We start from the raw sequence: 87,989 nt of genomic DNA on the forward strand, positions 1-87,989 counted from the left end.
CACCGAAACCGTTCGCTGCCTGGAAGACAACATCGTAGGTTCCGCTGCCGAGGCCGACATGGCCATGATCTACGGCATCGGCTTCCCTCCCTTCCGTGGCGGTCCGCTGCGTTACATCGACAGTGTTGGCGTTAAAGAATTCGTCGCGCTGTGTGACAAGTACGCGCACCTGGGTGGCATCTACGAAGCACCGCAGATGCTCAAAGACATGGCCGCCAAGGGCGAGTCTTTCTTCGCCTAAGCCACGGACAAGCAGGAGTTAAGAGATATGAGTTTGAATCCTAAAGACGTTGTTATCGTCGATGCGGTCCGTACCCCCATGGGCAAGAGCCGTAATGGCCAGTTCCGTCACGTGCGTGCCGAAAAACTGTCAGCCCAGCTGATCCAGGCGCTGATGGCCCGTAACCCGAACTGGGACACCCAGCTCACTGAAGATGTAATTTGGGGCTGTGTAAACCAGACCAAAGAACAGGGCATGAACATCGCCCGCAACATCTCCATGCTGGCCGGTCTGCCGCGCACCAGCGCTGCACAAACCGTGAACCGTCTGTGTGGTTCTTCCATGCAGGCACTGCACTCCGCCTCACAAAGCATCATGACCGGCAATGGCGATGTATTTGTTATCGGTGGTGTAGAGCACATGGGCCACGTGGCCATGGATCACGGCATCGACCTGAACCCGGAAATGTCCAAAGTGGCTGCCAAGGCATCCAACATGATGGGCCTGACCGCGGAAATGCTGGGCAAGATGCACGGCATCACCCGTGAACAGCAGGACGCCTTCGGCGTTCGTTCACACCGCCTGGCGTGGGAAGCCACCCAGCAGGGTCGTTGGGACAACGAAATCGTGCCCATCGAAGGCCACGACCAGAACGGTCACAAAGTGCTGTGCGAAATCGACGAAGTAATTCGTCCCGGCGCCAGCATCGAAGACATGCAGAAGCTGCGTCCGGTCTTCGATCCGGCCAACGGTACCGTCACTGCCGGCACCTCCTCTGCCCTGTCTGACGGTGCCTCCGCCATGCTGGTGATGAGCGCCGAGCGTGCCCAGGCTCTCGGCCTGAAGCCCCGCGCCAAGATCCGCTCCATGGCCGTTGCCGGTTGTGACGCAGCCATCATGGGTTACGGTCCGGTACCGGCCACTCAGAAAGCGCTGGCCCGCGCAGGCCTGACCATCGACGACATCGACTATGTAGAACTGAACGAAGCGTTCGCTGCACAGTCCCTGCCGGTGGCCAAGGACCTGAAGCTGATCGACAAGATGGAAGAGAAAGTGAACCTGAACGGCGGCGCCATCGCCCTGGGTCACCCGCTGGGCTGCTCCGGTGCGCGTATCACCGGCACCCTGCTGAACGTCATGGAATGGAAAGACGGCCAAATCGGTCTTGCCACCATGTGTATCGGCCTGGGTCAGGGTATCGCTACCGTCATTGAACGGGTTTGATAAACGCCTGATGCCCAAAGCCTGACGCCGGATGCAATTCGGCGCTCAGGCCCGGCAACGCCTTTCCGGCCCGCCTCACAAGGGCAGGACTGGAAACAAAAAACCCCGGCTTACCCGCCGGGGTTTTTCTTTTTGGGCTTACAAATTTTCATCAATGTCTTGGCGCCCAAGCACCCGCATGATTTCGACCACACTGCCATTGACTCGATAGTAAATACTATCCACTCCACAGACACTACGACGATAACCTTCCTGAATATACTCAACCGAAGGGTAGAGACGAGGTGCTTGTGCGATACGCTCAAAACGCTGAATCAGAGCCTCAAAATACCGAACCGCCTGCTCTTCACCAAATATCTCAACACCGCGCCAGTAAATTCGAGCCACATCCCTTTTGGCCGCATTACTGAGTTTATACGTCATCCCTTCCCAATCCGTCCTGGATCTCTTTCAGCAGCTCATCAGAACTCTGCCTCGTAAAACCAGCCTGTTCCGCTTCGCGCAATTTGGCGCGAATTACCTGCACCTCACGAGCACCTTCCTGCTCGCGCAACTGGCGTTCGCGAATCAGCTCACGCACCACTTCACTCTCATTACCGTAGTGTCCGGTCTCGATCTGGATCTTGATCCAGCTATCCTGCTGCTCTGTCACAGTAATGCTCTTCTTCACCATTGCCATACGAAACCTCACGCAGACGAACTTATACTACCAGGTAGTATAAAATCCGCACGCGGGCAGGAAAATGCCGCTCGTCTGCCTACCAATCCCAGGATAGTACGGCGTGTCGCCCGGTGCGGCTTGTTGATAGCCCGCTCAGGTCACCGTCGCCATACTGATCCATTGCCCCAGAATACTGAGCCTACGGGTAGCCAGGCATCAGCCAGCCACCACCTGATCGGTAGGAGACTTGCCAAGTTGTGGATGTCTTGTTGTTCGGTAACAAGCTCAAGAAGATTGTGGAACAGCTCAACGCCTCGAACATTACGTCCTCATCGCCTTTTCAGGAGGCGGTCAAGGAAACGCAGACGAGCTAGGCACTCAACGAAGCAACGGGGCGGGAGATTCGGCCAGGCAGCGATACGGTGCAGACCTGAGCCCAGGCCTGAGGTGGCGGCCCTGGCGCCGCCACAGGCGGACTTATGAATCGGCCTTGTTCTGCTGGGCCGCTTCCAGTGCCACGATTTTTGCGTGCATGGTACGCATCAGGTCCAGCATTTCCTGGCGCTCATCGTGGGCAACCAGATTGTTGGCTTCCCGTTCGGCGCGCTGCTCGCTTTCGTGTACTTCCTGAGTCGCGCTCACAATGATGGCAATAAACAGGTTCAGCACCATAAAGCTGGAAATCAAAATGAAGGGCACAAAGAAGATCCAGGCCATGGGATAGACCTCCATCACAGGCCGGGCGATCCCCATGGACCAGCTTTCCAGGGTCATGATCTGGAACAGGCTATAAATGCTCGCGCCCAGAGTGCCAAACCATTGTGGAAACGCCTCACCGAACAGCTCCGTGCCCATCACTGCAAAGATGTAGAACATCATCAGCAACAACGCCGCCGTCCAGCCAATGCCGGGCAATGCCTGCATCAGGGATTCCACCAACATACGCAGCCGCTTCACCGATGACAGCAGGCGCAGCACCCGCAGAATGCGCAGACTTCGCAGGATGGCCAAAGGCCCGGAGGCTGGCGTCAGGGAAATGGCGACGATCAGGAAATCAAACACATTCCAGCCGGAGCGGAAAAAACGCGGGCCAAAAGCCACCAGCTTGAGCGCGATCTCCGCCGTAAACGCCACCAGAATCACCTGATTCACCAGGGTGAGCCACTGCCCTGCCCGCTCCTGGGCCACCGCGGAGGTTTCCACCCCGAGGATAATGGCGTTCAGGAGAATCAGCGCGGTAATGCTGTTCCCGAATAACGAGGACTCAAGCCAAACGGTCAGACGCTGGCGCCAGCCATAAGAGGGAACGGAAGAAGACGAGGCCTGCATGAAACATCACCCAACGAGATAAAAGCCGCGAGTATACCTGATCTGTCCATGGGTATTGATAGCGCACGGTCGGGCAAGCGGGCCGGTTGATCGCTGCTCCAGCACCCTTTGCGAGCGGGTTAACGCACGGGACAAGGCCCAGCTCCCCCCCGGGCATCACTCAGGGACGAGCAGGGAAAACCACCACCTCATCGCCCTCCTGCCATACCGGCAGCTTGATCATGGTTTGCAGAAAGAGAGGGTGTTCCAACCAGCCCTGTAACCACCGCTGCAGATTCGGGTAAGGCAGCTGGCTAAATACATCGCGATCGACATGGGCGAATTGGCGGACAAACGGCATCACACCAATATCCGCGATGGTCGGGGCATCCCCAAACAAGTAAGCGCGGCTCTCCAGCAACGACTCCAGAACCTGAAGAAAGCCCTCTCCCCGTTGCCGATACTCGGTCTGAGTCATCTCGACATGGCGATCGGCGTACTTATAGCGGTCCAGCCAATACTTGAACTCATTATCATTTTGCTCAATCAGCGCATTGGCCTTCTCCAGGACCGTTGGGTCTAACAGCCCCTGCGGATCCTGCTGCTCCAGCGCCCACACCATGATGTCCCGGCTTTCTTCAATCACAGCACCATCAGCAAGCTGCAAAACCGGCACGGTGCCTTTAGGGCTTATCGCCAGCATCTGCGCAGGCTTGTTCTTCAATGTCACCTCACGCAGCTCAACCGGCAAACCCGCAAACAAAATGGCCAGGCGGGCGCGCATGGCATAGGGACATCGACGGAAGGAATACAGACAATCAAGTGAGGCCGTCATAGCGATAGTTCACAACTGGATCAGGGGTGTATTTGCGCAACGAGGAACCGATATTTTTGCTCACCATCGGCTAAATGATAGATTTTCTGGCCCCTTTGGTAACGGGTTGACGCACGGGGCAAGACCTGACCCCAGCTTCCCATGGGTTTCCCGGACTGCCAATTGATGGGTGTCCTGTTGTGTCGTCCAGTTGTACCGGGGAGAGAGGAGGGGTAACCAGCCCTCAACGTCATGTGTGTGGCTTACGCCTACTTAGCCGGGATCAGTCGATTGCGGCCGACCATCGTTCTAGCCAAGTAAAGGTACAGTCTGAGTGAGATGCGACCGCATAAGCAGCTACAACTTTTCAGGGTATGTACAAAGTAATCTTGGAACTGGCACCCAAGTCAATCATAATGATTAATACGCTGGTTTCAACTCACTTCGCTCCAGCAATTTTATTAAGTTGACATCTTCCCATTTCACGAACCAATAAGACGACCTGAGCTGCCGCTTACATTCCTCCAAACTCTGCTCAGAAACATCTATATCCTTATTGAATAAAGGCACATAAATCTTAATCAGCTCATCCGCCAGGTCGTCATCAATATAGGGGCATGACAAGAGATCATATAGAAGGTGTATATTCTCTGAATAAGAAAGAATACCACCGAGGAGGTTATTCAACTCCCCCCTCCCCAAAGAGCCCCACCCCTCAGGAACCAGCTTATCCCTAATAACTTCCGAGACCCACTGCCTCAATGTTTCGTAGCCTGATTTATCCTTTATATAAAAAACAAGAGAAATCAAAGAAAAGTAACTGTTATTCCTTTTTATTGAGTGCGTCAAGGACTCTTCTTTAAATGAGAAGCAGGGGTCAAAGGCGTGCGTAGCCATGGAAAGATTAATTCTTTCCAGAAAAACGAACCCATCTGAGTCGTGAATAGGTAGAGGACTAACTCGCATATCTTTAACTTTCTCAACTACATACAGCCTCCAGTCAGGCAAGAAACCAATCATGCAATTAGCTATGTTATGATCAACAATAAGCAAAGACTTAGAAAGTTTGGATGAGGATGCAACGGACGGCGAGACTGACATCATAAAAAATATGACATCGAAGATAGCATAAATAGCATTCTTTGATGAGTTAAAAGAAACCTCTCCTCCCTCCATATACCTCCCCGAAATAGAGGAAGCTATCGAGGACAGGGAAGAAATAATATACCCAGAGATGAGACTATAATTTCCACCATGATCAGCACAAACGACTTTCAGTCTATCAATGATATTCTTCGAAAATCTCTTTGGTCTTTTTATGTATCGGAGTTCACCGATATTTTCCTTAGAGAAAATTTCACCACTTACGAAACCTAGAATATCTTTACATTTTGTGACTGCATTAGATATATCTGTAGAAAAAGGCCTCGAATAACACTTACTTTTATCCCTATTTAAGAAAAGACCATATATTGAGAGTTCAGAGGAAACAACTGTAAGAACCGCCTCAGAAACTTCCTTTCCACGAGAAAAAACAAAATAGTCATCAACATAACGACGAACAACATAATCCTCATTATATTTATAACCAAACTTACTAACCACCCTCTCCCTGACTTTCTCATCAACATCCTGCAATATTATTTCAGCAAAAATACGGCTTACCTCTGGCCCAATCGGAATTGACTTGGTCTCTCGATCATTTGAATTCCTAATACATTTATCAAATTCATCAACAAAACTTTTTCCACCGGTAAAACGGGTTTTCGAAGACATGTATTTTTTCGTAAACTCTTTTCCCTCTACAGCCCATGCCAGACTATGAGTATAAATACTAGAAAAGCAGTGAGAAACATCAATAATATTCAATTCAGAGTATAACTCCTCAAATCTTATATACTCTTCACTTTCAAAAAAAGAATGCGGGCGACTATACCCTCGATATGAAAAGTATGAAGACGCGTATTTAAGCTTTAGCTCTTCTTCAACAGTATCGATTCCCGTTTCCTTTATAGGCTTCTGCTTATAACTTTTACCTTCAAAGAACGAGCTTCCAATTTTATTTGGCGATCTAATAGAAAATTCACTTCTTGAACACGAACCTACAATCTCATGTGAATATTTCTCATAAAAATCGCAAACCATCAGCTGAGAGGAAGGATGTAGAAGGCTAAGTGTTCTCAACTCCTTATCGTTTTTGAAAATTTTATACTTATATGGCTTGAACGAGTTATTTTTATTCCTAACCAGATAATCCGTCATCGCCTTCAACGGAGGAGGAAGCGCAGCCCCTTTTCTTAGATTCAAATAAAATCCGTCATTTGAAAAAGCAATCGGAGTATCGCCTGGCGCAGTATCAGTCAAGACAGGCCTTAAATTGTCTTTCTTATCAAGATTAACGAAGCCTTTTTTTATCGCCATATCTTTGTGATCTCCACTGCACGATTTGGACTAAAGCGAGAAAATCGTCGCTCCTGAAATCCTTTTTTAAACGAGTAATAAAGAACCATGCTTACTTGTTTATTATTCATTGAAAAGCGAGCCTTTTCGCCATTCAAATCTGAATGTAAAAGGGTGTTTTTCAGAAACCTGTCCAAGAAAATCAAATCATCCATAGAAGTGAGAAGTGAATTATCATAATAGATCCCCGACAACCGATATTGGGAAGCACCCTTGTCAATCAACCGTCGATTCGTCGCAAGAAATCTAATCCTGTCAACAAGCAATCCGTAATCCTTATTACCCACATAGGATAAAAAGGACTTGTATATTTTAGTCTCCATTCTCTTTTTTCTTTTTTGCGAAAGCGACAGCGACACTTTTTTCACTTTCGAATTAATCAAAATATTAAAACCGTAACCAAGATAATCGAATGAAGCATCAATATTATCTTTAGGACTTAACGGCATGAAAAATGTTTTATTTTGATTTATCATTAGCCCATTAGGAAGTCGAGATTTAATAGCCTTAATAGCATCCTTTCTACTTGGATAATCAGGAAATATAAGGACAAGATCATCAACATATCGTTTACAATATAGCAGCCCTTCAATACTATTTAGAGAATCATCAAATTCTTTTAGATACAATTCAGACAAAGGGTTGCTAACCTCCAACCCCTGGGGCAACCCTTCCCCACCCAAACTCGAATACGAATGAAGCACGGACTGCACTAAAGAAGCAGTATGCAAATCTACCTTATTATCATTAACCACCTTCATACATGATTCATGACTAACGGAATCAAAATATTTTTTTAAATCAATTTTCAAAAACGAAACCGGCTTATCTGTTTGAAGGTAAGAACATAGTGCGGCCACACAATCATTTTTATTTGGATAGACAATCCGCCCCTGCTCTCTAATTGCAAGAGACATCGCCCTCATAACAACTCTGCTAGAGTAGTTATCAGTGGTGCAAAAGCCTTTTCTCCCTGGTATTTCCGACAAGCCCCAAGAAACCAGATCCGGGTCCAGTATTTCGGACTCCACTGCTTCTAAAAACTCATCTTTTTTCTCTGAATCCTGCAGGTCTTGATACTTAACAAAGTCTTTTCCTTTCAGGTTTCTTGAAAGAGATTTAGCGCTATAATATTTTTTCCTCATTTCAATTCCGCAATGCTGATTTGAACCCCTGTTCCGTGCAAATATATTGCACTCCCCCACAAACCAATTCCCCACTCCCCGTCAACAACAACTGCTGCCGGACCCTGACCATCCCCCCCACATACAGCAACCGAAACATTGGGGTAAGATCTTGCCCCGTGCGCCTAAGACTCAGCACCTCATCACTCCCCGACACTTAGGAAATGCACTACACCCCCAAAACTGCTGCCCTGCATTCTTGCCCGAACGAGCTTTCCGCAACATCATTACCTCACCACATTGATGACAAGCAGGTGCAACGGGTTGAGCAGCGACTTCGACACCAGTAAGGGAATCTATCGGCTTACCTGCTTGTGGCTCGGTCTGGTTATCTACCCTTTCCTGCTCATTGGCCGTTACTTCAACGCTCTGCCCTTCAACCTCTTGCGGTTTCTCCAGAGACGAGTCGTGATGCACAGGAAAAAGCATCGCCTCAACCTGCTGACGGATATCTACCACCCCATACCCCCTGGCAGCCCTGATTCTCAGTAGCGGCAAGCCAGCCGATTCACAGGCTTGTTCCAGAAAGGCATCGCGCTTCTGCCGTTTGGCTGAACCATGACTGGCATCGTCCAGCTCAATGGCCCGTTTTACGGCGCAGTCTTGTGGGTCGCAGAGGAGAAAGTCGAAATGTTTGGCGGAAATCTGGTTGAAGGCGCGTTGCCAATTGGCCCGGTTGAGGCCTTTCTGGGGAGCGAGCACATCCGCGACGCGGACTTTGGAGAAGATGAGGGCCTTGTCGCCCACGGCTTGAGCAAGCACGCCGTAGAAGGAGCGTCCTGCTTTAGAAAGCAGATAGGGTTTGCGGCGATAGCCGAAGGTAGACGCTCCGCCGCCGGCCCGTTTCTGTTGGGCCAGGATCAGGATGACGCCAATGGCGATAGCCAGTAGAACGCCTAATTCCACAGGCTTATCTCCCGTTTGGCGTTAAACGGGCGCAGTGGTGCTGAATATGATGATAACCGGACTGGCATCCCTTCCCCTGAGTCACGCTTCAGGCCGTGCCACCCTGGCCAGCCGTTGTTATTGGTATCTTTCTATTTGTGATCCAGTTCCGAATGTACACAATCTTCGGGCGCAAATAAATGAATAAGCTTCAGGGGCCTTGTTTCTTCGTTGGGGGCATCGGCAAAAGTAAGGATTCGCCCCTCTAGTGGGGCTCCTACAGGTGGTTTGTGGAGTGGCGGTTCTTCCCTATGCCCGTGCCTTGATCTGCCAGCAGGCGGCGTTGAATTTCACGGTATCGCCGAACACAAAGGGCTCGAAAGCGTCTCTGACCACAGTAATGAGACGGGCTTGTGTCTTTTCGTCCAGGTCCGGGAAAACGCGGCCGAGCGGGCCCAGGCGGGTGAAGTAGCCGACCAGCTTGCTCTCGGGGAAGGTGCACTCGAAATCCAGTGGTTCGATGCTGATGTGATTCCACCCCGCTGAATCCAGAATGCTTTCCACGCGTTTAGCGTCTGCGAATGCGAACTGCCCGGGGGCGTCCGGGGCTTGTTGTGGCAGCGTGACCATGGATTTGGCCGCCCGGGCGGCGGCGGTCATGAAGGGATTTTCTTGCGGAGAGCGCCAGGCGACGAACAGCCCAGGGGCGTCTTTGGCGGCGGCACGCCTCAGGTTCTGGAAGGCCTTGATGGGATCTTCAAAGAACATGATGCCGAAGCGCGAAACCAGCATGTCGTACTGGCTTTCACCAAAATCAAAGGTCTGAGCATCGGCACAGATAAACTCCGCACCCGCCTTTTCTGCGCCGTTCTTTTTCATAGCCTGCCGTGCCGCTTCAATCATGACCTCGGAAATGTCGACGCCCGTTGCCTGCCCCTCACTCCGCGTATAACGGCTGATCGCACGGGTTGTGCCGCCGGTGCCGCAGCCGATATCGAGAACGCGCTGTGGCGATTGGCATTCCACCGCCTTGGCCAGCAACCCCTCGATGGGTTTGAACAGGTGATCAATCAGCCGCTGGGATTCCACCCAGTTGCGCCCACCCACGCTTTTCCACAGCGTGGACGGGTTGTCGGGTGTCTCTGTTGAACCGTTCATGCTCACTCTCCGGGAGGCGCTGTCTTGATGTTAGCGGTTAGCTTGCCACTTCAAATCGGCTTGAGATCAAGCAACGTTTTTTGGCGGGGAGTAAAAGTTCGCGCCTCAAGTGGCGCTCCTACAAAGGGGAGCCAGCATCGTCTGCGGGAAGTTGGCATGGTTCCCGCAGTAACTTGCCTGGTGGCCGGCGAAAGTGCTGGCCGAACCCTTTGTGGTCCCGAACCAGAGCAAGAGGTAAGCCCCATGGATTCTGTATCCATCAAAGACCTGATGTGCACGCGTTTTGCGACGATTCACCCGGAGATGCCGGTGGTGGAAGCCTCCAGCAACCTGATCAAGCTCGACATGCTGGGCAGCCCGGTCACCGATGGCGACGGTACCCTGGTGGGCTGGATCAGTGAGCGCGAATGCCTGCAGGCGGCGCTGCAGGTGGTGTATCACAACCAGCGCGTGGCCACGGTTAAGGACTTGATGCAAAGCGAAGTGCTGACGGTATCGCTCACCGATGATGTGCTAAGCCTGGCCCAGCAGATGCTGGCCGCCAAGCCCAAGATCTACCCGGTGGTGGATGCCGCCAACAAGGTGGTGGGCGTGATCAGCCGCCGCCACATCCTCAATATGCTGGACCAGAAGCTGGCCGAGCTGTGTCAAAAGGCGGGCTAGCCTGCCGCTAGGCGCAGCTCAACAGCCTGATTTGCGCACTTTTGGTGCTCAATATGCTCGCACCGGTGTGTCGTTGTGGTGCAAAAGCGACGGGTATCGTTCAATGATTCAAGGCGAATCCAGGCCCGGTGAAGCACTCTTCGAGTCAAACCACTCAGACGCATCGGCGCCCCGCTCGAGCCCGTTACACAACCCGCCCGGTACCTCCATCACCCAATCCCGGATCGCGCTAATCACCGGGTCATCCCGCCGATTTTCCGGGTACACCAGATAGAACGGTTTGCCCTCCAGTTCCGGGCCGAAGGGCTGAACCAGTCGCCCTTCTTCCAGTTCATCGGCAATCAGGGTTCGGCTCATCAGGGCCACGCCCTGCCCGCCGATGGCGGCGGAGATGGCGTGGGTTTCGTCGGAAAACACCAGCCCAGCGCTGACATCCAGCCCCGCCACCTGGGCCCGTTTTTGCCAACCGGCCCAGTCCATGGGAGCCGCCAAGGCACCGTGTGGGCGAAAGTGAATCAGGGGGTGGTCGATTAAGTCCGCCATGTCGTCCAGTTTCAGATAAGGGCTGCAGGCCGGAATAAAGGTGTTATCGAACAGCTTCTCTGCCACCAGCCCCGGCCAGTGGCCATCGCCATAACGGATGGCCAGGTCGGCGGTGACCCCGTCCAGGACAACCGGTTCATGGGAGGCATGGATGCGCAGATCTATTTCCGGGTGCGCATCACGCAGTATGCAGACCCACGACAACAGCCAGCGCACCGCCACCGCTGGCGTGGTGGACAGCGTTGCTGCCAGCCGGGTCGGCGCCGCTTTCACACGGTCCACCGCGTCACCAATGCTGTCGAAGGCGGCCTCCAGTGACACAAACAGTTCCCGGCCCTGGGGTGTCAGCAACAATTGCCGGGGCTTGCGCACGAACAGCGCCACACCCAGCGATTCCTCAAGGCCCCGAATATGGTGGCTGATGGCCGTGGCCGTCACAGACAACTCGCTGGCGGCCTGCTTGGCACTTTCATGGCGGGCGGCGGCTTCAAAAGCACGCAAGGCAGAAAGAGACGGTAACCGGCGAGGGCTCATGACTGAATTTAACTCATCCATTAATGAAAATAATGATCGTTTGTGGCGCCTTATTGGGCGGCACTAGGCTTGTCTTGTACTTAACGATGAATGAGTTCAACTCACAAAACAAGGAGCCACCCATGACTCACCTTCTGCAACTGGATGCCAGCGCCCGCCCCGGCCTTGCCGGTCAAGATGCCCACGGCTCCATCAGCCGCCGCCTGACGCAACGCTTCACCAGCCGCTGGCAAGCGGCCTCGGCGAACACCGCCGTCACCCAGCGGGATCTGGGCGCTGCCCCTCCGACCATTATCGACCAACCCTGGATCGAAGCGGCCTTTACGCCCGCCGCCCATCAGCAGCCCTGGATGGCAGGCGTGCTGGCCGAAAGCGACCGGTTAATTGAGGAGCTGATTGCGGCAGATGTGCTGGTCATCGGCGCGCCGCTTTATAACTTCGGTATGCCCGCTGCGCTGAAGGCTTGGGTGGACCAGATAGTGCGCATGGGCCGCACGGTGGAGTATGACGAAACCCGGCCGGAGGATCCGTACACCCCACTGCTGGCGGATCGCCCTCGCCACGCGGTCATCCTGTCGTCACGGGGTGGCGCGGGCTTCAATCCCGGCGGCGATCTGGCCCACCTGAATCACCTGGAACCGGGCCTCACTACCGTGCTGGAGTTTATCGGCATTACCCGCATTCACTCCATTGCGGTTGAGCATCAGGAAGAAGGCGGGGAACGGTTGACCGCGTCGATTCGTCAGGCCGAGCAGGAGGTGGATGCCTTGGTGGAGCAATTGCAAAGCGCTACCAGCGAAACGCCGCAAGCAGATTACGCGCTGGGCTGATTTAAGCATCGGAGGGAAAAATACCTGCATGACGAAAGCCCGCGCCAGGGATGGCAGGCCACTCGTCATGCAAGTTGATCGGTGACATTACCCTTTCGGGTTTAAGGAACCTCTAAACAACTCCTTGTGTACTCAGTCTTTCAGGCTGGTTCGCAATCTAGGCGCGCTTTTGAAGGTGTATGTCCATCCATCGAAAAAGCGCAACAACGAGTGCGGGCCAGCTTGGAAGACCCGGAGGGCGCGGCTTTAAGCGCACATCTGCTGCGCCTTGCCTCTAAGAAAGGGAACCACCCTGTCTGTCGAGACAAGGCACAACAGCTGCACGCTTAAGGTCACGCTGAGCACGCAAGGAGTTATTCAGAGGTTCCTCAACGCCGCCTTACCAGGCCATCTTCCAGCACCTGCTCGAAGTGGTCTTTGAGGGTCTCACTGGCTGCGCGGTAGTTCACACCCAGCGCTTTGCTGCGGCTGTTATCGAAGCGCAGCGGGTAACCCACATTGCGACTGATGAATTTGCGAGTCACCGGGCCCATGAACGGGCCGACCGCCCAGACTACCGGCTTGGGCACCTTCATCATCGGGAAGGGATACTTGCGGCCAAATTGCTTGCGCAGAATGGCGGCGATGTCGAGCATGGTGACCGACTCGCTAACCAGAATATAGCGGCCTTCGGCATCCTGATTAAAGGCGCCCAGTAGATGCGCCTGAGCCACTTCGCGCACATCCACCATGCCGTATTCCAGGTCCGGCACACCGGTACGCAGCTTGCCGCGCCCCATGTCCAGCAGGGTGCCGATACTGGCGGAGTTACTGGCGTTGGTGAGCGACGGGCCGTAGACCATGCCCGGGTTAATGGTGACCAGATCCCAACGACTGGCTGCATCGCCGTTCTGGGCATCGTGAATTTTCCAGGCTTCGCGCTCGGCAGCCACCTTGGAATATTGATACGGGTTGTGGTCGACGCTGCTGGTGCGGTTCCAGTCCGCTTCCGTGAAAGCGCTCTTGCCTTTCATGTCGGTGGCGTCACCGTACACGGAGGCCACGCTGCTGGTGAGCACCACCCGCTTGAGGGTGCTGCAGCGGTTGGCGGCATTGAGCACATTGCGGGTGCCTTCCACTGCCGGGCGTACCAGCGCTTCATGGGCATCGGTAAAGCCCTCCAGCACGAACGGCGAGGCGGTGTGCATGAGGATATCGCAACCCTGGATGGGCGCATCGAAGCTGTCTGCATCCAGCAAATCTGCCTTGAACAGCTTCAGGGTGCCGGGCGTCTTGTCGGCGATGGCGTTGAGGTGGGCCACACTGCTGGCCTTGTTCGGGTCACGAACGGTGGCATGCACGGTGTGACCCGCTTCCAGCAGGAGTTTGACGATCCAGCCTGCTATATAGCCGGAGGCGCCGGTAATCATCACGGTATGGGTGTTACTGGGCATGCTTGGCTCCTGCCATAAAAAAAGAGGGCTAACGCTACCACGATGTGCCAATGGCCTGGCTAGAGCCGTTCGAGCCATTTGCCCCGCAAACCGCTCACCGATGTCCCGGCTATCACCAAGCCGCGCCCCCTAACCCTGTAACGCTTTACCAAGCGTACTCCCTTAAGGGTACATTCTGTGTCCCGGTAAAAACGGATGAACTAACGATTGCCCTGTTCCTGGCCCGCACCATTACATTGACCCTGTAAGTCGTAATGATATAAAGGAAAGACACTTTGCGGACAAGGACGACCCAATGGCGATCACGAGAAGGGATTTTCTCAATGGCGTGGCATTGACCATTGCAGCCGGGTTTACTCCGCTGCAGGCATTACGCGCCGACCCCGCCCGCTACTACCCACCGATTCTTACCGGCATGCGTGGTAACCATCCCGGTTCTTTTGAATCTGCCCATAAGGTGGCTCGTGAAGGGCACCGCTTCCCGGTGGGCGGGCTGTCCGTTCGAGAAACCTATGATCTGGTTGTGGTTGGCGGCGGCATCAGCGGCCTGGCAACCGCTTATTTCTATCGCCAGAAACACCCCAATGCCAAAATACTGATTCTGGACAACCACGACGACTTTGGCGGCCACGCCAAACGCAACGAATTCCACCACGATGGCCACACGTTGCTGACCTACGGCGGCAGCGAATCGTTCCAGTCCCCCAAGGCTCTGTTCAGCCCGCAGGTAAACCGCTTGCTGAAAGAGCTGGGCGTGGAAGAAGATCGTTTCCTCAAGTATTTCGATCGGGATTTCTACTTCAAACAGGGTTTGAGCCGGGGCGCATTCTTTGACAATGCTCATTTTGGGGAAAACAAAGTGGTAGGCGGCAGCCCGGAAATGGGCATTGCGGATGATTTACTGCCAGGCCTACTGAACAGCCGACCACTAGAGCAGTACATCAACGACTTCCCGTTGCCAGAAGAAGACCGCAAGGCGTTGATCTCCCTCCACCTGGACCCTCCCGACTATTTGCCCGACATGAGCACTGAGGAAAAAGAGACGTATCTGGGCACAATCAGTTACACCACGTTTCTGAAGAAACATGTCGGACTCAGCGACCACGCCATGCTGTATTTCCGCTCCATGAGTAACGAATTCTATGGCTATGGGGTGGATGCGATCGCCGCGATTGACGCCTATGAAACCCGTTACCCAGGCTTTGACGCCATGGGGCTTCCTGAAGCTGGCGCCGATGTGCAGGCCGAACTTGATGAGCCTTATATTTATCATTTCCCGGACGGTAACGCGTCTGTTGCCCGCCTGCTGGTACGCGCACTGATTCCGGATGCGGCCCCCGGCCAGGGCATGGACGATATCGTGATGGCCAACTTCGACTACAGTAAACTGGACCAACCCGATAACGCAGTACGCCTGCGCCTGAACAGCACGGCAGTTCATGTAGGTAATCCCGGCGGCCCGGTGGATATTGGCTACCTGAACGATGGAGAACTCTACCGGGTGCAGGGCAAACAGTGTGTGCTCGCCTGCTACAACATGATGATCCCATCCATCATGCCTTCCTTACCCGACGAGCAGAAACAGGCCCTGCACCGCAACGTAAAGGCGCCGCTGGTCTACGCCAAGGTGGTCCTGAAGAACTGGCATGCGTTCAAGAAACTTGGAGTGCATTCGCTCTATGCACCGACCGCGCCGTACAGCCTGGTGAAACTGGATTACCCGGTCAGCATGGGCGGGTATAACCACGCCCGGTCGCCGGATGATCCCATCGTCGTGCACATGGTGCAGGTACCGACCGTAGCAAACACCGGCCTGGATGTCCGCCAGCAGCTGCGTATGGGCCGGGCCAAGCTGCTGGGTATGTCTTACCAGGACGTTGAAGCAGAGATCCGCCAGCAACTGGGCGCCATTCTTGGCACCGTGGATGAAGAGCTCGACCCACTGATCGTCGCCATTACCGTGAATCGCTGGTCCCACGGCTACAGTTATGAGGAAACCAGCCTTTTTGATAGCAGCGATCAGGCTGCCAATACAATCCAACGAGCACGGCAACCGGTCGGCCAAGTCAGCATTGCCAACTCTGATTCAGGGTGGAGCCCCTACATGCACGCGGCGATTGATGAGGCCTGGCGGGCAGTGAATGAGCTGACGCCAACGGAGGCGGCATCATGAAACGCCTTACTCTGATCCAGTATACCCTGTTGCTATCCGGTGGACTGGCGGCGAGCAGCCTGCAAGCCGCCGATGACATGCAGCTGCAACGCGGCGAATACCTGGCACGCGCCGGGGATTGCGTAGCCTGCCACACCGTGCCCGGCGGCGAGGATTTCGCTGGCGGCTTGGCCATGGCATCCCCCATTGGTGAAATTTACAGCACCAATATCACACCCGATCCGGAAACCGGAATTGGCCACTATACCCTTGAGGATTTCTCCCGCGCCCTGCGCGAGGGCAAAGCGAGAAACGGCGACCATCTGTACCCGGCCATGCCCTACCCGTCCTATGCCAAAATAACTGACGAAGATATGGCTGCGCTATACACCTATTTTATGGAAGGAGTAGCCCCGGTTGTGCAGGAAAACCAGAACGCCGACATTCCATGGCCACTGAATATGCGATGGCCGCTGGCCTTCTGGAAAGGTCTGTTTCTGGAAGACGGTATCTACCAACCGGACAGTAAACAGAGTGAACAATGGAACCGCGGAGCCTACTTGGTTGAAGGGCTGGGCCATTGTGGCGCCTGCCATACCCCACGCGGCATCGCGTTTCAGGAACAAGCATTGGATAACAGTGACGACGCCTTCCTCAGCGGTGCAGAACTGGAGGGTTGGTGGGCTTCGGATTTACGTGGCGATTGGCAAACAGGAGTCGGTAGCTTGTCGATACCGGAGCTTGTCAGCCTCCTGAAAAGTGGTTCTGGCGGGCGCTGGTCCACGTCTGGCTCTATGTCTGACGTCATTACTCACAGCACGGCTCATCTGCACGACCGCGACCTGAACGCCATTGCGGTCTATCTGAAATCACTGGGCACATCACATACCAGTGTCTCCACCACCGTCAAGGAACCGGTGACCAATGGCGCGGAACTATATAATGAGTACTGCTCCACCTGCCACCGTGACAATGGCGCGGGATACCCGGGAGTCACCCCGGCCCTGGCCTCCAATCCCACTGTTGTGGCCAGATCCCCCAACTCGGTCATTAACGTCATTCTCCAGGGGGTGGAAAGCCCGGCCACCCCAGCAGACAGCATCCGCTACCAGATGCCCGCTTATGCCTGGCAACTCAACGACACGCAGGTAGCCGCACTGGTCAATTACCTGCGAACCCGATGGGGGAACCAGGCAAGTTCCATTCAGGAAAAGGATGTGAAGGCGCTTCGCCATTGAAACGAAAACGGCAGGCAAAGGCCACACCGAAAACGATAAGAAACGCCATTCTGATCAAGACGTCGCCCCTGGAGAGGGGCGCTTTCAATCGCCAGCCAGCAACCATGCATTACTGACGCGATCGGTTGAACTGCATCCAGACGGCCAGCCCCAGACCCCAGGCGGCATTGACGATCAGACCACCCACCACCTTGGTGGCATTCACATCCAGGCCTTTCATGGGGAACACCAGCAGCATGGCGACCAAGGTCGGGCCGATGGCACCGATGACCATGGCGCTGAGCCAGAATTTCATGCCCTGCCAACGGCGGATAACCCACCACACCGGCAAACCCCACACACCACCCCAGAAGGCCAGGGAAATCACTTGAGGCACACCCACTGGCGGCACAGGGGTCATGTTCCACGGAAAGGAAGGAATAAGACCGCCCAGCCAGAACAGAGCCAGCACGCCCTGATGAAAAAGCAGAGTGGCGACAAAACCACCGGTGAAGGCCTGCAGCCATTGTTGTTTTGGGTTAACCATGGAATCTCCGTCGGATTGTGCTATCAGATCAGCAGATAGACGCTAGCATAGCCCACAACAGAAAAACGTGAGAGCCAAATCGCGGAGCTCATCCTGGTTTTTATGAACGGGCCAAAGAATCAAACAGAGGCGGCATTGCGGATAATAAAAACCCCGGCCAAGGCCGGGGCAAACGAGGAATCAGCAGCAGTATTCGATTTCATTGTGTTCAGATTCAGGCAAGGCGCAAATGCATCCTTTATCACCTTTAGTGAACACTTGCCCTGCCACGGTAAGAATCCATACGGGGCACTTTCTTCAGCAATTCTTCGTAGCAGATGATCAAATTATCACCACATCTTTAATCGACGTCTGTAAGCCTTCTCTTACTTTCCCATAGGAACTTAACCATTCCTCCCTGTTTTCGGCCCCGACAGGCGCGCACACAGGCGTGCCACCGGTGAAAGCTCACACCGCTCATAAAGAAAGGCTGGACAGCATGGCAGCAGTAGTTTTACGCTAAAGCTCAATGTGAACACATGTTCATTAACGCAGCGTAAACATTGTTCTTCTACACAGGGTTTGCGTACAGATTCGGTTAAGGCCATTGGCCTGCGGACTTGGTAGAAGAGGATACTCAAACGTTCCGGGATGCGGCTTTACCGGGAACGTACGGACAAGAACGGACTGTGGCAGCCAGCCCTGGCAGCACAGCTCACGCCATGCCCCCGCTTGCAGTGCAAGCCTGCATGCCGGGTTAGCGACAACCTCGAATAATGACAACGAAAGAGGAACCGTTATGCGTCAACCCACCCAGCCAGAGCCAGGTGCATCACCGTCTATCTGGTCTCGACTGAGTACCATCACCGATTATTTTGCCTGGCCACTGCGCACCTCCCATTACCTGGAACTGGTGAACCCGCTGTGGACCACTCACAAGCTGCAGGCCCGAGTAGTCAAAGTGTGGGATGAAACCAAAGACGCACGCACACTCACCCTGCGGCCCGGCCTGAACTGGCGGGGCCACCGTGCCGGTCAGCATGTGCGGGTAGGGATTCCTGCCAACGGCAAGCATTACACCCGCACCTACACCATCTCCTCACCGCCGGAGCGGGAGGACGACTGCTTCACCATCACGGTGAAGGCCATCGACAAGGGCACAATCTCTCACCACATTGTGCGCAATATCAAGGTGGGCGATTACCTGCCCATCGGCCTGCCACAGGGCGATTTCTATCTGCCCGATGCTCAGCCGATCCAGCCGCTGTTTATTACCGCAGGCAGCGGCATCACCCCCGCGTTCAGCATGATCAACAGCCTGATTGCCCAGGGGCGCCTGCCGGATACTCACCATATCCACTATGCGCCACACGAATTTGATGTGGTGCTGGGCAAGGAACTGAAGGCGATGGATCGCTACAACGATCGCTATCACCTACATCTGATTTACAGCCGCGAAGGCGACGACCCAAGCCGCAACCGGTTTTCCGCCGCCCAACTGGATGCGCTCTGTCCGGACTGGAAAGACCGGGATGTGTATGCCTGCGGCCCCCCTTCCCTACTGGAAGCGATTGAGCAATGCATGGCCGAGGCGGGCTGTAGCCGCCGACTGCATGTGGAGCGATTCCGCGCGCCCTTTCCCGAAGTGCCCGCCGATGCGGTGGGTGGCCGTGTGCGCTTTGCCCAGAGCGATGTGGAAGCCGACGGCGACAGCGACACCCCGCTGCTGAAAGTGGCCGAGGCGGCCGGCATGAACCCGCCCCACGGTTGCCGCATGGGGATCTGCCATACCTGTAACACCACCCTGGTGTCCGGGTGTGTGCGTGACCTGCGCACCGGCGAGGTGCTGAACGAAGCAGGCAGCATTGTACAAACCTGCATCTGCGCCGCCGCCGGCGACTGCGAACTGGATTTGTGAGGGAATAATAATGAAAACCCATCAATACCCGGTCGACCTGACCGACGAACAGATCGAAGAATTCGGCAACGAGCTGGAAGCCATTCGCAACGAGGTGTTTGATTCCCGGGGCGACCGCGATCGCGCCTATATCCTCAAGGTGATCAAGACCCAGCGCACCATGGCGGTAAGCTCCCGTTTTGTGATTTACCTGTCGCTGTTTTTCATTCCCGCCTGGGGGCACGCGCTGGCGACCTGGCCGTTGGCGCTCACTATCATGGGTCTGGGCGTGTTCGCGCTTGGTATCGCCAAGATTCTGGAAAACATGGAAATCGCCCATAACGTGCTGCACGCCCAGTGGGACTGGATGAAGGACCCGGAAATCCAGTCCAACACCTGGGAATGGGACACCATGAGCCCCTCGGACCGCTGGATGCATTCGCACAATGTGGTGCACCACACCTGGACCAATGTGCTGGAAAAAGATCTGGATGTGGGCTACGGCATCATGCGGGTGACCCCCATGCAGAAATGGAAGCCGGCGTATCTGTTGCAGCCGATCTATTTCATTTTGCTAATGCTGCTGTTCGAGGAAGGCGTAGCCATTCATGAGCAGGCCATCGACGACCACCTGAAAGGCAAGAACAAGCTGAAGGATTTTACGCCCCTGTTAAAGCGCATCGGCTACAAGATCTGGCGACAGGTGGCCAAGGACTACATTGCCTGGCCCCTGGCGGCGGCACTGGTGGCGATTCCGATTTCCTTCTACGTGCCCTTCTCGCCCTTGCTGGTGTTCGGCATGGTGGCCGGCGCCAATGCGGTGGCCAACCTGATTCGCAACATCTGGGCCTTCACCATTATCTTCTGCGGGCACTTCCCCGCCGGAGCGCATAATTTCACCCTTGAGCAGGTCGAAGGCGAAACCCGCGGACGCTGGTATCTGCGGCAAATGCTGGGCTCTTGCAACATCGAGGGCAGCAAGCTGTTCCATATCCTGTCTGGCAACCTGTCGCACCAGATTGAGCACCACCTGTTCCCGGACATGTGCAGCAACCGCTACAAAGAAGTGGCCCCCCGGGTGCGGGCGCTGGCAGACCGTTACAGCATTCCGTACAACAGCGCCTCCCTGTTCCGCCAGTTCGGCACCACCTGGCTGAACAACCTGCGCCTGGCCTTTCCCGGCGGTGGCGAACCCTACGAAGGCAGCCAGAGCCAGGCTACACCTTCCTGAACCTGACCTGCCGGACCCGGTGCATTCAACGGGCTGCACCGGGCCTGCGTTTTTTCCGGTATGCTCCTCCATGACGCAGCCGGATACCTTACATGACAACGACACAACCGCCCCTCAACGACATCGCCCACATGTTCAGCCGGGCCTTTTTCCACGACCCCCTCTTTGTCTACTTTTTCCCGAACCCGTCGCAACGTGAAGCGCGGGCGTACTACACTTTCCGTTTTCTGGTGGCCCATGCCAGCCAAAACGGTCAGGTACATACCGCCCAGCAACCGCAGGATGGCGCCGCTGTCTGGCTGCCATCGTCAGCCCTGCGGCACAGCGTGGCCGATATGCTGCGCTTCGGCGCGGTGCGCGCCATGCTCAAGCAAGGCCTCGGCGCGATGAAACGCCAGATGCAAGCAGGCGAGGCCATGCAGGCTGTACACCATCGTGCTCTCAATGCGCCTCATGCATACCTGCTGCTACTCGGCATCGATCCGTCGCAACAGGGGCGCGGGCTGTCGACACCGCTGTTACAGCCCTCTCTGGATCGACTGGATGAGCAAGGCCTGCCCGGCTATCTGGATACCCATAACCCGAACAATGTGTCCCTGTATCAACGGTTCGGTTTTGAGGTCGTGCATGAAGATGAGATCCCCGGGACCTCGGTACGACATTGGGCCATGTTGCGGCAGTGCAAATAGCCTCGTCACTTGGCGTACGTAAAGAGTCTGATACAAATTAAAAAACCACCGCCCCCTTTCAGGAACGGTGGTTTTTTTAGGGAGCCTCTGAGAAAGGCCCTTGGTCAATTTATTGGTCTTTATTCCATTTCGGCAACGGGGCGCCAGATACCATCCTGAACCTGAGACAGAATAATCCCGCTACCTGCACGGTGATTACTCTCGCTCATTTCCGTCTCCACGCCGGTTACCTTGTCACTGAATTTCAGTGATTCCAGGGCATCCAGGAAAGATTCCGTGGTCAGGTCCGGGCCGGCTTCGCGCAGGGCATTGATGGTGAGCATGGCACCAACACGACCGAGTACGGCGCCACCACTGGGCAGTTCACCATACTGCTCCTTGTAGGCTTTGCCCCACTCCTCAGCTTCCGGCACATGGGTCATGCGGCTGACGATGTCCTCCCAGGAAGCAACACCGTACAACCCTTCGGTAACACCACCCGGTGCCGCCGCAACGGCAGAGTGGAAGCCCGCCTGGGATACGATGAACTTGGCATCATCCCAACCCATCTGTTTGGCTGTCGCGACGACGGTGATAATGGGGCGCACGGGCAGGGCTACCGCTACCAGTTCGCAGTTGGCATCGCGCAGGCGCGCCAGCGTACCGCTGAAATCACTTTCATCCGGGCGATGCGAAGAGCTCTCGGCCAGAGTCAGTGCATCGTTGGCGGCTGCTGCATCGTTAACCGCCTGATTCACCTCTTCACCGAAGTCAGAGGGAATATACATCACACAAATTTTCTCAATGCCCTCGTCTTCCACCAACCGGTTGACGCCCTGTAATACGCCCTCGTAATAGCTTGGGCCGAGCACGTAGCGGTAACGGAAGTCCCCTTCTTCTTCCATCTGCCGGGAAAGCGATAACGGCAGAACGCTGGGAACCTTGTTGCGATCCATGATCGGAAACGCCGCCAGGTTATGGGGCGTCCCCAGACTCATCAGCATGGCAAAAACTTCATCACGGCTAACCAGTTTGTTCACCGCCTGTGTTGCCTTGGGAACCTGATAGGCATGGTCTTCAACGATATAACGAATCTTGCGGCCATGAATGCCGCCCTGTTCGTTCACTTCTTCGAACATGTCGTTGGCCACTTGCACGGCCGGTGAAGAAAACGCTGCGAATACCCCGGACAGGTCGTGCATGCCGCCAATTCTGATTTCAGTGTCGGTCACGCCACGCACCGATTCGGCTGCGGCTTTGTCGTCTTCCTTGTTATTGTTGTCACTGCAGCCCACAAGGGCCATGGCGGTTACAGCCGCCAGACAGAGCTTCTTCATGATGCACTCTCCTCTCGTACCATCAGTACATGGAATCAATCAGGTGCTTGTGTTTTTTCTCCACGAAGGAACGCTTCAACTTCATGGTTGCGGTTAGCTCCTCATCCTCAGCGGTGAGCAGCACATCGATCAGGCGGAAATACTTGATCTGTTCCACCTGGGCGAATTGTTTATTCACGTCCTGAATAACACTGTCGATGAGGTCCAGTACTTCCTTGGCACGACACAGTGACGCAAAGTTGGAAAACGGTACCTGACGATCCTGGGCATATTTCTCCACGTTTTCCTGATCAATCATGATCAGGCAAGTGAGATACTTGCGCTTGTCGCCAATCACCACGGCATCAGAAATATAGGGCGAGAACTTCATCCGGCTTTCAATTTCTGCGGGGGTAATGTTCTTGCCCCCTGCGGTGATAATGATGTCCTTGAGACGGCCGGTAATAGTAAGCATGCCTTCTTCCAGGCGCCCCACATCACCGGTATGCAGCCAGCCATCGCGGATGTCTTCGGCGGTTTTTTCGGGTTTTCGCCAGTAACCGGCAAAGACGTGGTCACCGCGCACCAGCACTTCACCGTTGTCGGCAATGCGCACTTCGGTTCCGGGCAGCGCTTCACCCACGGTGCCCACCTTCTCGCGTTTGGCACTGTTCAACGAGGCCACACCGGTGGTCTCGGTCATGCCGTAGCCTTCGAATAAAGGCACCCCCAGTGACTGGAACCAGCGGATCTGTTCCGGTGCAATGGGCGCTGCGCCGGTGGTGCCACGCCGCAGACGGTTCATGCCGATCAGATCACGCACATTACGCAGCACCAACAGGTTCCAGAACTGATATTGCAGGGCGGAAAACGGGTTGCGTTTGCGATCACAATGCCAGTCTTCACCAGCGGCCACAGCCCGATCGAAACACCAGCGGCCGAACCCGGTGGCTTCGTCACGCAGGGTCATCATGGAGCTATAGATTTTTTCCCACAGGCGCGGCACGGCGGCAAAGGTATGGGGAGACACTTCGCGCAGGTTTTCAAATACGGTTTCCGGGCTTTCCGCAAAGTTCACCGTGCAGCCTTTGTAGATGGGCAGCTCCACTGACACCAACCGTTCCAGAATATGGCACAGGGGCAGGAAGCACAGCTGATCATCGTCTTCATGGGCATCGAGCACCTGCTCGCCGGCGGCCAGCTGGAACAGCACATTGCGATGACTGATCATGGCCCCCTTGGGTGCCCCGGTGGTGCCGGACGTGTAGATCAGCATGCGGATATCATCGGGCTGGCTCTGGGCAATGCAGGTGCTGAACTGCTCTTCTGCATCCGGGATCTGTTCACCCAGTGCGTAAAGTTCATCCAGGAACATGACCATGGGATCGTCAAAATCCCGCAGCCCTTTGCGGTCATAAACAATGACTTTTTTCAGGGTCGGCACCTGATCACGCACGGTCAGGTACTTGTCCAACTGTTCATCGTTTTCCACAAACAGGAAGGCCGATTCGCTGTCATTGACCAGGTAAGCCAGCTGCTCGGGGCTGTCGGTGGTGTAGACGCCGTTACTGATGCCGCCCGCACCGGCAATACCCAGATCGCAGTACAGCCATTCCTTGTTGTCTTCGCTGAGAATGGATACCGGCTGGCCGCGCTCCAGCCCAAGGGACAAGAGCGCAACGCCAATGGCACGGGCTTTTTCGTAATAATCCAGCCAACTATGGCTTTGCCAGATGCCCAGATCCTTTTCGCGATGGGCAATACTGTTGCCCCGCTCCAGACATTGCTTGCGCCAGAGTTTGACCACGGTATCGCAACCGTGGAGCTGAGTCGGTGTGGTGTTATTTTTAGTCATCATCAGCGCCAGGTCTTCTTTCGTTTCCAGCGTTTTTCCGGTCGGTCATCCCCCGCCGACTGGCCCAGATAAAATTCACGAATATCGTCGCTGGCGAGTAGATCCTCGGCAGTGCCATCCATGACAATGCGCCCGGTTTCCAGTACGTAGCCATGGTCCGCCGTATTCAGCGCCACCTGGGCATTCTGCTCTACCAGCAATAACGTAACGCCCTGCTCTTTATTGAGCCGGCGAATAATCTGGAAGATTTCCTGCACCAGCAGTGGCGACAGGCCCAGCGAAGGCTCATCCAGCAGCATCAATGAAGGGCGCGACATCAGCCCACGGCCAATGGCCAGCATTTGCTGCTGACCGCCGGACAAGGTGCCTGCTGCCTGGCTACGGCGATCTTTCAGAATAGGGAAATAGTCATAAACCATTTCGATATCCTGGCGGACGGCGGCCTTGTCACGGCGAATATAGGCGCCCATGACCAGGTTTTCTTCCACGCTCAGGAAAGGGAATACCTCTCGCCCTTCGGGTACATGGGCAATACCTTTTCGTACCAGCTTGTCCGGCTCGCTGCCGTCGATGGTTTCACCGGCCAGGGTGACGCTGCCTTTGCGCGGTGCCAATGCACCGGAAATGGTTTTCATCAGGGTCGTCTTGCCAGCACCGTTGGCACCCAGGATGGTGACCACCGAACCTTCATGGACATCGATGGACACCCCGCGCAGGGCCATCACCGGGCCATAAAACGCTTCCAGATTTTTCACCTGCAACAGGGGCTGGGCGCTCTGGGTTTTCTCTGCCGCGTTACTCATGATGTAGCCTCCGTACCCAGGTACGCTTCAATCACTTTCGGGTTCGCCTGCACTTCGGCAGCGGTACCCATGGCCAGCGGATGGCCTTCTGCCACCGCCAGCACCCGGTCGGAGACACGCGACACCAGGCTCATATCGTGCTCCACCATCAGTACGGTAAGCCCCAGATCTTTCTGCATGTCCTCAATCCACCAGGCCATGTTCTGGGTTTCTTCCACACTAAGCCCGGAGGCCGGCTCATCCAGCAGAATCAATTTCGGTTCACTGGCCAGTGCACGGGCAATTTCCACCACCTTGCGCACCCCGTAAGGCAGCCCGGCGATTAATTTGTCCCGGTACGGCGCCAGATCCAGAAAATCGATAACCTCTTCCACCAGCAGGCGCTGTTCACGCTCACTGCGTCTTACCTTGGGCAAAAACAGCAACTCTTCGAACCAGCGGGTTTGCCGGCGGCAATGCCGGCCGATCAGCAGGTTCTGCAAGACCGAGGAGTGATCGAACAACTCGATATTCTGGAAGGTGCGGGCGATCCCCAGCCCGGCCACGTCGTGGGCAGGCAAGCCAGTGATATCCTGGCCATCGAAGATGATCTGCCCCGCACTCGGTTCATAAAGGCGGCTAATCAGATTGAAGATAGTGGATTTACCGGCCCCATTGGGCCCCACCAGAGTAAAGACTTCACCGGCTTCCACGTGGAAGCTGACGCCATCCACCGCTTTAACGCCCCCGAAGGAAATGGAAAGATCCTTAACCTGTAACAGACTCATCGTTGGCGCTCCGTTTTCAGGTAAGTTCGGGTACGTCGGAACATACCCTTGCGATACAAGGGAAACAGTTGCAGCCAGGTGCGCACCTTGAACCAGACTCCGTAGAGCCCGCGGGGCTCGTAAATCACCATGAGCAGGATCAACAACGCGAACAGTGCCGTATCGAGACCAGGATAGGCCGCGATCTGTATACCCGCAGTGTTATCCAGGTAATCACTGGCAATCGCGATAACTTGTGGCAACAGCACCACCACGATGGCACCGAAGAACGCGCCGTGCACTGAACCCAACCCGCCAATCACCACCTGCAACAGCAACGTGATGGAAATCAGCACCAGGAAGCTTTCATAGTTCACCGCCTGGGCCAGGTGAGCGTAAAGCGCACCTGCCAGCCCGGTAATGGCACAGGACAAGCTGAACGCCAGGGTTTTGGCGCGGGCCACATTGACGCCAAGCGCACGGGCAGAGACTTCGCTGTCACGCACCGCCAGAAACGACCGGCCCGAAGCACTACGCAGCAAGTTCAGGTAGCCCAGCGTCACCAGCACCAGCACCCCCAGACAGAGATAATAGAAAGCCTCTGGCGTGGCGTAACGGTCGATCTCCATGCCGAACAGGTTGATTGGTGGCGCAAACACACCGGCGACCCCGCCGGTCACCGGCTCGGCCATGATCGACACATCCTCCACAATGATGCTCAGCGCCAGGGTGGCAATGCCCAGATAGATGCCGCTCATACGCAGTATCGGCCGGGCAATGACGGCGCCGGCGATTCCGGAGGTCACCGCACTGGCCAGCAACGCAGGCACGAAATGCCAGCCACGCTGCATCAGTGCCAGATTGGTAAAGGCACCGATCGCCATAAACGCTGCATGGCCAAGGCTGACTTGCCCGGTGTGGCCACTGATCAGCATCAGCCCCAGCCCCGCCAGCGACCAGACCAGCACAGCAGTCAGTTCACCCAGATAGTAATTACCGAGCACCCAGGGCGCAGCCAGCAGCAGTGCGGCCAGTATCGCGTACTGGGCCATGTGCCAGCGGCCTTCAAACAGATTGATATCGTCGTCGTAACGGCTTTTAAAACGGTTGCTCATGGCCTACACCTTCTTCTGGCTGATCTGTGCAAACAGGCCGCCGGGGCGCAAGATCAGCACCAGCAACATCAGCACATAAGGAGCAATCTGACCGACGCCAGAAGGCAAGTAACGGCCCGCGAACGGTTCCACGATGCCCACCAGCAACCCGCCCAGTAACGCACCGGGCAAGGACCCCAGCCCGCCGATTACCGCCGCAGCAAACGCCTTGATGCCAAACAGCAGGCCCACCGATGGCTCAACCGCCCCCTTGGCGGCGAACATGACCCCGGCAATGGCGGCCACCACCCCGGACAGGGCCCAGACAATGGCGTTGATCCGCTTCACCGGAATGCCCATGTAGTAAGCGGCCATCTGATTCTGGCTACTGGCCTGCATGGCCACACCGAGGCGGGTGCGGGCAAAGAAGAAGTAAAGAATGGATGTGAGGGCCACGGTAGTAACGATGATCACCGCATCCACCACTGGAATGATCAGGTCACCAAATTCCCACACCTTGCCGACAAAAGGCGTTTGCAGGGAGGCGGGATCATGCCCCCAGATCACACCGGCGGCGAAGCGCATCAGAAAACCCAAAGCGATGGTGAGAATCACCATGGCGAACTGCGGCTGACCAAAAATGGCGCGCAATACCAGGCGATCCAACAGGTAACCAAAGACCCCCAGAATCAGGGCGGCCAGAGTAATACCTATCAGGAATGGCAGGTCGGCGTATTCGGCATTGATGAAGGTAATGCCCAGAAAGGCCCCCAGCATCATCATGTCACCCTGCGCAAAGTTGACTGCTTCTGAGGCTTTGTAAATCAGTACAAAGCCCAGTGCCAGCAACCCGTAGATGCAGCCGTTAGCGACCCCGCTGACCAGCAGCTGGAGTATATCCATGGTCCCTCTCTCCCGGGGGGTTTATTGTTCTGGTGTATTTTTATGCAGTTCTTTCGAGACTATCTGAAGCTTTACATTCTCTCCAGTATGTAAAATGTAACAAGGTTGGACAAAGAGCCAAAAACGTCACGGATCAGGCCGGAAAAGCGTTTTTGGGTCGGCGAACGCCAGCAGGCAGAGAAAAAACAGGACAAAACAAGGAGGAAAGAGAGAGGGAAAGAGAGAAAAAGGGCCGCCAGCCAGGCGTTAGCGTTACCGAGGGTAACCCGTAAAGGCTTCCGCACTTTTACCTTCCAGCACATATCCTGCCGTACCGTATTCGGTATCTTGCGATGAGACGGTCAAGGTGCCCTCCAGCCACATTGCATCCAGTGCCAGATCCAGCGGCACGCCGCGCCCTGCCATCTTCACCAGCACAATCTGGTTACGCGGCGGTGGCGGGGTGTGGATGCACGCACCAAAATACGGAACCAGCAGGAATTCCCGGACATACTCTTCATCGCCGTCCAGTGGCACGCCGTAACCCGCCATACGCACCTCGGTATTATCCAGAGACTGCTTCAGCGGCGCTTCCCGCCAGGCCTTGTCGATGGCATCCATCAGCTTCTCGCCACGGCTATCGCCATCGGCAATCCCATCCGGGGCCTGCTGTTCCCCATAGATTTCATCGAACAGGGAGCTGTATATCGCCGACGGATCATAATCCTGCGGCACCAGAGCATCCCACTCAATTTCATTGGCCGCCACGGACGGCAGGCTGCAGGCAAAACAAAGTAAAGCAATCAAAAAGCGCATGGTCAGTTCCTGGGTGTCAGGCCATCGGCCAGGCTATTGCGGAAGGCCTTTTCGGCCGGAATCAAACCTGCCAGGGAGCCCGCCGCGAGAATAGCACCAATAGCCGGCAACTCCCGCAACGCAAGAAAGTTGTCGGGAAGCCGCAGCGACCATTCAGCCAAAGCCATTGGCGCCAATCCCCATTGCCCTGCAAACAATACCCCCAGACCCAACATACAGCCCAGCATAGTGAGACACAGGCTTTCACCGACAATGACCGTATACACGGCCAATCGCCCCGCCCCTGTGGCTCGTAGAACCGCCATTTCATGACGGCGCCCTTCCAGGGCCGCCAGCACGGTGGACACAAGCACCAACAAGGCCACCGCCAGAACCGCCAGCGAGGTTGCCCGCAAGGCATTCTCTCCAGCAGCAGTCATCCGCCACAACCGCTGCAACTGTACCCCGGGAATAATGGCGGTAAGCGGCTCTTTGTCATAACGGGACAGCTCCCGCTGCAGGCTCAACACCGCCATACGTCGCTCAAGCCCCAACATGACCGCATTCACCGAATCCGGCTTGTCCAGTGCCTGCCCCGGCATGGGAGGCATGCCGGACAGGTAGGCGCCACCGCGGTGGATCAGGGCCATGCCTTGCAGCGAAATATGCACGCTCTGATCCACCGGCGTACCCGTGGGCGCCAGAATCCCCACCACCGTAAATGGGTGGTTATCATGCTCCACAATAGCCGGGCCGCTGGCGCCATGGGCCAGCACAATGCGCTCACCTTGCTGGTAGCCAAGCCGTGCGGCCACGGCACTGCCGAGTACGGCCTGATCGGCGCCGGCAAACCAGCGCCCGCTTTGCAGGCTCAAACCCTGATCCCGCCCGTAACGGTAGTGCGTCAAGTAGCTGTCGTTAGTCGCCACCACCGGATAACCGCGATGGGAATCGCCCAACGCAATAGGAATCCACCACTTCACATCCGGGTGGTCGGCCAGATATTCCACCGTGTTCCAGCGAATACCCGCCGTGGGGTCGCTGAGGCGGAACACGCTATAGAGCAAGATATTCATTGGCCCACCACGGGCACTAACGATCAGGTCGGTGCCCGAAATGGTGCTGGAAAAATTGGCGCGGACCTGATGACGCACCCGATCCACACCGATGATCATCAGCACGCTCATGGCAATGGCAACCACGATCAGCAGCGCCGATGTGCGCCGGGTTTTCAGGGAGGCAAGCATCACTTTAGCAAGCATGACTGCCCTCCCCGGCCAGACTGGCGAAATCCACACTGCGCTGGAAATGGTGACCCACCTGTCCGTCATGACTCACCATCAGCAAGGCACTGCCGGACTGTTCGCACAGTTCACAAAGCAACGTCAGCAAGGTATCGCGGCTGCGGCTATCCAGCGCGGAGGTGGGTTCATCGGCAATGATCAGAGCCGGCTTGCCGAACAAGGCCCGGGCGGCCGCCACCCGTTGTTGCTGCCCAAAAGACAGTTGCCAGGCCGGCAAGTCAATGGGGCCGTCATCCAGCCCCAGCCGTGAAAGCAAGCCACGGGCGGCAGCCTGTCTCTGCTCCTTGCGACGCCCTGCTTCGCGCTCACAGCGCAGACGGGAGAAGCTGGCCGCAAGACAAACGTTGTCCACGGCGCTCAGGTAGGGCAGCAAATTGAACGCCTGAAAGATAACGCCCATATGATCGGCGCGAAACGCGTCCCGGCGACGCTGGGAAAGAGTAGAAAAAGGCTGGCCGGCAACCTGAACACGCCCGCTCTGCATCGGGCGGATGCCGGTAATCAGTGACAACAGAGTGCTTTTGCCACAGCCGCTGGGACCATGAAACAGCACCCGCTCCCCTGCCTGCAGGGCAAACTCCGGCACCTGCAAGAAGGAACGAACCTGGCCGGGATGACGGTATTCCAGGTCGTTGATTTCCAGTACCGGGCTCACTGCGGCATTACTCCAGCGGTATGCGGGTTTCACCCGGCGCCAGACGCAAGGCACTCTGGGCGGCAGGCAACAGCAACACCACCTCTGTAGTCAGGCTAGAGAAAGTGTCCAGAAACGGTAAATCCACGGCGTTTAATTTTTCAGGAAACGCGCAGGAAAATAACCACTCGTTGTCCACATCTTCGTGGTGACTGTGCGCGTCGTGATCGTGATGATCATGGGAATCATGCGCTTGCTGCTCCGGGAACAAGGAGTCCACAGAGCTGATGGAAGCACTGACCGGTTCACACTGTGCGGCCGGCGAAGGCTGTGGCGCGGCCACCTGCGCCAGACGCTTGCCATAACGGGCCCGGGCAGGCACGTCCGCTGGCGGCTGCTCAGTGCCGAGGATATCCATCAAGGGCGCCCGGAAACGGATTGTCACCTGCTCTCCCTCCACCACCACGGCCGCCTCGGCCAGGCCATGCTGGTGCACGCCTGCGGCGGTCGTAGACAGACTGACCGACAGCAGCAAGCAGGCCAGACTGTTACGTTGCCAACGAGTTATCATGATTTACCTCACAGTCTTTACAGCCCCGGATGTTACCGACATGGGTAGCCACCAGAGCGATTCCGATCAGCGTTGTCAGTAACGGCTCCCAGAGAGTGCCGTGCATAGCACTTTCAAAGACAGTTAGCAGACACAGACCCGACAAGGCGAACACGCCGGGGAGCAACACCGAAAGCCGGCGATGTCGACGGTAGCCTATGCCAATAGCAAGCAAGCTGACCGGCACAATGATGGCGAGCATGACCAGATGAAAAACCTCTTCGACACTGCCAAAAGCCGATAACAACCCGATGGCAAAAAGCCCCGCCAGGCTGGCGACACAATGAATCATGCAGAGGCTGGACAGGCCGATGGCCACCGCGTCCAGACGAAAACGTTGCATTACCGTCTCCCGAAAAACGATTATTTGTTTACGACGCCGCGCAATCCACGCAACGACCATGCACTTCCAGCAGGGGCTCGCGCTGAATAACAAAACCCACTTCATCGAGGGTTTGCTGCAATTCGTCCACAGCGGCTCCCGCCATGGGCGTTTCCTGAACGCCACCACACTGGTCACACAGCAGGAACACCGTTCCTCGATGGCCGTGCTGACAGGTGATGTGATCACAGGCCAGATACTGGTTGGTGGAACTGAGTCGATGGGCCAGCCCTTGCTGAACCAGAAAATCCAGCGCTCGATACATAGTGGGCGGCTGCGCATTGCTCTGATAACGAGCCTTGAACTGATCCAGTAGCTGATAGGCCGTTTGCGGACCACCCTGCTCCAGCATCAACGACATGACCTGCTTGCGCTGGGGCGTCATCCGCACGCCCTGCTTGCGACATTGCTGTTCAGCGCTGTTAAGAATCTGCTCGGTACGACTCACTGCCATGTTTTCAGCCTAGATATCCAGAGTGACCAACAACCGTTGCTGGCCGGGAGACATGGGCGGGGACCGGTGGACCACGCCCGCTCCCGGATTATCCCGCCATGTCTCTCCTTTGAACAGGGCCACCTGTCCTGCCTCCAGCTGCTCCACGTTTTGCTGCTGGTAAAGCGCACTCTGCTCACAGCCGGGCACTAAAAGCTGATCCGACACACGTGGGGCGGGCAACCACTGGCTGCCCGCCCCGCCATAGGTGCACAGCATGCGAACCGGAATCCGATCCACGTGGAAGCGTGGGCACATCGGCTTGCGCAACGCCGTCACCCGCAACCCGACGCCGTCAACCCCGAACAGACAGGCAACCATATCGGCTAACAGGAACAGGTCCTCTCTCAAGGGGACATAGGTTTCGTGCGGCAGAGATCGCAGCAGGGTCGCTTCCAGCTGAGCAATGTCCAACCAGCTTTTCACCGCTAGCCGTTGCTCGCAGGCCAGTGCCACCACATCCTGCCCTACCGGGCTGGGCCGGTCCCACACGGCTACCTGCACATCATCCTCGAAGATATCCGCGAGGACCGTCACGTCCGGTGCGCCTTGCCAGCCTGGTGGCGAGGCGGTGACAGTTTGAGCCTGCATCACCCTGCCACCTCCCACTGCGGGAACGGATCGTCCAGCTGCTCCCACAGCGCCTTGCCCTGAAGCATTTCCGCTTCCGTCAGCAAGCAGGCGTCCAGTGCCTTGCGGGTTTCCTCCGGCTGCAGGTTATGGCCGATAAACACCAATTCCTGGCGCATGTCGCCAAAAGGTTCTTGCCATTTCTCCATGATCAGCGCGCGGTATTCTTCATCGCTGGGCCAGTGTTGCTCCGGCACGGTTTTCCAGAACATGCCGGCCGGGCCATGGTGAACAATGTCACCGGCCTGGCTCCAGCTACCCGCAAAATGCGGTCGGCTAGCCAGCCAGAAAAAGCCCTTGGAGCGCAGCAATATTCCCAGCGGCCAGGGCTGCTGCAGGAAGCTCCAGAACCGCTGCGGATGGAACGGCCGACGCGCCTCATAGGTGAAACTGCTAATGCCGTACTCCTCGGTTTCAGGCAAATGCTCGCCACGCATTTCCTTTAACCACCCCGGCGCCTGCTGGGCTTTTTCAAAATCAAAGCGCCCTGTATTGAGCACCGCTTCCAGCGGCACCATGCCATGGCGAATGGGCAAAATCCGGGCATCCGGGTTCAACAACCGCAAGGTTGCCTGCAAAACTTCCAGTTCCTTTTCTGTGACCAAATCCGTCTTGCTGATCAACAACACATCGCAGAATTCCACTTGCTCCACCAACAGGTCCACCACATTACGATGATCTTCATCACCAAGGTTTTCCTGCTCCTGCTGAAGCGTGCGGGTGCTACGATAATCCCGCAGGAAATTAACCGCATCGACCACCGTAACCATGGTGTCCAACCGGGCAACGGAGGACAGCCCTTCCCCGTTTTCATCTTCAAACGTAAAGGTCTCTGCCACCGGCAAGGGTTCAGAAATTCCGGTGGACTCAATCACCAGATAGTCGAAAGAGCCTTCCCGAGCCAGGCGGTTCACTTCCACTAACAAGTCCTCGCGCAATGTGCAGCAGATGCAGCCATTGCTCATTTCCACCAGTTTCTCTTCCGAGCGGTTCAGTGAAACGTTCTGATTAACCAGTGCGGCATCAATGTTAATTTCGCTCATGTCGTTGACGATAACGGCAACGCGCAGGCCGCTTCGATTGTTGAGAATATGGTTGAGGACAGTGGTCTTCCCCGCGCCGAGAAACCCTGACAACACGGTAACCGGAAGCTGGCGAATGGGGCTGGCTTGCTGACTTGTCATGTTTCTATCCAGTTCGTTGATGAGCATAGTGGCGTTCATTCTGTTCAAGGCGCGCCTTCACCTCGGCACAATATTCTGTAGTAGGACGGGCCAGCAGCCGCGGCAAGCCAATGGGTTCACCGCTGATTTTGCAGTAACCGTAATCCCCGCTTTCCAGCCGCCTCAGGGCAGCACGAATTTTCCCCAGCAAGGCTTGCTCGCGCGCCATAAAACGTAGCTGATGGCGGCAGCTCTCCTCCTCGACAGCGGCGTCCAATGGGTCAGCCTGGGCCGGTGTCTGCAGATTATTTCTGGCGCTGCCGATGTGTTGTTCGCAATCGTGAGCCAGGACAGCAAGGCGTTTGCGGAAAAACGCCCGCTGGCTGGCGTTCATGTATTGCGACGGCTTCATCGCCAACAGCGTTTTCTCACTGATGATACGAGGCATGATGCCCTCCTTGTTTTGTTATGTTATAACATTACCCATCCCATCAACAACCTTTGCGGAGAAGTACCCATGCACTTTCCCCTGCCCGACTCCTATACCGAGTGGCGACACTGCATCACCGAGATATGCGGGATTCCTCTTGGTGAGACCTTTATCCGCGAAAGACTGACCGCCCTGGACAACGACAATGACCACATGACCCGCAAGTTCATCGAGCTTTACGGCCGCAAACACTGGAAAAAAACAAAGGAGTGGTTTAACCGGGCACTGGATGAGCAAGGAGATAAAGGATGATCCGAAGAAACCCTAATGGTGACCTGCCGGCCATCCATTCGGACGCCTTTGTCGACCCTACCGCCATCATCTGCGGCAAAGTCATCGTTGACCGCCATGTCTTTATCGGCCCCTATGCCGTCATTCGAGCCGACGAGACAGATGATCATGGCAATCTTCACCCCATCCAGATTGGCGAAGGCACCAACATTCAGGATGGTGTGGTTATGCACTCCAAGGACGGAGGGCCTATCTCCATAGGAAAACACACCTCTATTGCCCATCGCGCCATTGTGCACGGCCCTTGCCAGGTCGGAGACAGGGTTTTCGTGGGATTCAACAGTGTACTGTTCAACTGCACCATCGGTGATGGTTGCGCCATTCGACACAATGCAGTTATCGACGGGATGACGCTGCCCGCGAACTTCTATATCCCGTCCACCAGCCGCATTGGCCCTGACACAGACATCAGCCTCATTCCCCGGGTCAGCCAGGACATCACCGCGTTTTCAGAAAGCGTGTCCGACACCAATCAACAACTCGTTCAGGGCTATAAAAGGATTCAGAATGAACTATGAAGATAGCCCAAGCCTGTTAATTAAAGGGGCGACGGTCCTGTTACCTGGTGGCCCTGAAGAAACGGATGTGGCATGTCGCGACGGGCGTATTGTTGCCATTGGCGACCCCTTCAAGGCCGACACCACCCTCCACGCCCGTGGCTTGCATCTCCTGCCCGGCGCCGTGGATTCCCAGGTCCACTTCCGCGAGCCCGGCATGACTCACAAGGAAACGCTGGAGGCGGGCACTCGCGGGGCAGTGCTCGGCGGCATCACCAGTGTTTTCGAAATGCCGAACACGCAGCCCTTGACGCTCCGTGCCGAGGACCTGCAGACCAAGATCGCTATTGCCGAACGGGATGCCTGGTGTAATTACGCGTTCTATATCGGCGGATCCGCCGCCAATGCCGAGCAACTGGCAGAGCTGGAATGCTTGCCCGCCTGTAGTGGTGTAAAAATCTTCATGGGCAGTTCATTCGGCGATTTGCTCGCCGACAGCGACAACGTGTTGCGTAACATACTCCGTCATGGCCGCCGGCGGGTGGCCATTCATGCTGAAGATGAAGCCCGCCTGCGGGCCCGTCGTCACCTTGCCGAAACCGCCGCCAATCCCATTGCCCACCCTGTCTGGCGAGATGAGGACAGCGCCCTGTTAGCCACCAGGCGCATTGTGGCACTGGCAGCGGAAGCGGGTCGCCCGTTGCATGTACTGCATATCTCTACCGCCGAAGAAATGGCATTTCTGCAGCAGCATAAATCCCGGGTTTCGGTAGAGGTGTTACCCCAGCATCTCACCCTATCGGCACCGGAATGCTACGAACGATTGGGCACGCTGGCACAGATGAACCCTCCGATTCGAGACCAGCGCCACCAGGATGCGCTCTGGAAGGCCGTGAGAAACGGTATCGTGGATGTGATCGGCAGTGACCACGCCCCGCATACCCGGGAAGAGAAACAGCGATCGTATCCGGATTCCCCCAGCGGCATGACCGGCACCCAGACGCTGTTGCCCTTGATGCTCAATCACGTTAATCAGGGGCGACTCAGCCTGTCTCGGTTAGTGGACATGGTGTGCGCAGGGCCCGCCCGACTGTTCGGCATGGCGGGCAAGGGCCGCATTGCTGTGGGCTACGATGCAGACCTGACGCTGGTGGACATGCAACGTAAACAAACGGTGGATGACCGCAAACTGGCATCGCCTTCAGGCTGGAGCGCCTACGACGGCATGATGCTGCAGGGCTGGCCTTCGGCAACCATCATTGGCGGCCAGATTGTCATGACCGATGAGGAAGCCATCGGCATGCCCAGCGGAAAACCGATCAACTTTCTCTCAAGCACTCAGCCTGCGGAACCGAACAGTGTCTGAGGCAAAGAGAGCAAAAAGAGCCACTCACGGAGATTCAGCCAACAGCTCATCAAAGTGACGAATGACCCGGTCGGCAAGGTGGCCATGGGTATTGAGACCATCCGTGTCGAGATAAACTCCGACCATGCCCGCATTGCGCGCTGCCATCAGGTCATACTTAAAATCCCCCACGTAGGCAATGCTTGCCGGGGCCATACCCCATTCCCTGGCAATCGCCAGCAGACCATCCGGAGCGGGCTTTGGCGGGGCATCTTCCCGTGCCAGCACTCGCTGCACAGGAATACTCAACCGGGATACGGTGAGCTCGGCAATAACACGGGCATTACGGGTAAGAATAGCCGCAGGAATGCCCATCACCGACAGTTTTTCAAGGCAGGATTGTGCGCCCGGTATCCAGGTGGCCCGTTCCGCCCCGGCGCGCTCATACTCCAGTACCACGGCGTGGGCCGCCGCCTGTTCACTGGCCGGCAAGGTATCGATAAATTCCAGCACCCCCACATCCGGTGGGCAATTCAGACGCGCACGGATGGCCGCAAAATCCAGGCGGGAATCCACCAGGGTGCCATCCAGATCAAAAATAACGCCACTAAACGTGGACCGGGCATTCGCTGCGGACAAGGTCATCGCAGCCACTCGCCAGCCGGTTGCAACCATGACGACACTATTGGCACGGCCAATCCTCCATCAGTGATTCACCGCCCGAGGCCATGGCGGTAATCTGTAGCTCGCTGTCCAGTTCATACTGCAAACCTTTCTCGCCGGGGACCTGCCAGTACACCGCCTTTACCGGCAATGAGCCGGGGCCAGCCTCCAGGGTCTCGTCCAGCGCGCCCTGATACATTTCATATAAAGCCGGTGAGTCGCCCAGCGCCACACCGGTGTCAGTGCGAATGTGTGACGGAGGGTTAACGTCCAGCCGGGTAATACGGCTGTTCCTGAACTGAGCAGATAGCCCGGGTGGCCACATAGCGCTGCGCACACGGCCACAGGCACTTTGTCCCGAGACAATATCCAACGGCACCTTGGTGGTCGCCTGCACACTGGACAGGGTATCGCCGATACAAACGTGGCCATAGCAACCCGGAGACAACCGATGCAGCGGCTCTTCACTGTCCAGCGTCAGTGTCACCGTCAGCTCCACTGTCTCGGAATCCGCCCCGCGTTCGGGCCCGCTCATTCGGGCGCGGTAGCGGCTGGCCAGGTCCGGCGCCACATCTGAGCCGGCTGCCGGGTAGGAAAAGCCCCCGCGAAAGGTGACGCAGAGCGTATTGGCATCGGCATGCTGCTCTGCCAACAATGCCCGGGACGCAGGGGTTGTACTGACACAAAGCACCGGCTCCACTGAACGCCCCCAGGTATCCGGGTAGCCACGGTCGTCACAATAATCATGGGAGAAATCAAGCATGCAGCGGTGGGGAACGGTCTTGTGAGTAAACACGATGAGATCAATCGTATTCCCTGCCTGCGTCAACAGGGCTTCACTAACGTCCTCCCCCATGTAAACAAAATGGTCCATTTCCCAACCCACATCCGTGCGCAAATCCAGACGCAAATCGGCAGGAAGGGGGGCCGCAACCAACGGATTCGCTGACACCATCATCCCCAGCCCCACCAGGAATCCCCACTGGCACCGTCGCGCCTGCTGCGTCCATCGCTTCATGCTTTCCCCCGCTGCTCCCAATGCCGGAAGCCCGCTCCCTGTCGTTGCTTCAAGGAAAGCAAATTCAGGCAAGCGACGCCAGCCCCTCCCGTCAGCCACAGGTCGGAGTAACGCAATGTGACCTCCCCCCATACACACCCGCTCTATTCTGGGTAATACTGAAAGCACTTTTTTCAGGGAGTGATGCTTATGAAACGCCTAACAAAAGTACTGGCGGGCGCCGCCATTCTCACTGTGGCCCCGTTGGCCAATGCGGGCTTCTATGTTGGTGCAGGGATTTATAATTCCGGCACAGACGAAGAAATCGACAACATCAAGTTTGATGACGACGATACCTCCGGTGGCCTGTTTCTGGGCTGGCGCCCCATCGAATTGGTGGGCGCGGAAGTGGGTTATTACGACTTCGGTGAGCTGGAAGGCGACAACGGCACCAAGATTGAAGGTGGCGCAGTCACCTTTGCCGGCCTGCTCAGCCTGGAGCTTGGCCCCGTAGGCCTCTACGGCAAAGGCGGCGTGGCCAATACGGATTTCGACGTAAAACACCCGTCTTTCAAGGATGATGAGTCCTCCACCGATGCCTTTGGCGGGGTGGGCGCCACCATTGATTTGATGGACAAGCTGTATGTGTATGGCGAGTTCATGCACTTCGACAATGATGCCGGCATCGACATGTTCGGCGCTGGGCTGCGCTTTCAGTTCTGATTCTTTTTTTCCGGTAAAAAAGGCCACTCGGTTCACCGTGTGGCCTTTTTTTGATAACAACCGCGCCATAATCCCTGGTCTAGCGGGCCTGAATTCTATCCAGTGCCACAACCCGACTTAATTCCTGGTCACTGAACATTTGCTGCTGCAACCGTGCCAGTGCTGTTTCCTGATCCAGGTGCGATAACCCACTGTCGATAATTGCCTGGCGCTGTTCACGGTAGTCCTGATAGCGTGCCTCCCATTGCGCCCGCTGCTGATCCAGCGCTTCCAGCCGTTCTGCGCCAGCCGCGCCGACCTGCTGCTCTCGCAAGCGGCGAATTTCTGCCTCACTGGCCCCCTGCTCCCGCAACGCCTGGGTACGCGCCGACAGCTGCGCCGGACCACGAGTTTCCTCCAGCATGATCTGCATGGCAGCCGGCAGCGATTGTGTCAGCCCCTGGAGCTGCTGTTGTCGCTGGGTGTCGTTGAGAGAAGGGTTATCGAGGATCTCCTGACGATCCGCCATATAACGGTCGTAAGCGATATCCATGCCGTAGAACGCCTCCGCCGCTTGCTGGCCCAGGTAAGCGACTTGCAGATCGTGACGCTGTTTGACCGCAGTGCGGATGCTGGCAGGCGAACCATCATGGGGAGGCAATGCCGCCATCGCCTGCCCCAGTGCCATGTATTGCTGGAAAAACTGCCAAGCCTCGTTCGCGGCCTCAGCCGGAAGAGACGCTTGCAGATAACTTGCCAGGCGCGCCTGACAATCTTCCAGGGACTCTTCCCCCTGGGCAGACAGGAAATAATCGAACACCCGACGCAGGTCCGGCGTTACCACTAGCTCACCGTCCGCCGTGGTTTGCAACTGGCCGTCGACCTCGGTGCCACGCAGCGATGCCGGCACCGCTGCCAGTGTTTCCGCACGACTCAATGCGGCCTGCAAGCTATTGGCAGCAGGTTCATCACCTGAAGTATGCGCCCCGGGAAACAAGGTAACGTTCTGCACGCCACTACTGCTGCCCGGAGCCGTGGAAACCGGCGACCAGAATAGTCCGGCAAACGCCACGGCCAATACAACCCCAAGCAGGACAAGCGCCCACTGAATACGTGACATGATTTTCTCCTTTTTATTTCATGCCGTGACAACGTCACTGATGGGCAGCTTAACCCTCCAGCGCCATAAGCCGACTAAAGAACGGAGAGGCCAGCATGGCCTCCCAATCTTCACGCTGCCCCAGCATGCTCACACACAGGCGGGCCATAACGGTGATATAGCGGGGCATGTCCGTATGTTCTGCTTCCGCACAGAACTGGTACCCCAGATGCTCGATGCCCTGCACCAGGGTTTTTAACGCCAGGCTATCCGGTGGCGTACGGCCATGGGCCTGCATGGCTTCGTGGAGAATCATGACAATGCGCTCGTTATGCGCATCACGGTAACGCGATACCGGCGAGGACACATCATGCAACTCCCGAAAGCGGGCAATCATCAATGGCCCCAGTGAGCGCCCCCAGTTCAAATATCCACTCAGCGCCACCGGCAGATAATCATAGAAGGCGCTCTGAGGCTGGGCGAACACTTTCAAAAACAAGCCTTCCACTTCTGTATTGCAGCTTTGCACAATCTCATCAATCACCTCAGGCGCAGAGGCGAAATACTTATAGAAGGTCGGCCGGGAAATACCCGCCACCTTGAGTATTCGTTGCACGGTGGTGCCATGCATACCCTGTTCGCCATAGACCGTACGCCCCGCCGCCAGAATCCGCGCACGTGTTGCTTCAGCCTTGCTGTTGCCCGCTACGCTCCCCCGACGCTGCGCCGCTCTCTCACTCATCACCAATCGCCTTTATTAACACCAGCGTTACCTTACAGATATTTCGCGATATAACCATAAACTCAATGCAAACCGCTGTTTTTAAAGAAAATAATCAACAATAAAAGACCGTGCACAGTTAACACTGGAAAGACATCGTCTTATAACATATCAATATTAACACCAGTGTTAACTTTTAATTTCATCTACCTTAAGGTATTCACACCCCTGACCAGGGAACGCTCGGCGCAGAAACGGCAGTACCGCCGATAACAATAACGAGCCAGGTAAAACACAATGACTATTCCCTTCAAGGCGCTCACCAGAGCGTTGAGCCTTATGCTGTTCCTGTTAAGCCTATCAATGAGTATGCCCGCCCAGGCAGGCTGGTTTGACTGGCTATTCAAGGATACCTACACCGAAACCCGTTATCCCATTGTTCTCAGTCATGGTTTATTCGGTTTCGACGATATCGTCGGCTACAACTACTGGTACCGGATCCCGGAAGAACTGCGTCGTAGCGGTGCCGAAGTCTATGTGACCCAGGTTGCTGCCGCCAACAGCACCGAAGTGCGCGGCGAACAGCTGGCCCGGCAGGTCGAGGATATTCTCGCCGCCACTGGCGCGCAGAAAGTGAACCTGATCGGGCACAGCCATGGCGGCCCAACGGTACGTTATGTGGCCTCCGTTTACCCACAGTATGTCGCCTCTGCCACCTCTGTAGCCGGGCCGCACACCGGTGCACGCATGGCCGATGTCCTGCTGGGCGTACAGGAAAACCTGCCGCTCACCGCCGAACTTCTCGGTGACATCGTCAACGCGGCGGTCGGCTTTCTCGACCTGATTTCCGGCGGCGGATACGACCAGGACTCCCTGGCGGCGCTGTATTCCCTTTCCACAAAGGGCAGCAGCGAATTCAACAGCCTCTACCCGGAAGGGCTACCCCAACAGGCCTGCGGCGAAGCCCCGGAACAAGGCAGCAACGGTGTCAGCTACTACTCCTGGTCCGGCGCCAAACCGCTGACCAACGTGCTGGACATCAGCGACGCCGGCATGGGCCTGCTTGCCCTGCTCTATCTGGGCGAAAAAAATGACGGTCTGGTTTCCAGCTGCTCCAGCCATCTGGGGCTGGTGATCCGTGACGATTACCGCATGAACCATCTTGATGAAGTCAATCAGGTGGCCGGCCTGGTCAGTCCCTTTGAAACCAATCCGGCCAGTGTCTTTCGTCAGCACGCCAACCGTTTGAAAAACCGGGGGCTGTAATTCCCCACACACGCTAATCGGGAGAGCCCGGGGCGCCATCTGGCGCCCTATTTTATGCCGCTGCGCGGCTGCACTGGAGTTCACGCGACAGGCTACCGTCCAGAGCCGGTTCCGGTGGAAAATGATCGCTTTGCCCACTCAACAGGCGGGCGATATTTTCTTTTTCAGACTCATGAAACCCATTTTTCACTTGCAGGTCCTATACTCGCCTCCGCACGCCTCACCCATGAATGCAGCTATTGACCTCAAGTCAGGTTGAGGCTTTAGGCTGCTGTTTCGTTTCACGCATCACCGTGTCGAAAACCCGGCAGCAGGAACGACCAGATAGAGCCCCTGTTACGAGGAAAGATGATGTCTACCGTTTCCCAACCCGCTACCCGCCGCGAGTGGCTGGGGCTTGCTGTTTTGATGCTGCCCACCGTACTACTGGCACTGGATATGACCGTGCTACATCTGGCCGCCCCTCATCTCAGCGCTGACTTGCAACCCACCAGCGCGGAGCTGCTGTGGATACTGGATATCTACGGCTTCATGATCGCCGGGTTTCTGGTGACCATGGGCACGCTGGGCGACCGGATTGGCCGGCGGCGCCTGCTGCTGACCGGTGCCACCGCCTTTGGTATTGCTTCTGCCATGGCGGCCTTTGCTACCAGCGCAGAAATGCTGATTGCCACCCGCGCCCTGCTCGGCATTGCCGGGGCCACGCTGATGCCCTCCACCCTGTCGCTGCTGCGCAACATGTTCCAGGTCGAGCGCGAACGCACCCTGGCCATCACTGTCTGGATGACCGGCTTTATCGTGGGCAGCGCCATCGGCCCGTTGGTCGGTGGCGCGTTGCTGGAATTTTTCTGGTGGGGTTCGGTGTTCCTGCTCGGTGTGCCAGTGATGGTGTTGCTGCTGATTTGTGGTCCCCTGCTGTTGCCAGAATTCCGGGATGAAGAGGCCGGCGCCCAGGACTGGACCAGCGCCCTGTTATCCGTGGCCATGGTGCTGGCTGTGATTTACGGCCTCAAGGACATGGCGCGCAACGGCATCTCCGCAATGCCGCTGATCACCATCGCCGCAGGATTACTCATCGGGGTGATTTTCGTGCGCCGTCAGCGGCGCCTGACAGACCCCATGTTTGATCTGGCGTTGTTTGCCAATCGCACCTTCAGCACCTCTGTTGCCGCCATGCTGCTAACCATTCTGGCGCTGTCCGGTGCCTGGTTGATGGTCTTTCAGTACCTGCAAGGGGTGCTGGATCTGTCACCGCTGGAGTCCGGGCTGGTGATGCTGCCGCCTGCCGTGCTGCAAACCGCCGCCTCATTACTGGTACCAAGGCTGGCGAGCCGACTGCCCCATTGGAAGCTGGTCAGTGCAGGACTGGTGATGGCATCGATCGGCCTGCTGTTAATGCTACCGGTGCAAAACCCGTCGCATATTCCCCTGCTGATTGCAGGCATGACCATCATGGGCATTGGCGTCATGCCAATGATGATTCTCGGCACCGATATGGTGGTCAGTGCCGCTCCGGCCCGCAAGGCCGGAGCGGCCTCTGCTACATCAGAAACCGCTACCGAACTGGGCATGGCGCTGGGTATCGCCGTGATTGGCAGTATTGGCGCAGCGCTGTACCGCAGCCACATGCTGACAGCCATGCCCAGGGGGTTAAGCGACACGCTCGCCCTGGCGGCAGGCGACACCCTGGGCGGCGCGATCGGTGCCGCCGCCCAGCTACCTGACGACATCGCTCAACCGCTCATGGCAGCGGCCAAAGCCGGCTTCAATCTGGCCTTGCATGCCAATGCCGCCATCGGTGCCGTGATACTGGCGCTGACAGCGGTGGGGGTCGTGGTCATGCTACGGCGCACACCGAATGATGATAACGACAGCGCCCAGCAGGCGGCACCAGCTGTGGTTATTTCACCCGATCAAGAATAATGCGGGTTTCGCCGTCATCCGACGCCTGCCCGAATGCCGCCACCAAGGTGGGGCCTTCAGCCAGACGTACCCGCTGGCGCACCCGGTGACGCCTTTGCGAGCCAGGTCGGTAGGCAATATCCAGCACAAACCCCGCGTCACCCCGGCGCTCGATATCAATGCGATAATTGTCATCGACCGCCTGCCAGCGCCGCCGCTGCGCGTCTGGCCCCACGCTGCCATATAGCCGTATGACCCAATCCCGGCCACCATCGCGTGCCACCTCCGTCACCCGCAGACCATTGTCAGGCACGCCCACCCGATCGAGCAAAAACACATGAAAGGCACTGGCGATCGCCACCATACACACCACCGCACTGAGCCAGAGCCGCCACCCCATTCGCATCGCTGTTTCAACCCTCACCGTTACTGCCTGACTGTCGCTGACGCACCGTTTATCCCGCCATTGTTTCAATTACGTATCTGACTGTCACAGTGTAATTGTAATTCAGCAGCAACAGGCGTTTAGTAGAAGGCAGGACCATGGATAAAGGTGATATAACAATGAAAATGCACATCATGCCCGTCCGCCGCAACCTGAAATTCCATGTGCCGGACGACACCGTTCTGAACTGGCACGACAAGGGCCCCGGTATTTCCCAGTTCTTCAATACCCTCTCGTTGTTTTTTCCGGAGGGAGAGCGTTTCTTCATCAACAGCGTGCGCAAATACCGCGACCAAATCGATGACCCGGAATTACAGGAAGCCGTGCGCAATTTCATCGGCCAGGAAGCCATGCACGGCCGCGAGCACGAGGACTACAACCAGAAGATGGTCGCCGCCGGTTTACCGGTGGATAAACAGGAGGCCATCGTTACCCGGCTGCTAAGCCTGATTGCCCGTTTCCTGCCCAATGCCATGCAACTTTCCGCCACCGTGGCGCTGGAGCATCTCACGGCCATTCTGGCCGATGTTCTGCTGCGTGAGCCGGAGCTGATTGATGGCTCGGACCCGCAATACCAAAAGCTCTGGCATTGGCATGCACTGGAAGAAACGGAACACAAGGCAGTGGCCTTCGATGTCTTTATCAGCGCCTTCGGCAGAGGCGTCAAATCCTGGCTGCTGCGCGCTGGCGGGCTGGTATTGGCCACGGTGATTTTCTTCTCGCTGTTTTATCCGTTCTACGTGATCAACATGTACAAGACCGGCAAGCTGTTCAGCCTGAAAGACTGGTGGACGTCATTCAGATTCCAGTGGCTCAAGCCCGGCGGGTTACGGCGGGTGATCATTCCCTGGCTGGACTGGTTCAAACCCGGCTTCCACCCCTGGGATCACGACAACCGCGAGTTTCTGGCAGAAATGGACAGCCTGATTGGCGATGTGGATGGCTACGACAAGGGCACAGCCGCATGACCGCCTGACGGATAACGCCTACTCAAGCACGCGACGAACCACAAAAAAGCCCCGCAGTTGCGGGGCTTTTCTGTGGTTCGTCATTGTGATGGGCATCACTACATGTGGATGCCGCACTCGGTTTTCTTGTTGCCTTTCCAGCGCCCTTCACGGCCTTCGCCCTTGAAGGTGCAGTGGCTGCAGCCAATAGAGTCAAACCCTTGCTCCACCAGCGGGTGAAACGGCAAGTCGTGCTCCTTGATATAGGCGTCACGCTGTTCCTTGGTGACATCAATCATCGGATTGAACTTGATCATGCCCCGACGTTCTTCGAACACTTCCAGGCCGGCACGGTGTTCGGTCTGCCACCCCATCAGGCTGGAAATCCACAGATCGTAGTCTTCCTTGGCTTCTTCCAGCGGATTGACCTTGTTCACCTGGCAGCACAGGTCTGGATCGGTTTCCCACATACGGTTTTCCTGGGACACCTGGTGATGATCCGGGTCCGGGGTCACATCGACTACCTGCAGACCAAACTTATCGACCAGATAATCCCGGTACTTCAGGGTATCCGCAAAGTGGTAACCGGTATCGATAAAATGCACCGGCTGCTCAGGACGGATGGTCGAGATAATGTGCAGGAAATACGCAGAAGTCGCCGCAAAAGACGAGGTCACCATGATGCGATCCGGCGGAAAATCCTCGTAGACACGACGAATGCGCTCCGCAAAACTCAGCGGGCGATAGACACGGTTCAGCTCCTCCAGCGTCTCTTTAGACAGGCCGGCAGTATTGTCACCAAAACGTGTAATCAGCTGTGCACTACCCATGATCTACAGCACCTCAAACGGGAATGTCGAGGTGCCATGATAGGAACTCAAGGAAGAATATAAAGGAATATATAGTGATACTTTTATAACAAAACGGGATATGGACGACATAGCACGACGCCAGGTCGCTGCCATCGCCCCACCCCGTCGTACGCTATCAGAACGCGTAATTAACACCCAAGCCAATCAGCTCCTGCTTGCCGAAATCGTTGTCGACCAGACGCAGATATTCCACATTCAGCGTGGAGTGCTGACCCACGCCCAAGTCGAAGCCGCCCCCGTAGGAGCTACCGTCATCACGTTGGGTGGTGCCGTTGATATCATTCTCCACATACCCGTAGCCGCCAATCAGATACGGCTGGAGCGGACCTTCCAGCGGCGGGGTCAACCGCGCATAGGCGCCATAGAAAAAGTCGTTTTCCACATCGATATTGCGGTAGGAATCATCACCTAGCCCGGCCCCCAGGCGCAGTTCCGCACTGACCAGCTCGTGCAACACCATGCCGCCACGCAACGTCAGCGCAGTGAGTTCCGCGTCGCTGACCGCACCACGGTCAATTTTCATCAGGTTGACCTGGGCACCCGCATACATTTCCGCCTGCACGGCTACCGCACCGGCCAACAAGCCAATCGATACTGCACCACGCGCAATATGGCGGGCAGACAAAGGGAATGAACTCGGCATCCTGCTCTCCTCATTATGATTGTTATAGGCCGCCGCGTTCCAGCAGCCGACACCTGACTTCATTGAAACGATTTACGACCTGAATTGAAAGCACTGTCTGGTCGACGAGCCCTGCCTGTTCCACAGCGCATACGCGAACTGCTTCACTGTGAATCACGATTTAACATTTCAGGCCGAACTTACACGCTGACGACGGTCGGAGTTCCCAGTGCCGCCGTATTTTGGCTTCGGCCACTTTTCGGTAACACCGTAATCCCCGGCAATTTCGGGGCGATTGACAAGGAGATGAAGCATGAGCAAACGGATGATGGCGCTCGGCGCCCTGATGATTTCCGCGACATTCACTGGCACGGTAGCCGCGCAGCAACCTGGCGCTTCCGCGTCTCAAACCCCACAGGCTCAGCAGCAGCAACAGATGCAGCAACAGCAAATGCAGCAGTTGCCCAAGGCGTCTGAGTTCAGTGACAAACAGCTCGATGCGTTTGCCGATGCGCAGAAGGACATGTCCGGCATCCAGCAGAAATATTCCAAGGAACTGCAGGCGAAAAAAGACAAGCCTGAGGAAGCCATGAAAGTGCAGAAAGAAGCACAGGAAAAAATGGTGGAAGCCGTTAAGGACAGTGGCCTGGAATTGAGCACCTATAACCAGATTGCCCAACTGGCCCAGTACGATGCGGACTTCCGCACGCGCATTCAGGAAAAAATGTAATCCTGAGCGCAGCAAAACGAACAACGCCGGCATTCGCCGGCGTTGTTGTTTCTATAAGGTACTGATACCTCAAGCGCACATCAGAAGTTGGTTACCACCCCCAGCCAGTAACGCCGGCCATCTTCCACGTAGCCATATTCATCGTAGAAGATTTCCTTGTCGGCCAGGTTATAAATACCTGTGTTGAGTTTGGTTTGCGGTGTCAGCTGGAAACCAATACCGGCATCGACCAGCGTATTGGACGGCGCAATGATAGCGCTGCTGGACGGCCCTGTGGTCGGCTGGCTTTCCTTACCACGATAGCGCACGGTCGCCCAGGGCGAGACGGTATCTGTCGCTTGCCAATCCACGTTCAGGCTGGCCAGGTGTTCCGGCAACTGAGTCAGCGGCTCGCCTTTGTATTCCCCGGATTTCTGTTCGGAATCGGTATAGGTATAACTCAGGTTGATGGACACCACCCGCGCCAACGTGGTGGACAGCGCCGCTTCCACCCCCTGGGTTTCCGCTTCATCCACATTCACCCGGTAGGTAGGATCGGAACCAAACTGATTCGGACCGTCCGGGCAGATACTGATGGGGCAGGTAATCCGGGTAATCTTGTCCTTGAAGTCATTATGGAACACGGTCACGTTGGCCATCAGTGCACGGCCAGCGTTGAAGTACAGGCCCAGTTCCTGGTTAACCGAGGTTTCCGGTTCCAGGTCCGGGTTACCATAGATGTTCCCACCACGGCTCACCTGCCCCCAATCCGGCGTCAGTTCACGCAGCGACGGAGAGCGGAAGCCAGTGGAAACACCACCCTTCACGGTCCATCGCGGGCTGAATCCCCACACACCATACAAGCGCGGACTAACATGGGTGCCGAAATTCTCATCATCATCCATGCGGGCCCCTGCAGTGACCGAGAAGGTATCGGTCAGCATCCACTCGTCTTCCGCAAACAGGGCGTACTTTGATGACTCAATGTTAGTACGATCGGAAATCCGGTTGGAGGTTTTGTCGTCCAGCTTCTCTTCCGTGAAATCGGCGCCTACCGTCACCATGTGATTACCCATCGGCATCACCAGCGCCGTCTTGGCATTGGTATTGGTGATGGTCATTTCGCGGCTTTCATTTTCCGCCTCTTCACGCTGCACATAGGTATCGGAGGTACCAATGGCCCAGTGGCCAGTGTGAGTCAGCGCGAACGATTCACGGTTATGATCATTAAAGCTGTCGGTACAGCCACCGCGACAACCGGTGGACGCAGCACTGCGCCCCATCAGCCCCTGGCGGCTGTCCTGGGTACGGGTCGCTTCCACAGAAAAATCATGATTATCGGTGGGAGTCAGGCTTAATTTCGCGGTCAGGTTGCGCAGGTCTTTTTGCTCATAACCGTCCACAAACAGGTCTTCTTCACGATTATAAAAACCGCCATACACCTGCAGGCCGAGCAGGTCTTCTTTCAGCGGTCCACTCAGGCTGAAGTTCCCCTGCTGGCTGTCGCCGGAGCGCGAATCATCCTGGATGATGGCGTCCAGCTGTACGGAACCGCCCCACTCTTTCTCAACCTTACGGGTAATAATGTTGACCACGCCGCCCATGGCGTCGGAGCCATACAGAGTCGACATGGGGCCACGAACCACTTCGATGCGCTCAATGCTCTGCAGCGGCGGCAGCCAGCTCTGCTCGAACCCGGCACTACCGTTAGGACGACTTTCCCGGGTGGACACCGGCTTACCATCGACCATGATCAGGGTGTAGGAGGATGGCATGCCGCGAATCACGATATCGGTACCGCGATCCCCGGAACCACCACCGGTGACAATCACGCCCGGGACATCACGCAAGGCGTCCGTGGTGTCCTGGTAGAAGCGCTCTTCGATCTGCTGTCGGTCAATGACACTGATCGATGCCGGCGCATCTTCCACCTGCTGAACATACCCCCCTGCCGTCACGGACACTTGCCCCAGCTCGTGCACCTCATCCTCTGCCCAGGCGGCGCCACTGGCAGCGGCCAGAGCCAGCGCCAAAGTCCCCAAACGCATTCCCATGGTTTTACTCCTCAAAGATCAGAAACAACATCAAACCGGAGTGAAAACCGCCCCCTTCAGCACACGACCTTGCAGACGAGTGTCAAAGAATCGATACAGTTCCCCCGGAAAACCGGCCATGGAAGGCCGCAGGAAGTAGCAGTGAACCTACTTCACGAAACGAAATGATATTGATTCTTATTTGTAACGAAAGGAGATTTACAATTTATACAAGTGGTGGGGCAGGCAGCCGCAGATGCACGCACAGGCCAGGGGTGCCGTTGTGTGCCCACAGCTCGCCGCCCAGCCGCTCTACCGCACGCCGGGCAATGCTCAACCCCAGCCCGAAACCGCTATGGCCTGCCCGGGCTGCATCCAGACGCACAAAGGGGGCAAAGATTCGGTCGAGCTTGTCGTCCGGCACTCCCGGCCCCTGATCCACTACCTGCAGGTGCCAGGCTCCCTCTTCCCATTGCCCAAGCAATTGCACGGTCCCCTCCTCCGGGGAATGGCGAATGGCATTGCGGACCAGATTCTCAAACACCTGGGCCAATACATTCAGGTTGCCGTACACCAGAGCATCGTCCGGCAACGCACAAGGGAAACGGCACTTGTCCCAACCGCTTTCGAACGCCGCATTTTCAACAATCATCTCCCACAGCACCGGCAACGACAGGGACTCCAAGTCGGCAGTACCGGTATCGGTGTCCTGCCATCCCAGCGCCAGGGTGTCATCCACCAGAGTGCGCATGTGGTGCAGCTCCTGCTCCACCCGCTGACGCAATTCGGTTTCGCTCATCTGGCTTTCCAGCGCCACGGACAAACGGCTCAAGGGGGTACGCAATTCATGGGACATGTCATTGAGCAGCTGCCGCTGGGTGTCCAGCATCCCGGACACCTGTTCCGCCATATGATTGAAACTGCGGGCCAGCTCCCCGAACTCATCCCCGCGTGTTGCCAGCGGGCCAGTCACACGTGCCTGGGTATCATCCTTGAAACCCAGCACTTGCGCCTGCAGGGCTTTCAAAGGCACACGAGCACGCCAGAACAACAGCCCACCCAGCAGTAACGCAGACAACGTGGGCATTCCCACCAGCAGCAGATTTTCGACCCATGGCCAGTAGGTGCCCGGGCGCAAACGGGGAGGCAACTGCATCAGCAAGCTGCCCTGTTCCGGCACGACGGGAAACGGCACGCCCAGGTACGGCATCTTTTTGCCGTAACGAAAACTCATGCGCCGATCCACGCCACGCTGAAAGCGCAACCCGGCCCGTTCCTGCTCGGTCAACGGAACACTACTGAGCGACTGGTCAGTGGCACTGATAACAGCGATGTCACCCGCTTCACGCGTCCTCATATCCGCCAGCCACTGATCCACTCCCGCCTGGCCGCCGGTCAGCCAGGCCTGCTCCGCCGCCGCGGCATAACCTTGCATAATGGCAATCGCCTGCTCGTTCAACAGCTGGGCATCATTGCGCAGGACACCGGTAATGCGTGTCCCTATCACCATGGTACTCACCGCGACAATCACCAGAACCAGCGCCAGGCGCCAAAGAAGGGAATAGCGTTTCAACATCACAGAGCGTCGGTGATCAGGGTATAGCCCTGCCCCCAGACTGTGCGCACCGCGGATTCCGGAGCGCCAACGTCACGCAATTTGCGGCGTACATGGCTGATGTGCAGATCCAGGCTACGGTCATGGCGACCACAGCCCCGGTGCAACACCGCCTGGTAGAGGAAAGGTTTGCTAAGCACCGCATCACGGTGCTCCAGCAACACCTGAAGCAACCGGAATTCGGTGTTGGTGAGGCCCAGGTCCGTGTGCCGGTAAAACGCCACCATGTCATGCTCGCGCAGCACCAGCTTGCCCACCGATTCCAGCCCTTCCTCTTCCGGACGGATACGCTCCAGCGCCACCCGCCGCAACACCGCATCCGCTCGCACCGCCAATTCCGCCATGCTGAACGGCTTCGGAAGATAATCATCCGCCCCATTGATCAGGCCCTGAATACGGGCCTGCTCATCCCCCAGCGCAGACACCACGATTACTGGCACCGGGCTTTGCTGGCGCAGGGCATTGAGCAGCTCCAGGCCATTAAGCCCGGGCAACAGGATATCCAGTAGCACCAAATCGTAGTCACCGGAGGCCGCCGCCTCCAGCCCCGCCGGGCCCTCGGCGCACAGGGATACCAGATAGTGACGTTCAGAAAAGTAGTCACGTAGATGGCCGCTGAGTACCGCATCATCTTCGATGACCAGCAGGCGGGCAGGAATTTGGGCAATGGCATTCATTCACGAATGATAAGAATTATCATTAATGCAGGCCAGCTTTTTATTGAATAGAATTCATTCAAACCCGCCTGTCATTACATTCTTTACGAAGATTACTGTATTTAAACATAACCATTCTCATTAACATCTCCCCCTCTGCTGCGAACGATCGAACGCCACCGTGAATAAAAAACGCAAAGCCTTCTGGCTGAAACAACTCCATCAATGGCACTGGGTAACCTCTGCGATCTGCCTGATCAGCCTGGTGTTGTTCAGCCTGACCGGGATTACCCTCAACCACGCCAGCCAGATCAGCGCCGATCCGGTCATCCGCGAGCATCAGGGTGAGCTACCCGCCGAATTGCTATCCAAACTCGCAGAGCAAAAGAACGGCCAGCTGCCCGCCGCCGTCCAACAATGGCTGGCGCAGAAAATGGATTTGCAGAACACCAGCGGAGAACCGGAATGGGCCAGCGACGAAATCTACCTGCCCATGCCACGCCCCGGCGGCGATGCCTGGCTCGCCATTGATATGAATAACGGCACGGTACTCGCGGAAACCACCGACCGGGGCTGGATCGCGTTCTTTAATGACCTGCACAAAGGTCGCCACACCGGCACGGTGTGGATCTGGTTTATCGATATTTTTGCCGTGGCCAGCCTGCTTTTCGCGTTCACCGGCCTGGGGCTGATGATGCTTCACGCCAAACGGCGTCCGGCTACCTGGCCGGTCACCCTGGCCGGGCTGGTGCTGCCCTGGCTGTTAATCGTGTTTTTCATGCATTAAGCACCGCCATTTAAGACAAGAAAGGACATTCCCATGCGCTTGCATCACCTTGCTCTGCTCCCCCTGCTAACCAGCCAGGCCCTCGCCGATACCTTTTCGGTGGACGTGGAAGTGCCGCGCAAGCGCGTGGCCGAATACCACGCCCCCTATGTGGCCTTCTGGGTGGAAAACGCCGATCGCAGCACCCTGGAGCCTCTCGGCCTGTGGTACGACGACCAGGAAAAATGGCTAAAGGATATCCGCCAGTGGTGGCGTCGCACCGGTCGCAGCCAGTCCGCTCCCTATGACGGCCTCACTGGCGCCACCCGTTCACCCGGCACGCACACAGTGGATTTCAGCACATTGGACGCCCTGCAATCGCTACCCGCTGGTGAATACACCCTGGTAGTGGAAGCCGCCCGGGAAGTGGGGGGCCGCGAAGTAGTGAAACTGCCCTTCCGATGGCCAGCCGAAAAAACACCGCAGCAACAACAGGTTAAAGGCACCGACGAACTGGGCACCGTGACCCTGACCGTCTCTCAATAACACCGACCACTCAAGGAGCATCATCATGATCCGAGTCCGTTTCCATCAAGCTGCACTGGCCGCCCTGGTACTGGCTAGCGCCCTGCCCGCCCAGGCCCACAAGCTGTGGCTACTGCCCAGCCATACCACCGTGTCCGAGCCCCAGTGGATTACCGTGGATGCCAGCATCTCTAATGAAATCTTTGGTTTCGAGCGGGCCTACCCCATCGATGGCCTGCAAGTCACCGGCCCCGACGGCAAACCTGCCACCGTGGACAATGCCACCAAAATGCACACCCGCAGCGTGTTTGACGTACAGCTGGAACAGGAAGGCAGCTACCGGATCAGCGTGGCCCAGCCCGGCTATTTCGTGTCCTATAAAGTGGATGGCGAACGTCAGCGCAGCCGAGGGAAAGACGCGGACAAGCTGCTGGCAGAACTGCCCAAAGACGCCACTGACATCAAACTGCTGGAAGTGCTCAACCGTCTGGAAACCTATGCCACCCTGGGGGCGCCCAACAAAACCGGCCTGAAACCCACCGGCAAAGGCCTGGAGCTGGAACTGCTGACCCACCCCAATGACCTCTACGCTGGCGAAACCGCCCAGTGGAAACTGCTACTGGACGGCAAACCGGCTGCCGGCATCAAGGTGGAACTAGTTCCCGGCGGCACCCGCTACCGTGACAGCCAGCAAGACTGGTCCGTCACCAGCGATGACAAGGGCATCGTCAATATCCAGTGGCCCGCCGCTGGCCGTTACTTCCTGGAAGCGGGCACCGGCGACAAGAATGTCAGCAACCCCAAAGCCGCTGAGCGTTACCTGCAGTATCTGGGCACCGTTGAAGTATTGCCCATGTAAGCGAGCCTGGCCTCGCCCAACCGGGCGAGGCCACTCTTCAGGCCGCCAGTTCCGTACATCTTCCCCCTTTATCCTGCACATTTTCCGTGCTTGCGCCTTCTTGGCCACCCGGCCTCTCCACTTTCATCCCACCCTGCTGATTGGCGAAAAAACGTGCAATTTGCGCATTACCTGCGTATACTCCGCGCCCTCGCCGACCCCGCTCGGCCCCTCCCCCTAATCCATAGGTACTACATGTCAGATTCCCGTTCCGGGTTCGCCTCTTTAGGCCTGCCCGAGGTTCTGCTCACTGCGATCGCCCGTCAGGGCTTCGAGCAGCCTTCGCCGATTCAGGCGCAAGCCATCCCGCTGTTGCTGGATGGACACGATCTTCTGGGCCAGGCACAAACCGGCACAGGTAAAACGGCTGCGTTTGCATTGCCCCTTCTGGCCCGCCTGGATCCGACTCTGCGTGAACCGCAGATGCTGATTCTGGCCCCAACCCGCGAGCTGGCTATCCAGGTCGCCACTGCATGTGAAGAATTTGCCAAAGACATCAAAGGGTTGCAGGTTCTGCCCATTTACGGCGGCGGAGAATACCGCACCCAGCTGAAAGGCCTGCGCGGTGGCGCCCAGGTGATTGTCGGCACCCCCGGTCGCGTCATGGATCACATGGAACGCGGCTCCATGAAACTGAATAATCTGAAAGCCCTGGTGCTGGATGAAGCCGATGAAATGCTCCGCATGGGCTTCATCGACGATGTGAAATGGGTACTCGAACGTACCCCCGATGACTGTCAGCTGGCGCTGTTCTCCGCCACCATGCCGCCGGTTATTCGCAAGGTTGCCGACCAACACCTCAAGCAACCCAAACTGGTTCGCATCGACAATGGCGGCGCCACCACCGGCACCACCATCCGCCAGCGCTACTGGCCGGTAGCCGGGCTGAACAAACTGGACGCCGTGTGCCGCATTCTGGAAGCCGAAGAGCACGATGCGGTGCTGGTGTTCGTGCGTACCAAACAGGCGACCCTGGAGCTCACCGAGCAACTGAACCGTCGCGGTTTGCGCGCCGAAGCTCTGAACGGCGACATCCCCCAGCAACAACGGGAAAAAACCGTACAGCGTCTGAAAGACAAGCGTTTCGACCTGCTCATCGCCACCGACGTGGTTGCGCGTGGTCTGGACGTACCGCGCATCACCCACGTGGTGAACTACGACATGCCCGGCGATCCGGAAGCCTACGTGCACCGTATTGGTCGTACCGGCCGTGCCGGCCGCCAGGGTGACGCCATCCTGTTCGTGGCTCGCCGTGAGCAACACGTGCTGCGTCAGATCGAGCGCATTACCCGCCAGAGCATCGAAAAGATGGCGCTGCCATCTGTGGATGACCTGAATGCCAAGCGCATTGCCCGCTTCCAGGAGCAGCTGGCCGGGTTCACCTCTGGAGCCAATGTTGATGAAGCTCGCGCGCTGGTTAACCAGCTGCGTGACGCCATGGACATCAGCGACAACGACATGGCCGCCGCTCTGGCCACCATGATGTTCAAGCGTGAGCCGCTGATCCTGAAAGAACCGAAAATGGTGAAAGAGCCGCGCCGTCGCGAATCCGCCCATGTGGGCGGCCGTCGAGAAGACCGCAACCCGCGTAACCGGGGCGACAAAGGCCGCAGTGACAAGGCCATGCGTCGCTACCGGATCAAGGTCGGCCACGAGCACGGCGTGAAACCGGGCAACATCGTTGGTGCCATCGCCAACGAAGCCAAACTGCCCAGCCGCCTGATCGGTCCGATCAAGATCCACCAGGACCACAGCACCGTAGAACTGCCGGAAGACCTGTCGCCCAAACAGCTGCATGTGATCCGCACCGCGCGGGTCTGCCAGCAGGCTCTGGATCTGGAAATGGTGTAAGAAGAGACGCAGCACGCTTCATGCTGCAACACGGATGTCGTTAATTCGTGATTGAGAGGCCCAGCTCCGCGCCGGGTTCTCTACAAAAAAACCGCGCCCGAAAGGGTGCGGTTTTTTTGTGGCTTCTAGCTTCTAGCGTCCGGCGTCCAATTTCACGAGCCGGAAATTCTGAAACCTACCTTCAACGTCACCTGATAATGCCCCACCTTGCCATTCTCGATATGGCCGCGGGTTTCTGTCACCTCAAACCAGTCCATCAGCTCCAGGCTTTCACTGGCGGTAACCAGCGCATTCTCAATGGCGTCTTCAATGGTGGTGCGAGAAGACCCGACTAACTCAACCTTCTTGTAGACATGATGGTCAGACATGACTGCTCTCCTTTTCGGTACATGTTCCATGGTGTTTGAGCACGAGACTCGCTCGTTGGCGAATCGTCTGCACTCATCCATCTCTTTCTATCTGTGACACCGAACCTGGCCGATTACAAGGGAGCACTTTTGCCCAATCGATCAAAAAGTCCACAATTACGCATTGAAAGCTGTCAGCATTTCCCTCACAACAGAAAGTGAAGCACTTGGTCATTGTCCAACCGTTTATTCCAACCCCTTCAGGAGGACACGCGATGGATATGCATAAAATGACACCCTGGAACTGGCTTCGTCAGGAAGGCAACCGCGAGCGGCCGCTGCCACAACGGCACCCCGGCCACCCTCTGCTACGCTGGGAACGCGAATTCGACAACTGGTTCGAACAGATGCTCGGCGACATGGCCTGGACTACCCCGGCGCCACATGCCCAACCGAACGCGCCCTTGCGCCCCAATCTGGATATTCTGGAGCGCGACGACCACTACCTGATTACCGCGGAATTACCCGGCGTGGAGAAATCCGACCTGGATGTCACGCTGGACAACAACATGTTGCTGATCAGCGGCAGCAAAACCCCCATCCAGGAAAATGACCGCGACGGCTACCATTATAGTGAGCGCCGTTTCGGGCCCTTCCAGCGCATGCTGACATTGCCGGCCGATGCGGATGCCGAGCAGATGAATGCCGTTTTTCACAACGGAGTACTGTCACTCAGCATCCCTCGCCACGAGCACCATCATCAAGGCAGCCGGCGGATCGAGATTCATTGATTGAGGAGACGCAACAGGCTGCACGTTTCAGGCAACAACGCGAAGAACCGTGTTTCTCTATGGACGTCACGCCCCGCGCTCCATACCTGTTCGCGGGGCCGTGACCGGAGTGATCGTCGACAATGTTGAAGGTCGCCCGGCACGCACCGGAAACATACTCAGCCCATGGATTCAGCCTCATTGCCGGGGCTTCACGGCATAATCACCGAACAACACGGGTAATCGGAATCTGTACCAGCAGTCCACGGAGGTTCCTGAGATGCGTCTCTGCTTATTCGCACCCAGAAGCAGGTGCAGCAAAACCACACACACGCGGCAACGTCATTACCTTGTGGCCGGCGCTGTCTACGCCATGGCGCTGGGCGCCACAGCGCCCCTTCTTGCTGAGAACAGCGCCGTTCTGCGTTTTGATACGCCATTGTCGATTACCGACAATGCCGACTTTGATCGGGATAACCCGCTAGAACCGGACAGCAGCAGCTTTATCCTGCTGGACGCCAACAGCCTGAGCAGTGACAGCGGAGAACGATGGGCACTGGTGTCCTTGCGAAACGATGCCGGCGGCCAACGTATTCTGCGTGACGACTATCTGGTAGCGGAATTCGCCAACGGCGACCGCCGCCACGCCAGCAATCTGGAAGGCTCTTTCGCCGCCGCAGAGCAACAGCGCAAGATGGTTTTCTTCGGGTACCACCGTTTTCCCATCCTGCGCGTTTTTACACAGCAGTAAGTGGGTTTACGGCACTGCGCTTGCCATAGGCTTGCAGGGAAAAATGCCCTTATAACAAAGAGCAGGACGCCAAAAGCCTGATACCCGACAACCCCAAACCAGCCACCACACCTGAGCTGCCTTACCAACACATTTTCAGGACGTGGCCGCCATTTTTATACTTGGATTTCAAACGTCAACCGTCAGGCTTTTGGCATCAGGCATCCAGACTATTTTTCCGGAATCAGCAAACTCTCCAGCGGCTGGCGGTCTGGGCGGAACTGGTTGATGGTTTCCTGTGCTTCATAGCCCAGCGACAACCCGCACAACAGCTTGTATTGCCCGGGTAACTGAAAGTGTTTCTCCAGCGGCGAACGCCACAGCGCCAGCGCGCCCTGGGCACAGGAACCCAGCCCTTCATCCGTTGCAGCCAACATCAGGCTCTGCAAAAAAATCCCCGCATCCAGTGCGCTGTAAATACCCAGCCCTTCGTGCACGAAGATAAACAGCGCCACCGGCGCGTCAAAGAAACGGAAATTCGCCGCCATCTGCTCGTGGCGGGCTTGTTTGTCTTCCCGCCCGATGCCCAGCAACTGGTACAAACCGTGACCGGTGGCGACACGTCGCGGCTGCAGGTCCTCCGGGTATTTCACCACCGGACGATAATCGCCATCCGGCATCCCTTTTTTCGTCACCAGCGCCTTGAGTTTTTTCACCATGGGCGCCCGCTGAAGCGCCATCAGTTGATCAAACCGTTCCGGCAATTCACGGCGCAGACTTTCCAGTACCTCACCGCGGGCCACCGCGATCTGGTAGGGCTGCGTGTTGGACCAACTGGGCGCTCCGCTGGCACGCTCCAGCAATTGATTCAACAGTGCATCGCTCACTGGCTGATCGGTAAACGCCCGCACACTGTGGCGCTGGGCCATCACATCCTGAAATTCCATACCCTCAACCTGTTGTGGTCTGCTTAGCGTTTACTGTGCCAGAGACTTACAATGCGCAGCCATGACCAAGACCACCGATAACCTGCAACGTCGCGCCAACTTTTCTCGCTGTCGCCAGTATCGCTATGCCCTGTGGCGCCAGTGGGGTGACGGTGATGACTTCATGCTGCTGATCGGCCTCAACCCCTCCACCGCCGATCATCGCCAAGACGACCCCACCATACGGCGCTGCATGGGTTTTGCGCGCGACTGGGGTTACTCCGGCCTCTGCGTGGCCAACCTGTTTGCCTACCGGGCCACCTATCCGCAAGACCTGTTCGCCGCCGCCGACCCGGTGGGGCCAAAGAATGACCCGTGGCTACGCCGGCTTGCACGACAAGCAGACCTGGTCGTCGCCGCCTGGGGCAACCATGGCCGCTTCAACGACCGCGCCCTGCAAGTGGTGCCACAATTACCGGCAATGCACTGCATTCGCCTGAACAGCTCCGGGGAACCGGCACATCCACTGTATCTTCCCAAGCATCTCACGGCCCAGCCTTGGGATGGCTACCCCGCCTTGTCCTGACCTTCACCTTAAACAAGCAATAATAGGCACAAAGTACCCGTCGGGATTAACATTGTGAGCACACGTCTGGAAAAGAATATCCGTCGTGCCAAAGGGCTGTCCTATGCAGGTCTGATTCCCTTCTATGGGCTGGCCGGCCTGGCCTGGGTTGCCGAGACGGGTAACTGGGCCCTGAATGCCCTCGCCACCTACGCCGCCATCGTCATCACCTTCCTCGGCGCCATTCACTGGGGCCGCGCTCTGGACAAAATGGCCGACAGCAACCAGTACCCCACCCTGCTGTTTGGCTTGATGCCTGCCCTGCTGGGATGGTTTGCCCTGCTACTCCCCCTGGAACTGGCCCTGCCCATGCTCGCCGCCGGGCTCATGTATGTGTGGGGCACAGAACAGATGGTGTTCAACGACACCTTGCCCACCTGGTACCGGCACTTGCGGCACCAGCTCACCGCCGCGGCAGTCATTGCCGTATTGATTGGCTGGGCCGCCACCATGTTCTGGATGCTGTGAGCGGCTGACTGCCAGTCACCGAAACGGCTTTCCTTTTTTTACAAAGCAGCAGGCATTCAAGGCGGCGTAACCGTGGCCCGACCAGTCAGCCCCCGCTACACTGTGTGCTCGTCACAGGGAGATTCGGGCATATGAAACAGCACTGGCTGCAGCGCATTACATTGACACTTGGATTGATGTTGTTCTCGTTTTCGGCCCAGGCCGCCCCCGCTATCAGCCCCACTGCTTCCAGCCAATCGCCCAATTATCACGACGACATCCGGCCCATTTTTGAGAACAAATGCCTGGCCTGTCACGGCTGTTACGATGCCCCCTGCCAACTGAAACTCGAAGCCGTAGAAGGACTGGATCGCGGTGCCAGCAAACAAAAGGTCTACAACGGTGGTCGCAAACACACCGTGGACCCCACCCGGCTTTTCCAGGATGCCCAGACCACCGCGCAATGGCGTGACAAAGGTTTCTATTCCGTCATCGACAGCACCTCTGGCATGCAAGCCTCACTGCTGTATCAAATGCTTAACCTGGGCAAGCGGCACACCTTCAACCCCAATGAAAAGCTGCCCGAAGATATTGCCCTGGGGCTGAGCCGACAGAATGAATGCCCTGCCCCGGATGAATTCGAGGATTATGCTGACGATCATCCTATGGAAGGCATGCCACTGGCCGTGGCCGGCTTGACCGACGACGAATTCGCCACCATCAGCCGTTGGTTGGAACAAGGCGCCAGCTTTAAACCGGAAGTGATCACACCCACTGCAGAAGAACAGCAGCTGATCGACGACTGGGAAGCCTTCCTGAACCAGAGTGATCCGAAACACCAGCTGGTAGCTCGCTGGTTATACGAGCACCTGTTCCTGGCACATCTGTATCTGGATAAAGGCGACGACAGCAAACCTGCCCATTTTTTCCAGCTTCATCGCTCCAGCACGCCCCCTGGGGAGCCAATCAAACAGGTTGCCACCGATCGCCCCAACCAAATGCCCCCGGAGAACTTCTGGTATCGGATCGCTCCGGTTCGCGGCACGCTTGTCCACAAGACCCACATCACCTTTGGTCTGAACGAAAGCAAACTGGCCCGCACAAAAACGCAGTTTTTCAGCACCGACTGGGAGGTCAAGGAACTGCCCGGTTACGGTTATGAACAGCGCGCCAATCCTTTCGTCACCTTTGCGGATATTCCTGCCCGCGCTCGCTATCAGTTTATGCTGGATGAAGCCGAATATTTCATTCGCACCTTTATCCGCGGCCCGGTTTGTCGCGGGCAAATCGCCACCGACGTAATCCGTGACCATTTCTGGGCCGTGTTCCAGAACCCGGATCAGGATATCTACATCACCGATGAAAATTACCGCGCCCAGGTCAACGACCTGCTCGCCTTGCCCGGCCAGGATGATGACCTGTTGGCGCTTGGCCCGGAATGGCTCAAATACAGCGACAAACGCAACGACTACCTGAACGCCCGCAAGCAGGCTTACGGCACCCACGAGCCACAAGGGCCAGGCTGGGAATCGCTATGGCATGGCGACGGCAGTAATCGCAATGCGCTTCTGACCATTTTCCGGCACCACGATAACGCCTCGGTACGCAAAGGCTTGATTGGTGACCTGCCCCTGACCACCTGGGTGATGGACTACCCGCTGCTCGAGCGCAGTTATTACAACCTGGTGGTGAATTTCAATGTATTCGGCTCTGTATCCCATCAAGCGCAGACACGTCTCTATTTTGACCTGATCCGCAACGGCGCTGAGCAAAACACGCTCCGCTATCTCCCTGCCGAGCTGCGCAAAACCGTGTTGGCTAACTGGTATCAGAACACCGGCAAACTGCGCCTGGCAATCAGCTACGCCTCCGTGGATACCGAGCTGCCCACCAATATTGACTACGAAACCAGCAGCCCGATGAACGAATTCAACGACAAGCTGCTGGTTCGCCTGGCCAACGTGAATGCCCGCCCGGACCCGATCAACCGCTGCGACGCAGACGCATGCCAACGCCGCAACGTGTCCACCTGGAAACAGCATGCTGACCAGGTTCTTAGTGCCATTTCTTCAAGGCGTGCCGCCAACCTGCCCGCGGTGAATTTTATGCCGGAAGTCAGCATGGTGCATGTGCGTGGCAGCCAGGGAGAGCAGGAAATCTACTCCCTGTTCCGCAACCGGGCCCATAGCAACGTGGCGTTCATGATGGGCGAGTCACTGCGCTACCAACCGCCACTGGATACACTGACCCTGTACCCCGGCGTCATGGCGAGCTATCCCAACTTCATGTTCCTGGTGCAGGATGACCAGCTCCAGGCGTTCGTCTCGCAGATGGACGCCGTGAAAACCGAAGAAGACTTTACCAAGCTGGTCGACGCCTACGGCATCCGCCGTACTCACCCGGAATTCTGGCAGTATTTCCACGCGCTGGATCAGTATCTGGAAGAGCACGAGCCAACCCAGGCCGGCATTCTCGATATGAACCGATACGAAAACCTTTAAAGGATTAACAGCAAGTAACGCGGGAGGGATGGGTGCCATGGCGCAACCACCCTGCCCGCGATGTCTGGTTGAAAGTTCAACGTGGAAAGTTGCAAGGAACATCAAGAAGCTCCCACCGCCCTTTTACCGCAGAAACGCCGCTGGCGGCGCGATAAACCTCCCATACGCTCTAAGTCCGCCAATGACTAGGTCTGTGGCGCCAGCCCGGTTGCTACTATGCCCGACCTGTCAGTCACACTGGTCAATGTGACCGTCGCTCACCGCTCCATAATCGAATGCAATCCATAGACATAACAATGAGGTTCCATCATGGCGAAAGATGCAGTGGGTTATGCGCTGACCGCGCTTAACCGCCTGGCCAGCTCGGAGATGCTCGACAAGATGGGCATGCGTAAAAGCGTTGAGCGGCTTGCCTACAGCCTGACCAAAGGCGGCTTCCAGGTACTGACCACCACCGCCCGTGCATTCAAGTCCGGTAACGCAGGCAACAAACCCGAGCGCCTTACCGCCCCGGGCCATACCCGCGACCTGTTCGACCTGGGGATCACCGACGAACAACAAATGATCCGCGACAGCGTGCAAGGCTTTGCCACAAACGTGTTACGCGAACAGGCCGAGCACGCAGACGCCGCACAGCAGACCAGCGAAGACGTGATTGCCCAGGCATTGGAACTGGGACTGAATTTCTTCGCGGTACCGGAATCCCTGGGCGGGGCTGCCACCGAGAAATCCACCGTTACCAGCATGCTGCTGGCAGAAGATCTGGCCCGTGGAGACATGGGTCAGGCCGTCGCGATTCTCGCCCCCATGGGCGTCGCCAATGCCCTCACCCAGTGGGGCACCGCTCAGCAGCAGGACAAATACCTGAGCAGCTTCGCCGAAGAGAATCCACCTAAAGCCGCCATTGCAGTGTGCGAACCGCGCCCGCTGTTCGACCCCATGGCGCTGACTACCACCGCCCGCAAGGACGGTAGCGATTACGTCCTCAACGGGGAAAAATCCCTGGTGCCACTGGCGGCCGAAGCGGAAATTTTCCTTGTTGCCGCACAAACCGATAGCGGGCCGGCGGTGTTTATTGTGGAAGGCGGCACCGACGGCCTCAGTGCCGGTGAAGATCCTTCGATGGGCATCCGCGCCAGCGGTCAACGCCCGTTGAAACTGGATAACGTACGCATCCCGGCGGACAACCGCCTGGGTAATGACGATTTTGATTATCGCGCGTTTGTGGACCTGGGCACCCTCGCCTGGTGTGCCATGGCCATTGGCACCAGCCAGGCCGTGCTCGACTACGTTGGCCCTTACTGCAACGAGCGCACCGCCTTTGGTGAACCCATCAGCCACCGCCAGTCCGTAGCGTTCATGATTGCCGACATGGCCATCGAGCTTGATGCCATGCGCATGCTCACCTACCGCGCCGCCAGCCGTGCCGAACAGGGCAAGAGCTTCCAGCGTGAAGCGCACCTGGCCCGCACCCTGGTCAAGGATAAAGCCATGAAAATCGGCACCGACGGCGTGCAGCTGCTCGGCGGCCATGGCTTTACCAAAGAGTACCCGGTGGAACGCTGGTATCGGGATCTGCGTGCTGTGGGGGTCGCCTTCGGCGGCCTGCACCTGTAAGGAGGGAGACAACCATGAATATCGAGATTCCCAAGAAGTTCAAACCCCTGATCAACAACGCCTATCAGGTAGCCCAAAGCACCCTTCGCCCGCTGTCGCGTAAATACGACCGTGGTGAGCACGAATACCCGAAAGAGCTGGATATGCTCGCCTCGGTACTGGATGGCTTCAACGAAGGCGACCCGGCCAACTCCGCCGGCGCCGCCACCACCGGCAGCGGCAAGGTGCAGGACGACGGCAGCGTGAAAAATGGTGCCAACATGGGCGTCTGCCTGGGCGCCATGGAAATGTGCTACGGCGACACCGGCTTCCTGCTCGCCATGCCCCGCCAGGGCCTGGGCAACGCTGCCATTGCTGCTGTCGCCAACGACGAACAGCTGGAACGTTTCAAGGGCAAATGGGCCGCCATGGCCATTACCGAGCCGGGCTGTGGCTCCGACTCCGCTGCCATCCGCACCACCGCAAAACAGGACGGCGATCACTACATCCTCAATGGCGAGAAGATCTTCGTGACCTCCGGCGAACGGGCCGACTGCGTGGTGGTCTGGGCCAGCCTGGATCCGAAGCTGGGTCGCGCTGCCATCAAATCCTTCGTGGTAGATTGGGGCACCCCAGGCATGGAACTGGCCCGGTTGGAGAAGAAACTGGGTATCCGTGCCTCCGACACCGCTGCCATCAACTTCATGGACTGCCGGGTACCGGCAGAAAACCTGCTGGGCAGCCCGGAAATCGACACCAAGAAAGGTTTCGCCGGTGTCATGGAAACCTTCGACAACACCCGCCCCCTGGTGGCCGCCATGGCCATCGGTTGTGCCAAGGCCTCCCTGGAGCGCATCAAGGAACTGCTCAAAGACAGCATCACCTATGACTACGGCAAACCCGTGGATAACTGCTCTGCGGTAGAAGCCGAAATCTACAAGATGGAAGCTGACTGGGAAGCCGCCTACTGGCTGGCAGTGAAAGCCGCCTGGATGGCCGACAACAAGAAAGCCAACACCCTGGAAGCGTCCATCTCCAAGGCCAAGGCCGGCCGGGTGGGCAATTACATCACCCTGCGTTGTGTGGAACTGGCCGGCAGCCTGGGCTACACCGAAGACGAGTTACTGGAAAAATGGGCCCGTGATTCGAAGATTCTGGATATCTTCGAAGGCACCCAGCAAATCCAGCAGCTGGTGATCGCCCGGCGTGTGTTGGGGCTGAGCTCCAAAGAGTTGAAGTAACGTTCCGGACGTTTTGCCAACGAATGAATGAAGCCGTTTCTGACTGGTCAGAAGCGGCTTTTTTCATCGCTGGCAGCACACAAAGACCGCCCCATACCGAAGACGCTGTTCAAGCCAATTCTCCCTACATAGCCTCAATATCTCAGCCTTATTCCCTACTGCACAAAGAGACATAACGATGATGTTGCCCTGCCATCATGTGTGCCAGTATCGAAACAAGATGGAACGCAATAAAAACGCTACACCGGGTTACAGCTTTACCGCGATTAGACAACAGGTTCACCCGCGGCGGGGCAGTAAAGTGAAAGGTAGAAGGTGGAGCGGGACAATAAAAAAGAAGGGAGCCACATGTCTGCATTCAAATACACCATGATGGGGGCCGCTCTGGCGGGACTCATGATGTTGGGCAACGCTGCCCATGCCAACCAGCAAGCCACAGTGATTATCAGCCAGAGCTGTGACTACATGCTGCTCAACTCCAGCAAGGGCATGGTGCTGGTCAAGCAGCTGGATGGCATCACGCCCCAGGAAGGCGACACCTTGCTCGGTGAATTCACCGCTGGCGATTTCAGTAACCTGCAAAACAACCGCAACAAGGATTCCATGCAGGTCTGGGTCGATACCGTGGATCCGCACAGCAGCAAGGCGCTTAGCCAGTACGGACGTTATTGCACTTGATAAGAGACGCGACACGCGACACGCTTCAAGCTGCAACGCGGGCCGGGTACGGTGACACACGGTAACCGCCATGCCCGCGGGGTTCAGTTCAAAGTGAAACGTTGAAAAGGAAAACTCTGGGGACTTTTCTCACGTCCTTATCCAGGCTCGTAGCTCCCTCTCATCTCATCACAAAGCCCGCAAACAACACGGCAAAACCGCCCACTTCCGCCGCGATTAGCGCGAGCATAAACACCGTCATGGCCGCCTGCGGTACCGTGGCCGTGCCCATGCTGTGAGGCTTTTGCAGTTGGTTGCGGGTATCTTTAAGCATGCCGTGCAGAATATAGCTGCCGATGGCCAGTGCGAAGAAAATCAGACAGGCCAGTACCGCCAGGGTGTTCACCCAATCTTCCCAAACGCTGAGCAAGGCAAAGCGCTCCAGCACCAGGCATGCAAAGGCATACATCAAGCTGGCACGGTGGGCGATATCCACATAGTAATGCGCCCGGGCTTTCTCACTGTTGGCCACCTGCACATACTTCCAGGCCCCGGTCAGCAAGCCGACGAGAAAAAAAATGCCACAACCCCAAAGCGCCCATTGATCCGCTGTCATTCCCTGCCCCTGTATTTATCACATTTCAAAAAAGTGTGCCAATCGTTCCTGCATCATTGGCTCCGCATGGCAGAACCGGCGGCGCCCTTCACGCTCCACACGAATCAGCCCGGCCTCCGACAGCTCTCGAACATGGTGAGACACTGTCGGTGCGCCAATATTGAGCCGCTGCATAAAGTCCCCAAACGCACAGCCGGCAGGCACCTTCGACAGATCCGCCTGACCATGCTGGCGACAGTGATCCACAATCACCTGGTATATGCGCAATCGGTTGGGGTTGGACAGCGCTCGAAAGGCTGCAGCAAGTTGCTCCGCCGTCACAGTGTCTTTCTGTGCCAAAACCGGCACCTCCCGGGAAAATAGTTTGACGGTCATAAAACTAACTTATAGTTTGATTCTCATCAAACTATATTGTCGCCATCGGAGGAGACACTGTGAACCACGCTGATATTCTCGGCCAGAGCCTGGCACTGCCCTGCGGAGTCACCCTGCCCAACCGTTTCGGCAAATCGGCCATGAGCGAAGCACTCGGCACCATCGATAACCATGTAACCCCGAAACTGGAGCGCCTGTACGGTCGCTGGGCCCAGGGCGGCACCGGCCTGGTGATTACCGGGAATATCATGATCGACCGACGCCACACCGGCGAGCCGAACAACGTGGTAGTGGACGATGAGCGAGACATGCCATTGCTGAAACGCTGGGCAGAGGCGGGCAAGTCCCGGGGCGGGGCGATCTGGGTACAGCTCAATCATCCCGGCAAACAGATTCCCCGCATGCTGGCCAGCGGCGACACGCTTGCCCCTTCAGCCGTGCCCTTTGGCAAGGAACTGAAGAGCGCGTTCAAGACACCCCGAGCGCTGAGCGAAGAGGAAATTCAGGAGATCATCCAGCGGTTCGCCACCAGCGCCCACATCTGTCAAAAAGCCGGTTTCAGCGGTGTGCAAATTCATGGTGCCCACGGCTATCTGGTCAGCCAGTTTCTCTCCGGACATCACAACCGCCGCACCGATCAATGGGGGGGCTCACTGGCAAACCGCATGCGTTTCCCGCTAGAAATTTACCGGGCTATTCGTCAGGCCGTCGGCGATGATTACCCTGTCAGCATCAAACTCAATTCCGCCGATTTCCAACGGGGCGGTTTTAGCGAAGAAGAATCCATGACCGTGGCCGAAACACTGGCCAACGAAGGGCTCGATCTGCTGGAAATTTCCGGTGGTAACTACGAGAACCCGGCCATGGCCGGCGCCAAGGGCGTGCGGGAAAGTACCGCCAACCGGGAAGCCTACTTCCTGGATTACGCCAACGAAATCCGCAAGCGGGTATCCATTCCGCTGATGGTTACCGGCGGCTTCCGCTCGGCCAAAGCCATGGCGCAAGCCGTGGACAGCGGTGCCACCGACATTATCGGCATCGCCCGGCCCCTGGCTGTTGAGCCGGATCTTCCCAACGCTATCCTGGCGGGTCAGAGTGGCGTTGTCAGCCGTGTTACCCCACGCAAAACCGGTATCAAGACCATCGATAACATGGCCATGATGGAAGTATCCTGGTTCTCCCGCCAGCTGCATCGTATGGGCACAGGCAAAGACCCAAAGCCGGACGAAAGCGTACTGCTCGCCCTGTTCAAGGTTATCGCAACCATGGGCGTCGGCAGCTTCAAGACCCGTCGTCTGCGGGCGAATAACTGACAGACAACAGTTTCGAGTTTCGAGTTTCGAGTTTCGAGTTTCGAGTTTCGAGTTTCGAGTTTCGAGTAAATGGTGACGACCTCTGACGATCACCGATACAAAAATAGCCCCGAAATAATTCGGGGCTATTTTGGTTTCTCTCGTTGCTAGCAGCTAGAAGCTAGCACCTGCTTTACAACTTCGCCGCCACTTCCGCGCCCTGCTTGATCGCGCGTTTGGCATCCAGCTCAGCCGCCAGATCGGCGCCACCAATCAGGTGGAAGTTCTTGCCGTCTTCCTTGTACAGCTCACGCAGGGATTCCTGCCCGGCACAAAGAATCACGTTATCCACGTCAAGCACCCGGCTTTCTTCACCAATCTTGATATGCAGGCCCGCATCATCAATTTTTTCGTAGCTGCAGTTTTTCAGCATTTCCACGTTGCGGGACTTGAGCGTGGCACGGTGTACCCAGCCGGAGGTTTTGCCCAGGTCCTTACCCAGCGGCGTCGGCTTGCGCTGCAGCAAGGTGATCTGGCGGGCCGGTTTTTCCGGTGCCGCTTTCACCAGGCCACCGGGGGTGTCACCCGCCATATCCACGCCCCATTCTTTCATCCACTCCGGCAATGGCTGCTCGCCTTCGCGGGGATGTTCGGCCAGAAACTCGGACACATCGAAGCCAATACCACCGGCACCAATGACCGCCACTTTCTCGCCCACCTGGGCGTTACCACGCAGCACGTCCACGTAAGACAACACCTTGGGATGGTCCACACCCGGGATGCCGGGGGTACGCGGAACCACGCCGGTGGCAATAACAATTTCATCGAAGCCGGCGGCTTCCAGATCAGCAATTTCCACCCGGGTATTCAGCTTCATGGTGACCCCAGTGCTTTCCAGTTTTTTGCTGAAATAACGGATGGTGTTATGAAATTCTTCTTTACCCGGCACCACTTTGGCCATGTTGAACTGGCCGCCAATTTCCCCCGCCTGATCAAACAGGGTCACCGCATGGCCTCGCTCTGCCGCCACTGTGGCACAGGACAGGCCGGCCGGGCCTGCGCCCACCACGGCCACTTTCTTAGGCTTGGCGGTCTTCAGGTACAACAGTTCGGTTTCGTGGCAGGCACGGGGATTGACCAGACAGGACGCCCGCTTGAGCTGGAAGGTATGATCCAGACAGGCCTGGTTACAAGCGATACAGGTGTTGATCTCATCCGCCTTGCCCTGCTCGGTTTTCTTGACGAAATCCGGGTCCGCCAGCAACGGGCGCGCCATGGAGACCGCGTCCGCCTGGCCAGCGACCAGAATGGCTTCTGCCACGTCCGGGTCGTTAATACGGTTGGAGGCCACCACCGGGATGGAAACCACGTCTTTTACCTGGCGGGGGGCTTCCACGAAGGCCGCTCGGGGCACAGAGGTAACGATGGTGGGCACGCGTGCTTCGTGCCAGCCAATACCGGAATTAAGCAGGCTCGCGCCAGCGGCTTCCAACTCTTTGGCCAGCGCCAGGACTTCTTCACGGGTCGCGCCATCGGGTACCAGATCCACCACGGAAATACGGAACATGACGATAAAATCGTCGCCGCAGCGCTTGCGCACTTCGCGGACAATTTCCACCGGGAAACGGCGGCGGTTTTCCGCACTGCCACCGTACTTGTCTTTGCGCTTGTTGGTACACGACGCGGTAAACTGGTTAATCAGGTAGCCTTCGGACCCCATGATCTCCACACCATCGTAACCGGCCTTCTTGGCCAGCCATGCGGTATGGGCAAAATCCTTGACCGTCTGCTCCACTTCCTTGGTGGACATGGCCTTGGGCTTGAAGGGGTTGATCGGGCTTTTAATGGCAGACGCCGAACGGGAAAACGGGTGATAACTGTAACGACCGGCGTGGAGAATCTGCAGAGCGATCTTGCCTCCTTCCTGGTGCACGGCATCTGTCACCTTGCGGTGGTTACGCACATCCAAACGGCTGTTGAACAACCCGGCAAAGGGGTAAAACCAAGCTTTCTTGTTGGGGTTGAACCCCCCGGTCACGATCAAGCCAACGCCACCACGGGCCCGCTCGGCAAAGTAGGCCGCCAACTTGGGGAACTGCCAGAAACGGTCTTCAAGACCGGTATGCATGGACCCCATAATCACCCGGTTCTTGATCTGGGTATGCCCCAGATCCAGCGGGGAAAGCAGGTTGGAATAGCGGTTGGCTGTCATGGTGTTGTCTCCAAAGGCATCTGCACCACAGATGGCTACGCGTTGATTAATCTGGACAGCGTCAAGTTAAGCGGTTATTTTGACAGTGTCAAGATTGAAATAGATGCAACAGGCTTCACGCGACACGCCACCACGCAAAAGGCAAGACACTCATGACACAGACCGGCCGCTATCATCACGGCGACCTGCACGATACCTTGCTGCAGGAAGCCAATACGCTGCTCAGTGAGCAAGGCGTTGAGGGTTTATCCTTGCGCAAGCTGGCCGAGCGGGCTGGCGTCTCCCGAACCGCCCCCTATCACCACTTCCGTGACAAGAACGCCCTGCTCTGCGCTTTGGCCACCCAGGCTTTCCAGCAACTGGACGAAATGATCAATCGCCAGCTGCACCAGGCCGGCTCCCAGGAAGGCATTCAGGATTTTGTCCGCGAATACCTGCGCTTTGCCACCGAAAACCCGGAACAATATGAACTGATGTTCGGGCGCACCATCTGGAAAAGCGGCGAGCCCACCGATGAACTGAAAACCATCGCCTACCGTAGCTTCCGACACTACGCCGAGCGGCTGGCGACACTGCTGGCCGGTCGCCTGCCCGCCAGAACGGATTCGCTGCGCGTGGCTCAGGCCAGCTGGGCCACGGTCCACGGCCTGTGTCGCCTGCTGATTGATGGTATCTACGTGAACCGGGAAGATATCGAAACAGTGAGTGAGCAGTCCATTGCCCTGATCATGGCCGCCCTGTCACAGCCTTCTGCCTGACCCTGTGCGCTCATCCCGTGACCGCGACGCTACAAATGAGTGGAACGGTCATGTCCTGCCCGGGCGCGATTGGCTAGCCTGACTGAATCGTCAGGGAGGCTGCCATGAAATCCATTCCAACATTTTGCCGGGTTTGCGAACCCTCCTGTGCACTGATCGCCCAGGTTACCGACGGAACCGTTACCCGCCTGCAACCGGACAAGGCGCACCCGGTCAGCCAAGGGTTTGCCTGCCACAAGGGCCTCAACTACCTGGCCATCCATCAGGATCCGGATCGCCTTGATCAGCCCCTGGCACGGCAAGGCAGCCGCCGGCCCGGTGAGGGCCAATGGCAACCCCGGGACTGGGACAGCGTTGTCACGGACATCGGCGCCACCCTGTCACAGATACACGAACAGTATGGCCCCGACGCCATCGGCGGCTATATTGGCAACCCCTCGGCCTTCAATGCGCTGGGCAGCCAGGCCATTGGCGATTTCTTCATGGCCATGGGCAGCCGGCGTATTTTCAATTCCGGCACCCAGGACTGCGCCAACAAATTCGCCGCCGGCGAGGCGGTGTTCGGCACCAGCACCCTGCACCCGCTACCGGATATTGAACGCACTGACTGCCTGCTGATTTTCGGCGAGAACCCCAAAATTTCTCACATGAGTTTCATCTCCATCGCCGACCCCATGGCCAAAATCCGCAGCGCCTGCCAGCGCGGAGCCAAGGTGTTCTACATCAACCCCCGTCAGATCGAATCCGCCAGCCCCAAAACCGGGGACGTGGTGCAGATTCTGCCGGACACCGACCTCTACCTGATGGCCGCACTGATCCACGAAATCGATGCACTGGGCCGTTTTGATGAACGCGTGATCCGTGACCATGGTTCCCGCATTGAAGACTTGCGCAGTTTTATTGCTCCCTACTCCGCAGACGCCGTGGCCAGCGTGGTGGGACTGGGCGCCGACGCTATCCGCAGCCTGGCGGATACCTTCAGCGGCGCCAACCGGGCCTCCGTGCACATGTCCACCGGCGTCAACATGGGCCAGCACGGCACGCTTTGCTACTGGCTGCTCCAGATGCTGAGCTTTGTGACGGGCAACCTGGACCGTCCCGGTGGCAATTTCTACAGCGAAGGATTTTACCCGGCGGCGAAGGCCGGCCGCGCCCGGCTCGATAACGTATTCTTCCCCTCCCAACACGGCGAAATGCGCCATATCCGCGGCGCCCTGGCTGGCAACCTGTTGCCGGACATGATCCTCGATGATGACAATCCCATCCGCGCCCTGGTGGTCATCGCCGGCAATCCCTTACTCAGCGTGGGTGGCGAAGCCCGCTGGCGCCAGGCGCTGGAAAAACTGGACCTGCTGATCGTCATTGACCTGTTTCGCAATGCCACCGGCGAATACGCCCATTATTTGCTGCCGTCTGCGGATATGCTGGAGCGACCGGACCTGAATATCTGCGGGCTGGGCATGCAATATCAGCCCTACGTGCAATACACCGATGCGGTGGTTACCCCGGCCGGCCAGCGCCGCGAGGAATGGTGGATCCTGTCTCGTCTGTTGCAGGCGATGGCCCTGCACGCCCCCATGCTGGAACAGGACCCGCCCCAGCCGTTTGCCCGGCTCGATCATATGCTGTCACGCTCCGGGCTGTGCGTGGACGCGCTGGCGCAACAGCCGTCCGGCACCGCTGTGCTAGACACCCAATCCATTGGCCGGTTTTATACCGACTTCATTCAAACAGACGACAAACGAGTGGATTGCTGTCCGCCGCTGTTTGCCGATGCCCTGACACTGGCCGACCAGCAATTTCAGGCGCTGAAACAAGCCGCCCCGGCGTTCCGCCTGATCAACCTGCGCACCAACTACATGCATAACAGCTGGTATCAGAACGTGCCAACGCTAAAACGCGGCGCCAACGCCAGTAACTCACTGCACATGCACCCGGCAGATATCGAATCCATGGGAATCCAGGACGGTGACGCCGTCGAAGCCAGCAACGAATACGGGCGAGTGCAGGTTGGCGTGCGCAGCGATAGCAGCTTGCGGCCCGGCGTGGTCGCCATGACCCACGGTTGGGGGAACCGGCAAACGCCGGGTATGCGTGTGGCGCAGCAGCACCCCGGGGTCAACATCAATGCCTTGCTTCCCAATGGCCCCGGCAGTTATGAAAAACTCAGTAATCAGGCTTTTATGAGCGGCGTCCCGGTGTCCATTCAGCCGGTGACGTCCGTGGCCGATCGCGATGCAAGCACTAAGCCGGAGCTCTAACAGCGCAACCCCGGGCAGCAAAAGCATGCTGATACTGCGCTCCCCGGGAATACCTCAGACAATCATTGCCTCAATCAGCTCTGGTGCTCCTTCAGAAAACCCAGCAATGCCTCGCGGTAGTCATCAAACGCTTCGTACTGAGGCACATGACCGATACCCTCCAGCTCCACCAGGGTGGCATCGGGAATACGTTCTGCCGCTTTCTTGCCAAGTTGATCATAGCGACCCAGCTTGGCACGCTCCGCTTCCGGCGCACGATTGCGGCCCAACGCAGTGCGGTCACGGGTACCGATAATCAGCAAGGAAGGCACCGTCAGGCGCGGAAAATCCTGCACGACCGGCTGGCTGTAAATCATGTCGTAGGCCAGTGCCGAATTCCATGCAATGCGCTTATAGTCAGGCCCGCGAATCCAGCCCTGTTGCAAGGTCAGCAGCGGCGCGTAATCCTCTTTCCACTGCCCATCGAAATAACTGGCGGTCATGTAGGCTTTGACCTTTTCCGGTGTTTTCTTCAGCTCACCCTGATACCAGGCATCCACCGATTGCCAGGGCACCACCGGGCGCCAGTCTTCCAGACCGATGGGATTCACTAACACCAATGCGTCGCTGCGTTGCGGAAACATCAACGCAAACCGGGTGGCCAACATGCCGCCCATGGAATGGCCAACCACCGTGGCGCGCTCCACCTTGAGAGTATCCAGCAAGCGACGGGTCTGGTCCGCCAATACCTGGAAACTGTACTGAAAATGAGCAGGTTTGGAGGATTTACCGAAACCGATCTGGTCCGGCACCACCACGCGATAGCCCTGTTTCAACAGAACATCCATGGTGGTTTTCCAATAGGCCCCGGAAAAATTCTTGCCATGGAGCAACAGCACTGTCTGGCCATTGGCCTGCTCCGGCTTCACATCCATATAGGCCATTTCCAGGCTCTGTTGCTGATCAGCCAGCGTCAGGGTCTTTACCGGGTAGGGATACGCAAAATCCGTGAGTCGAGCATCCAGCACGGCCGGATCGGCCAGTGCCGTGCGGGCCAGCAACAGGCAGCACAATGCAGTAAGCCAGCGGCCCCATTGCTGAGACTGGGACAACGGCAGGGACTTCCCCCTCATAAAACCTCCTTGCAGATAAACAGTGTCGACAGTGACCTTTGAGCCCTGTTTCACCCAACCGGTTCCCCACGCACGCCCCAGGCGCTATGCAGGGAAAGGAAAAGACAGCAGCACGCGCAGGCCACCCCAAGGGTTCGGCTTCAGCACCAGCGTACCCTCATAGGCGGCAACCGTATCGCTAACAATCGACAATCCCAGCCCATGGCCAGCTGCGCGTTCATCCAGCCTCTGCCCGCGCTGCAATACCTGCTCGTAGCGGGCCGCCTCAATCCCGGGGCCGTCATCATCAACACACACAATGAATTGCCGGTGATCACCGCCCGTCTCCACCTCCACCGTCAGGGCAATACGCGAATCCGCCCATTTGAACGCGTTATCCAGCACATTCCCCAGCACTTCCAGCATGTCATCCCGGTCAAACGGTTGCGCTGACAGCTTCGCCATCTTCACCTGAACCAGCAGATCACGTTGATGGGCCTGCTCCAGGGTCTTCAGCAATAACGGGATATCGGCCGTCGGGCGAAAGGGATTACTGGCCGTGACACCGGCTGCCACCCGGGCTCGCCCCAGCGCACGACGAATGTTGTCTTCCATCTGTGCGAGCTGCTCGCACAGCATGGCATACAGGGGCGGATCGGAGGCCTGAAGCTCCTCTGTACAACGGTTTTTGAGAATCGCCAGCGGCGTTTTCAGGGCATGGCCCAGGTCACCCAAAGCATGGCGTGAACGCTGTAGCTGCTGCTCGGTATGGCGTTGCAGGCGATTGATTTCCACCACCAGTGGATGCAGCTCCTGCACCACCGCTTCGTTCAGCTCATGGCGCTTGCCGCCCCGCAATTGTTCAATTTCCTTGCGGGCCAGCCGCAACGGCGCCAAGCCACGGTGTAGCAGCCACTGCTGCACCCCGGCCAACAACAGCAATACACCGACCCAAACCAGTAACACGACCGTGCGCGTCTGGTTATAGGTGGTCAAAATCGGTGTGTAATCCTGGGCCACCACCACGGAAACCGGCTGGCCATCTTTCTCGTATTCGCCACGGAAACGTAGCAACTGCTGATCCGATGGCCCGGCTTGCAGTGTCGGCTGCACCCCCGGCGCAGAGGGAAGCGTCAACTGCTGATCCCACAGGGAACGCGAGCGCCAACGCTGATCGCCCAGTAACACCACAAAATAACGCCCGGACAACGGGCGCCGATACGCCGGGTGCAAACGAGACGTATCCAGGCTCAAACGTCCTTGCGAGCCGGCCACCAGAGCCGCCAGCACCCCTGCCGCATCATCTCGCAACTGCAGGCTCAGTGTCTGGCGCTGATCCCGCTCCAGCCACCACAGCGCCCCCTGACTGATCAGCCCGCCGGCCAGCAGCAAGCTGACAAACAGGCTTATTCCCAACCGGCGCCCCATGGAATTCATGGTGCTTTCCCGGAAAAGACATAGCCTTGGCCACGGCGTGTTTTAATCACGGTTTTGCCTAATTTACGGCGCAGACGGTTCACGTGGACTTCCAGCACGTTGGAATCACGGTCGCTTTCATTATCGTAAAGATGGGAGGCCAATTGCCCTTTGGAGAGCAACCGGTCAGGGTTGTGCATGAAGTAGCGAAGCATGCGGAATTCCGCACCGGTAAGGGTAATCTCTTTCTCCCCCGACCAGACACTTTGGCGATTTTCGTCCAGTTTGAAGGTGCCCGCAGTCAACTGAGAAGTGTTCGCTCGTCCGTGGGTGCGGCGCAACAAGGCCTGTACCCTTAACAACAATTCGTCAGGGTGAAACGGTTTGGCAAGATAGTCATCCGCTCCGCTTTGCAGGCCTTCAATGCGTTCGGCCCAACTGTCGCGGGCTGTCAGAACCAGCACAGGCACCTGCTGCCCTTCCGCCCGCCAACGCTGCAAAACTTGCAGGCCATCCAGCCCCGGTAACCCCAGGTCCAGCACCACCAGATCAAAAGGATCATCATTCAGTGCGGGCAAGGCATCCCGGCCATCTGCCAGCCAGTCAACCGCATAGCCATGTTCGCGGAGTAACGGCATTAACTGATCCGCCAGCGGGATACTGTCTTCGACCAACAAGATCCGCATCAGTCGTCACGCTCGTCATCAAGCACCTGGCCGGTGCGAGCATCCATTTCAATCTCGCGTACCACCTGATCCCGGGTCAACACCTCAATTTCGTAGATCAGCAAGCCATCGTCACGCTCCAGCTCGACCTCCAGCACCCGCCCTTGCGGGTAGCGTTGTTCGAGGGTCTCCAGCAGCGAGGCAAACGACAGAATGGCACCCTGTTGGCGCAACTGCAGAGCTTCGTCCTGGCTGATGTCATCGGCCACACTGGACAATGAACACACGCACAACAGGGCGATAAACATCGCCCTGCTCTTGCGTGGCCGTTGACTCGGCACTGTGTGGGAAAGCAAGGACTCAGTCCCGCTCTTCGCCCAACACCTCGCCGTTGCTGGCATCAATGTCCAGATCCCACTCCGCACCCTGCGGGTCACGCAGTTCAACCTGGTAGATGTAACGGCCATACTCGTTTTCCAGCTCCGTGTCGGTAATCTTCGCATCGGGGTGCTTATCCATTGCTACCTTATCCAGTTTATCCAGGGACTGGATAGTGCCGTCTTTCACTAGCGAATCGATTTGGCTGTGGGGAACATCATCCGCCTGTACTGCACTCACAGAAGCTAGACCCAATACCGCAGCGATCAATGTTGTCTTGGTCAAAGTCATGTTTGCTCTCCTTTTCGTTGAAGTCGAGAGAAGACTAGCCCACCAACCTGAATGGAACCTGAATCCGGGCTGACATCGACCTGAATCACAGGCAGGAAATGCCCTGCCATCCGGCAACCGTTCAAGCTCCCCTTCTGCCCCCTGAAAACGTGACGCGGTTATCTTTTTTCCATGGATACGTTATATTTCCCTGATAATTATTCGCGTCCAAGGGTCGGCCATTCACAGGATTCGACCGACAGGACACGGGCCGAGCTGGCCTCTCGAAGAACACCGCAAAGCTATTCATGGGGGGATGGGGCTGCGGTAAAGGGGGAACGCTGTCTGTATGGACGGATTACTGGATTTTATTGGGGAAATTTACGAAGCGTCCTACAACCCGGGCCACTGGAACCGGGTGATGACACTACTGTGTGAAAACGTCATGGACGCCCGTTCCGGAGCGATTTTCATTGAGGATCACCAGGGTGGAACCCGGAGCATGATCGGCTACCACGGCTTGCCCAAGGCCGTGGTAGCGTCCTACCGGTTTGGCATAGGCAAGTATGACTATACCTTTCAAGCTCAACGGGATGAGCCCGTCGGCCAGGCGCGGCAAATCATTGACTCCCGGGCAGTGAAAGACGCCCACCCGTATTATTTCCGGCTGATTCTCAAACCCAATGATATCGGCTTCATTTCCGGCATGAACATCTTCCACGACAAGGAATGGCTCGTGGGTATTGGCCTGCACCGATCATTCAGTGCGGAACCGTTTTCCGATACGGATATTGCCAAATTACGGCTGCTCTACCCGCACTTCAAACGGGCCATCCGCATTCACCGTGAGTTCCACCGCCTGCGCACACGCCAGCAAACCCTGCACAGCGCACTGTCGCGGTTTATGCTCGGCCTGATTATTCTTGAACCGGATGGCACGGTGACCTACCGCAATCCGGTTGCCGATGCGCTGCTGGCCCAGCATAACGGCTTGGCCCTGACCGGTGCGGGCATCAAAGCTTATTACGCGGATGAAGATGCCCGCCTTGCCCGCCTGATTGCAGAGCAGGCCAAAGCCGCCCCCAAGGACATTACCACCCGCAACACCGCCATCGGGCTGCACCATCCAGACCGAGATAACGCGCTGACGGTCATGCTCGCTACCCTGAATGAAGACCAGACACCGAACGGTGAGCCCATCAACGGTACCGTAGCACTGTATATTTCCGATCCTGACTCGCCATTGAACATACCGGCAGAGACCCTGCGTTCGCTCTATGAAATGACCCCGTCAGAATCCAGTGTGGCCATTGCCCTGGCCAACGGCCTGAGCCCCGGCCAGATCGCGGATAACAATGGAACATCCGTCGATACCGTGCGCTCACAGCTGAAAGCCATCTACAGCAAAATGGGGGTCAACAAACAACAGGATGTGATTCGCACCCTGTTATCCGGCGCCATGCAGGTACGGTGATCAACGCATTACTGCACAGCCCGATAAAAATCGGAGACATAAAAAAACCGGCCACGTGGCCGGTTTTTTTATTACCAGGTGGGAGCGATTACTTTTCGAGAATCGCGACCACACCCTGACCACCCGCAGCGCACACAGAGATCAGTGCACGGCCGGAGCCTTTCTCGTTCAGCAACTTGGCGGCGTTGGCGATAATACGGCCACCGGTGGCAGCAAACGGGTGACCGGCTGCCAGAGAGGAGCCTTTCACGTTCAGCTTGCTGCGATCGATGCTACCCAACGGCTTGTCACGACCCAGCTTCTCTTTACAGAAGCTTTCGTCTTCCCACATTTTCAGAGTGGTCAGCACCTGAGACGCAAAAGCTTCATGGATTTCGTAGAAATCGAAGTCCTGCAGGGTGATACCGGCCTTGTCCAGCATGCTCGGTACGGCGTACGCCGGCGCCATCAACAGGCCCTCTTTCTTGCCGATAAAGTCAACGGCGGCCGCTTCACCCAGGGTCAGGTAGGCCAGTACCGGCAGACCACGCTCCTTGGCCCACTCTTCTGTGGCCAGCAGCACCGTGGAGGCACCATCGGTCAGCGGAGTGGAGTTGGCCGGGGTCATGGTGCCGTCCGGACCGCCGAAGCAGGGTTTCAGGGTGGCCAGCTTTTCCAGGGTGGAATCGCCACGCATGTTGTTGTCGCGCTCCAGGCCATTGAAAGGCGTAATCAGGTCATCCTGCCAGCCATCTTCATAGGATTTGGCCAGGTTCTGGTGAGAGCGCCATGCCAACTCATCCTGCGCTTCACGGGGAATGCCCCACTCAGCGGCAGTAATCGCCTGGTGCTCACCCATGGACAGACCGGTACGCGGCTCGCCATTTTTCGGGATGTCGGGCATCAGGGATTTCGGGTTCAACAGTTTCAGGCCCAGCTTGGCGCGCTCGCCATTTGTCTTGGCACGGTTCAGCGCCATAAACACTTTACGGGCATCTTCGTTCACACCCAGCGGCGCATCCGAGGTGGTATCCACACCGCCGGCGATGGCGCAATCGATCTGGCCCAGGGCGATCTTGTTGGCCACAAGAATGGCCGCTTCCAGGCCAGTGCCACAGGCTTGCTGCAGGTCGTAGGCCGGAGTTTCCGGGGCCAGTTTGGAGCCCAATACGGCTTCACGAACCAGGTTGAAGTCACGGGCGTGCTTCATCACTGCGCCTGCGGCCACTTCATCAATCTTCTCACCGTGCAGCTTGAAGCGATCGACCAGGCCATCCAGAGCTGCTGTGAGCATGTCCTGGTTGCTGGTGTCGATGTAGGCGCTGTTGGAACGGGCAAACGGGATACGGTTACCACCAATAATGGCGACCTTACGAACGGCTTTACCTGCCAGCATAATCTTTTCCTCTAGAGATGGACGGTCATCAATGACGACGACGGTGGCTAATTTGGCCACGGTATTCACTCGACAGGGCGCAGTCTACCCCCAACCGGGCCGGCCTCATTGGCTCAAACGACTGTTTGACGGCCGGGGCCGGTCAATACACCCGTCACACTGCAGTGATTCAATACGCGCCAGTGTGCGACAGGGCGGATTTTCCTGCCCTACGAAAGAAGGCGTATTTTCAACCCTTCTTTACGCGCCACCCCTTTAAACCCGTTCCGCTTACCCTAAAGGTAAAGGAACACATTCATCATTCGATGGAAAAGGACAGGACCATGAGCGATACCTATCAGACGATTGCCAACTCTCCCATGGGCAAGGCGCTATTCGGCGCAATCAACTTGCCGATTCCGGTTATTCTGGAGCGCTGGCAGCCTGGCCAGGCGTCCTTTATCAAAGGCCGCGTTCTGGTAGGTGCCGCCAATGGTTCCACCGGCATCGCTAGCGTACTGAGCACCCTTAAAGGGTCGCCGGACGCGCAAGTCGCTGTGCTGGCCAATACCGCCAACGCCACTGACCTGCAGAAACAAGCCGGCAAGCTCGGCGTGGATGCGGACAACTACACCGCCAGCCGCGATGACGACGCCAAATTCAAAGGCCTGGTATTCGACGCCACCGGCATCCAGAACCCGGACGAACTGAAAGCCCTGTGGGATTTCTTCCACCCGGTGATTCGCAAGCTGGATAAATGCGCCCGCGTTGTCGTGATCGGTCGCACTCCGGAAAAACAGGCTGGCGCCGCGCGTGTTGCCCAGCGTGCACTGGAAGGGTTTACCCGCTCCGTGGGCAAGGAAATCAAGAAAGGCGCCACCGCCCAGCTGGTCTATGTGGATGAAGGTGCCGAAGCGCAGCTGGCGTCTCCGCTACACTTCTTCCTGTCACCAAAATCCGCTTACGTCTCCGGCCAGGTAGTACGGGTTACCAAAGCCGGTTTCAAAGCTGCCAAATTCGACTGGGATAAACCCCTGGCAGGCAAGAAAGCCCTGGTTACCGGTGGTTCTCGCGGCATTGGTGCCGCCATTGCCGAAGTACTGGCCCGTGACGGCGCTACCGTCACCGTGCTGGACATTCCGCCCATGGCCGACGACCTGAACGCGGTAGCAGCCCAGATTGGTGGTGACACCCTGGAAATGGATATCACCGCTGACGAAGCCCCGGCAGCCATCGCCGCAAAAGCCAAGGCCATTGGCGGCTATGACGTGGTCGTCCACAACGCCGGTGTAACCCGCGACAAGATGCTGGGTAACATGCCGGAAAAATTCTGGGACATGGTGCTGAACATCAACATCGCCAGCCAGCTGCGCATTAACGACGCCCTGCTTTCCAGCGGTGGTTTGGGCAAAGGCGCCAGCATCATTTCCATCAGCTCCATCGCTGGCATTGCCGGTAACCTGGGCCAGACTAACTACGGTTGCTCCAAGGCTGCGGTAATCGGCATGGTCGATGCGTTCAAGGACGAATACGCCGAGCAAGGCATCACCATCAACGCCGTCGCACCGGGTTTCATCGAAACCCAGATGACTGCCGCCATTCCCTTCACCATCCGTGAAGCGGGCCGTCGCATGAACGCCATGAACCAGGGCGGTCAGCCGGTGGACGTGGCCGAAACCATCGCCTTCTTTGCCAGCCCGGCCTCCCAGGGCCTGACCGGCAACGTAGTGCGCGTGTGTGGCCAGATGCTGCTGGGGGCCTAAACCCGCAGCAGGCCCCATGCTTCACGCAAGAAGCAACAAGAAGCCGCGCCCACAGGGTGCGGCTTTTTTGTGGGCTGCAGGCCACGCTTTCTACAGCGCCGCTGCAGGAGCCAGAGTGCAGCCCTAAAGCAGTAAAAAAAGACCCCGCCGGTTATCCGGCGAGGTCTTTATATTCCACGCTCTCCCGAGGTGGATAGCACAAGGAGTCGAGGTTGATCAGGCGGCCTCAGCCACGTCTTTCTGTGCCTTTTTGGCTGCCTTCGCTTCAGCTCGGGCTTTTGCCTTAGCCGCACCACCGGGCATGAAGTTGCGAACGTCCCAATAGAAGTAACGCTTCAACACGCTATTGGCTTCATCATCATTCTGGCGCCAGCCATACATCTTGGGTTTCTCTTTCTCGATGGCCAGAGTGCCGAAAATCAGCCAGTCGTAGATGGCCAGGGTAGCCGTCACGTTCTTGGCGGAGTTCGGGCCACGGGAGTGGTGATGGTGATGCTGGGTCGGAAAGGTAATCACGTGTGCCAGTGCCCACATGGTTTTACGCACCCAGGCCCATTTGTGATTGTGGAAGTACAGATCCCAGTTCCAGTTCACATGGGTCTGGGCCGCCCACAGACCTTTAAAGGCCGTCGCCACAAGGAAGACTTCCACCAGGCCCAAATACAAACAAGCCAGTTGGAAGGCGTAGTTAGGCATGATGAACCACCAGGCCCAGCCATTCACAAAGGTCTGCGTCACAGACAGCTGCCCCTTGCTGTCCTGGCCGCCAGCCAGGTGATGGGGCCGATGGCTCATCTTGTAGAACGCCTGAACCCACTGCAGCGCCTTGTTCTTCGGGCGGCGACTGTGGGCAAACAGGTGAAAAGAGCCATGCAGGAATTCTTCGATGCAGAAGAAGGCAATCAGGGTCGGCCAGAAATACTCGCTTTGCAGCCAGGCAAGAGAGCCAGCGCTGGCCGGGAAAAGACCGGTCAACGCCAGGGTAATCAACAGCAGCATCAGCGGGCGCTGAATAGCCACCATCATGAAAGTGGCAAGAAACGCGACTTTCCAGTCCTGGCGAGTCTTTCTTCCTTCGCGGGTGCGGCCCGCAAAGACTTCCCAGATGGCGGTGATAACGATGAAGGTGGTGACTGACAAGGTCAGTATCTGGTCCATGGGTATTCTCCCGGTTGTTGTTATGCGCATCTCCAAACTAGACAGACTGTATTTATCTTTCTAATTGATATTTGATATAACTAATATCCATGAAACTGAATTTACGCAGTATCGACCTGAATCTGTTGCCCGTCTTCGATGCCATAATGGAAGCCGGTCAGCTCTCCCGTGCCGCGGAATCTCTGGGCATGAGCCAGCCCGCAATCAGCGCCGCCCTGCAGCGCCTGCGCCACACCTTTGGCGACATCCTGTTTGTTCGCACCCACCACGGCATGACACCGACCCCCCGGGCCCGGGAGCTACATGATCAGCTTGGCCCGCAGCTGGTCGCCTTGCGCGACACCCTGAACCCGGAAAACCGTTTCGACCCGGCCACCAGCCAGCGTCATTTTCGCATTCTCAGCGTGGATTATTTTGAAATGGTGGTGCTCGGCCCACTGTTGGCCACGCTCCGGCAGCAGGCTCCCCATGTGGTGCTGGAAATCATTGCTGCCGACGACGACATGCCTGACGAGCTTCACAAGGGCCGGGCGGATTTATCTGTGGATGCCTTTGTGGCCGATGACGACCGCCTGCAGCGCAATGTATTGCTTGAAGAAAAGCTGGTCGTCATCGCCCGGCGGGGCCACCCTCACATCAAGGGGCACTGCAACAAACAGCAATTCCTGGATGCGGAACATGTGGTGCTGCCGAACCGCAACCGGCAGCTACCCCTGGATCAAATTCTCAATGCTCCCGGTTGGCAGCGGCGCACCGGGGCCCGGGTTACCCAGTTTGCCAGCATACTGGCGGTTTGCGGCGGCTCGGACCTGATTGCCACCGTCCCCGACCGGCTCGCTCAGCGGTACGCCGAAACCATGCAGCTGCAAGTACTGCCCTTCCCCGTTGCACTGCCACCGGTCCCCATCTACATGATCTGGTCCCCGACCCAGCAACGCGACCCCGCCCACCGCTGGCTTCGCCAGCAACTGGAGCACACCATCGCGCAGGAACCTGCCCCTTGAATTCAGGTCCAATCATGACCACATACTGACTATTGACGGTAAACAGGACACCCCCATGGGTTTTGGTCGCGTTTTCTTTTTCATTTTCGGTTTTGCCCTGCTGGAAGTACTGGTGCTGGCACAGGTAGCTGGCGCCATCGGCTGGCCAATCACTATTGTTGCCACGGTGATAACCGCTCTTCTGGGCAGCTATCTGTTCCGCCGCCAAGGTCTGGATACCTGGGTACGCCTGAATCAGCGCATGCAACAGGGTGAAATGCCCGGGCAGGAAATGGTGGAAGGCATGATGCTGCTGCTCGGCGGCGCCCTGCTGATCACCCCCGGCTTTATTACCGACACCGTCGGCTTTGCCTTGTTACTTCCGGGCTCGCGTCGGTGGATGGCCAACAAGGTGATCCAGAAAGGCTCCCTGCAGGGGTTCACCACCGTGCAAGGTGCCGGGTTTGCCTACACGCGCAGCCACTACACCGGTGCAGGCCCCAACCCGTTCCAGCAACGGCCGGGCAGCAACGATGACCGGACCACCCTTAGCGGTGACACCATTGACGGTGAATCACACCGCACAGATCGCTAACCCCTTACGCTCCTCGTCTTCTGACCGTCAGCTCGAACACCGCAGGGGCGAGCTGACGACCAAGTTGAAAACCTCCTCCCTGCCCCAGCACATCACTTTCACTGAATGACAAGAAGAATGCGCCATCCACGGGTCAATGCTGCCCGCCACCAGGTTAGGAAGTGCTCGCCGCCCCTGCTAGACTGCGCCGCCTCGCGGTAGACTCAGAGCTCGCACGGTGGAGGCACCATGAATCCGTTATTCAATCCCATTGTCTGGTCCGTATTGATCCTGATGGGCCTCAGCCTTGCCCGCATGAATGTGGTGTTGGCGCTACTGTGCGCCGCGCTGGTGGCAGGACTGGGCAGTGGACTGGAATTGCAAAGCACGCTTTCCGCTTTCACTGACGGGTTAGGCGACGGTGCCAACATTGCCCTCAGCTATGCGCTACTGGGGGCTTTTGCCGTGGCCATCGCCCGCTCCGGCATCACCGAATGGCTGGCCGGGCGCATTATCGAAAAACTCGGCCGCTCGCCAGCACCGAGCCAGCTTCGCCGCATTCGCACCCTGCTGCTCACCGTGCTGCTGGCAGCTGCGATCATGAGCCAGAATCTGGTGCCCATTCATATCGCCTTCATCCCGATTCTGGTGCCACCCTTGCTGGAAGTGATGCACCAGCTACGCCTGGATCGCCGGCTGGCCGCATGCATCCTGACCTTTGGACTGATCACCCCCTACATGGTGTTGCCAGTGGGTTTCGGCAGCATTTTCCTGCACACCCAACTGGGCCCCAGCCTGGCCAAGGCCGGCCTTGAGCTACCCAACGACACCCTGCCGCTGGCCATGCTGCTACCCGCTGCGGGCATGGTGGTTGGGCTGCTGCTTGCCATAATCCGTTACCGCAAACCCCGTGATTACCAGCCCGTACAGCTGCCCGGCGAAGAACAACATGCCCCTCTCTCGGTACGCAACGTGGTCGTCGCCGCCCTGGCATTGGTGTCCGCGCTGGCCCTGCAGCTTTACAGCGACTCGATTATTCTCGGCGCACTGGTGGGTTTTCTGGTCTTTACAGCGGGCGGAGTGGTGCCCTGGCGGGATTCTCAGGATGCCTTCACCCAGGGGGTAAAAATGATGTCCCTGATCGGCTTCATCATGATCGCCGCTAACGGCTATGCCTCTGTCGTGAATGCCAGCGGCCAGGTTCCCGTATTGGTGGAAGCGGTAACCAGTGGTTTGCAAAGCCCGCCTGTTGCGGCCGCCCTGTTGCTGCTACTCGGCCTCTTTGTGACCCTGGGGATTGGCTCATCGTTTTCCACCATTCCCATCATCACCACCCTGTATGTGCCCCTCTGCCTGGCACTGGGCTTTTCTCCCCTGGCCACGGCAGCACTGGTGGGCAGCGCCGCTGCTCTCGGAGATGCCGGCTCACCGGCATCAGACTCCACTCTGGGCCCCACCGCCGGCCTCAATGCGGACGGTCAGCACGACCACATCCGCGACACAGTGATTCCCACCTTCCTGCACTACAACTTGCCGCTGATTGCCGCCGGGTGGCTGGCGGCCATGGTGCTTTAAACAGGCGGCGGCCAAGTGATAACGAAAAAAGGCGCCAAGGGCGCCTTTTTTATTTCACTAGAGCCTGGCTACTGCCTTAGCCCAGCGCGTCCTCTTCCGCTTTCAACTTGCGGTACTCAATGGGGGTCATCCCCACCCAGCGTTTGAATGCACGGTAAAAGGTGGAAGGCTCGGAAAAGCCGGTGAGATACACAATTTCATCAATGGATTCATCGGTACCGGCCAGCAGACGTTTGGCCAGACGGCAACGGTAATCGGCCACCAGCTGGTTGAAGTTGGTGCCGGCATCCGCCAGCCGCGTGCGCAATTGCCGCGCCTTGATACCCAACCGTTCCGCCACCTCTTCCAGATTGGCGTGGCCGGATTCCAGTAATTCACCAATCAGCCGGTTCACCTGAGCGACAAGATCCTGTTTTTCCAGCCGGGCGACCTGTTCACTGGCGAGCTGTTCGTGCAGGTGCAACAGCTCCGGTTCGTGATGGGCGGATGGCAGAGTCATGACCTTGGCATCGAAATACATGCCCACACTGGGCATATCGAATTTCACCGGGCAATCGAACAAACGCTCATATTCCAGCTGATCCGCATGGCGGGCGTGGCCAAAATGCACCTCCACCGGTTCAAACGCATCATCGGTAACGAAACGGAAAAACTTGATCACGCCCATCATCATGCACTCATTGAGATGACTGAGACGATTACTCCAGATCATTTGCTTGAGGAAAACCCGATCGCCCTCCTCAAACAGTTCTCCCTGGGCGGCATCGGACAGCAAGCGCTGATAATCCAGCGCCCGCTTCAAGCCTTCGCCAAAGGTCGGACTGGACAGGAACAGGTACTCCAGCACCTGGCCTTTATAGACGGGAATATGTTCACCCAGATGCAACCCGATATGTTCATCGCCAGACACTTTTTCCAAAGCCTGCCAGAACCATTCCTGGGCATCATGAGGAGTGCGCAGGTCAGGGACCTGCAAAATGGACTTGTCGAGCCCAACCTCCGCCAACACGGCATCGGCATCAATACCGGCTTTTACCATGGCCTTGTAGGCCATCCGTAACAGCACACCGGAATCCGTCATTTCTGCCATGCGTTGCCTTGTCCCCAATACAAAAAAAGCTACTCTCAGAATCACTGAGAGTAGCATAAGGATGGCAGGGCCGGAACCAGCGCAGGCCCGGCCCGAACCAGGAGATCAAACCGCGCTGGGACGATCAGGCAGCCTTGCGGTTTTCTGACTGCGGTTCACGGGTAAGAGACACTACTTTGGCTCGCAGACCATCGAGCGGGCCTTTCTTGCTGTCGCCTTCAGTTTTGTTGGGCAGGGACAGTTTGAAGATCCGTTTCCAGACGCTCAGAGACTGCCGCATGAACGACCCGGTGTTGTACGGCAGGCCGTGTTTTTCACAAATAGCGCGTACTTCCGGAGCGATTCTCGCGTAACGGTGAGCCGGCAGATCGGGGAACAGGTGGTGCTCGATCTGGAAGCTCAGGTTGCCGCTCATCACGTGCATCAGACGGCCACCTTCAAAGTTGGCCGAGCCCAGCAGCTGACGTACATACCACTGGCCACGGGTCTCGTTCTCGATCACGGATTCCGGGAACTGTTCCACCTCTTCCGGGAAGTGACCGTTATAGATCACCTGGGAAGACCACAGGTTGCGCGCCACATTGGCCGCCATATTACCGGCGAACACGAAGGGGGCG

General features: G+C 57.2%; 86 protein-coding genes and 1 pseudogene. 37 read left to right on the forward strand and 50 right to left on the reverse strand.

Translation table 11 applies throughout. The annotated features are described in order from the left end of the window. Positions 1 to 241: pseudogene (fadB, locus tag CL546_RS03355) on the forward strand (fatty acid oxidation complex subunit alpha FadB); the annotation flags it as partial. A gap of 27 nt (positions 242 to 268) precedes the next feature. Further along, on the forward strand, positions 269 to 1,444 hold the full coding sequence (gene fadA, locus CL546_RS03360; RefSeq protein WP_007151209.1) for an acetyl-CoA C-acyltransferase FadA: 1,176 nt from the start codon (positions 269 to 271) through the stop codon (positions 1,442 to 1,444). A 138-nt stretch (positions 1,445 to 1,582) separates the two neighbouring features. On the opposite strand, the gene CL546_RS03365 is transcribed toward fadA, so the two are convergent. From CL546_RS03365 to CL546_RS03400, 8 genes are all read right to left on the reverse strand, one after another. Beyond that, on the reverse strand, positions 1,583 to 1,867 hold the full coding sequence (locus CL546_RS03365) for a type II toxin-antitoxin system RelE/ParE family toxin (protein WP_007149134.1): 285 nt from the start codon (positions 1,865 to 1,867) through the stop codon (positions 1,583 to 1,585). Next, entirely contained in the window at positions 1,857 to 2,123 is a 267-nt protein-coding gene (locus CL546_RS03370; protein WP_039926096.1) for a type II toxin-antitoxin system ParD family antitoxin, read from the reverse strand. The genes CL546_RS03365 and CL546_RS03370 overlap by 11 nt, the downstream gene beginning before the upstream one ends. Before the next feature lie 459 nt (positions 2,124 to 2,582). Then, positions 2,583 to 3,434 (reverse strand): ion transporter, encoded by an 852-nt coding sequence (locus CL546_RS03375; RefSeq protein ID WP_290493016.1) that lies wholly within the window; start codon positions 3,432 to 3,434, stop codon positions 2,583 to 2,585. 160 nt (positions 3,435 to 3,594) lie between these two features. Then, positions 3,595 to 4,248 (reverse strand): glutathione S-transferase, encoded by a 654-nt coding sequence (locus CL546_RS03380; RefSeq protein WP_290493017.1) that lies wholly within the window; start codon positions 4,246 to 4,248, stop codon positions 3,595 to 3,597. Between the two features lie 399 nt (positions 4,249 to 4,647). Next, on the reverse strand, positions 4,648 to 6,648 hold the full coding sequence (gene drt3b, locus CL546_RS03385; RefSeq protein ID WP_290493018.1) for an antiviral reverse transcriptase Drt3b: 2,001 nt from the start codon (positions 6,646 to 6,648) through the stop codon (positions 4,648 to 4,650). After that, on the reverse strand, positions 6,639 to 7,832 hold the full coding sequence (gene drt3a, locus CL546_RS03390; protein WP_290493019.1) for an antiviral reverse transcriptase Drt3a: 1,194 nt from the start codon (positions 7,830 to 7,832) through the stop codon (positions 6,639 to 6,641). The genes drt3b and drt3a overlap by 10 nt, the downstream gene beginning before the upstream one ends. Positions 7,833 to 8,003: 171 nt before the next feature. Continuing rightward, entirely contained in the window at positions 8,004 to 8,777 is a 774-nt protein-coding gene (locus CL546_RS03395; RefSeq protein ID WP_290493020.1) for a DUF2726 domain-containing protein, read from the reverse strand. Positions 8,778 to 9,065: 288 nt separating this feature from the next. Next, positions 9,066 to 9,914, reverse strand: a complete 849-nt coding sequence (locus CL546_RS03400) for a class I SAM-dependent methyltransferase (protein WP_290493021.1) — start codon at positions 9,912 to 9,914, stop codon at positions 9,066 to 9,068. A 243-nt stretch (positions 9,915 to 10,157) separates the two neighbouring features. On the opposite strand from CL546_RS03400, the gene CL546_RS03405 reads away from it, so the two are divergent. Beyond that, a complete protein-coding gene (locus CL546_RS03405; RefSeq protein ID WP_290493022.1) occupies positions 10,158 to 10,577 on the forward strand; it encodes a CBS domain-containing protein in 420 nt (139 codons plus the stop codon). Positions 10,578 to 10,685: 108 nt separating this feature from the next. Here the strand turns inward: CL546_RS03405 and CL546_RS03410 are convergent, their stop codons facing one another. Further along, positions 10,686 to 11,654: a LysR substrate-binding domain-containing protein gene (locus CL546_RS03410; protein WP_290493023.1), complete on the reverse strand. Its 969-nt coding sequence runs from the start codon at positions 11,652 to 11,654 to the stop codon at positions 10,686 to 10,688. A 122-nt stretch (positions 11,655 to 11,776) separates the two neighbouring features. Here CL546_RS03410 and CL546_RS03415 point away from each other — a divergent pair, with 122 nt between their 5' ends. Further along, positions 11,777 to 12,484, forward strand: coding sequence for an FMN-dependent NADH-azoreductase (locus CL546_RS03415; protein ID WP_290493024.1), 708 nt, complete (start codon positions 11,777 to 11,779; stop codon positions 12,482 to 12,484). A gap of 368 nt (positions 12,485 to 12,852) precedes the next feature. Here CL546_RS03415 and CL546_RS03420 read toward each other — a convergent pair whose 3' ends face one another. Beyond that, on the reverse strand, positions 12,853 to 13,917 hold the full coding sequence (locus tag CL546_RS03420; RefSeq protein ID WP_290493025.1) for an NAD-dependent epimerase/dehydratase family protein: 1,065 nt from the start codon (positions 13,915 to 13,917) through the stop codon (positions 12,853 to 12,855). Positions 13,918 to 14,212: 295 nt separating this feature from the next. Between CL546_RS03420 and CL546_RS03425 the strand changes: the two genes are divergently transcribed. After that, the gene (locus tag CL546_RS03425) at positions 14,213 to 16,090 is read left to right on the forward strand and encodes an NAD(P)-binding protein (protein ID WP_290493026.1); all 1,878 of its coding nucleotides are present in this window, start codon (positions 14,213 to 14,215) and stop codon (positions 16,088 to 16,090) included. Then, entirely contained in the window at positions 16,087 to 17,307 is a 1,221-nt protein-coding gene (locus CL546_RS03430; protein WP_290493027.1) for a c-type cytochrome, read from the forward strand. Before CL546_RS03425 ends, CL546_RS03430 begins: the two co-directional genes overlap by 4 nt. Positions 17,308 to 17,416: 109 nt before the next feature. On the opposite strand, the gene CL546_RS03435 is transcribed toward CL546_RS03430, so the two are convergent. Next, positions 17,417 to 17,833, reverse strand: a complete 417-nt coding sequence (locus tag CL546_RS03435) for a hypothetical protein (protein ID WP_290493028.1) — start codon at positions 17,831 to 17,833, stop codon at positions 17,417 to 17,419. A gap of 778 nt (positions 17,834 to 18,611) precedes the next feature. Here CL546_RS03435 and CL546_RS03440 point away from each other — a divergent pair. From CL546_RS03440 to CL546_RS03450, 3 genes are all read left to right on the forward strand, one after another. Then, complete coding sequence (locus tag CL546_RS03440) at positions 18,612 to 19,730, forward strand: ferredoxin reductase (protein WP_290493029.1); 1,119 nt, start codon at positions 18,612 to 18,614, stop codon at positions 19,728 to 19,730. Between the two features lie 10 nt (positions 19,731 to 19,740). Next, positions 19,741 to 20,940 carry a fatty acid desaturase family protein gene (locus tag CL546_RS03445; protein WP_290493030.1) on the forward strand — a complete coding sequence of 400 codons (1,200 nt, stop codon included), beginning with the start codon at positions 19,741 to 19,743 and terminating at the stop codon, positions 20,938 to 20,940. Positions 20,941 to 21,032: 92 nt separating this feature from the next. Continuing rightward, on the forward strand, positions 21,033 to 21,629 hold the full coding sequence (locus CL546_RS03450) for a GNAT family N-acetyltransferase (RefSeq protein WP_290493031.1): 597 nt from the start codon (positions 21,033 to 21,035) through the stop codon (positions 21,627 to 21,629). A 119-nt stretch (positions 21,630 to 21,748) separates the two neighbouring features. Here the strand turns inward: CL546_RS03450 and CL546_RS03455 are convergent, their stop codons facing one another. From CL546_RS03455 to CL546_RS03525, 15 genes are all read right to left on the reverse strand, one after another. Beyond that, a complete protein-coding gene (locus CL546_RS03455; protein WP_290493032.1) occupies positions 21,749 to 22,945 on the reverse strand; it encodes an ABC transporter substrate-binding protein in 1,197 nt (398 codons plus the stop codon). Between the two features lie 22 nt (positions 22,946 to 22,967). Next, positions 22,968 to 24,782 carry an AMP-dependent synthetase/ligase gene (locus tag CL546_RS03460; RefSeq protein WP_290493033.1) on the reverse strand — a complete coding sequence of 605 codons (1,815 nt, stop codon included), beginning with the start codon at positions 24,780 to 24,782 and terminating at the stop codon, positions 22,968 to 22,970. Next, on the reverse strand, positions 24,782 to 25,582 hold the full coding sequence (locus CL546_RS03465; RefSeq protein WP_290493034.1) for an ABC transporter ATP-binding protein: 801 nt from the start codon (positions 25,580 to 25,582) through the stop codon (positions 24,782 to 24,784). The genes CL546_RS03460 and CL546_RS03465 overlap by 1 nt, the downstream gene beginning before the upstream one ends. Beyond that, complete coding sequence (locus CL546_RS03470; protein WP_290493035.1) at positions 25,579 to 26,349, reverse strand: ABC transporter ATP-binding protein; 771 nt, start codon at positions 26,347 to 26,349, stop codon at positions 25,579 to 25,581. Before CL546_RS03470 ends, CL546_RS03465 begins: the two co-directional genes overlap by 4 nt. Further along, a complete protein-coding gene (locus CL546_RS03475; RefSeq protein WP_290493036.1) occupies positions 26,346 to 27,443 on the reverse strand; it encodes a branched-chain amino acid ABC transporter permease in 1,098 nt (365 codons plus the stop codon). The genes CL546_RS03470 and CL546_RS03475 overlap by 4 nt, the downstream gene beginning before the upstream one ends. Before the next feature lie 3 nt (positions 27,444 to 27,446). Beyond that, complete coding sequence (locus CL546_RS03480) at positions 27,447 to 28,325, reverse strand: branched-chain amino acid ABC transporter permease (protein ID WP_290493037.1); 879 nt, start codon at positions 28,323 to 28,325, stop codon at positions 27,447 to 27,449. A 252-nt stretch (positions 28,326 to 28,577) separates the two neighbouring features. Then, positions 28,578 to 29,120: a DUF3299 domain-containing protein gene (locus CL546_RS03485; protein ID WP_290493038.1), complete on the reverse strand. Its 543-nt coding sequence runs from the start codon at positions 29,118 to 29,120 to the stop codon at positions 28,578 to 28,580. A 2-nt stretch (positions 29,121 to 29,122) separates the two neighbouring features. Beyond that, positions 29,123 to 30,361 (reverse strand): ABC transporter permease, encoded by a 1,239-nt coding sequence (locus CL546_RS03490; RefSeq protein WP_290493039.1) that lies wholly within the window; start codon positions 30,359 to 30,361, stop codon positions 29,123 to 29,125. Further along, the gene (locus CL546_RS03495) at positions 30,351 to 31,091 is read right to left on the reverse strand and encodes an ABC transporter ATP-binding protein (protein ID WP_290493040.1); all 741 of its coding nucleotides are present in this window, start codon (positions 31,089 to 31,091) and stop codon (positions 30,351 to 30,353) included. The genes CL546_RS03490 and CL546_RS03495 overlap by 11 nt, the downstream gene beginning before the upstream one ends. Next, on the reverse strand, positions 31,066 to 31,608 hold the full coding sequence (locus CL546_RS03500) for a ZrgA family zinc uptake protein (protein WP_290493041.1): 543 nt from the start codon (positions 31,606 to 31,608) through the stop codon (positions 31,066 to 31,068). The genes CL546_RS03495 and CL546_RS03500 overlap by 26 nt, the downstream gene beginning before the upstream one ends. Next, on the reverse strand, positions 31,586 to 31,990 hold the full coding sequence (locus tag CL546_RS03505) for a MerC domain-containing protein (protein ID WP_290493042.1): 405 nt from the start codon (positions 31,988 to 31,990) through the stop codon (positions 31,586 to 31,588). The genes CL546_RS03500 and CL546_RS03505 overlap by 23 nt, the downstream gene beginning before the upstream one ends. A 28-nt stretch (positions 31,991 to 32,018) precedes the next feature. After that, positions 32,019 to 32,483 (reverse strand): transcriptional repressor, encoded by a 465-nt coding sequence (locus CL546_RS03510; RefSeq protein ID WP_290493043.1) that lies wholly within the window; start codon positions 32,481 to 32,483, stop codon positions 32,019 to 32,021. Positions 32,484 to 32,492: 9 nt separating this feature from the next. Then, on the reverse strand, positions 32,493 to 33,113 hold the full coding sequence (locus tag CL546_RS03515; RefSeq protein WP_290493044.1) for a DUF1826 domain-containing protein: 621 nt from the start codon (positions 33,111 to 33,113) through the stop codon (positions 32,493 to 32,495). Beyond that, positions 33,113 to 34,336: a zinc metallochaperone GTPase ZigA gene (gene zigA, locus CL546_RS03520; RefSeq protein ID WP_290493045.1), complete on the reverse strand. Its 1,224-nt coding sequence runs from the start codon at positions 34,334 to 34,336 to the stop codon at positions 33,113 to 33,115. The genes CL546_RS03515 and zigA overlap by 1 nt, the downstream gene beginning before the upstream one ends. A gap of 4 nt (positions 34,337 to 34,340) precedes the next feature. Beyond that, positions 34,341 to 34,763, reverse strand: a complete 423-nt coding sequence (locus CL546_RS03525; protein ID WP_290493046.1) for a TraR/DksA family transcriptional regulator — start codon at positions 34,761 to 34,763, stop codon at positions 34,341 to 34,343. 69 nt (positions 34,764 to 34,832) lie between these two features. Between CL546_RS03525 and CL546_RS03530 the strand changes: the two genes are divergently transcribed. Genes CL546_RS03530 through CL546_RS03540 form a run of 3 tightly spaced genes read left to right on the forward strand, consistent with a single transcriptional unit; the run spans position 34,833 to position 36,959 of the window. After that, positions 34,833 to 35,057 carry a hypothetical protein gene (locus CL546_RS03530; RefSeq protein WP_290493047.1) on the forward strand — a complete coding sequence of 75 codons (225 nt, stop codon included), beginning with the start codon at positions 34,833 to 34,835 and terminating at the stop codon, positions 35,055 to 35,057. Continuing rightward, positions 35,054 to 35,614: an LbetaH domain-containing protein gene (locus CL546_RS03535; protein WP_290493048.1), complete on the forward strand. Its 561-nt coding sequence runs from the start codon at positions 35,054 to 35,056 to the stop codon at positions 35,612 to 35,614. Before CL546_RS03530 ends, CL546_RS03535 begins: the two co-directional genes overlap by 4 nt. Further along, complete coding sequence (locus tag CL546_RS03540; RefSeq protein WP_290493049.1) at positions 35,604 to 36,959, forward strand: dihydroorotase; 1,356 nt, start codon at positions 35,604 to 35,606, stop codon at positions 36,957 to 36,959. Before CL546_RS03535 ends, CL546_RS03540 begins: the two co-directional genes overlap by 11 nt. Before the next feature lie 24 nt (positions 36,960 to 36,983). On the opposite strand, the gene CL546_RS03545 is transcribed toward CL546_RS03540, so the two are convergent. Together CL546_RS03545 and CL546_RS03550 are read right to left on the reverse strand one after the other, a co-directional pair. Further along, complete coding sequence (locus CL546_RS03545) at positions 36,984 to 37,613, reverse strand: HAD family hydrolase (RefSeq protein ID WP_290493050.1); 630 nt, start codon at positions 37,611 to 37,613, stop codon at positions 36,984 to 36,986. Between the two features lie 7 nt (positions 37,614 to 37,620). Next, positions 37,621 to 38,619: a hypothetical protein gene (locus CL546_RS03550; protein ID WP_290493051.1), complete on the reverse strand. Its 999-nt coding sequence runs from the start codon at positions 38,617 to 38,619 to the stop codon at positions 37,621 to 37,623. Between the two features lie 189 nt (positions 38,620 to 38,808). Here CL546_RS03550 and CL546_RS03555 point away from each other — a divergent pair, with 189 nt between their 5' ends. After that, a complete protein-coding gene (locus CL546_RS03555) occupies positions 38,809 to 39,321 on the forward strand; it encodes an outer membrane beta-barrel protein (RefSeq protein ID WP_290493052.1) in 513 nt (170 codons plus the stop codon). A 79-nt stretch (positions 39,322 to 39,400) separates the two neighbouring features. On the opposite strand, the gene CL546_RS03560 is transcribed toward CL546_RS03555, so the two are convergent. Further along, on the reverse strand, positions 39,401 to 40,420 hold the full coding sequence (locus CL546_RS03560; RefSeq protein WP_290493053.1) for a lipase secretion chaperone: 1,020 nt from the start codon (positions 40,418 to 40,420) through the stop codon (positions 39,401 to 39,403). A 49-nt stretch (positions 40,421 to 40,469) separates the two neighbouring features. Continuing rightward, positions 40,470 to 41,141: a TetR/AcrR family transcriptional regulator gene (locus tag CL546_RS03565; protein WP_290493054.1), complete on the reverse strand. Its 672-nt coding sequence runs from the start codon at positions 41,139 to 41,141 to the stop codon at positions 40,470 to 40,472. Positions 41,142 to 41,483: 342 nt separating this feature from the next. Between CL546_RS03565 and CL546_RS03570 the strand changes: the two genes are divergently transcribed. Together CL546_RS03570 and CL546_RS03575 are read left to right on the forward strand one after the other, a co-directional pair. After that, positions 41,484 to 42,386 carry a lipase family alpha/beta hydrolase gene (locus CL546_RS03570; protein WP_290493055.1) on the forward strand — a complete coding sequence of 301 codons (903 nt, stop codon included), beginning with the start codon at positions 41,484 to 41,486 and terminating at the stop codon, positions 42,384 to 42,386. A 348-nt stretch (positions 42,387 to 42,734) separates the two neighbouring features. Next, positions 42,735 to 44,309, forward strand: a complete 1,575-nt coding sequence (locus tag CL546_RS03575; protein WP_463671030.1) for an MFS transporter — start codon at positions 42,735 to 42,737, stop codon at positions 44,307 to 44,309. On the opposite strand, the gene CL546_RS03580 is transcribed toward CL546_RS03575, so the two are convergent. Then, positions 44,287 to 44,688 carry a hypothetical protein gene (locus CL546_RS03580; protein ID WP_290493057.1) on the reverse strand — a complete coding sequence of 134 codons (402 nt, stop codon included), beginning with the start codon at positions 44,686 to 44,688 and terminating at the stop codon, positions 44,287 to 44,289. The two genes, CL546_RS03575 and CL546_RS03580, sit on opposite strands and share 23 nt — an antisense overlap. A 164-nt stretch (positions 44,689 to 44,852) precedes the next feature. On the opposite strand from CL546_RS03580, the gene CL546_RS03585 reads away from it, so the two are divergent. After that, on the forward strand, positions 44,853 to 45,701 hold the full coding sequence (locus tag CL546_RS03585) for a metal-dependent hydrolase (protein ID WP_290493058.1): 849 nt from the start codon (positions 44,853 to 44,855) through the stop codon (positions 45,699 to 45,701). Between the two features lie 98 nt (positions 45,702 to 45,799). Here CL546_RS03585 and CL546_RS03590 read toward each other — a convergent pair whose 3' ends face one another. Then, entirely contained in the window at positions 45,800 to 46,510 is a 711-nt protein-coding gene (locus CL546_RS03590) for a phosphoadenylyl-sulfate reductase (protein ID WP_290493059.1), read from the reverse strand. A gap of 157 nt (positions 46,511 to 46,667) precedes the next feature. After that, on the reverse strand, positions 46,668 to 47,195 hold the full coding sequence (locus CL546_RS03595) for an outer membrane beta-barrel protein (RefSeq protein ID WP_290493060.1): 528 nt from the start codon (positions 47,193 to 47,195) through the stop codon (positions 46,668 to 46,670). A gap of 292 nt (positions 47,196 to 47,487) precedes the next feature. On the opposite strand from CL546_RS03595, the gene CL546_RS03600 reads away from it, so the two are divergent. After that, positions 47,488 to 47,904 carry a DUF4168 domain-containing protein gene (locus CL546_RS03600; protein WP_290493061.1) on the forward strand — a complete coding sequence of 139 codons (417 nt, stop codon included), beginning with the start codon at positions 47,488 to 47,490 and terminating at the stop codon, positions 47,902 to 47,904. Between the two features lie 80 nt (positions 47,905 to 47,984). On the opposite strand, the gene CL546_RS03605 is transcribed toward CL546_RS03600, so the two are convergent. The 3 genes from CL546_RS03605 to CL546_RS03615 form a co-directional block, all read right to left on the reverse strand. Continuing rightward, on the reverse strand, positions 47,985 to 49,931 hold the full coding sequence (locus CL546_RS03605) for a ligand-gated channel protein (protein ID WP_290493095.1): 1,947 nt from the start codon (positions 49,929 to 49,931) through the stop codon (positions 47,985 to 47,987). 211 nt (positions 49,932 to 50,142) lie between these two features. Beyond that, positions 50,143 to 51,492 (reverse strand): sensor histidine kinase, encoded by a 1,350-nt coding sequence (locus tag CL546_RS03610; RefSeq protein ID WP_290493062.1) that lies wholly within the window; start codon positions 51,490 to 51,492, stop codon positions 50,143 to 50,145. Beyond that, positions 51,492 to 52,208 carry a response regulator transcription factor gene (locus tag CL546_RS03615; RefSeq protein WP_290493063.1) on the reverse strand — a complete coding sequence of 239 codons (717 nt, stop codon included), beginning with the start codon at positions 52,206 to 52,208 and terminating at the stop codon, positions 51,492 to 51,494. Before CL546_RS03615 ends, CL546_RS03610 begins: the two co-directional genes overlap by 1 nt. Before the next feature lie 160 nt (positions 52,209 to 52,368). Here CL546_RS03615 and CL546_RS03620 point away from each other — a divergent pair, with 160 nt between their 5' ends. The 4 genes from CL546_RS03620 to CL546_RS03635 all read left to right on the forward strand — a co-directional run bounded on the left by CL546_RS03620 (position 52,369) and on the right by CL546_RS03635 (position 56,227). Continuing rightward, positions 52,369 to 52,974 (forward strand): PepSY-associated TM helix domain-containing protein, encoded by a 606-nt coding sequence (locus CL546_RS03620; RefSeq protein WP_290493064.1) that lies wholly within the window; start codon positions 52,369 to 52,371, stop codon positions 52,972 to 52,974. A 33-nt stretch (positions 52,975 to 53,007) separates the two neighbouring features. Beyond that, positions 53,008 to 53,499 carry a DUF2271 domain-containing protein gene (locus tag CL546_RS03625; protein WP_290493065.1) on the forward strand — a complete coding sequence of 164 codons (492 nt, stop codon included), beginning with the start codon at positions 53,008 to 53,010 and terminating at the stop codon, positions 53,497 to 53,499. Between the two features lie 25 nt (positions 53,500 to 53,524). Next, a complete protein-coding gene (locus CL546_RS03630) occupies positions 53,525 to 54,337 on the forward strand; it encodes a DUF4198 domain-containing protein (RefSeq protein WP_290493066.1) in 813 nt (270 codons plus the stop codon). A gap of 234 nt (positions 54,338 to 54,571) precedes the next feature. Next, positions 54,572 to 56,227 carry a DEAD/DEAH box helicase gene (locus CL546_RS03635; protein ID WP_290493067.1) on the forward strand — a complete coding sequence of 552 codons (1,656 nt, stop codon included), beginning with the start codon at positions 54,572 to 54,574 and terminating at the stop codon, positions 56,225 to 56,227. A gap of 152 nt (positions 56,228 to 56,379) precedes the next feature. Here CL546_RS03635 and CL546_RS03640 read toward each other — a convergent pair whose 3' ends face one another. Further along, positions 56,380 to 56,595 (reverse strand): dodecin, encoded by a 216-nt coding sequence (locus CL546_RS03640; protein WP_007149047.1) that lies wholly within the window; start codon positions 56,593 to 56,595, stop codon positions 56,380 to 56,382. A gap of 254 nt (positions 56,596 to 56,849) precedes the next feature. Here CL546_RS03640 and CL546_RS03645 point away from each other — a divergent pair, with 254 nt between their 5' ends. Continuing rightward, positions 56,850 to 57,365: an Hsp20/alpha crystallin family protein gene (locus tag CL546_RS03645; protein WP_290493068.1), complete on the forward strand. Its 516-nt coding sequence runs from the start codon at positions 56,850 to 56,852 to the stop codon at positions 57,363 to 57,365. A gap of 331 nt (positions 57,366 to 57,696) precedes the next feature. After that, positions 57,697 to 58,095 (forward strand): hypothetical protein, encoded by a 399-nt coding sequence (locus CL546_RS03650; RefSeq protein WP_290493069.1) that lies wholly within the window; start codon positions 57,697 to 57,699, stop codon positions 58,093 to 58,095. A 209-nt stretch (positions 58,096 to 58,304) separates the two neighbouring features. Here CL546_RS03650 and CL546_RS03655 read toward each other — a convergent pair whose 3' ends face one another. Further along, a complete protein-coding gene (locus tag CL546_RS03655) occupies positions 58,305 to 59,021 on the reverse strand; it encodes a nitroreductase family protein (RefSeq protein ID WP_290493070.1) in 717 nt (238 codons plus the stop codon). A gap of 61 nt (positions 59,022 to 59,082) precedes the next feature. On the opposite strand from CL546_RS03655, the gene CL546_RS03660 reads away from it, so the two are divergent. The 6 genes from CL546_RS03660 (at position 59,083) to CL546_RS03685 (ending at position 66,088) form a co-directional block, all read left to right on the forward strand. Next, on the forward strand, positions 59,083 to 59,586 hold the full coding sequence (locus tag CL546_RS03660) for a DUF1643 domain-containing protein (RefSeq protein WP_290493071.1): 504 nt from the start codon (positions 59,083 to 59,085) through the stop codon (positions 59,584 to 59,586). A 54-nt stretch (positions 59,587 to 59,640) separates the two neighbouring features. Further along, positions 59,641 to 60,093, forward strand: coding sequence for a DUF3429 domain-containing protein (locus CL546_RS03665; protein ID WP_290493072.1), 453 nt, complete (start codon positions 59,641 to 59,643; stop codon positions 60,091 to 60,093). A 131-nt stretch (positions 60,094 to 60,224) separates the two neighbouring features. Further along, on the forward strand, positions 60,225 to 62,573 hold the full coding sequence (locus tag CL546_RS03670; RefSeq protein ID WP_290493073.1) for a fatty acid cis/trans isomerase: 2,349 nt from the start codon (positions 60,225 to 60,227) through the stop codon (positions 62,571 to 62,573). Positions 62,574 to 62,882: 309 nt separating this feature from the next. Beyond that, positions 62,883 to 64,190: an acyl-CoA dehydrogenase family protein gene (locus CL546_RS03675; protein WP_290493074.1), complete on the forward strand. Its 1,308-nt coding sequence runs from the start codon at positions 62,883 to 62,885 to the stop codon at positions 64,188 to 64,190. A gap of 14 nt (positions 64,191 to 64,204) precedes the next feature. Then, positions 64,205 to 65,410 carry an acyl-CoA dehydrogenase family protein gene (locus tag CL546_RS03680; protein WP_290493075.1) on the forward strand — a complete coding sequence of 402 codons (1,206 nt, stop codon included), beginning with the start codon at positions 64,205 to 64,207 and terminating at the stop codon, positions 65,408 to 65,410. 348 nt (positions 65,411 to 65,758) lie between these two features. Further along, positions 65,759 to 66,088, forward strand: a complete 330-nt coding sequence (locus CL546_RS03685; RefSeq protein WP_290493076.1) for a hypothetical protein — start codon at positions 65,759 to 65,761, stop codon at positions 66,086 to 66,088. A gap of 160 nt (positions 66,089 to 66,248) precedes the next feature. On the opposite strand, the gene CL546_RS03690 is transcribed toward CL546_RS03685, so the two are convergent. Further along, positions 66,249 to 66,683 carry a hypothetical protein gene (locus CL546_RS03690; protein ID WP_007148854.1) on the reverse strand — a complete coding sequence of 145 codons (435 nt, stop codon included), beginning with the start codon at positions 66,681 to 66,683 and terminating at the stop codon, positions 66,249 to 66,251. Positions 66,684 to 66,701: 18 nt separating this feature from the next. Beyond that, positions 66,702 to 67,058 carry an ArsR/SmtB family transcription factor gene (locus CL546_RS03695; RefSeq protein WP_290493077.1) on the reverse strand — a complete coding sequence of 119 codons (357 nt, stop codon included), beginning with the start codon at positions 67,056 to 67,058 and terminating at the stop codon, positions 66,702 to 66,704. Between the two features lie 59 nt (positions 67,059 to 67,117). Between CL546_RS03695 and CL546_RS03700 the strand changes: the two genes are divergently transcribed. After that, positions 67,118 to 68,371 carry an NADH:flavin oxidoreductase/NADH oxidase family protein gene (locus tag CL546_RS03700; RefSeq protein WP_290493078.1) on the forward strand — a complete coding sequence of 418 codons (1,254 nt, stop codon included), beginning with the start codon at positions 67,118 to 67,120 and terminating at the stop codon, positions 68,369 to 68,371. Positions 68,372 to 68,543: 172 nt separating this feature from the next. On the opposite strand, the gene CL546_RS03705 is transcribed toward CL546_RS03700, so the two are convergent. After that, on the reverse strand, positions 68,544 to 70,562 hold the full coding sequence (locus tag CL546_RS03705) for an NADPH-dependent 2,4-dienoyl-CoA reductase (protein WP_290493079.1): 2,019 nt from the start codon (positions 70,560 to 70,562) through the stop codon (positions 68,544 to 68,546). A 152-nt stretch (positions 70,563 to 70,714) separates the two neighbouring features. Here CL546_RS03705 and CL546_RS03710 point away from each other — a divergent pair, with 152 nt between their 5' ends. Beyond that, the gene (locus tag CL546_RS03710; protein WP_290493080.1) at positions 70,715 to 71,320 is read left to right on the forward strand and encodes a TetR/AcrR family transcriptional regulator; all 606 of its coding nucleotides are present in this window, start codon (positions 70,715 to 70,717) and stop codon (positions 71,318 to 71,320) included. A 104-nt stretch (positions 71,321 to 71,424) separates the two neighbouring features. After that, entirely contained in the window at positions 71,425 to 73,581 is a 2,157-nt protein-coding gene (locus CL546_RS03715; RefSeq protein WP_290493081.1) for a molybdopterin-containing oxidoreductase family protein, read from the forward strand. A 74-nt stretch (positions 73,582 to 73,655) separates the two neighbouring features. Here CL546_RS03715 and CL546_RS03720 read toward each other — a convergent pair whose 3' ends face one another. The 5 genes from CL546_RS03720 to CL546_RS03740 form a co-directional block, all read right to left on the reverse strand. Next, on the reverse strand, positions 73,656 to 74,693 hold the full coding sequence (locus CL546_RS03720) for an alpha/beta fold hydrolase (RefSeq protein ID WP_290493082.1): 1,038 nt from the start codon (positions 74,691 to 74,693) through the stop codon (positions 73,656 to 73,658). Between the two features lie 84 nt (positions 74,694 to 74,777). Next, a complete protein-coding gene (locus tag CL546_RS03725) occupies positions 74,778 to 76,109 on the reverse strand; it encodes a sensor histidine kinase (protein ID WP_290493083.1) in 1,332 nt (443 codons plus the stop codon). After that, entirely contained in the window at positions 76,106 to 76,774 is a 669-nt protein-coding gene (locus CL546_RS03730) for a response regulator transcription factor (RefSeq protein ID WP_290493084.1), read from the reverse strand. Before CL546_RS03730 ends, CL546_RS03725 begins: the two co-directional genes overlap by 4 nt. Beyond that, on the reverse strand, positions 76,774 to 77,061 hold the full coding sequence (locus CL546_RS03735) for a PepSY domain-containing protein (protein WP_290493085.1): 288 nt from the start codon (positions 77,059 to 77,061) through the stop codon (positions 76,774 to 76,776). The genes CL546_RS03730 and CL546_RS03735 overlap by 1 nt, the downstream gene beginning before the upstream one ends. A 52-nt stretch (positions 77,062 to 77,113) precedes the next feature. Beyond that, positions 77,114 to 77,422: a PepSY domain-containing protein gene (locus CL546_RS03740; RefSeq protein ID WP_290493086.1), complete on the reverse strand. Its 309-nt coding sequence runs from the start codon at positions 77,420 to 77,422 to the stop codon at positions 77,114 to 77,116. A gap of 328 nt (positions 77,423 to 77,750) precedes the next feature. On the opposite strand from CL546_RS03740, the gene CL546_RS03745 reads away from it, so the two are divergent. Next, a complete protein-coding gene (locus tag CL546_RS03745; protein WP_290493087.1) occupies positions 77,751 to 78,875 on the forward strand; it encodes a helix-turn-helix transcriptional regulator in 1,125 nt (374 codons plus the stop codon). Between the two features lie 88 nt (positions 78,876 to 78,963). Here the strand turns inward: CL546_RS03745 and CL546_RS03750 are convergent, their stop codons facing one another. Continuing rightward, on the reverse strand, positions 78,964 to 80,250 hold the full coding sequence (locus CL546_RS03750; RefSeq protein ID WP_290493088.1) for an acetyl-CoA C-acetyltransferase: 1,287 nt from the start codon (positions 80,248 to 80,250) through the stop codon (positions 78,964 to 78,966). Positions 80,251 to 80,573: 323 nt separating this feature from the next. Between CL546_RS03750 and CL546_RS03755 the strand changes: the two genes are divergently transcribed. Further along, entirely contained in the window at positions 80,574 to 81,992 is a 1,419-nt protein-coding gene (locus CL546_RS03755; RefSeq protein WP_290493089.1) for a 3-oxoacyl-ACP reductase, read from the forward strand. A 216-nt stretch (positions 81,993 to 82,208) separates the two neighbouring features. Here the strand turns inward: CL546_RS03755 and CL546_RS03760 are convergent, their stop codons facing one another. After that, positions 82,209 to 83,150 carry a sterol desaturase family protein gene (locus CL546_RS03760; protein WP_290493090.1) on the reverse strand — a complete coding sequence of 314 codons (942 nt, stop codon included), beginning with the start codon at positions 83,148 to 83,150 and terminating at the stop codon, positions 82,209 to 82,211. An 89-nt stretch (positions 83,151 to 83,239) separates the two neighbouring features. On the opposite strand from CL546_RS03760, the gene CL546_RS03765 reads away from it, so the two are divergent. The 3 genes from CL546_RS03765 to CL546_RS03775 all read left to right on the forward strand — a co-directional run bounded on the left by CL546_RS03765 (position 83,240) and on the right by CL546_RS03775 (position 86,282). Further along, complete coding sequence (locus CL546_RS03765) at positions 83,240 to 84,154, forward strand: LysR family transcriptional regulator (RefSeq protein ID WP_290493091.1); 915 nt, start codon at positions 83,240 to 83,242, stop codon at positions 84,152 to 84,154. Between the two features lie 55 nt (positions 84,155 to 84,209). Beyond that, positions 84,210 to 84,728 (forward strand): FxsA family protein, encoded by a 519-nt coding sequence (locus tag CL546_RS03770; RefSeq protein WP_290493092.1) that lies wholly within the window; start codon positions 84,210 to 84,212, stop codon positions 84,726 to 84,728. A 228-nt stretch (positions 84,729 to 84,956) separates the two neighbouring features. After that, entirely contained in the window at positions 84,957 to 86,282 is a 1,326-nt protein-coding gene (locus CL546_RS03775; protein WP_290493093.1) for a Na+/H+ antiporter family protein, read from the forward strand. Positions 86,283 to 86,358: 76 nt separating this feature from the next. Here the strand turns inward: CL546_RS03775 and CL546_RS03780 are convergent, their stop codons facing one another. Next, complete coding sequence (locus CL546_RS03780) at positions 86,359 to 87,372, reverse strand: AraC family transcriptional regulator (RefSeq protein ID WP_007148364.1); 1,014 nt, start codon at positions 87,370 to 87,372, stop codon at positions 86,359 to 86,361. Between the two features lie 124 nt (positions 87,373 to 87,496). After that, positions 87,497 to 87,989: fatty acid desaturase family protein (locus CL546_RS03785; RefSeq protein WP_290493094.1), on the reverse strand; the 493-nt coding region annotated here is incomplete at its 5' end.

It is taken from the genome of Alcanivorax sp., assembly GCF_002726155.1.
Lineage (GTDB): Bacteria > Pseudomonadota > Gammaproteobacteria > Pseudomonadales > Alcanivoracaceae > Alcanivorax.

Bases quoted from the DNA above. Each gene is read 5' to 3' on its own strand.
- fadA (WP_007151209.1), top strand. From the start codon at position 269: ATGAGTTTGAATCCTAAAGACGTTGTTATCGTCGATGCGGTCCGTACC.
- CL546_RS03365 (WP_007149134.1), bottom strand. From the start codon at position 1,867: ATGACGTATAAACTCAGTAATGCGGCCAAAAGGGATGTGGCTCGAATT.
- CL546_RS03370 (WP_039926096.1), bottom strand. From the start codon at position 2,123: ATGGCAATGGTGAAGAAGAGCATTACTGTGACAGAGCAGCAGGATAGC.
- CL546_RS03375 (WP_290493016.1), bottom strand. From the start codon at position 3,434: ATGCAGGCCTCGTCTTCTTCCGTTCCCTCTTATGGCTGGCGCCAGCGT.
- CL546_RS03380 (WP_290493017.1), bottom strand. From the start codon at position 4,248: ATGACGGCCTCACTTGATTGTCTGTATTCCTTCCGTCGATGTCCCTAT.
- drt3b (WP_290493018.1), bottom strand. From the start codon at position 6,648: ATGGCGATAAAAAAAGGCTTCGTTAATCTTGATAAGAAAGACAATTTA.
- drt3a (WP_290493019.1), bottom strand. From the start codon at position 7,832: ATGAGGAAAAAATATTATAGCGCTAAATCTCTTTCAAGAAACCTGAAA.
- CL546_RS03400 (WP_290493021.1), bottom strand. From the start codon at position 9,914: ATGAACGGTTCAACAGAGACACCCGACAACCCGTCCACGCTGTGGAAA.
- CL546_RS03405 (WP_290493022.1), top strand. From the start codon at position 10,158: ATGGATTCTGTATCCATCAAAGACCTGATGTGCACGCGTTTTGCGACG.
- CL546_RS03410 (WP_290493023.1), bottom strand. From the start codon at position 11,654: ATGAGCCCTCGCCGGTTACCGTCTCTTTCTGCCTTGCGTGCTTTTGAA.
- CL546_RS03415 (WP_290493024.1), top strand. From the start codon at position 11,777: ATGACTCACCTTCTGCAACTGGATGCCAGCGCCCGCCCCGGCCTTGCC.
- CL546_RS03420 (WP_290493025.1), bottom strand. From the start codon at position 13,917: ATGCCCAGTAACACCCATACCGTGATGATTACCGGCGCCTCCGGCTAT.
- CL546_RS03425 (WP_290493026.1), top strand. From the start codon at position 14,213: ATGGCGATCACGAGAAGGGATTTTCTCAATGGCGTGGCATTGACCATT.
- CL546_RS03430 (WP_290493027.1), top strand. From the start codon at position 16,087: ATGAAACGCCTTACTCTGATCCAGTATACCCTGTTGCTATCCGGTGGA.
- CL546_RS03435 (WP_290493028.1), bottom strand. From the start codon at position 17,833: ATGGTTAACCCAAAACAACAATGGCTGCAGGCCTTCACCGGTGGTTTT.
- CL546_RS03440 (WP_290493029.1), top strand. From the start codon at position 18,612: ATGCGTCAACCCACCCAGCCAGAGCCAGGTGCATCACCGTCTATCTGG.
- CL546_RS03445 (WP_290493030.1), top strand. From the start codon at position 19,741: ATGAAAACCCATCAATACCCGGTCGACCTGACCGACGAACAGATCGAA.
- CL546_RS03450 (WP_290493031.1), top strand. From the start codon at position 21,033: ATGACAACGACACAACCGCCCCTCAACGACATCGCCCACATGTTCAGC.
- CL546_RS03455 (WP_290493032.1), bottom strand. From the start codon at position 22,945: ATGAAGAAGCTCTGTCTGGCGGCTGTAACCGCCATGGCCCTTGTGGGC.
- CL546_RS03460 (WP_290493033.1), bottom strand. From the start codon at position 24,782: ATGATGACTAAAAATAACACCACACCGACTCAGCTCCACGGTTGCGAT.
- CL546_RS03465 (WP_290493034.1), bottom strand. From the start codon at position 25,582: ATGAGTAACGCGGCAGAGAAAACCCAGAGCGCCCAGCCCCTGTTGCAG.
- CL546_RS03470 (WP_290493035.1), bottom strand. From the start codon at position 26,349: ATGAGTCTGTTACAGGTTAAGGATCTTTCCATTTCCTTCGGGGGCGTT.
- CL546_RS03475 (WP_290493036.1), bottom strand. From the start codon at position 27,443: ATGAGCAACCGTTTTAAAAGCCGTTACGACGACGATATCAATCTGTTT.
- CL546_RS03480 (WP_290493037.1), bottom strand. From the start codon at position 28,325: ATGGATATACTCCAGCTGCTGGTCAGCGGGGTCGCTAACGGCTGCATC.
- CL546_RS03485 (WP_290493038.1), bottom strand. From the start codon at position 29,120: ATGCGCTTTTTGATTGCTTTACTTTGTTTTGCCTGCAGCCTGCCGTCC.
- CL546_RS03490 (WP_290493039.1), bottom strand. From the start codon at position 30,361: ATGCTTGCTAAAGTGATGCTTGCCTCCCTGAAAACCCGGCGCACATCG.
- CL546_RS03500 (WP_290493041.1), bottom strand. From the start codon at position 31,608: ATGATAACTCGTTGGCAACGTAACAGTCTGGCCTGCTTGCTGCTGTCG.
- CL546_RS03505 (WP_290493042.1), bottom strand. From the start codon at position 31,990: ATGCAACGTTTTCGTCTGGACGCGGTGGCCATCGGCCTGTCCAGCCTC.
- CL546_RS03510 (WP_290493043.1), bottom strand. From the start codon at position 32,483: ATGGCAGTGAGTCGTACCGAGCAGATTCTTAACAGCGCTGAACAGCAA.
- CL546_RS03515 (WP_290493044.1), bottom strand. From the start codon at position 33,113: ATGCAGGCTCAAACTGTCACCGCCTCGCCACCAGGCTGGCAAGGCGCA.
- zigA (WP_290493045.1), bottom strand. From the start codon at position 34,336: ATGACAAGTCAGCAAGCCAGCCCCATTCGCCAGCTTCCGGTTACCGTG.
- CL546_RS03525 (WP_290493046.1), bottom strand. From the start codon at position 34,763: ATGCCTCGTATCATCAGTGAGAAAACGCTGTTGGCGATGAAGCCGTCG.
- CL546_RS03530 (WP_290493047.1), top strand. From the start codon at position 34,833: ATGCACTTTCCCCTGCCCGACTCCTATACCGAGTGGCGACACTGCATC.
- CL546_RS03535 (WP_290493048.1), top strand. From the start codon at position 35,054: ATGATCCGAAGAAACCCTAATGGTGACCTGCCGGCCATCCATTCGGAC.
- CL546_RS03540 (WP_290493049.1), top strand. From the start codon at position 35,604: ATGAACTATGAAGATAGCCCAAGCCTGTTAATTAAAGGGGCGACGGTC.
- CL546_RS03545 (WP_290493050.1), bottom strand. From the start codon at position 37,613: ATGGTTGCAACCGGCTGGCGAGTGGCTGCGATGACCTTGTCCGCAGCG.
- CL546_RS03550 (WP_290493051.1), bottom strand. From the start codon at position 38,619: ATGAAGCGATGGACGCAGCAGGCGCGACGGTGCCAGTGGGGATTCCTG.
- CL546_RS03555 (WP_290493052.1), top strand. From the start codon at position 38,809: ATGAAACGCCTAACAAAAGTACTGGCGGGCGCCGCCATTCTCACTGTG.
- CL546_RS03560 (WP_290493053.1), bottom strand. From the start codon at position 40,420: ATGTCACGTATTCAGTGGGCGCTTGTCCTGCTTGGGGTTGTATTGGCC.
- CL546_RS03565 (WP_290493054.1), bottom strand. From the start codon at position 41,141: ATGAGTGAGAGAGCGGCGCAGCGTCGGGGGAGCGTAGCGGGCAACAGC.
- CL546_RS03570 (WP_290493055.1), top strand. From the start codon at position 41,484: ATGAGTATGCCCGCCCAGGCAGGCTGGTTTGACTGGCTATTCAAGGAT.
- CL546_RS03575 (WP_463671030.1), top strand. From the start codon at position 42,735: ATGATGTCTACCGTTTCCCAACCCGCTACCCGCCGCGAGTGGCTGGGG.
- CL546_RS03580 (WP_290493057.1), bottom strand. From the start codon at position 44,688: ATGGGGTGGCGGCTCTGGCTCAGTGCGGTGGTGTGTATGGTGGCGATC.
- CL546_RS03585 (WP_290493058.1), top strand. From the start codon at position 44,853: ATGAAAATGCACATCATGCCCGTCCGCCGCAACCTGAAATTCCATGTG.
- CL546_RS03590 (WP_290493059.1), bottom strand. From the start codon at position 46,510: ATGGGTAGTGCACAGCTGATTACACGTTTTGGTGACAATACTGCCGGC.
- CL546_RS03595 (WP_290493060.1), bottom strand. From the start codon at position 47,195: ATGCCGAGTTCATTCCCTTTGTCTGCCCGCCATATTGCGCGTGGTGCA.
- CL546_RS03600 (WP_290493061.1), top strand. From the start codon at position 47,488: ATGAGCAAACGGATGATGGCGCTCGGCGCCCTGATGATTTCCGCGACA.
- CL546_RS03605 (WP_290493095.1), bottom strand. From the start codon at position 49,931: ATGCGTTTGGGGACTTTGGCGCTGGCTCTGGCCGCTGCCAGTGGCGCC.
- CL546_RS03610 (WP_290493062.1), bottom strand. From the start codon at position 51,492: ATGTTGAAACGCTATTCCCTTCTTTGGCGCCTGGCGCTGGTTCTGGTG.
- CL546_RS03615 (WP_290493063.1), bottom strand. From the start codon at position 52,208: ATGAATGCCATTGCCCAAATTCCTGCCCGCCTGCTGGTCATCGAAGAT.
- CL546_RS03625 (WP_290493065.1), top strand. From the start codon at position 53,008: ATGCGCTTGCATCACCTTGCTCTGCTCCCCCTGCTAACCAGCCAGGCC.
- CL546_RS03630 (WP_290493066.1), top strand. From the start codon at position 53,525: ATGATCCGAGTCCGTTTCCATCAAGCTGCACTGGCCGCCCTGGTACTG.
- CL546_RS03635 (WP_290493067.1), top strand. From the start codon at position 54,572: ATGTCAGATTCCCGTTCCGGGTTCGCCTCTTTAGGCCTGCCCGAGGTT.
- CL546_RS03640 (WP_007149047.1), bottom strand. From the start codon at position 56,595: ATGTCTGACCATCATGTCTACAAGAAGGTTGAGTTAGTCGGGTCTTCT.
- CL546_RS03645 (WP_290493068.1), top strand. From the start codon at position 56,850: ATGGATATGCATAAAATGACACCCTGGAACTGGCTTCGTCAGGAAGGC.
- CL546_RS03655 (WP_290493070.1), bottom strand. From the start codon at position 59,021: ATGGAATTTCAGGATGTGATGGCCCAGCGCCACAGTGTGCGGGCGTTT.
- CL546_RS03660 (WP_290493071.1), top strand. From the start codon at position 59,083: ATGACCAAGACCACCGATAACCTGCAACGTCGCGCCAACTTTTCTCGC.
- CL546_RS03670 (WP_290493073.1), top strand. From the start codon at position 60,225: ATGAAACAGCACTGGCTGCAGCGCATTACATTGACACTTGGATTGATG.
- CL546_RS03675 (WP_290493074.1), top strand. From the start codon at position 62,883: ATGGCGAAAGATGCAGTGGGTTATGCGCTGACCGCGCTTAACCGCCTG.
- CL546_RS03680 (WP_290493075.1), top strand. From the start codon at position 64,205: ATGAATATCGAGATTCCCAAGAAGTTCAAACCCCTGATCAACAACGCC.
- CL546_RS03685 (WP_290493076.1), top strand. From the start codon at position 65,759: ATGTCTGCATTCAAATACACCATGATGGGGGCCGCTCTGGCGGGACTC.
- CL546_RS03690 (WP_007148854.1), bottom strand. From the start codon at position 66,683: ATGACAGCGGATCAATGGGCGCTTTGGGGTTGTGGCATTTTTTTTCTC.
- CL546_RS03695 (WP_290493077.1), bottom strand. From the start codon at position 67,058: ATGACCGTCAAACTATTTTCCCGGGAGGTGCCGGTTTTGGCACAGAAA.
- CL546_RS03705 (WP_290493079.1), bottom strand. From the start codon at position 70,562: ATGACAGCCAACCGCTATTCCAACCTGCTTTCCCCGCTGGATCTGGGG.
- CL546_RS03710 (WP_290493080.1), top strand. From the start codon at position 70,715: ATGACACAGACCGGCCGCTATCATCACGGCGACCTGCACGATACCTTG.
- CL546_RS03715 (WP_290493081.1), top strand. From the start codon at position 71,425: ATGAAATCCATTCCAACATTTTGCCGGGTTTGCGAACCCTCCTGTGCA.
- CL546_RS03720 (WP_290493082.1), bottom strand. From the start codon at position 74,693: ATGAGGGGGAAGTCCCTGCCGTTGTCCCAGTCTCAGCAATGGGGCCGC.
- CL546_RS03725 (WP_290493083.1), bottom strand. From the start codon at position 76,109: ATGAATTCCATGGGGCGCCGGTTGGGAATAAGCCTGTTTGTCAGCTTG.
- CL546_RS03730 (WP_290493084.1), bottom strand. From the start codon at position 76,774: ATGCGGATCTTGTTGGTCGAAGACAGTATCCCGCTGGCGGATCAGTTA.
- CL546_RS03735 (WP_290493085.1), bottom strand. From the start codon at position 77,061: ATGTTTATCGCCCTGTTGTGCGTGTGTTCATTGTCCAGTGTGGCCGAT.
- CL546_RS03740 (WP_290493086.1), bottom strand. From the start codon at position 77,422: ATGACTTTGACCAAGACAACATTGATCGCTGCGGTATTGGGTCTAGCT.
- CL546_RS03745 (WP_290493087.1), top strand. From the start codon at position 77,751: ATGGACGGATTACTGGATTTTATTGGGGAAATTTACGAAGCGTCCTAC.
- CL546_RS03750 (WP_290493088.1), bottom strand. From the start codon at position 80,250: ATGCTGGCAGGTAAAGCCGTTCGTAAGGTCGCCATTATTGGTGGTAAC.
- CL546_RS03755 (WP_290493089.1), top strand. From the start codon at position 80,574: ATGAGCGATACCTATCAGACGATTGCCAACTCTCCCATGGGCAAGGCG.
- CL546_RS03760 (WP_290493090.1), bottom strand. From the start codon at position 83,150: ATGGACCAGATACTGACCTTGTCAGTCACCACCTTCATCGTTATCACC.
- CL546_RS03765 (WP_290493091.1), top strand. From the start codon at position 83,240: ATGAAACTGAATTTACGCAGTATCGACCTGAATCTGTTGCCCGTCTTC.
- CL546_RS03770 (WP_290493092.1), top strand. From the start codon at position 84,210: ATGGGTTTTGGTCGCGTTTTCTTTTTCATTTTCGGTTTTGCCCTGCTG.
- CL546_RS03775 (WP_290493093.1), top strand. From the start codon at position 84,957: ATGAATCCGTTATTCAATCCCATTGTCTGGTCCGTATTGATCCTGATG.
- CL546_RS03780 (WP_007148364.1), bottom strand. From the start codon at position 87,372: ATGGCAGAAATGACGGATTCCGGTGTGCTGTTACGGATGGCCTACAAG.